The sequence below is a fragment of the Enhygromyxa salina genome, from assembly GCF_000737335.2.
Classification (GTDB): domain Bacteria; phylum Myxococcota_A; class Polyangia; order Nannocystales; family Nannocystaceae; genus Plesiocystis; species Plesiocystis salina_C.
In genome coordinates this window covers 1-82084 of sequence record NZ_JMCC02000120.1, presented here as the reverse complement: position 1 = coordinate 82084, position 82084 = coordinate 1, and the positions used below count along the sequence as shown (strand labels likewise).

Below are 82084 nucleotides of genomic sequence, written 5' to 3'. Positions count from 1 at the left end.
TAGCCACCTGCTCAACCGGGTGGCTCCAAGCCACCTCCACCGAAGACCGCGGCACAGGCGCGGCGACCGGGCGCGGCGACCAAGCTGGCGATGCGTCCCCCGCCGATCAAGCCGCCCGCTCCGGCGATGCCGCCCGCCCCGGCGATGCCGCCCTCCCCGGCGATGCCGCCCACAGAAGCGCGGGGGCTCGGGCTTCCGCCATTTCCCAACCCCGGCGCCAAGCCCCCAGCTCCCGCCGCGCCCCCGCCTCCGCCGATCGACGATCCCTTCTCCTCGGGGATCCTGCCGGTCGACTCCGGCGTGATGCCGGCCGAGTCCGGCGTGTTGCCGGCCGAGTCCGGCGTGATGTCGGGTAGCTCGGGGAGCTTCGACGACGACGACGACGACCCCTTCTTCGCTGGCGACCTCGAGCACCTGCCCGAGCTCGGTTCGATCACCCACGGCAACGCCAACGACTTCGCCGAAGAAGATCCTGCCGCGCGAAGCGGCGTCCAGGAGTTCGAGTATCAAGGCGACACCGAGACCATCGAGCTCGCGGATCTCTCGTCCGGAGCCGCAGCGAGCCCGCGCGCGCAGGTTGAGCTCACGCCGGCGCGGCCCAACCTCGACAGCCCCGACTTCGCGGGGCTGGATCTGCCAGCAGCGTCCAGCGGCGTCCAAGACATCGTTGACGATGGCTTTGATCTGCCCATGCCTGCCGGAGCGGCCCGGGACATGGATCTGCCGCCACCGCCGGGGTTTGGCGGGGGCACCCCACAGATCGATCTTCCGTCGGGCGAGCCCGACTTCGAGCTCCCGACTCCGGTCGATGACGTGGGCTTCAGCGACGATCTCTCGATCGACGACGGCGATCTCTCGATCGACGATCTGCCCATGCCGTCGCCGGATCTCCCGATGCCGGTCGACAACCTGCCGGGCGAGTTCGACGACTTTCACGCGCCGATCGACGACTTCCCGGCGCCCGACTTCGACAATTTCGACTCGCTCCCGACGGCGGCGGACTCGCTGCCCCGGGCCGTCGACTCGCTGCCCCGGGCCGTCGACTCGCTGCCCCGGGCCGTCGACTCGCTGCCAACGTCGGCCGGGCGACCCACGCCCAAGCCGGCCAACCTGGTCCCAGCGTCGGTCGATGATCTCGATCTCGATCTCGACGAGGCCCAGCCAGCTCCCGGCGGCTTGCGTGGCCTGGGTGAGAAGCCGATCGAGACCCCGATCGCCGCAGCCACGGGTACGCCCGCGGGCGCGCTCAAACAAAAGCCCGCGCGCGTCCCCGGCGAGCCCAAGCGCGGCGTCAACCGCTTCGTCGTCTACGGTCTGCTCGGCGCGATCGTGCTGATCGGCAGCGGCGTGCTCGCCATGCAGATGGGGCTGTTCGAGTCGGGCCCAGACACTCCGCCGATCGGTGAGACAGACAGCGGCGACGAGGTCACGCCGCCATCAGCGGAGCCAACCGAGCGGCCCGAGGGCGTGCTCGCCAAGTTCGACCAAGACACGCCGGCCAGCTATGTGCAGGCCTACGAGCTGTCAGAGAACGACCCAGTCGGCCGGGCCGAGGCGGCGCTGCTGCTCCACTATCGCTACGGTCCAGATCCCGCGCGCTTGGCCGAGGCCAACAAGCTGCTCGCGCCGTTCCAGACCCGGCAAGAGCCGTTCGTGCGGCGCGTCGTGGGCCTGACCTTGCTGGTCACCGGCAAGCGCGACGAGGCGATCGCCCTGCTCACGGACGCCGAGCCGCGGACCTCGCTGTATCAAGCGTGGGCGCTGCTCGACAAAGGCGAGACCGAGAAGGCTCGGGCCGCGGCAGAGGCCGCGGTCGCGGGTCGGCCCAACGATCAGGCCGCGCAGCTGGCCGTGCTTCAGGTTCGCTTCGCCGCCAACCCGGTCGACGGGATCGCGGCCATGCGCCAGGCCGCCAAGACCTCGCCGAACCACTTGGCGCTGCAAGAAGCGCTGATGCACGCGGCCTTGGATCAGGGCCGCCTCGACGAGGCCGCGCAGATCGGCCAGGGCATTCAACCAGCTTCGATCAGCGACACCCACAAGGCCGAGATCCTGCGTCAGCGCGCCGGCATCGCGATGGCGCAGGGCCGCACGGGCGCGGCGATGCGCTTGCTGGATCAGGCGCTCGCCAGCGACGGGGGGCTGACGGCCGCCCGGATCGATCGCATTGATCTGTGGCTGAGCAACAAGGACTTCTCCTCGATCCGCGCGGAGCTCGACGTCTTGATGCAAGGCGAGGGCGCCAAGAACCCGCTGCTGATCAAGACCGCCGCGCGCGTCGATCTCGAGGCGGGTCTCGATGACGAGGCGCGGGCTCGCTTGGAGTCGCTCGGCGAGACTGGCAGCAAAGATCCACAGGTCCAAGATCTGTTCGGCCAGGCCCACGCGCTGGTCATGAAGACCGACGAGGCTCGCGTGGCCTTCGCCGCGGCGCGCAAGCTCGATCCGCTCTACGCCGCGCCGATCGTCCACGAGGTGGACCTGCTGATCCGCGCTGATCAACGCGCCGATGCGCTGAAGCTGCTCGACGAGCAGCTCGCGGCCCTGCTCGCGGCCGACGCCAAAGCCAGCGTCCGCGGCCGGCAGGCCCTCGCCACGGTCGGCCGGGTCCGCGCCGAAGTCCTGCTCAGCAACGGCGAGCCCGAGCGGGCTCTGACCGCGATCGAAGACGCGATCGCCAGTGATCCCGCCAGCAACGACGCCCTGCTGCTGCGGGCGCGCCTGCTCGATCAACTTGGTCAACGCCAGGCCCACGAAGAGGCGCTGCTCGAGCTCCACGAGCGCACCGGTGGGTACCCCGGGCTGACCGAGCCGCTCGGCAAGGTCCTGCTGCGCAAGGGCAAGCTCGACGAGCTCGAGGCGTTGATCAGCGCCAGCCTCGAGGCGCCGGAAGCCTCGCGCGAGATCATCTTGACCGGCGCGGCCTTGCGGCTCGCCCAAGACCGACCCGAGCAAGCCCAGAGCCTCGCGCAGAAGGTCATCGAGCGCGATCCAACCGACACCCGCGCGCACCTGCTGCTGGGTCGGGCCCTGCTGACTCAGGGTCAGTACGCCCGCGCGCTCTCGGAGATCGAGAGCGCGCAGACCCGCGACGGCGACGCCGAAGTCGAGATGTGGCTGGGTCAAGCGCTCGAGTACAACGCCCGGCCCAACGACGCGCGCGGCCACTACGCCCGCGCGCTCTCGCTGGACCCCAAGAACTTGGAGGCGGCCGCCCTGCTCGGGCGGCTCTACGCCTACGAGGGCGCCGCCGCCAAGGCGATCGAGCTGCTCGCGCCGGTTGTCCAGCAGACCGACGCCTACCCGTACGCGCACCTCGCGTTGGGGCTGGCCCACAAAGACATGGGCAAGCGCGAGCTCGCGATCACCGACTTTCAGAAGGCCCAGAAGCTCGACTCGAGCCTGTTCGAAGCCTTCTACCAAGAAGGCCGGATCCACAACGATCTGAACAAGCACGGGCCCGCGGTCAAGGCACTCCAAGCCGCGATCGACAACGCCAAGGCCAACGCGACCGAGCGCGCGCTGATCGACTGCTATCGTCGGCTTGGCGAGAGCTACGTCGAGCTCGGGCGCCGCGCAGAGGCCAAGGCCGCGCTCAACGAGTATCTGAGCCTCGCGCCCGCCAACGCGGCCGGTCGCAGCGAGGTCGAGCGGCTGCTCCGCGGGCTCTGAGCGCCTCGCCGGAGCGCAGAAAGCCTGGACGCCGATCGTGGCTGCAGGCATACTCCCAGCCGCCTGACCGGAGGAGTGGTCGAGTGGTTTAAGGCGGCGGACTTGAAATCCGTTGTGGGGGAAACCCTACCGGGGGTTCGAATCCCTCCTCCTCCGCTTTTTTATTTGTTTGTTCCTCATTGAGGTCCCCGCCCGTCGATGCGGCCGCGGATCTCTCCGCGGACCAGATCGAGCACGGCGTCGGCGCCAAGGAAGTCGTGCGGGAATCCAAGCCGCACCTTGCTGACATGGGCGAGCTTGGCGAGCTGCTCGGGGCTGAGCTCGATCGTGGCTGCGGTCAGGCTGTCTTGGATCTGCGAGAGCTTGCGGGCGCCGACGATCGGAATGTAGCGGTACCCCTGCGCGCTCACCCACGCCGCCGCGACCTGGGCCGAGCTCGCGCCGAGCTCGTCGGCGACGGCGTCGACCGTGCGGGCGATCTCCAGCGCGCGCTCCGAGGTCCGCCCGCGCGACACGTTGCCCTGCTTGCGCAGCGAGTCGGTGGACCCCTTGTCGCGGGTGTACTTTCCGGTCAACACCCCGCCGCCGAGCGGCGCCCAAGCCAGGATCGAGAGCCCGAACTGCTCGGCCATTGGCAGCAGGTCACGCTCGGGCGTGCGCTGCAACAGGCTGTATTCGATCTGCAGGCCGACGAAGCTCGTCCACCCGCGCAGCTCGGCGAGCGTGTTCGAGGCCGAGACCACCCACGCGGGCGTGTCGCTGACGCCGATATAGAGGATCTTGCCGGCGCGGACCAAGTCATCGAGCGCGCGCATGGTCTCTTCGTAGGGGGTGTACTGGTCCCACGCGTGAACCCACATCAAGTCGATGTAGTCGGTCCCAAGCCGCCGCAGCGACTCTTCGACCGCGCTGTGCAGGCTCTTGCGATGGTTGCCCGACGCGTTGGGATCTGTGCCGTCCATGGACAGCGTGTACTTGGTAGCGAGCACGGTCCGCTCGCGGCGGCCGGGCACCTGCGCCAGCCAGCTGCCGACGATCTGCTCGGTCTCGCCGCCGTGATACTTGTTGGCGGTGTCCAAGAAGTTGCCGCCCGCGTCGGCGTAGGCGTCGAGCACCTGGTGGCTGGTCGCCTCGTCTGCGCCGAAGCCCCACTGCTCGCCAAAGCTCATGGTGCCCAGGCAGATCTCGGAGACGCGCAGGCCCGAGCGGCCGAGCAGTCGGTAGCGAAGGTTGGGTGTCGCCATGGCGAACCGTTATACCCCAATCGCCCTTGCGCCGGCCCAGCCGGAACCACAGGTACAGACCCAGACCCAACACCACCACCGGGAGCCAGAGATTCTGGAGGATGAACTCGATGATGGTTGCCACTCCGGCGCAGGCTACTGTCGAGCGCGGCGATTGCCAACGTGATTCGGCGTGGACGTCGTCCCGCCGAAGGGCTGCGACGCCCGACGCCAAGCCCGGCTTGGCTGAGAAGTTGGATCAGAAGTCGCAGTGACGGGGCGTACGCGGGAACGGGATCACATCGCGGATGTTCTCCATGCCCGTCACATACATGATCAGGCGCTCGAACCCGAGCCCAAAGCCCGCGTGTGGAGCGGTACCAAACCGGCGGGTGTCCAGGTACCAGCCATAGTCCTCCGCGCTCAGGTGGGGATCCGCGGCGAAGATGCCCTCGAGCACATCGAGCCGCTCTTCTCGCTGCGAGCCGCCGATCAGCTCGCCGATGTTCGGGACCAGCAGGTCCATGGCCGCGACGGTCTTCTCGTCATCGTTGCGGCGCATGTAGAACGCCTTGATCGGCGTGGGGTAGTCGGTCACGAAGGTTGGCCGCCCGAGGATCTTCTCGGTGATGTGGCGCTCGTGCTCGGCCTGCAGGTTCTTGCCCCACTCGACGGGGAACTCGAATTTCTCGCCGGAGTCCTGCAGCAGCTTGATCGCCTCTGTGTAGCTGACCCGCGCGAACTCGGCGGAGGCGACCTGCTCGAGCCGCGCGATCAAGCCCTTGTCGATGTGCTGGTTGAAGAACGCCAGATCTTCCGGGCACTTGTCCAGCGCGGTCCGCAGCAGGTACTTCACGAACACTTCGGCGAGATCGCAGTCGTCTTGCAGGTCGCACCACGCCATCTCGGGCTCGACCATCCAAAACTCCGCCGCGTGCCGACTGGTGTTGGAGTTCTCGGCCCGGAAGGTTGGCCCAAACGTGTAGATGTCCGAGAGCCCGAGCGCGAAGGACTCGCCGTTGAGCTGCCCCGACACGGTCAAGAACGTGGGCTTGGCGAAGAAGTCTTGATCATCGTCAACGCTGCCGTCGGGCCGGCGCGGCGGATCCCCGAGCCCGAGCGTGGTGACGCGAAACATCTCGCCCGCCCCCTCGGTGTCGCTGGCCGTGATGATCGGCGTGTGCACGTAGACGAAGCGGCGGTCCGCGAAGAACTGATGAACCGCCTGGGCCAGCACGCTGCGCACCCGAAACACCGCGCCAAAGGTGTTGGTCCGGACGCGCAGGTGGGCTTGCTCGCGCAGGAACTCGAACCCGTGTCGCTTCTTTTGCAGCGGGTAGCTTGGGTCCGCCTTGCCGACGATCTCGACCTTAGTGGCCTTGAGCTCGACGGCCTGGCCCTTGGCTGGCGACGCGACCAGTTCACCTTCGACGCTCAGCGCCGAGCCCGTCGTGAGGTGGCGAAGATCCTCGAAGCCTTCGAGCTCCGCCCCCGCGACGACCTGCAAGCTCGCAAACGACGAGCCATCGTTGAGCGCGATGAACACGACCTTCTTGCTGTCGCGCACGGTCCGAGCCCAGCCCTTCACGCGCACGCCAGCGACCGGGGGAGCGGCGTCTAGCGCATCAACGATCTTCGTTCGCGGCGTCTGCATCGCCGGCAGACTAGCAAAGAGTCCTTGGCCCCCACAGAGACCTTGGCCCTTCGCCGACTGCAGCCGCTGACGCGTCTGGTCGCTTCGCTCCTCGGGGCCGTTTGCTCGCATCCGCGTGTGTGGGCCCCTAGGAGGGGGCTCCAAACCCACTTTTCTGTGTCCATGGGACGCGCAGCGCGCATGGAGATCTAGCTCATTCGGGAGCGATCGGTCAGCATGCGCGCGGTGGTCTCACTGCGGATCCAAGAGCGGTTTGTCTCAGTCCAGGGAGAGGGCGCGCTCGTCGGGGTACCAAGCAGCTTCGTGCGCGTGTCCGGCTGCAATTTGCGCTGCGTTTGGTGCGACACCCCGCGCAGCTCGTGGACGCCCGAGGGTGACGCGGCCACCCTCGACGAGATCGTGGCGTGGTGCGCTGCGGGGCCGCGCCACGTGGTCTTGACCGGGGGTGAGCCGATGCTGTTCTCCCCCGCGGCCGAGCTCAGTCAAGCGCTGCGCGCGGCTGGCCACCACCTCACGGTCGAGACCGCAGGCACGGTCTGGTGCGAGGGCCTGCAGGCCGACCTGATGTCGATCTCGCCAAAGCTGTCGCACAGCACCCCGTGGCAGCGAGCCGAGCAGCTAGGCCGCAAGCAGCTCGCACCCATGCACGAGGCCGCCCGCCTGAACCTCGATGTGCTCGCGCGGCTGATCGCCAACTACACATGGCAGCTCAAGTTCGTGGTCCGCACGAGCTCGCCCGAGCAACTCGCGGCCGACCTCGACGAGATCGATCAGCTCGTCGATGCCCTCGAACTCCCCACCAACGCCCGCGAGCAGATCTTGCTGATGCCCGAGGGCACCGACGACGCGAGCTTGCGCGCCGGCTACCTCGCGGCCCTCGACACCTGCCAAGCCCGCAATTTCCGGCTTGGCCTGCGCCTGCACATCCACCTGTTCGGCCACACCCCCGGGACTTGATCCGAGCAGCGAAGCGCTACGGATTGGGTGTCTACAGAGCCCCAGACTGCGCCATCGAGCACGCGGACCGGCTGCGTTCAGCCTTGCTCGAACAGCTGGCCGCCGGCGTTGACCTCACGCGCGAGCTTGGCCCAGCGCTCGAGGGTCTCGAGGCGATCACAGCCGCGGATTTGTGCCACTTCGTTGGTCTGAAGGGCGACGCCGCGAACTTCGAGCACCGTGAGGATCAACTCCACCAGCGTCGTGCGCCGGCCGACTCGTTGACCCTCTTCCAGACCCACCTCTAGACCCACCTCTAGACCCTCTTCTCGGCCTGCTTCCAGACCTTCTTCTCGGCCTGCTTCCAGACCTTCTTCATGGCCATATGAGAAGGCCCCGCTGCGTCGCTCGACGTCCCAGATTTCTTCGCGTTGTTCCACTGTCATCTCCTCTTTCAGTAGTGCCTGCATTGGCTTGGGCAGCGCCGCCCACAAGGTCGCGCGGTACGAGTCGCGCCGCTCGTTGGGTAGCTTCAATATACTCTGAAGACCGGCCCGCGCAGCCTCGAGATTGCCCCGGCATCCGTGCAGGGCAGCACCCAGCACCGCTGCGGTGGGCCACGCTTGGCCTCGCTTCACATCCAAGATCGGCGCGACGGTGTGGGCGTCGAGCAGCAGCACGTTCACCGCTGGCGGGTGTCCGACCTTCCAAGCCGCCAGCTGTTCTGACACCCGATCACAGTACGAGACCACCACGATCCAGGTTGGCAGCTTGTGATCCTTGGCGAGCGCCGCCTGGTAGTAGGGAAGCAGCCAGCGCTTCTTGAGATCCAGCTTGCCCTGCGCCTCAACGCAGATCACGACGCCGCGGGTGCCGTCCTCGTGGACCAAGACCAGGTCCGGGAAGTTGGACAAGACCTGGCCAGCTCGCTTGGGGTTGTTGCGCTCGACCTCCGCGCGACGATCGATCGGTGTCCCGACGACGGGCCGCTCGACGCCGAGCAAGTCGAACGCGAGCCAGGGATCGTGTCGAAACAGCTCGAGGGTGCCTTGATGGAGAGTGCCTGCTGCCACACACACCCTCTCGGCCCGCGCGGCGCCGTGTTGCAGATCTGTTGAAAATAAATCGAGCCCGCGATCCGAGAGCTTGGATCGCAGGCGGCGATCGCTACCGCCGACGCCGCCCGCCCGCTGAGGGTGCCGGCGGCGTCCATGAACGCCGTCATTCAACCGTATCGATGACGAAGGTCGCGGACCCGTCCGGACCCTCGTCTTCGTCGCTCGACTCCTCGACCCCAAACTCCGCCGGACGTCGGATCGAGTTCCAGCTGGTGCTGGACAGCTCGGCGTCTTCGAGGCCGCGGCGCACCGACACGTTCTCTTGGGTCCCGGGGCTCGGCGTCGCCGTGTTGTCGGCGGGGCTGCGCCGACGCGAGTCACCCTGCAGATGCCGAGGCTGGCTCAGCCGCCAGAACCGAAGGGTCTTGACCGTGGCCCCGGTCAACCGCGCGAGCTCATCGTCGCTGAGCCGCGGGAGCAAGTCGGCGAAGCGGCTGAGCGCGCGGTTGACCTCTTCGATCTGTTGGCGAAGGCTCTCGGCTGCGGTGATCGGCACGCGAGCGAGGCGCGCGAGCTCGTCATCGCTGAGCCGCGAGAACAGATCCAAGTACGGCACCAGCCGATTCATTGGGTTGCTGGCCTTGCGCGCGCTGCTTGGCTCGCGACTGCGGGCCTCGACCTCGGCGCGACTCACCCGGACCTGCTTGAGAGCAATTCGGCCCAGGGTCTCGGGTGAACCATTTGGGTCTTCGTCAGCCATCGCACTCACGCGGGTCGAATCGACTCGTCGACGAAGTGTACTCCCGGCGCCGAAGACCAGCGAGAACACGGCTGGTTTTTTTGGTGAGCCAAGCCCACTGTAGAGACAAGTAGTGATCCCACTGATCTTTGGGTCACGCGTGGCACCGAGTGCGGGGTGTAGACCCCACCAACGCACAACCAACGGAGGCTATGCTCGTGGCCGGATGCACCCTCGCAACTGCTCATTCGCACTGCTCGCGCTTGGCGCGGTGGCGTGCGCGGACACGCCACGCAGCTGCGATCTCGCGACGTCGGCCTTGGTGCTGCAGGCGACGATCAGTGATCTCGACGATGGCGTGGAAGTCGAGATCGAGCTCGAGACGGCCGGCGACGCTGGGTCCGCCGGCGGTCCAGGCACCACGCTCGCGCTGTGTCATGACGCAGACCACCTCGAGGTCAACGGGGTGCGGGCCGAAGAGCTGTACGCCCTCGGTCACCGCTACTACGTCGTGCAGTTCGACCAGTCCGAGTCCAGCTTCGAGATCTCGCTGCAGCGCAACGACGGCACCGACGTCAGCGCGACCGTGCAGATGCCGCCTGCGCTCGAGATCACCGCGCCAAGCGACGGCACCGCGCGCCCGCGGGGCGAGCCGCTCGAGGTCAGCTGGACGCCCAACTGGACCGGACACCAGCTCAACCTGGCGATCGAAGACGAGATCGGCTCGAGCTGCATCGAGGGGCTTGGCTACGAGGCGGAGGTCGACGACACCGGCAGCTTCATCGTCGCCGCCAACGAGCTCGTTGGCGGCGGCGCGATCAGCAGCTGCGAGGTCACGCTCACCTTGACCCGCGCGCTCGAGGCCGAGTACCCCGCCGCGCTCGCGCCAGGCGGGAGCATCAGCGCGATCGTCAAGCGGCGGCGCGTGTTCACGTCCGTCCAGTGATAAGGTCGCGGGGTGGAAGCCGAGTCCAAGACCGACGCCGAGATCGAGCGCCGCGCCAAACGGCGGCGATTGGGGCTCGTCATTCGGGGGCTGATCTACGTCCCGTTGCTGGGTTTCTTCGGCTGGCAGGCCGCGAACACCTTCATTGCTGGCCGGCGGGGCGCGGACGACAACTTCCGCGCGTTCGTCCAGACAAGCTTGCACGCCATGCCCGCGCCGCGCACGATCAAGCTGCCCAACGGCGAAGAGATGCCGGTGTTCGAGGTGACCGAGGCCCAAGCCGTCGAGATGGGGCTGCTGCCCGAGGCCAACGACGCGCAGGCCGAGTAGCGCTGCGCACCAAAGCTCTCGCGACTCGCTGGCCCAGCGGGCGACCCACTACCCAATACTGGATCATGGATCTCAAGACCTTCTACACCGAAGCCAGCGCCGCCCTTCGCCACATCGACGAGGTGCTCGGGGATCTCGAGCATGACTTGCTCGACGTCAACCTCGCCGGCGACGTCCTGACCCTCGCGTTCGAGGACGGGGCCAAGTTCGTGATCAACGCCCACTCCGCCGCCGAGCAGATCTGGATGGCCGCAGGCACGACCGCGTGGCACTTCGACTACGTCGGCGAGCGCAACCAGTGGATCGCCAGCAAGACCAACGAGGAGCTGATGACCACGGTCGCGCGGGTCGTCGGTGCCAAGCTCGGCGAGGCCGTCGAGCTCTAGGAGCCCTGCTGCCATGGGTCGCGGGCGGTACCTGTGCGTGGGGCTCGTCTGTGTGGGGCTGGCCTGCGCGCCGATCGACGTCACGAACACGGTCACCGTCCGACCGCGGGCAGAACCGAGTGAACAATTTGGCGGCGAGCAGCTGGTCGCGCGGGAGTTCGTGGCCGACTACGTGCAGGTAAACGCCCGGCTGTTGGTCGAGATCCGCGAGCTGCAAAGCTGCGTCACAACCCGGCACGTGCCGGTCTTGCGGGTCGAGAAGGTTCACCGCACCAACCGCGGCTTCGTGATCTGGGACTTCGCGCTGGGCACCTTCACGGGCGGCTTCGCGGCGCTGGCGTTTGCGCGGCCCAAGCTGTTCTCGGATCGCCTGGTCGACGGGACCGGGCGCGAGGCCTACGACTACACCAGCGCGTACGTGGTGGGCGGCGTGTTCGCGGTGATCTCTGCGGGTCTGCTCGCGGCGGGGATCGTCGACGCCCACCGCTCGCGCGACACGACCCGCTACGCCGACGCCTTCGAGGTCGAGCTTGGACCCGCGCAGCCCTGCGCCAACACCCAGCCCGCGCCGCTGGCGAAGCGAGGGGTCCGGTTGATCATCGATGGCGGCGCGATCGAGCTCGAAGCCATGACCAACGCGACCGGGCGGACTCGCTTCGAGCTGCCGGCATGGGACGCGCCCGTACCCATGGGTGATCGGCTGCCCGCGGTCATCGAGATCGCCACGATCAACGGGGACGACGTCGAGCCTCGGGTGCTCGTGCTGTCGCTGCGGGCCCCGTTCACGGGGATGACCGACGCGCACTCGGGCGTCGCCGACACCCGTCGAACCCCCCAGCTCGATCAGGGCCCGTCGATCGAGTCGATCGAGCCGATCGAGCTGATCGAGGGACCGCAGCCGCCATGAACGCCACCGCCCCCATGGCCCGCTACTTCGTCGGGCTCGGCAGCAACCTCGGGGATCGCCTTGCGACCTTGCGCGCCGCCGCGACCGAGCTCGCCGCGCTCGCCCAGGTCACGCTCGCCGCTCACTCCAGCGTGTGGGAGACCCGCCCGCTCGGTCCCGGCGCCGACGCGTTCCTCAACGCCGCCGTCGAGCTTCACACAGCGCTCCCGGCCGCTGATCTGCTCGCGCACATGCTGGGGATCGAGCGCGGTCACGGTCGAGTCCGACGCGAGCGATGGGGCGACCGCACCTTGGATCTGGATCTGCTCTGCGGCTTCGGCCCAAACGGACGCGAGCTGTCGATTGCGGCCCCCAACCTGACGCTGCCGCACCCGGAGCTGTCGCGGCGCGACTTCGTGTTGCAGCCGCTGCTCGACATGGATCCGCTGCTGCGTGTCCACGGCCGCCGCTGCGCGGAGTTGCTGGCCGCGCTCGAGCCCAGCCAGCGCACGCTCTTGCGTCGGCTGCCCGCGCCGCTGGTCGAGCTCACTCGACCGTGACGGACTTGGCCAGGTTGCGAGGCTGGTCGACGTCGGTGCCCTTGAGATCCGCGATGTGATACGCGAGCAGCTGCAGCGGCACCGAGGCCAGGATCGGCTGCAAGAAGGGGTCAACCCGCGGGACCAGGATCACGTCATCCGCCAGGTCACCGATCTGGTCGTCCCCGGAGCTGGCGACCGCGATGATCTTGCCGCCGCGGCTGCGCACCTCTTCCAGGTTCGAGAGCGTCTTGTGATAGCCGGGCCCCTCGAGCGCGAGCACGACCACGGGGACGTTCTCGTCGATCAGCGCGATCGGCCCGTGCTTCATCTCGCCGCTCGCGTAGCCTTCGGCGTGGACGTAGCTGATCTCTTTGAGCTTGAGCGCCCCCTCGAGCGCGACCGGAAAGCTCAGGCCGCGGCCAAGGTACAGCCAGTCGCGGGCGGCGACCCAGCGCCGGGCGATGATCTTGATCGCGGCTTGAACACCCAGCACCGCGTCAATCGCGACCGGCATCTCGCGCAGCCCGTCGAGCAACGCGTTGGCCCGCTCGGCTTCGAGCGCCCCGGTCCGTCGGCCCAGGTGCACCGCGAACATGGTCAGCATGGTCAGCTGGGTCGTGAACGCCTTGGTCGAGGCCACCGAGATCTCTGGCCCCGCGTGGGTGTAGAGCACGTGGTCGGCGGCGCGGGCGATTGAGGAGTCGACGACGTTGCAGATCGCCAGGCCCACGGCCCCGAGCCGCTGGGCCTCTTGCAGCGCCGCCTTGGTGTCGGCCGTCTCGCCCGACTGCGAGATCGCCAGGACCAGGTCACCGGCGCGGACGATCGGCTCGCGGTAGCGAAACTCGCTGGCGAGATCGACCTCGACGGGGATCCGCGCGAGCTGCTCGACGAGGTACTTGCCGGCCAGCGCCGCGTGCCACGAGGTGCCGCACGCGAGCATGGTGATCTTGTGGTGATCCGCGAGGGTCGCGAAGTCGATCCCCGAGAGATCCGCGAAGTCGAGGGAGTCCTGTGCTTGGGCATCGCTCCCGCGAAATTGTGGCAGCCGACCGCTCAGCGTGTCGCGGACCGCCCGCGGCTGCTCGAAGATCTCTTTGAGCATGAAGTGCTTGAAGCCCTGCTTCTCCGCGGCCAGCGGGCTCCACTCGATCCTTCGCCGGCCGCGCTTGGCCGGCCGCCCCTCGGCGTCGAGCAGCTGCAGGATCCCGCTGGGATCCACGACCGCGATGTCACCATCGTCGAGATCCACGACCGTGCGCGTGTGCTCGAGGATCGCCGCCACGTCCGAAGCCACGAAGGTCTCTTCCAGATCCAGCTGCCCCTGCGCGCCGCCAAGCCCGATCAGCAAGGGCGAAGCGTGGCGGGCCGCGACGAGCTGCCCGGGGTGCTCGTCGTGGACCACACACAGGGCGTAGGCGCCGTCGAGCCTGGAGATCGCCTCGCGCACGGCCGCGGCCAAGTCGCCCGCGCCACCGTTCCCCGCTGCGCGATCCCCCGCTGCGCGATCCCCTGCTGCGCTGTCATAGATCTCGTCGATCAAGTGAGCGACGACCTCCGTGTCGGTCTCGCTCATGAACACCCGGCCGCGCTCGATCAGCCCGGCGCGCTGCTTCGCGTGATTCTCGATGATCCCGTTGTGGACCACGCACACGCGCCCCGCTCGCTGGGGGTGGGCGTTGGCCTCGCATGGCCGGCCATGGGTTGCCCAGCGCGTGTGCCCGATCCCGCTGGTGCCGGTGACCGGCTCGGCCTCGAGCTTGGCCGCGAGCATGGCGATCTTGCCCTCGCAGCGGGTCACCACCGTCAGCGGTGTGCGCCCGGGATCGAGGATCGCAACCCCAGCCGAGTCATAGCCGCGGTACTCGAGCCGGCGCAGCCCTTCTACGAGGATCGGTGCCGAGGGACGGGAGCCGGTGTAGCCGATGATGCCGCACATGATGAAGCGTACTCCACAGGTTGTAGCGGGGCCCCGGCCCCGAGGCCAGGTCTTCACCACTTCATCACACGCGAACGCCCCACGGGATTGTTCCCGCGGGGCGCGTATCGCAGACCTTGGCCCGACTACAGCGGCTTGAGGTCCGTGTCGTACTCGTAGACTTTGGCGCCTTCGAGCTCTTTGACGTCCTTGAGCTGCTTTTTGACCTTCGCCGCCTTGCCCACGATCACGATCACCGGGGTGGTGTGGATGTGCTTGGCGGCGGTGTCCTTGATGTCACCGAGTTCAATCTTGCGGACTTCCTCGATGTAGTTGTTGTAGTAGTCGTCCGGCAGGTTGTAGGTCAGCATCGTGCCGACCTTGCTGGCGATCTGCGAGGCGGTCTCGATCTGCAGCGGGAAGCTCAGGGCCATGTTGTCGACGGCGGCCTTGAACTCTTGCTCGGTCGGATCCGTGGTCCGCAGCCGGTCGATGTGACCCAGCAGCGCGCTGAGCATCTCGTCGGTCTCTTTGGTCTGGGTGACGATCACGAACGCGCCGATCGCCTTCTCCGGAGCCTGGTACGAGCCGATGTTGTAGGTCAGCTTTCGCTCTTCGCGGATGTCACGGAACAGGCGCGAAGACATGCCACCACCAAACAGCTTGGTGACCGCGGCCATCTTCTCCCACTCGGGGCTGTTGCGAGCGACCGAGTTGACGTTGGCGATGACGATGTCCGAGCTGATCTGGTTGCGGTCGACGATGTGAACCGCGAGCTCGGTCGGGACCGCTTTTTGGTAGTCGGCGCCAGAGAAGGCCTCGAGCGGATGCGGCGGGACCTCGCCTTCGTAGGGCTTCCAGCGACCGAGCGTGCTCTCGACCAGCTTCTGGACGTCGGCCTGGGTCACGTCACCCGAGAGGATCAGGTAGGCGTTGCCGGGCCGGTAGTAGAGGTCATGAAAGGCACGCAGCGCCTCGGGGGTGACGGCGTCGATCTCGGCGTCGGTCGGGAAGTCCGGCGCGTAGGGGTGGCCGGGCGGGAACAGCAGCTTCTGGGTCAGCCGCTGCGCGAGCGCGCCGCCGTCGGACTTCTCGCCCTTGACCGCGACCTTCTGCTGATCCTTTTGCTTGTCGAGCGCGTCTTTGTCGAACTTGGGGTTCTGGGCGACGTCGTTGACCAGCTCGAGCGCGAACTTCAGGTTGGGCGTCAACACCCGGGTCTGGATGAAGCTGTTGTGCTCGCCCGCGCCAGCCGAGAGGTTGCTGCCGAGCTGCTCGATCGACTCGTCGATCTTGGCCTTGCTGCGCTTCTTGGTGCCCTCGGTCAGCATCGACGCAGTCATCGCGCCGATCAGGTCGTCGTTGATCGTGCCGGCCTTGACGACCAGCTGCACGTCGACGAGCGGGACCTCGTGGTTCTCCACGATGTAGACCATGAGCTTGTTGGGCAGCTCGAACTTTTGCAGCGCCGGGAAATTCACCGAGCGCTGCTCGGACGGGGCCGGGGGCTCGGGGTACACGCGCGCGGGCTCGGCCGGCGGGGTGTCGACCTGCACGACCTCGACCGGCGGCGTGGGCTCCTCGGTGTTCTTGTCGCAGGCGGTCAGGCCCAGCGAAGCAAACAGACCAGCGCCAGCGGCGATGCTGATGAAACGGTGACGGATGTCGATGTTCATGGCGAAGTTGCTCCCGTTCCTCAGTTGGACTTCTTGGCGGCCGCGTCAGCGGCGGGTTCGGCTGGGGCGGCGCCGGCCTTGTCGGCGGGGACCAGCTCGTAGAACACCCAGTTGTCGTTGAGGTACTCGGCGGCGACGCGCTTGATGTCCTTGGACGTGACCTCGGCGTAGCGATCGAGGTTGGTCAGCACGCGCTTGGGATCGTTGTAGAAGAGCGCGCCGTCAGCGATCGCGCTGGCCCGACCCGCGTTGGTCGCCAGCGTCGAGACGGTGCCCATCAGCTGTTGGTTGATCGCCTTCTCGAGCTCCTTGGCCGACACGCCCTTCTTGGCGATCGTCGCGAGCTCGGACGACAAGACCTGCTTGACGTCGCCGAGGTGCTTCTCGCCCTCGGGGGTGGGGACCCCAAAGAACAGCATGCCGCCTGCGTCACGGAACGCGAAGATGTGACCGCCGCCGGCGCCTGCGGTCCACTTTTTCTCGTCGGTCAGCAGCTTGGACAGCCGCGCCGACTCACCGCCGAACAGGATGTTGCCGAGCAGGTCGAGCGCCGGGCGATCCGGGTGATCGTCGCCGACCGTGGGCCAGGCCCACACCCACTGGGTCTGCTGCGCCTTGTCGTCGGGGATCTGCTTCTCGATCTTGCGCCCGCGGACCATTGTTGACGCGGGTGGCTCGGGTGGCTCGGCGCCCTTGGCGATCCCGCCAAAGTAGTGCGTGACCCGATCCTTGACCTTGGCGAACTCGACGTCGCCGACGATCACCAGCACCGCGTTGTTGGGCACGTAGTAGGTCTTGAAGAAGGCCTCGGCGTCCGCAGCCTCGGCCGCCTCGAGATCCTCGAGCGAGCCGATCGGCATGTGAGCGTAGGGCGTGCCCTCGAACAGCTCGCTGATCATCTGCTCGAAGGCCTTGAAGAAGGGCTGATTCTCCGAGCGATCCTTCTCTGACTTGACCGCCGCGCGCTGGGCCTCGAACGGCTCCTTGGTGATCTCCAGGAACTCGAGGCGGTCGGCCTCACCCCACAGCACCATGTCCAGGTATTGGCTGGGGATGTTGTGATAGTAGAAGGTCTGATCGAAGGAGGTCGCGGCGTTGATGTTGCCGCCAGCGCCCTCGGTGAACTCGCCGATCATGTTGTCAGCCAGGTTCTTCGAGCCCTGGAACATCATGTGCTCGAAGAAGTGCGCGAACCCAGTGCGGCCGGGGACCTCGTCGCGCGAGCCTACGTCGTAGGTGATGTTGATGTTGAACGCGGGCGTCGAGTGGTCCTCGACCACGTACACGCGCAGGCCATTGTCGAGGGTGAAGGACTGAACATCGAGCTCGATCTTCAGCTTCTCTTTGGCGGCGTGAACGGGCGGGGAAAGCGTCACGCTGGCGAGGATCGGCAGCGCGAGCGCGCTCGCCATGGCCAGGCGCAACAGGGGAGTGGATCGTCGGCGAACTGTCATCTCTGCTCGTGTCTCCAGGTGTGGACGGCGCGAACGGTAGCAGCCCGTGCTGCAATTCTCCATGTCAGCCGCCCGATGCAGCGACAGCCGTGCCCTCACACAACACGCTCTGCGGGCGTTCGCTGAGGCGTGTGCACGATCGCATCGCCGCGCCCGCCGTGTCCTGACTCATGCGAGGTCCTGAAACCCGCTAGCGAGCGCGACGCCCCCGATGTCACAGTCACACCCTCGCGGGTGCTGGGCCAGGCAGCTTCGCCAGCCCCTCGCGGGCGCGGTTGCTGCCGCGCTCCCACTCGAGCAGCTCGCTCAAGCGCAGCGCCTCGTCGAGACAGCGGCGCGCGTCGTCGGGCCGGTCGTCATCCGTGCGCAAGTTGGCACGTAGCAGCAGGAACTCGGCGCTGGTACGCCGGTCGCCGATCTTGCGCGCGAGCTCGAGCCCCCGGCCCACGTGTTGCTCTGCGAGTATCGCCTGATCGAGCGTACGCAGCAGCCGACCCAGAAACTCGTGACAGCGCATCAGGCCCAGGCTCTCGTTGCGCCGCTCCGCCTGAAACAGCGCGTGCTCGGCCCAGATCCTGGCCTTGCGAGGGTCCCCCGCGCGCTCGTGCAGATCTGCGGTGGCCAGCAAGTAGCGCCACATCGAGACATCGATGATCGCCCGCGGGCCGTCGCCGAGCGTGCACATGTCGAGGCCCTCGCTGAGCTCCTTGATGCCCCGGGCGATCTGGCCGGCGCTGGCGTAGGCGCCAGCGAGATCCGCGTAGAGCTCGAGCAGCGCGGGCCTTCGGCCTTGTGCGATCAGAGGCCCGAGCGCGCGTTGATAGGCGTCGATCGCCCCCTTCCAGTCACGCTTGCGGCTGAGGCAGCGACCGAGCGCGCGGTGCATCTCGGACTCGAGCTCGGGCGCCTGGCCGGTGCCGAGCACCTTGCGGAGCGTGCTGATCGCCTCGTCGACGCGATCCGTGAAACAGAAGGGATCGACGAGCTCGGCGATCAGGTGGGCCTCGTGCTGCAGCCGATCTTCGTCCGCGAGCCGACGACAGGCCTTGAGCGCGGTCCGCAACAAGCGGACGGCCTTCGGATCGTCGAACGACGCGATCGCGGTCACGGCCGCCTCGCGCAGGGCCTCGATCAGCTCGACCGTTTGGACGCGGGCCGAGGCGTCGCGGACTCGGCTGGGTTGGGCGCGCAGCAAGTGCAGCGCGCGAACGGTGGGCGAGAGCTGAGCGCTCTCGGTTCTGATCGCCGCCTCCCGGTGCAGGTGCCGCGCCCGGCTCCGCTCCATCATGGTTGGAATGTGCTCGCAGATCCGGCGGCTGCGAAACTCCCACGTGCGTCCGTCGACCGCGGTCATCAGCCCGGCCTGCACGAGCGAGTTGAGGTGACGCCGGAGCTCGCCCGCCTGCCCGACCGGGTCAGCGTCGCGGAGCGCGTCGACATCTTCCAAGGTCACCCGCTCACCGAGCAGCGACGCGAGCTCGATGACTTGGCGCTCGTTCGCGGCCAGGCTGCCGAGCCAGGCGTTGATGGCGTCGGCGACGTCGACCGCCTGACCGGCTGCCGGCAAGCTGCGGACCGCGAGCTCGAGCTCGAAGGGGGTCATTGGCGCGTGCGAGGCCAGGCGTGCGGGCAGCGGAGATTTGGACTTCGACAGCAGCTCGGCCCACGCTTCGACCTCGGCGGCGCCAAGCCGGGGGAGCGCGATGACGGGGCTGCGCAGCCAGTCACGCTGCTCTTCTGCGGTTCCGACCAACAGCAGGATCGGGTGCTCCGAGTGGGCGCGAACCAGCTGCTGCAGCACCCGACGAGACGGCGCGTCCCAGCGATCCACGTCGTCGAACACCAGCACCAGCGGCCGCCCGGCGACCTCCGTCAGCGCCTGCACGGCCGAGGTGAAGCACTCGCGCCGACGGACCGCATACTCGATCGCGTTGGCGCCAACCCCAGCGCCCACACCCACGCCGAACAGCTCCTGCATGCCCGGCAACGCCTCATAGGACAGCCCGATCAGGTTGGCCGCGCGGTTGATCTCGCCCGGGGACGCGATGCGATGATCGACGGCCAGCAGGTGGCTCACGGCCACGCGGATCGGCCACAGCGCCGTCATCGCCCCCGTTGGTTCGCAGCCGGTCTGCAGCACCCGCCAGCCGTGTTGCTCGGCGCGGTCGCACAGCTCGTCGAGCAACCGAGACTTCCCCGAGCCGGGCCCGCCCGCGACGACCTGGGTGATGAGCCCGGGCTTGGGGTACTGCAGCTGCCGCTCGGCCGCGGCGAGCACCGCGGCCGCGGCCTCGCCACACAGGCGCGAGGGCAGAGCCCGCAGCAGGACCTCGGCGGTCGCCTCACCGGTGGCCTGGCGCAGCGCTCGAGTCGAGCGCCGCTCGACCCGCCAGTTTGGCGTGATCGCGTGCTGATCCGGCGCCGGGATCCCGCAGGCCGGACAGTAGCGATCAACCGGACGCATCTGCTCTTGGCAGTTGGTGCAGTGGATCTGGGCCTGATGACCGAGCCGGGCGGCCTCGACGATCGCCTCGCGGAACTCGGCCGCGTCGGCGTAGCGGCCGTCTCGCTCCTTGGACAGCGCACGCAAGCACACCGCCTCGAGCGGATCTGGCGTCTTGCCAAGCACCTCGCTTGGCGGCTTGGGCAGCTCGTGAATGTGGCGGTGAAGGATCTCGACCGCGACCTCCGACTCGAACGGCGGCCGGCCCGTCAACATCTGGTAGAGGATCACGCCGACCGCATACAGGTCCGAGCGCTGATCCAGCTTGAGCCCGCAGGCCTGCTCCGGCGACATGTACTCGGGCGTTCCACACACGGCGCCCTGGCTGGTCAGGCCCGGTCGCGCGCGGGCGTTGGGCGCGTCGTCCATCAGCTTGGCGATGCCGAAGTCGAGCACCTTGAGCAGCTCGCCGCGGGTCCGCAGCGACTGGATCAGGATGTTCTCGGGCTTGAGATCCCGGTGCAGGACGCCAAGCCCGTGGGCCTCGGCGAGCGCCGCGAGCACCTGCAAGATCAGATCAGCGATGCGCTCGCGCGTGAGCGGGAACTCGTCATAGATGATCTGCTCGAGCGAGCGCCCCTCGATGTACTCCATCACCAAGTAGGTGATGCCGTCGTGGGTCCGACCGTAGTCGACCACCGAGACCACGTTTGGGTGGTTGAGGCTCGCGCAGTTGTGCGCCTCGTTCGCGAAGCGCGCCTGTGAGTCGGGATCGTTGGTCAGCTGCGGGCTGAGGATCTTGATCGCAAACGGCTTGTGCAGCGCGGTCTGCTCAGCCTTGTAGACCCGGCCCATCGCGCCGCTCCCGAGCAGCTCCTCGATCCGGTAGCGCTCCTCGATCACCACGCCCAGGTAGGGATCGCCATCGAGTGCCGAGACACCCGACAGATCAGATCCGCAGGACGGACAGAACCTGTGCTCGTCCAGAACCCGCGCCTCGCACTGGGGACAGATCTTATGTGCTAGTTCGTGCACAGAGGACCTACATCGACAGTCATCTACGGTACCCCAGAGAGGTCGACCTTGAAACAAAGCGACGGGGAAATCGTGCCCTGACGCCAGATCCTGACCGTGACCAACCCGGCGGCAGCGCCGCCGCAGCTCGCGGTGTGCGGCATTGCACCACGAGGGACGAGGCCTGGATCCTGGACATCTGTCTGGTAGACACGAGGAGAATCGAGCAAGTTCGACAGATCGGCTCTAAGTACCCAGATTTTCACAGGTTTTCGCGTCTCGCGCAGGATTGACACGGGCGCAACACACTTCTATAACCCGCGCGATTGGCGGTTGGAAACAACGGCCGTTGGGGCGTCGGCAAGTGGTAAGCCATCGGTTTTTGGTACCGACATTCGTAGGTTCGAATCCTACCGCCCCAGTCCCAGTGTCTCAGCCAGTTTCTCAGCCAGTTTCTCGACCCCCAGAGTCTGCAGGCGCGCGATGAACCGATTGATCTCCATCTTCGGCGGCAACGCCAGCCCAGCCCTCACCGAGAAGATCTGCAAGTACGTCGGTCTGCCCAAGGGCACCTCCCGCACGTCGCGATTCTCGGACGGCGAGATCTTCGTCGAGATCGGCGAGAACGTACGCGGGGTCAACTGCTTCATCGTGCAGTCGACTTGCTCGCCGCCGAACGACAACTTGATGGAGCTGTTGATCATGATCGACGCCCTCAAGCGCGCGAGCGCGGGCGCGATCGTCGCGATCATGCCCTACTTCGGCTACGCCCGGCAGGATCGCAAGGTCAAGCCGCGCACGCCGATCACCGCCAAGCTCGTCGCGGATCTGCTGACCGCCGCCGGGGCCACGCGGGTGCTCTCGGTCGACCTGCACGCCGGCCAGATCCAGGGCTTCTTCGACATCCCCTTCGACCACCTCTATGCCACGCCGATCCTCCGCGAGGCGTTCGCCGCCGAGGGCCTTGGCGGTGACAACACGGTCGTCGTGTCCCCGGACGCAGGTGGCACCGAGCGCGCCCGCGCCTACTCGAAGTTTCTCGACTGCTCGCTGGCGATCATCGACAAGCGCCGCGACTCGCCCAACGTCTCGCAGGTTCACCACTTGATCGGCGACGTCGAGGGCAAGCGCGCGATCCTGATCGACGACATGATCGACACCGCGGGCACCCTGTGCAACGCAGCCACCGCAGTGATGGAGCACGGCGCCGCCGAGGTCTTCGCGGGGGCGACCCACGGCGTGCTCTCGGGACCCGCGATCGATCGGATCAACGAGTCGGTGCTCAGCCGCGTGTGGGTCACCGACACGATCCCGCAGCACGACAAGGTCTCTCGCTGCGCCAAGCTCGACGTCCTCAGCACAGCCAACCTCGTCGGTGAGGCGATCAAGCGGATCCACCACGGGGATTCTATCTCTAGTTTGTTTGACTAGGGGGTTGGGTGGTTGTTTGCGGAGGTAGTTGAGCCGATGGGGCACCGTGCACGGGCTGCAGACGGTCCCAACCCGGCTAGGTCTACTCCAGTCTCGTGACCCCGCTTCCTCTCGTCTCGCCTCACTGGCCCGACCTCGCTTCTCTTCGTTAATCTCCACGTGCGTAGATACGCCGGGTTGGGACCGTCTGCGGCCTTTGTGCACTCTACTCCTGACGTGGTCATCGCCGATCCGAACACGCGGGGGGGCACTCGTTGAGTGGAGAGGGTGGGCCACTTGTCTTTTTGGGGCCTCAACCACAGCACCTGTCGGTGAGCCTTGGTCGTCGCGAGTCGAGGTCCTTGGTGAGTCGCTGACCAGGTCCGTGAGCCGTCGCTGTGGTCGTGCGGTGCGTGTTCGGTTTTGGGGGGTTGTTCGCGGTGGCTTGCGTGCCGATCGGGCACCGTGCACGGGCTGCAGACGGTCCCAACCCGGCTAGGTCTACTCCAGTCTCGTGACCCCGCTTCCTCTCGTCTCGCCTCACTGGCCCGACCTCGCTTCTCTTCGTTAATCTCCACGTGCGTAGATACGCCGGGTTGGGACCATCTGCGGCCTTTGTGCACTCTACTCCTGACGAGGTCCTCGCCGATCCGAACACGGGGGGGGCACTCGTTGAGTGGAGAGGGTGGGCCACTTGTCTTTTTGGGGCCTCAACCACAGCACCTGTCGGTGAGCCCCCGTCATCGCGAGTCGAGGTCTTCGGTGAGTCACTGACCAGGTCCGTGAGCCATCGTTGTGGTCGTGCGCTGCGTCGGAAAAATGACCGAACACGCACCGCCGGTCGCATGCTCGGAGCGGAGAGATCCCCGCGCTCGACGTCGAGCGCACCAAGGCCGCAGATGGTGTCAACCCGGCGTATCTACGCACGTGGAGATTAGCGAAGAGAAGCTTGGTCGGGCCAGAGAGGCGAGACGAGAGGAAGCGGGGTCACGAGACTGGAGTAGACCGTAGCCGGGTTGCCACCATCTGCAGCCCGTGCGCGGTGTCGCATCGGCACGCAAACCACCGCGAACAACCACCTGCAGCCCGTGCCCCATCGGCACGCAACCCACCGCGAACAACCACCTGCAGCCCAAGCCCGCGCGCCAAAAACAAAACGGCCGCCAAGCGCGAGCAAGGCGGCCGCAGCAGGATCACCCGATCCTCAGTCCCAGGATGAGCAGACCTTGCCCTTGTCCTTGGCAAGCCAAGCGATCGTGTCCTTCGCCGAAGTGATCCAGCTCTTCGGCGCCCCAAGGTCGCCGTAGATCACAACCTCGAACAGCTGGGTGGCGTAGCCACACTCCCCAAGTCCGACGTAGGCCGAGCCAGCCCAGTAGTACACGTAGGGGATCCAGTCGTGCTTGTAGTGCGCGTCGGCGAACTCCGCGAAGTACAGCAGGGCGTCCCAGTAGTTGCCAAGCTCGTGCTCGGCGACGCCCATGAAGTACAGCGCGTAGGGGATGTTCTGATCGTCGGGGTACTGGGCCTTGAACGCGATGAACTGGGCCTTTGCTGCGGCGTAGTCACCACCGGCGAACAGGTCGTAGGCGGCGTCCCACAGGTCGTCCTTGTCCTTGGGCGCGGGTCCACCACCGCCGGCCGAGTCGGCGCCGTTGGGCAGCAGGTGCAGCTCGAACACGTCCATCTCGGTGGCCTCGTAGGCCTTGCCGACGAGCTCGAGGTCCTGGGTCTTCCAGGCGTCCCAGCTGGTGGTGCTCTTGCCCTTGGTCGACTTGGCCCACACGCGCAGCTTCTTGGCTTGCAGCATGAACGGCTTGTGGGTTGGATCGTCGAGGTTGAGCGACTTGCCAGCGGCGATCGTGTAGGTCGAGATCTTGTTCGAGCCGGGCGCGCCCGGGAGCCAGGTGTCGGCGCCGTTGCGCTTGGTGTTCCACTGCACGTAGACCTCGACGTCCTGGCCGCTGTCGTTGGTGACCCGGAAGTTGCGCTCGCTGAAGTTCTGAACGACCGGGCCGTTGTTGCTGTTGTTCTTGGCGTTGGCGTCCTCTTCGACCATGGCCCAGGCGGCGTACTCACCGATCCGGTTGCTGCCGTAGGCGATCCACATGTAGCCGTCCTCGCCCCAGTTGGTGCCCCAGCTGTTGCGCATCAGCCAGGCGCCGCGGTCATCGTCCCAGCCAACGAGCACGACGGCGTGGTTGACGTTGGCGTTGGACTTCTCGTCAAAGGTGCCGCCGCTGTAGGCGATGAACGCGGGCGTTGCAGCGACGGCGGCGGTGATCGCCCCGTACTTGCACATCGCGGACTTGATGTCGGCGACCTTGGGCATGGTGGCGACGGGATCGACCCAGCCCCAGGTCTCGACCTCGTACGCGGTCTTGCCGTTGGCGCTGCACTTGTTGTCGCTGGCTTGGTACGGGACGCTCTGCTCGGTCTGCAGGCCATCTTTGCCGCCGCCAAGCCATTCGTAGATCGGCGTGTACCAACCGCCGTAGCAGCTGCCGCCGCCCGAGCAGCTCAGGGCGTGTTGTTCTGCGAGGTCGGGCTTGGCCCCGTTGATGATCGCGTTGCTGGCCTCGAGGGTCGAGACGGCCGCGAACGCCCAGCAGCTTCCGCACGCGCCCTGGTTGCGGATCGGGCCAAGGCTGTCGCCCCACGAGAACGCGCTGGCGCTTGGCGAGCACATGTCGGCGAAGTCGGTGCCGAGCCCCGCACCACCGCTGCTGCCCGAAGACGAGCCAACCGGCGCACCGAGGCCCCCGGGGAGATCGCTCTTGCTGGCGCGGGCGATCGCGCGGGGCTTGGCTGCCGCCCGCGCGACGCTGCGAACCATGAGGTTGCGACCATCGAGCCGGGCCCGCGCGTCGGCGTTTTGCTTGACCGCCCGCGCGAGTGGTTTGCTGGGGAGCGACAGGCCGGTGAGCTCCGACAGCGGCTTGTCCATTGCCTCGGTGTACGCGACCTCGAAGCTGAGCTTGCGCTTGGAGATGTCCTTGCGCAGGCTCTTGAGCTGCTTGTTGACCTTGCGCGGCGCCTTGGCACCGCGGGCCGAGTAGCGAGCGGCGCGAGCCTTGGTCTGCTTGCTGCTCACGCGCGCGAGCTGGGGCTTGGGCCGGGCCCGCGTGGTCGGGGCCTTGGAGGTTGCGACCCGGCGGTACTTGGTCTTGGTCACCGGCGGCGGCGTGCCGACGCTCGGGGTGACGCGCTTGATCTTCTTGTTCGTGCTGGGGACCGCCCGGGCCGGCGCGGAGGAGCTGGCGTCTTTGGGCGGGGTGGCGCGGGCAGGGGCGCGGCCGGGAGGAGCAAACATGAGGCCCATGCAGAGGGCCGTGAGGGCGGCGGGGGAAGTCCAGGACATGGGCATGGCGGGATGCTACCTGGTCGCTACGACGGCGGCTCGCGGATTTTGTTCGAATCGCCCCGCTGCGGTAGCGTATGGGCGATCATGAGCACCGCGTCGGTGTCCTGATCACGAGCGATCTCATGTCCGGCCACAAGTCTGTCGTCACGCCCTCCACTTCGTTGATCCCCGCGCTGCTGGCCGCGTGTCTGAGCCTTGGCGTGTCGAGCGTGGCTGCGGCTGCTCCGCCCGCGGCCGATGCACGAGACGCCCCCGTCGGCTCGAGCTCGGGGGGCGCCGGACCGGAAGAAGAAGCCTGTGCCGGACGAAGTGTCGGCGACGCGTGTTCGTTGCCCAACCGGCAGCTGGGCACCTGCACAGCCGGGACCTGCAACCGCCTCGACTACTCGGGGGGCTCACCGCCCAAGGCGATCGAGGAGGCCTGCGTGGTGTGTCAGCCTGGGGCCGGTGACCCAGGTCATGGCGGGCCGCCGTCGCTTGGCTCTGGCGGCGCGCCACCGGACAGCGGTGACGGCGGTGATGCGAGTGAGTCAACGCCCGCGGACACCGGCAAGGAGCCCCCAAAGTCATCGAGCCGGTGCCGCGTCACCCCTGACGCTGGGGGACCCGGTGCGCTCGGACTCCTGGGAATCTTGGGGCTGCTCGGCGTCACGCTCAGGCGCCGCCGCCAACCCGGATCGTGAGCCGACGCTCGCGCGCAGATCCGCCAGCGCACCGTTCGGGCCGGTTCTCGACCCGTGGTGAATCGAGCGCGCGTGATAAGTAGACCCCATCCATGTCCATGCTGCTCGCCAAGGCCGAGTACCCGACCGCCCCGCTAGATCTTCAGCTTCAGATCGGGTGGCTCGCGTTGCTGTGCATGACGCTGCTGCTCGTGTGGGCGTGGACCCGGGCCGAGTCGGTCCGCCGCGCTCTGTTCGCGCGCGAGGATCCCCGCCTGTTCGCGCTGTTTCGCATCGGCCTGGGGCTGATCACGATCCAGAACTTCTGGAACCTCAACATGCACTGGCGGATGTTGTGGACGGACGAGGGTCTGTTCACCGCCGACGAGGCGCGCTCGCGGATCGGCCGGGCGGCGCTCTCGGGCTGGAGCGAGGTCGACGGCTTCCTCGACGGCTGGGCGCTGCTCAAATTCTTCTGGGGCAAGCACTCGCTGCTGCTGATCAACAGCGAGCCGCAGTTCGTGCAGCTCTACCTGGGCGTGCTGATCGGCGTGCTGGTGCTGTTCACGATCGGGTTTCGAACCCGGGTCACCGCGGTGCTCGCGTGGCTGCTGATCAACAGCCTCTACAACCGCAACGCCGTGTACCTCGAGGGCCACGACACGGTGTTTCGCTGCATGTGGTTCGTGGTCTTGTTCGCCCGAACCGACGCGGCGTGGAGCGTGGACAACTGGTTTCGGCGCAAGCGCGAAGCCCGGCTGGCCGCGGCGTCTGGCGCCCCCTTCGACTGGCTGCGGCTGCTCGATCGCGCGGGTCACTGGCTGTGGGGCGGGCTGTGGGCCTGGCTGTTTTGTCGGGTCGTCCGCTTTGATCCGCAGGCCGTCTACGTGGCGGTGCTCGCTGGGATCACGACGAGCCTGGTCCTGGGCCTGGTCGAGCGCGAGCACATGCGAGCCAGCGCCACCGGTGCGCGCGCGCCCGCCCGCTTCCAGCTGATCCCAGCGTGGCCGCGCTACCTGTACATCGCCCAGCTGATCTGCATCTACTCGGCGACCGGCTTGTACAAGACCGGCAGCGTGTGGAAGCAGGGCGACGCGCTCTACTACTCGCTGAACATGGACCACTTTTATCGCTTCGAGGTCGCGACCCAGTGGGTCAGCTTGTACCTGGCGACGAACGTGTTCCGCGTGATGACGCTGATCACGCTGTACTGGGAGAAGGCCTTCGCGGTCGTCGCGATTGGGCTGATCCTGCGCTGGCGACACATCCACCGCGACGCGGCTTGGTACAAGGGCATGCAGGCCGTGACGTGGCGCATGTGGCTGGGCCGCGCGGCCTTCGTGGGCGCGTACTTGGTGGTCTACCGGGTGTTGGTGCTGGCCTACCCGTGGTGCCTCGCGCTGCAAAAAGACAAGTCCCCAACGCCGGCCGGCCCGGGGCTGGCCAGCTTGCACGTGGTGTTTGGGGTGGTGATCCCGATCTTGGTGATTGTCTGGCACCTGCTCGGGCGCTGGCCGATCCCAATCGGCAAGGTGCTGGCTCGGCTGTCCAAGCGCATGCCCTCCGCCGTCGTCGAGCAGACGATCGATCAGGAGCTGATCCGCAAGTGGGTGTTCGGTCGGCGGATCTGGCTTGGCATCGGCTGCCTGTTCCACGGGATGCTGCTCGCCACCATGAACATCGGGATGTTCCCCGTGATCATGGTGTGGATGTACGTGGCCTTCTTCGAGGCCCGCCCGGTCCTGATCACCGGTCGCTGGCTGCGGGATCAGCTGCGCAAGTACCGGGCGACCCGGCTGCTGGCGCCGAAGCTGCTCGACGATGCCCTGAGCGACGACCAAGTCGAGACCGCCGAGCAGTCGCTGCGCCGTGATCCTCGGGGTCCATGGTGGTTGGATCCGTGGCTGTTCGTCGTTGGCCCGATCGAGCTGCTGCGCACCCGCGATCGCGCGGCGCTGGTCGCCACGACCACGCGCGGCCGCGCCCGCGGCGGGCGGATCCCCGACGTCGTGGTGTTCGGACTGGCCGCGATCGCGGTCGCGCTGGTGACCATGCGCGGGCTCGAGGCCAAGACCGAAGACAGCGGCAAGGGCACGACCAAGGCGGCCTTCGTGGGCGACGTGCAGTCGCACGAGCGCGAGCAAAAGCGGGCGGAGATCGAGGCTCGCAAAGAGCGGATCGATCGGCTCGGCGACGCGGGCCACTGGTGGGTCTACCTCGGCCTCGCGTGCGCGGCGGCGTCGCATTTTCGGCGGCGGCCGGCGCTCGACACCTTGCCCGAGGATCGCGAACAAGCGCCTGCACCCAAGTCAGCGCCACCCAAGCCCGAACCATCCAAGCCCGAACCGCCCAAGCTCGCCGAGCCCGCGCTGATCGGCGGCACGGTCCTGCGCACGATCGCGCTCGGCTTCATGCTCTACCAGATCGGCGCGATCGGCACGACCTTCATCCCGCGCTACTCGGTCACCCTCGCGTGGCGCAACGAAGCGCACCGGGTGTTCGGTGACTTCGTGCAGGGCACCAACCAGAGCCAGAGCTGGAAGATGTTCGCGCCCAACCCCCCGCGCGGAAACACCTTCATGCGCACGGTGGTGATCGACGCGGACGGCAAGCCGTACCAGGTCGGCAAGGATCACTACACCGAGCGCCCCTACGTGTTTTGGTACAACGACCGCGAGCGCAAGATGCATCGGCGGATGATCGGCAAGAGCAAGTGGTACCTGCGCTACTGGGGCCAGTATCACTGCCGCGACTGGGCCTTCAACAACGAGGGTCAGCTGCCCAAAGAGGTGCGGATCTTCAAGCTCCGCACCAACATCCCGCCGCCCAATGATCTCGCCAAGGCCGGCGTGCCGTCGGATCCGCGCAAGCGCAAGCTCCGGACCGAGCTGATCGAGACCCACACTTGCGACGCTGACGTCGTCACACCGCAGATGAAGCAGCGCCGCGGCTGGCCGCTCACCGATGAAGACCACGCCCGGATCGAGCGGGAGGCCAAGCGGACCGAGGCCGACGCGATCTCGACCCGCAAGCTGTGGACATCCCGCAAGGACTTCGGCGGTGCCTCGCCCGAAGAGAAGAGCAAGCGAGCCGACGACCCCGAGGGAGATGACGAATAGCCGTGAGCCAACGCGTGCGCAATTTTGACCGTCGTTCGAACCCGCGACACCCGCAGGAGCGATCGTGCTGAGTCCATTGTTGCTGGCCAAGCAGCCAGAGGTCGACGTCTCCGCCCACATCGAGGCGACCACGCAGTACATGTGGATCGCGCTGGCGCTGCTGATCGCGTTCTTCCTGCTGCGCCCGGAGCTGTGGCGCCGCCTGTGGTTCCAGCGCATCGACCCACGCGGTCCGGCGCTGGCCCGGATCTTCCTGGGCGCCACCTTGGTCTGGACCTTCCTGGATCTGCTGGTGCTGCAGGGCGAGTGGCTGTTCACGGATCAGGGCCTGCTGCTGACCGACATGGCTCGCAAGAACTACGGCGGCAAGTTGCGCACGCTGTGGGATCCCGAGCATGGCTTCGAGCACTGGTGGGACGTGTTCTTCGTGCTCACGGATCGCTGGTCGGTGCTGTTCATCCGCAGCGATCCGCCCTTCGTGTACTCCATGTTTGGGCTGCTGTTCCTGTTCGGAACCATGATGACGATCGGCCTGTTCACGCGGGTGAGCACGATCCTCAGCTGGCTCTTGATGCTGCAGCTCTACAACTACAACCCGATCTACTACACCGGCGGCGACACGGTGGTCCGGGTGATGATGTTCCTGGGCATGTTCATCGACTGGGGGCAGGCGTACTCGGTCGATGCTTGGCGCAAGCGTCGGCGGGCGATCCTCGGCGGCGCCGAGCAGCTGCCCGCGCCCAAGCGGATCGCGGTGTGGCCGGTCCGCCTGATGATGATCCAGCTCGCGTGCATCTACAGCGCGACGGGCCTGCTCAAGAGCGGCAAGACCTGGGCCAACGGCACCGCGCTGTACTACGCGCTCAACCTCGATCACTTCTATCGGATCCCCGCGTTCACGCTCTACGCGTGGGCCGACAAGCTGTACGTGACGCGGGTGATGACCGTGACCGTGCACTGGTGGGAGTCGCTGTTCCCGCTGGTGTTCCTTGGCGAGCTGCTGCGCGGCGTCGACAAGGATCAGGCGGCCGGCACCTGGGTCGGCCCGGTCCCGCGCTGGACCTTCTACGCGCTGGGGCTCGCGGCCTCGGTGCTCGTGGTCTGGACCGCCCCCACATTGGTTCGGACCGCGCCCTTGTTCCTGCTCGCGGCGATGATCTACGTGGATCGCCGATGGCTGAAAGAGCCGGACAAGTCCGGGACCGACATGGTCTCGTGGACGATCCGCGGGCTCAGCTGGCTGTGCCTGATCGGCTTCGTCGCGATCGGGGCCGTGTTCGCGGATCTGGGGGTGCTCTACTACTTCAACCCGCCCAAGAACGCGCCAGCGTTCCTGCAAAACAAGGACTTGCTGCGCAACGCCGCCTCGGTCGCCACGATCGCGGTGCCGCTGTTCTTGGCGGCCGTGATCCTGATCCTGCGGACCTGGATGCCCCGGGCCTATCGCTTCACCCGCGACTGGCTGTTTGGCAAGCGCCTGTGGCTGACCATGGGCTTCTTGATGCACATCGGCATCGACCTGACGATGAACGTTGGGACCTTCGTGCAGGTGATGATGGCGGTGTACCCGATCTGGCTGGGCGGCGAGGACGTCGACGCGATGTGGCGCTACATCCTGTGGCGCGCCGCCAAGCCCGGTGAGGCCGGGCGCCCAGAGCTGCCAAAGGGCAAGCTGCGTCGGGTCGCGCGGTGGTTTGTCGCGCCGTTCGAGCGGGCCAAGTACCGCGTCCGCCGGCCGGCGTGGGTCTGCGTTCACGGGCCAGCTGAGCCGCAGATCCGCCGCGTCGCGCTGCTGCGTTGTTGGGATCTCGGCGACCGGCTGCGCTTCGAGCTCGACCCGGATCGCAGCAGCGACGCGCTGCTGCTGCGCGCGCCCGACGGCAAGACCAGCTTCGCGGGGGCGCGCGCGGGTCGTGAGCTGATCTCACTGTTCCCAGGGCTGTGGTGGCTGTGGCCGCTGGGCATGTTCCCGGGCGCGGGTCGGGTCGCAACAATGATCCTCCGCCAACGGGTGTAGCGAGCTTTGGCATGAGCACGCGGTGGTCGGGCATCCGGGTGATCGACGCTGTCGCGTTGCTCGGGTTTGGGCTCGCGTGGCTCATCCCCATGGCGTGGGTCGGCTACCTCGGCGGGCCACCCGCAAGCTGGCCGGTCAACTGTCAGGATCTCTACGCGGTCTCGTGCTTGTTTGGCCGGGGCAGCGAGCGCGTGAGCATGTTCTATGTGCAGATCCGCCTCGCGGATCGGCCGGGTTGGTACGACCTCCCCGAGCGCGAGTATTTTCGGCTCGAGCCGTTCGGCCACCGCAACCGCTTCGATCGGTTCATGGCGCGGTTTGGCTACCGCGACGAAGACCACCCGGCCCGCAGCGAGCTCGCGCACTGGATCGCCGCCACGCACCGCGAGCGACACCCTGACGACGCGAGGATCATCGCCGTGCGGTTCTTGTGGGTCGACCACACGATCTCTGCCGAAGCCCCCCCGACGGATCGCTGGCGCAAGCCACCCCGGTCGCAGGCCGGACGGCTGCGGACCTTGGGCGAGCCCGTGATCATCCGCGAGGCCGGCAAGTGAGCGAGCCGGAGCCCGTCACCGCGCGGGCGCTTCGCTGGGCGCTCGGGCCGGTGCCTGCGGTCCGGCTCGAGAGCTTTCGGTGGACGACGACCTTGGCGTTGTTGATCTACACGCTGACGTGGAGCCTGGAAGCCAGCGAGTGGCTGACGCCAGCCGGCTACCACATGAGCGCCGCCGCATCGCGCGGGCTGCAGCTCCCGATCCCGCTGCTGGGGCCGTGGACCCTTGGCGCGTTCTTGCTCGTCTACATTGGCTGCATGGTCGGGATCTTGCTGGATCTGCGCCCGCGGCTGTGCTCGTACGTGGTGTTTGCGGGGCTGCTGTACGTGACCCTCGCAGATCGTCTCTCGGCCTTCTCCATGAACAAGCTGGCCCTCGTCGCGTGGCTGGTGCTGCTGCTCGCGCCTTGGCCCCGCGCGGAGCCCCACCCCGGGACCCCACCCGCCCCCACGCAGCTGCGCTCCGCCTGGCCCGTGCGGATCCTGCAGGCGACCGTGTTGCTGCAGTACGTTGGGGCTGGGATCTGCAAGCTGCGTGGCAACTGGCTGACCAACCCACAGGTGCTGTGGCTGCAGGCGCAGGACATCTACATGACCAAGCTCGCGGCGTGGATGGTCCGCGAGCTCCCGCCTGGGGCGTGGGCGGCACTGCAATACGGCGCGCTGGCGTTCGAGTTGCTGGCGCCGCTGCTCTTGTGTGTGCGTCGTTTGCGACCGATCGGCTTCGCGTGGGGCCTGGCGATGCACACCGGCATCGCCCTGATGATGCACAGGGTCGGGTTGTTCTCGTTCTCGGTGGTCGCCTACTACGTTCTGTTCGTCGACGACGCCCACCTGCTCGGGCTGCGCGAGCGCCTGCGAGCGCGGTGAGATCCGAGGCGCGGGACGGCTCGCATCCGCCGGGGTCCCGAAAAAATTCCTGGCTCCCGCGTAGCCAATGGTTGCCGCTGCGCGGGCGGCTCCGGTACCCTGAGAGCACGGGGCAAAGGACCCCTGGATCGAGAAGCTCGCAGATGTCGACAAAATTGTTCGTCGGCGGCCTCCCTTGGGCGATGGACAACCAGCGCCTGAAGGAAGTGTTTGCTGAATTTGGTGACGTGGAGGACGCCCGCGTCGTGTTGGATCGTGAAACCGGACGCTCACGTGGGTTCGGCTTCGTCACTTTTGCCACGCCAGAGGCCGCTGAGAGCGCAATGGCGCTCAATGGGCAAGACGTGGATGGGCGGCCGATTCGGATCGATCGTGCCCAGGAAAAGCAGCGACCTGGGCGTGGTGGCGGTGGTCGATCGAGTGGCCCGGACCGCGGCTCGAGCCAAGCCGGCGCGGGCCGGGGCGACCGAGACCGCGGCGCAGCACCTGGACGATCGAGGGGCGCCCCACCGGGTGGCGAGGGCGGCCGGCGAGAGTTCGGCGACGACTGGGGTGGGGGCGGCGACCGAGATCGAAGCCGCGGCGGCAAGGGCAAAGGTCGCGGTCGTCGACGCGGGGGTCGTGGCGGCCGCGGGGGCGGTGAAGGCGGCCACGGCGACGGCGGCTTCAACGAGTGGGACTGAGCCCGCCCGGCGTCGACCCCGGCTGACCGGAGGGGCTGCGAAGCCACGCTCGAGCCGAAAGCAATCACAGGCAGCGCACTGCGTGCCGGCGTGGTACGTCAGGGGATGACCTACGCAGGGCATCCAAATTATCGAGTCGTCTGCGCAGCCGCAGTTGCGCTGATCATGGTGGGCTGTGGTGACAGCGGAGTGGGCGACGCTGGCGAGACCAGCGACGAGACCGCCGAGACCGGCACCAGCGACACCACCGACACCAGTCAGCCCGAGACCGGCACCGCGAGCAACACTGGTGACGGTGACGGTGACGGCGACGGCGACGGCGACGGCGATGGTGACCCGGGCGACGGCGACGGCGACGGCGACGGCGATGGCGATGGCGACGGCGACGGCGATGGCGATGGCGACGGTGATGGCGATGGCGATGGCGATGGCGATGGCGATGGCGACGGCGACGGTGATGGCGATGGCGACGGCGACGGTGATGGCGACGGCGACGGCGACGGCGACCTCTGCGGTACGACGATCCATCCGATCTACCGCGACTTCGAGCCGCTCCACGTCGACTTCGGCTGCCACATGTTTGGCAATGGCGCGCGGCCGGGCCTCGTGCTGCCGACGCTAGGGATGGACGCCAAGCCCCAGTACAACCCCAACCCGCCGCCGCCGCCTGGCAACTGGAACGGCTCCAATCCGCAGATCACCAGCGCGAACAGCTTCAGCGATTGGTACAACACCAAAGACGACGTCAACATCGAGATCGGCGGCGAGATCGAGCTCGTCGAGACGATGCCCAACTCCGGCATCTACAGCTACGCCAACGCCATGTTCTACCCCCTGACCGGGATGGGCTTCGGCAACAACGTCACCCCCAACTGGTCCGGCCAGACCTACCCCAACTGGAACGGCGCGTTCACGACCGAGATCCACGTCCAGTTCCAGTACGAGGCTGGCCAGCAATTCACCTACACCGGCGATGACGACGTGTGGGTGTTCATTGACGGGCAGCTGGCGCTCGACATCGGGGGACTGCATGGGGCGGTGATGTCGTCTGTCAACCTCGACGATCTGAACCTGATCGAGGGGGCGTTCTACAACCTCGACGTGTTCCACGCCGAGCGCTGCGGGAGCGGCTCGAACTTCCGCATCGACACCTCCATCTCCTGCATCATGCCTCAGTGATATGACCCCCACATAGGGCTTCGCACTTCGCCGACTGCAGCCGCTTCGCGTCTGGTCGCTTCGCTCCTCGGGGGTGGCTGTTCGCATCCGCATGTGTGGCCCCCTAAGAGGGGGCTCGGGTGGCTTCGGCGGACGTGTACTTACTGGAGGGGAGGTGGGCCTTGGGCGTGGATTTGGTTGGTTGGTTGCGGGGGGTTGCGTGCCGATGGGTCTGCGTGCACGGGCTGCAGACGGTCCCAACCCGGCTAGGTCTACTCCAGTCTCGTGACCCCGCTTCCTCTCGTCTCGCCTCACTGGCCCGACCTCGCTTCTCTTCGTTAATCTCCACGTGCGTAGATACGCCGGGTTGGGACCGTCTGCGGCCTTTGTGCACTCTACTCCTGACAAAGTGTTCGCCGATCCGAACAGGCGGGGGACACTCGTTGAGCGGAGGAGGCGGCCCACTTGTCTTTTTGGGGCGTTAACCACAGCACCTGTCGGTGAGCCCCGGTCGTCGCGAGTCGAGCCCCTCAGTGAGTCGCTGACCAGGTCCGTGAACGTGTCATTGTGGTCGTGCGCTACGTCGCCAATAACGACCGAGCGCGCGCCGCCCGTCGCATGCTCGGAGCGGAGAAATCCCCACGCTCGACGTCGAGCGCACAAAGGCCGCAGATGGTGGCAACCCGGCGTATCTACGCACGTGGAGATTAACGAAGAGAAGAACGGTCGGGCCAGTGAGGCGACTCGAGAGGAAGCGGGGTCACGAGACTGGAGTAGACCTAGGCGGGTTGCCACCATCTGCAGCCCGTGCGCGGTGCCCCATCGGCACCCAACCCACCGCAAACAACCACCCCAAGCCCGAACACGCACCGCCGGTCTCATGCTCGGAGCGGAGAGATCCCCACGCCCGACGTCGAGCGCACAAAGGCCGCAGATGGTGGCAACCCGGCGTATCTACGCACGTGGAGATTAACGAAGAGAAGAACGGTCGGGCCAGTGAGGCGACTCGAGAGGAAGCGGGGTCACGAGACTGGAGTAGACCTAGGCGGGTTGCCACCATCTGCAGCCCGTGCGCGGTGCCCCATCGGCACCCAACCCACCGCAAACAACCACCCAACCCACCCCTCGCACGCTCAAAGTCAGAACATTTGCCCGATGTCGATGTAGAAGCCGAAGTTCTCGTCGGTGGGTGAATAGGCTGGGTCGACTCGAATGACGAGTGTCTCGCCCCAGGTGATCCTCAGGCCTCCGCCAACGCCTACCTTGATGTCCTCGAAGCTTCCGTCGATGTCGAGGCCGTCGAGGGTGCGGGGCTTGTAGTCTGTCCACACGCGGCCGGCGTCGACGAACGCGAGCGCGCCTAGGCCGAAGCGTTGGTTCGAGATGTTGAAGCGGTAGAACATCGAGCGGAGCTCGAGGTTGACCAGGGCTTTTTGCTTCCCGAAGTAGCGCTGGCGGGGGACCCCGCGGATGGACCAACTTCCGCCTGGGCCGTCGCGTTGGACCAGCACGCCAAACTGGCCAAGCTCGTAGAGCGGTGGCTTGCCGACCAGGTAGTCCAGGGCGCCACGGGTCGCGAGGACCAGGTACTCGCCGTACAGCGGGACGAACACGGCCGTGCCCAAGAACAGCTGGCCGAAGGTCAGGCCCTGATCCACCCCGGGGGAGAAGCGACCCGAGAGCTCGGTGAAGGAGCCGCGGGTGGGGACGAATTCGTGGTCCCGCGTGTCGTAGAGCAGCCCCAGGTTGAGGGTCCAGACGGCGTGGTTGCGGGTCCCGTGCAGTAGATCCCGCAGGGTGTCGCCGTCGTCGCTGTCGGTCTGCGAGAGCTCGAGATCTTCGCTGAGCTTGGTGTCGGGGTAGGGGTTGATCACGTTGTAGGCGAACGAGGTCCCGACCAACGCCTCGAGTCGCTGCTTGTGCTCGACCGCGCCAGCGACCCCGCGGTAGGCGTGGGGCGGGCAGCGCTCGCTTCGCTTGGGACCACACGGCCGCCGGGCGTCCGCGCCGACGCGGGAGCGATCCCACAAGATCAAGCGCGTGTTGAAGTCGAGCATCGGGTAGATGCGGTCGTACTGGTGATAGCGCCGCGCCGCCGCGAAGCCGTCGGGATCCGCGTCGGGGTCGATGTCCTCCCACGGCGCGAGCGCCTGGGTGGCGTTGCCGATCCCATGCCAGCCGTGGTTGGTGAACCGGCGAAACCGAAGCTGCGTGTTGATGCGCAGCCGACCGCCCCACAGCCCGGGGAAGTCGGCCTTGATGTAATCATCGTGGAACGGCAAGCGCAGGCCCACGCCGGGGGTGTTCTTGACCGTCGCGTTGAGCAGGATCTCCAGGCGCCAGCGGAACGGCTGATAGTCCGGGTGGAACTTGGCCAAGGTCACCAAGGCGCCAAAGCCCAGGCCAAGATCAATGTCGTAGGAGACCGCCGGGAGCACCCCGGACTCGAGTCGGTTCGGATCGTCTGCGGCCCGGCGCTGCTTCTTGCGCTTGTTCTTGCGCTTGCCGGATTCGGCCTGCTCCGCTTTTGGGTCCGCTGCGGCTGCCGGCTCTGCGACGGGCGCGGGCGCGGGCGCGGGCTCGGGCGGCGCCCAGCACAGCCACGCCGCGAGCGCGACGGCGACACTCAAGCTCGCCCCGCGTGCGAGGGCTCGCGCTGGCTCGGGTCCGACACGGTGGTCAGTGTCGCGTCACTCGTCGCCCGTGACCACGAAAAACTCGGCCCCGTGCGCCCGGCTGCCAGCCGTCACGCGCCAGTGAACAGCTCGTTCATGAACTCGGTGAGCAGTCGCGCGCGAAACTGGGGCTCGAGGGCGTCGAGGATCTCGTTGATCTCGGCGCCGATCTTGGGTGCCCCGCCGCCCGCGACCCCGGCCATCGCCATCAGCTGGCGCAGGGTCTGATCGTCCATGGTCGCGACATCGACCTCGGCCAGGGCCGAGAGCACACCCGCGACCAACGGGGACGGCTTGCTGTCGCGCACGACCTCGACGCAGGCGGCGATGTCCTCGAGCAGCGCATCGATCCACGGCAGGTTGGCGGGGTTGATGCACAGGTGGATGTTCGCTGGCGAGTTGCCGTAGCTCAGCTGCACTTGCACGTACCAGCCACGGGCGTTGATCGCCTCGGCCAAGCGAAAGATCGGGATCGTGTCGGACGAGATCGCCACATGGCTCATGTCGCTGCGCCCGAGCAAGCGCAGCTGCGGGTGGTCGTCGACGAACTTCATGACCTTGTCGGTCGCCGCGAGCACGTGCTTGGCGATGTCCAGATAGCCGGACTGGCCGAAGAAATTCAGCACCGCCCACGCCGCGGCCACGGGACCGCCCGACTTGCTCGACTGCACCGTGGCGTTGGAGATCGTGTAGCCGGTCCAGGTCGCGCAGGTGAAGATCTGGTGCTTGCGCAGCTGCTTGTTGCGATACAGCACGACCGAGGCGCCCTTGGCCGCGAACGCGTACTTGTGCAGGTCCATCGAGATCGAGCTGACGCCGGGAACGCTGAAGTCGAAATCGGGGATCTCGCGGCCGAGCTGGGCAAAGTAAGGCAGCAAGAAGCCGCCCATGCAGCCGTCGACGTGCAGCCACAGATCGTGTTCGCGGGCGACCTCGGCCAGCGCGGGGATCGGATCCACGACGCAGTGGGCGTAGGACACCGCCGAGCCAACCAGCATGATCGTGTGCTCGTCGATCGCCGCGCGGACCTGCTCGGCGTCCACTCGAAAGCTGTCGGGATCGACCTCGACCAGCACGACCTCGACGTCGAGGTAGTGCGCGGCCTTGTGAAACGCCGCGTGGGCGGTCGTCGGCAGGATGATCTTGGGTCGTTGGGCCGAGCGCGCGAGCTCGGGCCGGCGCGACCGCGCCCAGTCGCGCGCGCTCTTGACCGCCAAGATGATGCTCTCGGTGCCGCCGCTGGTGAAGTTGCCGACGACCTGCTCATCGCCTCGCAGGTGGCTCGCGGCCATCGCCACGACCTCTTTCTCGAACTTCAGGAGGCTGGGGAACGCCGTCGGATCCAGCCCGTTCTCGCTCAAGTAGGCGGTGTACGCCTGCTTGATCACCGCCTCGGCCTGCTCGCCGGGGTCGAAGATGTAGGCCAGGACCTTGCCGGAGCGCCAGTCTAGATCAGCCTCGCGGTACTGCTCGATGCGTTGACCGATCTCGGCGGCGGACAGACCTTCGGCGGGAAGTGACAAGCGTGCGTGGGCCATACCGGCACCTTAATACACCGAGCGGGGCGCCACGAATCACTTCGTCGTTCACTTCGTCGTTCGCTTGTCGAGGCTGGCGAACCCGGCCAGGGCGATCAGCACCACCGTCAACGCGGCGAGCGTGGCCTCGTGGACCATCCACAGCTGCTCGGCCCCGTCGATCCGGGCCTGAGGCCGCATAGCGACCAGATCCACGCGACTCCACGCCTCGTGTGCGCGCGGCAGCACGCCGAGCCGATCGATCGCAGCGATGCCCGTCGCTAGCAGCGCCAGCGTCGTTCCTGCGTTGTGCCGCAGCCAATGCTTGGCGACGGCGGTCAGCACCACGCACGCCGCGAGCGCGAGCTCGGCGGTGCGCAGACTCAGCGGCTGGGCCAACGCCCGCGCAAGATTCGCGTCGACCAGCGTGGTGTCAGCCTGCAGCCCCGGCACCAACAGCAGGTGCCCGAGCACGATCGAGCCCAGCGCCAGGCCCAGCGCCAGCATGCCGATGAGTGCAGTGGGTCGCACTCGAGCATCCAGCCTGTTTCTGCCGCGACGCGCAAGTTTTTGGCGACGGCGGGTATGCTTGGGCGATGTCGCGTCACGCTCAGCCACTCGAAGATCGAGAGCTCACCCGCCGCGCCTGGTTGCGCGGTGGGTTGCGCGGCGGGCTGTCGACGGCGCTGTTGGCCCCGCTGCTGGGCTGGCCCCGCAAGGCGCTCGCGGCCGAAGAGAAGCTGCTCGAGCAGGCGACCAGCGAATACAACACGATCATGGTGACCGAGCGCGGCTCGATCCGAACCATGTACTTCGTGGTCGATGGGACCCGCTACATCGAGTCCCGCAAGGACATGGACCACCCCAACAGCCTCGACCTCGACTACTCGCGCACGATGATGGCCGGGTTCTTGGTCCAGCCGGGGCCCAAGCGCTTCATGATGATGGGGCTCGGCGGCGGGCAGATCTCGAACTACCTGTTCGAGCGCTTCCCCGAACTCGAGATCGACGCGGTCGACATCGACCCCGAGGTCGTCCGCCTCGCGCACCAGTACTTCGACGTGCCCAAGCACCCGCGCTACCGCACCCACGTTGGCGACGGTCGGCTGTTCATCGAGAACGCCAAGCAGCCATGGGACCAGATCATGCTCGACGCGTTCCGGGGCGTGTTCGTGCCCTACCACCTCAAGACCCGCGAGGCCTACGCCGCGTGCCTCGCCAAGCTGACGCCGACCGGCGTGGTGGTTGCCAACCTTCACAACCTCACACGCATGTATCCGCATGATCGGCAGACGCTCGCGGCTGTGTTCCCGCACCGCTACTCGTTCGTGTCCGAGAGCGGCAACCAGACCACCTTCGTGGCCTCGGCCTCACCCGAGCGCGTCGGCACCTACGAGATCCGCAGCAACGCCCGCGCCGTCGCAGATCGGTTCGACTTCGACACCCTTGGCCTGACCGCGCGCTACTACATGCGGACAGACTGGGACACGGAGGCGGCGATGCTGACCGACGACTTCGACCCCGCGGAGCTCGAGTCGGCGGCCCAGCGTCACAACACCACCTGCATCGCCGGCTGTGCCTATCCGGCTGGATGACTTCGCCGACTCGAAGCCACCGGACGCGCGAACGGCAGCAGTCGGCGAAGCACCCGTACACGTCCGCCGAAGCCGCCCGAGCCCCCTTCCAGGGGGCCACACATGCGCCCGCATACAGCCAGCCCGTCGGGAGCGAGCGCAGCGAGTGACCTGCGTAGTGCGAAAGCGGCTGTGGGGGTAAAAAGGAGAGCCCCCTTCCAGGGGGCCACACATGCGACCGCGAACAGCCAGCCCTGGCGAAGTCCAAAGTGTATGTGGGGGTAAAAAGAAGAAGCCCTGAACGTTACCGTTCAGGGCTTCTTGCGGGGCGGACGGGACTCGAACCCGCGACCTTCGGCGTGACAGGCCGACGTTATAACCGACTTAACTACCGCCCCTCAGGTCTTGTTGGAGCCGGGATTCTGTTGGATGGCCCGCGCCATGTCAAGCTTCGATCGCCGTCGAAATTTAACTCGCGCTTGGTGGCTCACTCACATGCGGGCTCGAGCGTCACGCACGCAGATCTGCGAGCGGCTTGCCGTTCGCGCTGGGGCCATGAACCCGCACAGCCCGCGGGTACAAGCGGGCGCCGAAGCCCTCCACCCAGTTGATCACTTGCTCCGGTCGAGCGCAGCTGGGCATGGACTCGATCGCTTGATCGAGCAGGGCACGCAGACGCTCGAGGGCGCCGTCGATGCCAAGGGTCAAGCAGGCGTTGGGGCGATCGTGAGCCATGTCCTGGCCGACCGGCTTCCCGAGGCTGGTCTCGTCGTCGAGGGTGTCGCGCAGATCATCGGCGACCTGGTAGGCCTCGCCCAGCCGCGCGCCGAACTTGCCCCATGACTCCGTGAGGCTCGCGCCCGCCCCGGACACCAAGGCCCCCGCCCGCGCGCCCGCTTCGAACAGCGCGCCGGTCTTGGCTTTGTGGTAGGTCCGCAGGCCCACGCTCTGCTCGGACTCCCACGCTTGACCGGCCACCAAGCCACCGCCTGCACCGACCCCGCGCGCGACGCAACGGACCAGCCGAGGCACCAACACGGGCGACAAGCGGGCGCTGGCGATGACTTCAAACGCGAGCACGATCAGCGCGTCACCCGTGAGCACCGCGAGCTCCTCGCCAAACGCCGCGTGCACCGAGGGCCGACCCCGCCGGACCGCGGCGTCGTCGAAACAGGGCAGATCGTCATGAACCAGGGATCCGCAGTGCAACAGCTCGATCGCGGCCGCCACGTCGGCTTGGGCGTCGAGCTGCGAGTCGGCGCCGCAGGCAGCCGCGACGCTCAGACACAGGTGGGGACGCAGACGGGCGCCGCCCGGAAACACAGCGTGGCGGATCGCGGCGCGCAGGGCTGGAGGTGTCGCAGGCGACTCGCAGTGCCGAAGGGCCCGCTTGAGGGCCATCTCGATCTGCTCCGAGCTGTGCATCTCGCAGCCAGCCTGACCGGGCGTACAACCTTTGTCAATCTGAGGGCGACGTTCGTTCAAACCCTGGACACCCTTACTCGCGAGTGGTTACGGTCGAGGCTGAGGCCTGGTGATCGGGAGGTCAGGAGGTCAGAAGGGCCGCGGGAGGCTGGCATGAGCCGGACCCACGTATGGGTGGCATGAGCGCGCCGGGCACTGTAGCAGAGAATCGAGCGGTCGTCGTCATCGGTGGGGGCGTCGGCGGATTGTCGGCGGCAATTCAAGCGGCGGCACTTGGTTGCGAGGTGACGCTGCTCGAGCGGGGTGACCGTGTGGGCGGAAAGCTGCGCGAGCTGGCGGTCGCCGGCCAAGCCATTGATTCGGGCCCAACTGTGGTGACGATGCGGTGGGCTTTTGACCAGTTGTTTGGCGCAGCTGGCCGGCAGCTGGCCGACTACGTCGACCTGATCCCGCTCGAGGTCCTGGCCCGTCACGCGTGGCCCGACGGCGCCCGGCTGGATCTATTCGCACAGCTCGAGGCGACTGCGAGCGCGATCACGAGCTTGTCCGGGAGCGACGACGCGGCCGGGTATCGGCGCTTTTGCGCCCACACCGAGCGCATCTACAAGATCGTCGAGCAGCCATTTTTGCGGTCCGAGCGACCCAGCATGTCGTCGATCGTGACCGCGAAGGGGTTGCGGGGGGCGCTGGAGTTCGCCGGGATCGACTGGCACCGCTCCATGTGGCGGGCGCTGTCGAGCTTCTTCGCCGATCCCCGGTTGCGCCAGCTGTTCGGCCGCTACGCGACCTACTATGGCTCGTCCCCGTTTCGCTGCCCGGCGACGCTGAACTTGATCGCGCACGTCGAGCGCGCGGGCGTGTGGCGAATTGGCGGCGGCATGTATCGGCTCGCCGAGGCGCTGGCCAAGCTCGCGACGGAGCTCGGGGTGACGCTGCGCACCGGCTGCGAGGTCAGCCGTGTGATCGTCGCAGATCGGCGCGCGGTCGGGGTCGAGCTGGCTTCGAGTGAGCGCATCACGGCCGACGCGGTCGTGGTCAACGCGGCCCCCCAAGCCCTGGATGAAGGTCGGCTCGGCGCCGAGCTGCGCGGCTGCGTCAACTACGAGCGGGGTGCGGCGCGATCGCTCTCGGCGGTGACCTGGTCAGCGTGGGCGCGCACCCGCGGGTTTCCGCTGGCCCACCACAACGTGTTCTTTTCGGCGGACTACGCCGCAGAGTTTCAAGCGCTCGAGCGCGGCGAGCTGATCGACGACCCAACAGTCTACGTGTGCGCGCAAGATCGCCTGGACGGGATCGCCCCGCTCGACGCCACGCCAGACTGGTCCGCGCCCGAACGTCTGCTGATCCTGGTCAACGCGCCCCCCCGCGGTGACGAAGATCCCTGGTCTTCCGCGGAGCTCGACGCGCTCGAGCAGCGTAGCTTCGCGGTGCTGCGCGCGGCCGGGCTCGAGGTCGAGATCATCGAGCAGGTACGGACCAGCCCGACCCAGTTCGAGCGCTTGTTCCCAGCCACCGGCGGGGCGCTGTATGGGTTTTCGACCCACGCCATGATGGCCCCGTTTCGGCGACCACGCGCGCGCGCCAACATCGAGCGCTTGTATCTGGCGGGCGGCGGCGCCCACCCTGGCGCGGGGATCCCGATGGTCTGCCTGAGCGGGCAGATCGCCGGGCGAGCCGTCGCCGCCGACCTGGGCCTGAGTGCGTGAGGGAGTGAGCTCGATGACTCCAGATCCAACGCCGCTGCGCTTCGACACCCCGATCGTCCCGGGCGGCTACGCGTGGTGGTACCTCGACGGCGTCTCTGACGACGGGGCGCTGGGCTTCACGATCATCTTGTTTATCGGCTCGGTGTTCTCGCCACGCTATGCGCGGGCGCGGGCGCGGGCGCGGGCACGGGCGCAGCCGGCGAACCCGGAGCAACACTGCGCGGTCAACCTCGCGATCTACGCGACCGAGCAAGCCACGCGTGTGTGGGCGCTCAACGAACACGCCAGCTTCGCCCGCGACGCCAAGCAGCTGCGGATCGGCGCCAGCACGATCCATTGGCAGGACGACGGCGCGCTCGTGGTCGAGCTCGACGAGCGACAAACAAAATTTTTCGGCCGCCGCGGCGCCCCGTTGCGCGGCCGGGTCCGGCTGCGCCCGGCCGCGATGTTTGGTCCCCGCGTCGAGCTGGATCACTGGCGCGCGCAGCCCCGCCATCGCTGGTACCCGGTCGCCCCGCACGCCCGCGTGGACTTCGAGCTCGACGAGCCCGCTATGTCGTTCTCGGGGTCGGGCTATCACGACGTCAACGAGGGCGACGAGCCGCTCGAGGCCGCGTTCGACTCGTGGACCTGGTCTCGCTGCGAGCTCGATCGCAACAGCGTGATCACCTATGACGTCGTCGATCCAGCCGGGGTCGCGCACGCTCGGGCGTGGCGCTTCGACCCCAGCGGCTCCACCCCAACGATCGAGTCGATCCCCGACGCCGCGTTTGGCCCAGCCCACCCGCTGGCGACCACCCGCTGGGGGGTCGCCCGATCGATCCGCAGCGACCCCGGCCACACGCCCCGGCTGCTGCGGACCCTCGAGGACACCCCGTTTTACTCGCGCAACCTGGTCGAGGTGAAGATCGGCGGCCGCGCTGCCACGGCCGTGCACGAGTCGCTCTCGCTGCGGCGCTTCGCGTCCGCGTGGGTCCGCGGGTTGCTGCCGTTCAAGATCTCCTGAGCTGTGTGTTCAGCTCGGGCAGCTACTTCGCGGCCACCGGCCAGCCCGCGTCGAGCAGCGACTTGCAGGTCTCGTTGGCCTTGATCTTCGTGTAGCGAAAGCTGCCCTTGCTCCGCTCGAAGCTGTCTTTGGCCATGCCCGCGAGGCACTTGGTATCGGCGCCCAGGATCTTCTGACGCACGCTGAGCGTGACCTCGCCGTAGATCGGGCTGCCTTGATCATCACCAAAGCCGCGGGCGTTGGTCGTGGTCTTGTTGGTCACGTGCAGGTTGCCGCTGCACACCGGCGCGTCCACGTACACGCGCATGCCGGGCTCGCCGTCTTCGTCGATGTCTTCTTCGCCCCAGTTCACGGTGCCGGTCATCGTGAAGTGCGGCGTGCCTTCTACGCGCTCGAACACCAAGCTCGAGTCGGGGAGCGCGTTGACATCGACGTAGACCTTGACGCCGCCGATGTCGGCATAGTTGACCTTGCAGGCCCGCTGGTCGATCTCGATCGAGTGCTCCGAGCGACGGACCCGGGCCAGCGTGTAGGTGTCCATGCGGGTCTGCAGGGTCCCGAGCACGGGGACCTCGCGGGTGCCATACACGACCTGGTGACCGGCCCAGTGCTCGGTCTTGATCACAGCGGCCTGGGCCTGATCTGCGGGTGAGACCGCCGGTGAGACCCCCGAGAGAAGCGGAGAGCTGAGCAGCACAGCGCTCAAGGTAGCGAAGATCAATTTCGGTTCATCCCTTGCGTGCGCGCTGTGAGGTCCCGGCTCCCGCGGTGGCCGAGTCGATCAAAGACTCGAGCTGGTCCAGCGGTTGCGTGCCGACGACAATACCGCCGGAAGCTTCAACCATCTCGCGAAGTTGATCAGATCCCGCGCCCCCGACGATCCAGGGCACACTTTGGGCAGCCTCGGCGTAGGCGTCGACCAACTCACGCCCGCGATGGGCGGCGAGCTCCATCGACTGCGACAGGCACACCAGCGCGGGCTGTATGCTGTCGACCGCATGACGGATCGCCGAAGGCGGGGTCCGAGCCCCGAGCACCAGCGGCCGGAATCCCCACTGGACCAGGGCGAAGGCCACCCCGTACAGTGGCAGGGCGTGGTCCTCGTCCGCGCAGCAAGCCAGGATCACGTCCGGGGCCGAGCTCGCTGGATCGACCAAGCGCAGCATGTCGCGCGAGACCCCGAGCATCGCCTCGGTGGCCATGTGCTCCTGAGCAACCGAGAAGCTGCCGTCGTGCCAGCGATCCCCAACGCTGCGCATGGTCGGGCCAAGGACCCGCTGGTAGACGGTGGAGGCCGAGCCGAGGAACATCACGTTGCGTACCCCGCGCTCGACCCCGCGCGGATCAAAGTCCTCGATCGCCGCCAAAATTGTGTCGCGGCCGCGGCCGTAGGGGTCGGCCTCGACCGGCGTGCTGCTCGCACTTTGTTCCCGCTGGACCACGCGCGCAGCCTCGGCGGGCGCCATGCCACCATCGCAGAGCTCCTTGAGCCGGCGGATCGAGCTGACGTCGTAGTCGCTGAACAGCCGGTACGACGAGTCGCTCCGCTCTGGCGACGGGATCCCGTAGCGGCGCTCCCACGCGCGCAGCGTGGCGGCTGGCACGCCCGTCATCTCGGCGACGGTCTGAATTCGATACTTGCCCCGATTGCTCATCGGCTTGGCTCCAAATCGAGGTGCGATTTCAGGCTATGACAAGCACGCGGACCAGCACTTGTCAAAGGTTGGTTCACCAACTGCCCGAAACACGCCAAGGATCATGCAAACCTTGAACACTCGCAGTTCAGACGCCGAACAAGCGACCAAGCCCCACGCGATCGTGATCGGCAGCGGCTTTGGGGGCCTCGCGGCCGCCGTCCGGCTTGGCGCGCGCGGCTATCGAGTCACCGTGCTCGAGCGCCGGGATCAGGCCGGGGGTCGAGCCTACGTCTACCGGCAAGACGGCTTCGTGTTCGACGGCGGGCCCACGGTGATCACCGCGCCGTTCTTGCTCGAAGAGCTGTGGGAGCTGTGCGGCAAGCGGATGGCCGACAGCGTCGACATGCGCCCGGTCTCTCCGTTCTATCGGGTCCGCTTCCACGACGGCCAGGTGTTCGACTACCAAGGCGACGCCGAGGTGATGCGCGAGCAGATCCACGCGTTCAACCCGGCCGACGTCGCCAACTACGAGCGCTTCTTGGCCATGTCCAAGCGGATCTTCGAGGTTGGGTTCGAGCAGCTCGCCGACGAGCCGTTTGGCAGCGTGCTCGACATGCTGAAGATCACCCCGGCGATGATCCGCCTGCAGAGCTACCGCACCGTCTACAGCCTGGTCGCGCGCTACATCGAGGACGAGCGCCTGCGCCAGGTGTTCTCGTTTCATCCCTTGTTGGTCGGCGGCAACCCGTTCAAGACCACGTCGATCTACACCTTGATCGCGTTCTTGGAGCGCAAGTGGGGCGTGTACTTTCCGATGGGGGGGACCGGCACGCTGATCAAGGGCCTGGTTGCGCTGATCGAGGACCAAGGTAGCGAGCTGCGGCTCAACACCGAGGTCGAGCAGATCACCGTAGAAGCGGGCCGCGCGACCGGGGTCCGGCTGAAGTCGGGCGAGCAGCTCAGCGCCGACATCGTGGTCTCCAACGCGGACTCGGCGTTCCTCTACAAGAACCTGGTCCCGGCCCAGTACCGGCGCCGCTGGACCGACAAGAAGCTCGAGCGCACGCGCTACTCGATGAGCTTGTTCGTCTGGTACTTCGGCACCAAGCGCAAGTACGAGGACATCGCCCACCACACAATTTTATTGGGGCCGCGCTACCGGGGCCTGCTCGACGACATCTTCGAGCGCAAGGTCCTGGCCGAGGACTTCTCGCTGTACCTGCACCGGCCCACGGTCACGGATCCCTCGCTGGCGCCGGACGGCTGTGACGCGTTCTACGTGCTGTCACCGGTGCCGCATCTCGACAGCGGCACCGACTGGGAGCAAGAGCGCGAGCGCTACCGAGCGAAGATCTCCAAGTACCTGTCGGACACGGTCATGCCAGGCCTCGAGGACCAGATCGCCAGCTCGCACATCTTGGATCCGATCGGCTTTCGCGACGAGCTGCTGTCGTTCAAGGGCGCGGCGTTTGGGGTCGAGCCGGTGCTGACGCAGAGCGCGTATTTTCGGCCGCACAATCAAAGTGAGGAGATCGACCGGCTGTACCTCGTTGGCGCCGGCACCCACCCAGGCGCGGGCGTGCCGGGGGTGCTGAGCTCGGCCAAGGTGCTCGAGAAGGTGATCCCCGACGCGCAGACGCTGATCGCCGAGGGGCTGCGGGCGCCAGCGACATGAGCGAGCGCTTCACGCCAGCGCCCGTGCGCAGCGGCGACTATTCGGGTGACCCGCGGGCGCCAGCGGCGAAGGCCGACATCGAGGCGTGCAAGCAGATCCTCGCGGCCGGCAGCAAGAGCTTCGCGGCCGCCTCGTTGTTGCTGCCCAAGCGCATGCGCGGGCCGGCGGCGGCGTTCTACGCGTTTTGTCGGATCGCGGATGACCTGGTCGACTTCAGCGATGACCCAAGCGCCGCGGTCACCGAGCTTGGGGCACGCTTGGATCGGATCTACGCAAACACCCCCGACGACGACCCCGTAGATCGGGCGTTCTCGCGAGTCGTGCTTGGCCACGCGATCCCGCGGACGATCGTGGACGCGCTGATCGAGGGGTTCGAGTGGGACGCCGACGAGCGCGACTACGAGACCCTGCCCGGGCTGTTGGGCTACTGCGCACGGGTAGCGTCGGCGATCGGCGTGGTCATGACCTTGCTGATGGGCCCCCGCGAGGCCCGGACCCTCGCCCGGGCGTGCGACCTGGGGGCGGCCATGCAGCTGACCAACATCTGCCGCGACGTGCTCGAGGACGCCGAGCGCGGGCGCCTGTATCTGCCGGCGGCGTGGCTGCGCGAGCGCGGGATCGATCCGGGCCACTTCGTGACGAACATTCACGACTACGCTGGGGATCCGCGGGTCGCCGAGACCATCGAGGCGTTGCTGCGCGAGGCTGACGAGTACTACCTGCGCGCCAACGCGGGCCTGGCGATGCTCCCTCGCGACTGTCGCCCCGCGATCCGGGCGGCGAGCTTGATCTACAGCGACATCGGCCGGGTGATCCGCGAGCAGGGCTGCGATCCGATCCAGGATCGCGCCCACACCAGCAAGGCCCGCAAGCTGTGGCTACTGCTGCGGGCCTGGGTCCGACGAACGCCGCCGAGCCTCGCCGTGCATGCAGACGCCCCGGTGATCGACGCGTGCGCGTACTTGGTGGACGCGATTAGTCAGCCACAGGCGCTTCGTCCGTAGCGTTCTTCTTGGCCTTGGTCGCGCTGGGATCCTTCTCGATCTGCGCGTCCTCGCGCTCGATCTCCAGCATCAAGAAGGTCGCCGCGATCACCAGGATCACCAGGATGCTCAGCACCTGAAACGGCAGCGAGACCAAGGACAGCGTGCCATCGGGCCCCGCGCGGCGACGCCGGAGCTTCTTCGACAGCTTGTCGTAAAAGTCCGGCGGGGCTTCGACGTCGGGCAGGTCGCGCACGACCGAGAGGATCTTCTGCAGATCCTCGATCTCGCGCCGGGCGTCGGGCGAGTCGTCCAGATACTTCTGGAACGACTCCGCGTCGCCACCCTCGAGCGCGTCGTCGAGGTAGGCGGTCATCAGCTCGGCGTTGGAGTCGGCGGCCATGGTGTTCAGCGCTCGGTTAACTTTAGTCCGGGGTTGGGTCAGGTAAAGCGGTTTTTGCGGGCTCACTCGAGATAGGGCTGAAGTCGGATCTTCAGGGCCAGCCGCGCGCGGTGCAGGCGACTCTTGAGGGTGCCCTCTTGCAGGCCCGTGATGTTGAGGATCTCCGCGTAGGTCAGCCCCTGGATGTCGCGCAGGACGATCAGCAGGCGGTGCTCGGGCTCGAGCTGGGCGATCTCGGCTTGGATCGCGCGCTCGAGCCGGTTGGCGGTCATCGTGGCTTCGGGCCCAGGAACGGCGCTCTGCAGCGCGACGATCGGGCCGCCATCTTCGCCGCGAGTGTGGGCCGCGGGGGTCTCGTCGATATCGGACGCGCGGTGAAAATTGCGGCCCTTGAGATACTTGATCCGGTTCTTGCAGGTGTTCGACGCGATCCGATACAGCCAGGTGTAGAACCGACCTTCGCCGCGGTAGTTGGCGATCCCGCGGTGGACCGAGATGAACACCTCTTGGGCGATGTCCTCGGCTTCTTGGCGGTTTCCGATCATGCGAAACACCAGGCCGAAGATCCGATCTTGATAGGTTTGGACCAGCTCTTGAAAGGCCCGCTCGTCGCCTTGTTTGAGCCGTCGGACCAGGCGGCGGTCGCGGGCGTCCCGGGCGGCGCGGGCCTCTTCGCTCTCGGGCTTGCCCCGGAACCGCCGCTTGGTCTGGGGCGTGGCCGCGGGCGCCTGCGCGGGGTTGGCCGGCTCCACGGACTCGGGCGCCGCGGCCTCTGGCGGGGCTGCGTCACCGGCTGGCTCGTCGGTGCGGCTGTCTGCGTTCACTTGCGCGTACACGGGTCGCTTCGGGCCCGGTGACACCCGACCCGTGGTCAGGTTCCCAACAGCCGGAGATCCGGCGCGACGCTTGGATCATCCGCGCCAAGACCCTCCACGGTCAAGCCGCGTCTCGCGAGGTTTCGGACCCAGGATCGGGCCTTTCTAGACCAAGCTCTGGCCCAAGCTCTGAACCAAGCTCTGAACCAGGGCCGCAGCCATCCAGGTCAGCATGGCCAGGTTTGCCGCGCCAGCGCCCAGAAACACGAAGCGCAGGCACTCGCCGCGGTTGCCCGCGTCGGCCGAACCGAGCATCCGCGCGGCCGCGAGCACGGGCACCAGCGGGACCGCGATGATCATTGCGACGCCCCACCAGGGCAGGCCACCGACCACCAACCACCCGAAGCCGATCGCAACCGCGAGCATCTCCAACGCGTGGCGGCGGGCGTCGAATTGGCCGTGGCGAACCGCGTAGGTGCGCTTGCTCGCGGCTCGGTCCCCGGGGTAGTCGGGCAGCGAGGTCAGCAGGTTGCCGACGTAGCCAAGCAAGAAGCAGGGCAGCAAGCCCAACCACGGCAGGGCTTCGAAGCTGCCGGCCTGCGCGTAGAAGCCAATGACCGGCAGCAACATGCCAACCCCGACACCCTGCAGCAGCTCGCCGTGCCCCCGGTAGGACAGGCGCAGCGGCGCGAAGCTGTAGGCCCACAGCAACCCGGCGCCACCAAGCACCAAGACCGGCAACCACCACAGCTGGTGGATCAGCGCCAACACCAGCGCGACGACGAGCATCGCGGCGAGCATGATCCAGGCGGCCTTGCGCAGCGCCTCGGGCGCAAGCTTGCCCTCTTGGATCACCCGCGAGCCACCCGAGAGCACGGTGGGGGAGGGGTTGATCGCGTCGGCCTCGCGGTCGGCGAAGTCGTTGGCGAACACGATGAACAGCTGGTCCAGCACGCCCAGCAGCTGCACGCCGCCGAACAGCGACCACGAGAAGCTGCCATGCACCGCATAGGCCAAGACCTGGCCCAGCATGAGCGGTACCGCGACATTCGCCGCGGCCAACGGGCGGGCGGCTTGCACCCATGCGCCCCACGGCGACACCGAGGGCACGGTAGGCGCGAGTCGGACGCGACGCAAGCCGGTCACGCGCCAGCGCGCTGGGCTGAGGTTGTGTTCGGACGGGGGCTGGGTTAACAGCTCCGCTACCCGTGAACCTCAGCGCCACATCGCTGCTCGACCGGCGGCTCCTGATGTTCACCGGGAAGGGTGGGGTCGGCAAGACCACGCTGGTCGCCGCGCTCGCGTGCGAGGCCGCGCGGCGGGGTCGTCGGCCGCTGATCGTCGAGCTCGGGCACCGGGCCTCGATGGAGGCGGTGTTTGAGGTCGACCATATCGGCTACGAGCCGCGCGAGGTCGGCCGCGGCGTGCATGCGATGAACCTCGACTTCGACTCGGCGCTGGCCGAGTACTTCGAGGAGCACATCCCGGTCAAACGGGTCGCGCGGACGGTGATCCGCAACAAGACCCTGCAGAAGTTCTTTCACGCCGCGCCCTCGGTCTCCGAGGTTGCGACGCTCAACAAGCTCAGCGCGCTCGAGAGCGAGCGGACCGCGACGGGCGGCCTGCGCTGGGATCCGATCTTCGTCGATCTCGACGCGACCGGTCACGCGATCATGCTGCTCAACCTGCCCTCGGTCATGGACGGGCTGATCGGCGATGGACCGATGCGGCGCCTGGTCGATGGGTTCTCGAGCCTGCTCACGGATCCTCACCGCACGATCTTGAACTTGGTGACGCTGCCGCTCGAGCTGCCCGCGCAAGAGACCGTCGAGCTGTACCAGCGGCTGCGCGAGCACCATGACGTCGAGCTGGGCGTGCTGTTCGTCAATCAGGTCCCATCGCGCCCGCTGGGACCCGCGCAGGCTGGGATGCTGGATCGCCTGGAACACCGCGCGCGCGAGTTCGGCATCGACACGCTGGTTGACGACGTTGCGATCGCCCGTCGCGCGATGCGTTACCACGTCAACGCGCGCTCGCAGATCAACCGGATGCAGCGTGACATCGACATGCCAATGGTCGAGCTCCACAACATCGCCAGTCGCGTGCTGAACCTCGACACCATCGCCGAGATCGGCGAGTCGACCTTCGCCCTGCTCGACAGTGGGCAGCAGCGCGAAGAGACCCACGTGGGCGCGGCGCCGCGTCGCTAGGATCAGCAGACACGAGATGAGCGAGACCACAGGCATCGACGAGCTGCTCATGCGCCAGCGCCTGCTGGTTGCGATCGGGCCGGGCGGGGTCGGCAAGACCACCGTGTCGGCCGCGATCGCCCTGCGCGCGGCCGAGCTGGGTCGACGCACGCTGGTGCTGACGATCGATCCCGCCAAGCGGCTCGCCGACGCGCTGGGTCTGACCGAGCTCGAGGATCGGATCCGCGCGGTCCCAACCGACGAGCTGCGCAAGCGCGGCGTCGAGGTCAAGGGCGAGCTCTATGCGGCGATGTTCGACAACGCCGCGAGCATGGACTCGCTGATGAAGCGCGTGGCCCCCGACGCCGAGACCCGCGACAAGGTCCTGCGCAACCGCGTGTACCGAGCGATGGCAGGCACCTTGGCCCGCAGCCACGCGTACCTGGCGATGGAGCGGCTCCACCAGGTCATGAACTCGGGCCGCTATGATCTGGTGATCCTGGATACCCCGCCCGCTCGCAACGCGCTGGACATCCTCGACGCGCCGTCTCGCTTGGCAACCTTCTTGGAGGAGGGGGTGGTCAAGTGGTTCGTCCCCAACAAGGGCCGCGGCCTGCGGGCGCGGCTGATGCAGGGGTCGGGGGCGGCGGCGACCAAGCTGTTCGAGGTGGTTGTTGGCAAGGAGCTCGCAAGCGAGACAATCGCCTTCTTCGAGGCCTTCTACAGCATGCGCGAGGGCTTCCATACCCGGGCCTCGGCGATCCAAGGCATGCTGCGCGCGCGCGATACCAGCTTCGTGTTGGTCAGCTCGGCCGACGCCACTCACCTCGCCGACGCCGAGGCGCTGGCTGCTGGGATCAAGGCTCGCGGGGTCCGGATCGACGTCGCCGTGTTCAACCGCGCGTACGAGCGCTTGACCCACGCGGACCCGCTGGCGATCGTCAGCTCTGCGGGCGTGCTCGACAGCCCAACGACGATCCGGCTGCTGTTTAGCGATGAGCTGCACCGGTCCGAGCGCGACACGATGACCGCCTTGCTGACCAGCCTGCACATGGTTCGCACGCAGGCGGCCGCCAGCAACCAGCGGGCGCTCGACTCGATCCGCAAGCTGTCGCAGCTGCTGCCAAGCGACGCGCTGGGGCTGATCATCGCGCGGCTCGACGGGGACATTCGGGATCTGCCGGGGCTCCACGCGCTTGGGCCCTATCTGGCGGCCACACGCTCGCTGCACACGACGTGACCAAGCCAGCTGGCGATCCAGCCATTCATTCGTCCATCGCCCAAGCTAAAAATAGCCTGACGTTGGCGCGCGGATCCGTCTAACGTAGGCGACATGAACCAGCCGCCGGACAACCCGCCGAGCAACGGGACCCCCCAACGGCAGGGCCAGCCGCAGGGCCAAGCGCAAGGCCAAGCCCGCGCCGTCGCGGCGCCGCCGTCCGGATCCGTGGCCCAGCCAGGCGGCGGCGATATTTTGTACACGGGGATCGCCAAGCACAGCGCGGCGCTCGGCGGCTACCTCAAGTGGGCGGGTGTGTCGGTGCTTGGCGGGGCCGTGGCGATCGGGCTGAACATGGCGGACATCGGCATCCCGGGCTGGGCGCTGGGGCTGTTTTGGTTGATCGGGCTGCCCGGTATTCTGTGGGTCTACCTGGTTCAGATCTCGAGCAAGTACAAGATCTCGCTGCGGCGAGTCGAGACCGAGCACGGCGTGCTCGCCAAGCGAGTGGATTCGCTGGAGCTGTGGCGCGTCCTCGATGTCGAGTACACGCAGTCGCTCGTGGATCGCGTGTTCGACAATGGGCGGATCAGGTTGATCAGCACCGACAAGACCAACCCGGATCTGGTGATTCATGGGCTGCCAGATCATCGCAAGCTGTTCGAGCAGCTGCGTGAGGCGGTCCAGAACGCGCGGCACACCAACCGGCCGATGGAGCTGGTCGGGGGCCAAGAGTTTGGCGAGGGCGTCAACGAGATGATGTAGACGCCCCGGCACTAGCTCAGAGCCCCGCCAGCTCGGCGGGGGTGAAGACGCCTCGCTCGGTGATGATCCCGGTGATGAGCTCCGCCGGCGTCACATCGAAGGCGGGGTTGCGGACGGGGACGTTTGCGGGGGCGCGGAGGGCAGCGCCGTGGACACGGACCTCGTCGGCGTCGCGCTCCTCGATCGGGATCTCGGCGCCCGTGGCGAGCGAGAGATCGATCGTGGTCACGGGGGCAGCCACATAAAAGGGGATGCCGTGGTGCTTGCACAGGACGGCGACTGTATAGGTGCCGATCTTGTTGGCAGCGTCGCCGTTGCGCGTGATCCGATCGGCGCCAACGATCGCAGCTTGGATCTCGCCGCGGGCCATCATGGCGCCGGCCATGTTGTCGCAGATCAGCGAGCAGGGGATCTGATCGTGGACGAGCTCCCACGCGGTCAGCCGCGAGCCCTGCAGCAGCGGGCGGGTCTCATCAACGAACACGTGCAGCTTGGTGCCGCTGGCCCACGCGCTGCGGATCACACCGAGCGCGGTGCCGTGGCCAGCGGTCGCGAGCGCGCCGGTGTTGCAGTGGGTCAAGATCCCGCCAGGTGGGAGCTTGGGGGCCCCATGAGCGCCGAGCTCGAGGCACGCGCGTAGATCCGCGCGAACGTGTTGCTCGGCCGTCGCCCGCAGGATCTCACGCAGGCGCGCGACGCTGGTGTCGGGGTCGCGGTCGAGCTGCTCCGTGACCGCGACGCGCTGCTGCTCGAGCGCCACGAACAAGTTCACCGCCGTTGGTCGGGTGTTGGCCAGGCGCTCGCTGGCGGCCCACAGCGCGACGAGGAAGTCGGCGCGGGTCTCGGGCATGCCAAGGCTGACGACGTACAGACCGATCGCAGCCGCGCAGCCGATCGCCGGGGCGCCGCGGACCGTGAGGGTCTCGATCGCAACGGCGATGTCCTCGAGCGCGCTGAGCTCGAGCCATACCTCGTCGGCTGGGAGCGCGCGCTGGTCGAGCAGGATCAAGGCGCGACCGTCGACGCGCAACTGCACGGGCCGGAGGCCCTGATAGTTCTCGGGGTTGGTATCGAACATCACGGTGAACTCACGGCTCCTGGGTCTTGGCGAGCTGCTCGAGCACGGCCTCGAGCGCCTGCTGGACGACCTGCGGGTTGGCTTGGCCCTTGGACACGCGCATGACCTGGCCCACGAAGAAGCCGCGGACCTTGGCCTTGCCGGCCAGCAATTGCTCGAGCTGCTGCGGGTGGGCGTTGACGATCTCGCGGACCATTTGAGTGATCGCGGCCTGGTCCGAGACCTGGCGGTAGCCGTCGCGCTCGATGATCTGCGCGGGTGACTGGCCGGGCTCGGCGAAGATCTTGGCGAGCACTTGTTTGGCCGCGCGGCCCGAGATCGTGCCGGCCTCGACGTGGCCGATCAGCTCGGCGAGCGCGGCCGGGCTGACCGGGCACCCGGCGAGCCGACCGCCGGTGTTGTCCCCGTCGTCCAAGCCCTCCGCGTGATCCGTCTTGAGCAGCTTGAGCAGCTCACCGGTGACCCAGTTGCAGACGACCTTGGCCAGCGACGGGTCGTTGCAAGCAGCCAGCGCGGCGTCGAAGTAGTCGGCCAGCTCGTGGTCGGCCGTGAGCACCCCGGCGTCGTAGGCCGACAGGCCCAGCTGGACCAGCGCACGCCGGCGCGCCCACGGCAGCGCTGGCAGCGACGCCTTGGCAGCGGCGATCCATGCGGCGTCGATCGACAGCGGCGGCATGTCGGGCTCGGGGAAGTAGCGGTAGTCGGCCGCGGCCTCCTTGGTGCGCATGACCTTGGTCTGATCCCGACCGGGGTCGTAGCTCATGGTCGACTGGATCACCGCCTCGCCAGCGTCGAGCAGATCTACTTGCCGGCGGATCTCGGCGTTGATCGCCGCCTCGATGAACTTGAACGAGTTGAGGTTCTTGATCTCGCAGCGAGTCCCGAGCGCGGTCGCCCCGACCGGCCGCAGCGAGACGTTGGCGTCGCAGCGCAGCGTGCCCTGTTCCATGTTGGCGGCGCTGATCCCCAAGTAGCGAACAATTGTCCGTAGCTCGCGGACATAGTCGGCGGCCTCGGCCGCGCTGCGCAGCGCGGGCAGCGAGACGATCTCGACCAGCGGGGCGCCAGCGCGGTTGTAGTCGATCAAGCTGTACTCGCCCGCGTGGGTGTTCTTGCCGGCGTCCTCTTCCATGTGGATGCGCAGCAGCGGGACCCGCCGGGTCGCGAGCGGGTCGTCTGGCTGATCGTGATCGGGGATCTCGATCGCCCCGCCCAGCGCGTAGGGTTGGTCGGCCTGGGTGATCTGATAGCCCTTGGGCAGATCCGGGTAAAAGTAGTGCTTGCGTGCCCAGCGTGACAGCGGCGGGATCTCGCAGCCCACCGCGAGCGCGAGCCGCAGCGCGTGCTCGACCGCCGCGCGGTTGGGCACGGGCAAGGTCCCCGGCAAGCCCAGGGTGTAGGCGTCGATCTGCGTGTTGGGCTCGTCGCCGATCGAGTACGCGCAGCCGCTGAACATCTTGGTCGCGGTTGCGAGCTGGCAGTGAACCTCGAGCCCGATCACCACTTCGTAGTCGGCCCTGGCCATCAGCTTCCGCCTCCGCTCGCGGGCGGGCGCTCGAGGTGCCAGCGGTTCGCGGCCTCATGGGCGGCGGCGACCCGCAGCAGCGCGGGCTCGGCCAGGCGCGGGCCGATCAGCTGGAGACCGATCGGCAGGCGCGGGGCGCTGGCCGTGAACCCGGCGGGGATCGAGATCGCGGGCAGCCCGGCCAGGTTCGCACCGATCGTGAACACGTCGAGCAGATACACCGCGAGCGGGTCGTCGACCTTGGCGCCGATCCGCCAGCTTGGCACCGGGGAGGTTGGGCTTGCGATCATGTCGCAGCGCGCGAACGCAGCGGCGTAGTCCTGGGCGATCAAGCTGCGCACTTTCATGGCCCGGCCGTAGTAGTCGGCGTAGGAGTCCGCGCGCAGCACGAAGGTCCCAAGCAAGATCCGCCGCGCGACCTCGGCCCCAAACCCATCGTGGCGGGTGGCCTCGTAGGTCTCGCGCAGGCTGGGGCGGTCGCGGCGTAGTCCGTAGCGAACCCCGTCGTAGCGGGCCAGGTTGCTGCTGGCCTCGGCGGTGCACAGCACGTAGTAGGTGGCGACGGCGTGCTCGAAGTGCGGGAGCTCGATGTCGATCACGCGGGCGCCCGCGTCGGCGAGCTGCGCGAGGCTGGCCTCGAACCGGTCGCGGACCTGTGGAGCGAGGCCGTCGAGCTCGAGCGCGCGGCGATGCAGCCCGATCGTCGTGCCCGCGAGCTGGCCTTGCGCGCCCGCGTCGACGGCCGCGAGGTAGTCGGGCACCGGCGCGTCGAGGCTGGTGCTGTCGCGCGGATCCACGCCCGCGAGCACGCCCAACGCCAGCGCCGCGTCGCCGACCTCGCGGGTCATGGGTCCGGCCTGATCCAAGCTCGACGCGAAGGCGATCATCCCATGCCGCGAGACCCGGCCGTAGGTTGGCTTGAGCCCAACTAAATTACACAGGCTCGCGGGTTGGCGGATCGACCCGCCGGTGTCGCTGCCCAGACCGAGCGCGCAGCTGCGAGCCGCGACCGCGGCCGCGGTCCCGCCCGAGCTACCGCCCGGCACGTGGTCCCGCGCCCAGGGGTTGTGGACGGGCTCGAAGGGGGTGTTCTCGTTGGCCGAGCCCATCCCAAATTCGTCCATCGAGAGCTTGCCGAGCAGCACCGCGCCAGCGTCGGCCAAGCGCTGCGCGTGCGTGCCCTGATACGGCGGGACCCACCCGGCGAGGATCGCCGAGCCGCAGGTGGTCTCGACGCCCTGGGTCACGAAGATGTCCTTGAGCGCGACGGGGACCCCGGCCAGCGGACCGAGCGAAGCACCCGAGGCCCGGGCCCGATCAACCGCCTGTGCCTGGGCCAGCGCGAGCTCGGAGGTCACGCAGCGATAGGCGTGGAGCGCAGGCTCGGTCGCGTGGATCTGCTCGAGGTAGGCCCGGGTCACGTCGAGCGACGAGAGCTCGCCGTCGCGGATCCCCTTCGCCAGCGCGCGGGCGGATCGGCCCAGGATGTCATCGCTTGCGCTCACGACCGGGCCGCTAGTCCTTGAACTTGGGGACCGCCACCAGGCGATCATGCGCGAGCGGGACGCCGGCCAGCGCTGAGTCCACGTCCATGTCCGCGCGCTCGATGTCATCGCGCAGACCAGATCGCACCTGCTCTGCCGGAAGGTACTCGGGCACACCCTCGACATCGACGGCTTGGAGCCCGCGGATGTAGCCAAGGATCGTCTCGAGCTGTGCGCCGAGCACCTGGGCTCGTGCTGGAGGGAGCTCGAGGTGCGCCAGCCTCGCTAGCTCGCCCACGAGCGTGTCGTCGTTCGCCATGCTGGGGCCAGGGTAGAGCAGGCGCGCGCATGGTTTCCATAGGGTGGGCGGCAACTGGTTTCTGGACCAAATGGTGGCGATTGCTCGGCAAATCCGAATTCCGCGCCGATCGTTTCGCCCGGGCGGGGATCGCCCACCCAGCGCGAGCCGCAGGCCAGATCTCTCCGCTTTGCTGACACTTTGGCGGAGCCGCGTTATCTCTAAGGTCATGCCGACGTCCCACCGCGCTCGGATGTCGCCCGCGAGCGCCTCGTGCACCCTCGCGGTGTTCGGCCTCGTGATGGTGGGGGCGCTGCTCGGTTGCACCGAAGATCCAACAGAGACCGGGCGCAGCTCGATCGCGGAGGTCAGCGCGAGCGACGACGCGGTGAACGGACACCTCGGCCGCGTGCACCTGGTGCTGCAGCCGCGACCCGACGAGATCGAGCCGGAGCCGCAGCTGCAGATCCACGCGCGCTTCGTCGAGTACCACGGTGTGTCGGAAGACTTCGTGCGCGCGCGGACCAACCTGCCCTTGCCGGTTTGGGATCAGCTCGTCGTTGGCCAGTGCATCGCAAGCGAGAAGCTGCTGCCGATCGCCACCGCCCCGCGTGCAAGTGGTCAGCGCGAGCTGTCGCTGGTCGACGCGGGGGATCTGCGGATCCTGCTTGGCAGCCGCGAGCTCGTCGCCCCGCTGGCGCTGGTGCCCGACATCTTGCCGTGGCTCTCCGGCGTCGAGTATGCCCACGTCGACGATCGGATCCCGCGGCTGGCGGTCGAACCCGACGGGACCTCACCGATCTTGGTCAGCGTTGACGGCTCGCCCGACGGCGGCCTCGAGGCGTTCTCGGCCTCGGTCGCGGTCCCCGTTCCGCTGGTGCTCGACACCGCCACCGTCGCCAATGATCGCCTGACGATCGACTGGCGGCCCCCCGGCCACAACCCGCAGACCATCGTGCTGCGGCTGCAGGCGTTCACGCCTGGCGAGGACGGCGTCAGGGAACCAACCGGCGAAGAAGTCACCTGCCTCGTGTCCGACACGGGTCGAGCAGATCTCGCCCTTGGCCCGCTCGCGGGCGCCGGGCTCGGAGCGGAAGCGGAGCTGCTGCGGGTGAGCGCGAGCCGCTTCGACACCCTGCGGATCAACGCCGGCAGCTTTGGCAACGTCGATGTGTTCGTCGAGCTGCGCGCACAAAAGACGTTGCCGCTGCTGTGACGCGCGCTCAGCCGCGCCAGACGTAAAAGACTTGGTCGCGGCTTGCGTGGTCACGACTTGGCGGTGGGCCTGCGAACGCTTGGACCCGCTCGAACGCTTGCCGCTGCTGAACCTGATGGCGCACGCTCGCCAGCTCGCGGCCGGCCGCAAACCACACGAACGCGGCGACCAGCACCAGCACGGGGTTGCCTCCGAACAGACCCCAGGCGCCAAACCCCACCGCCAAGAAGCGACCGAGCTTCGCGGCGAGCTGCGTGGCGCGGAGCTGCCCAACGCGCTTGCTTGCCAGCGCCCGGAACACCCGACCGCCGTCCATTGGGAACGCGGGCACGAGGTTGAACAGGCCGAGCATCAGGTTGGCCCACACGAGGCCAGACAGCACGACCGACACCAGCCCGCCAGCGCCAAACGAGCCAAGCGCGAACCCAGCCAGCGCGAGCGCGGCGGCGATCCCGAGGTTGACCGCTGGCCCCGCCGCCGCGATCCACAGCTCCGCGCGGGGATCACTTGGCGAGCGCTCGAGCTCGGCGACGCCGCCGATCGGCAGCAAGGTGATGCGGCGCGTCTCGATCCCGAACCGCCGTGCCACCAGCGCATGGCCAAATTCGTGGAGAAGGACGCAGGTGAACACCGCCAGGGCAAAACCCAGACCAAACAACACCGCGAGGCTGGAGTGAGCGGCGCTCCACGTGGAAAATCCGATCCACACCAACACCAGCGCAAAGCTGGCGTGAATGCGAGTCGGAATGCCCAAGATGCGGCCCAGGTGCCACGACCAGCGATCACGGCGGTCAGCGGCGGTGGGTTTGCTGAAGAAGGGATGATCCACGCCCACACGGTAGGTCCGCGATCGCGTCAGGCAAGCGGCGCGCGAGGTGTGGATCCGCCGCGAGCCACGAACACTTTGGCCGAGGCCGGCCCGCGCTGCTACGATCAAATTGTCGCTTCAGGCACCCGGCACAGGAGGTATTGATGATCGAAACTTCAGCCGCGATGACTACCCCTCCCCACCACAGGGCGGCCAACGCCGTGGAAGGAGGCACCTCCTAGTCCCGGGTAGGGCGGCCGGCCCACCAGCGAATTCGCCGCCGCCTCCCACCGATCACACTCCTGACACGGGCACGCGCCCGTGAACAACGGGCTCCCCAAACGCAGCGGAGCCACCAACCACCCCGGCCGACACGTTCGGCCAACGCGTCAAGCCCCGCGATCGTCGACGCGTCACATACCAAACCGAGGCCCGCGGGGGCCCCGACACGAGGAACCGGCACAGCCCGGAGCGACCCAAGGGAGAGGATGAGCCTCTCCCTTGTTCAATTCTTAAGCCCCCCCTTCTAAGACCCCCCTGGCCGCCTTCGCACTTCGCGGTCACTCGCTCCGCTCGCTCCCATGGGGCTGGCTGTTCGCGGGGGCATCATTGGCCCCCTCGAAGGGGGCTTTTCTACCTAAGACCCCCACAGCCGCCTTCGCACTTCGCGGTCACTCGCTCCGCTCGCTCCCATGGGCTGGCTGTTCGCGGGGGCATCATTGGCCCCCTCGAAGGGGGCTTTTCTACCTCCCGCCGTCGTCTTCGTACTTCCTACGATCCCCGCCGAGCAGTCCCTTTCTTCGCGGTCACTCGCTCCGCTCGCTCCCATGGGCTGGCTGTTCGCGGGGGCATCATTGGCCCCCTCGAAGGGGGCTTTTCTACCTCCCGCCGTCGTCTTCGTACTTCCTACGATCCCCGCCGAGCAGTCCCTTTCTTCACGGGCCCGGCCCAGGGCGAGCGACCGCGGAGTGCGAAGGCGACCGGGGGTCTTGGGAAGTGCGAAGACGGCCGCGGGGCGTAGAAAAGCCCCCTTCGAGGGGGCCAATGATGCCCCCGCGAACAGCTAGCCCCATGGGAGCGAGCGCAGCGAGTGACCGCGAAGTGCGAAGGCGGCTGTGGGGGTCTAAGGTAGAAAAGCCCCCTTCGAGGGGGCCAATGATGCCCCCGCGAACAGCCAGCCCCATGGGAGCGAGCGCAGCGAGTGACCGCGAAGTGCGAAGGCGGCTGTGGGGGTCTAAGGTAGAAAAGCCCCCTTCGAGGGGGCCAATCATGCCCCCGCGAACAGCCAGCCCCATGGGAGCGAGCGGAGCGAGTGACCGCGAAGTGCGAAGGCGGCTGTGGGGGTCTTAGGTAGAAAAGCCCCCTGCGAGGGGGCCAATCATGCCCCCGCGAACAGCCAGCCCCATGGGAGCGAGCGCAGCGAGTGACCGCGAAGTGCGAAGGCGGCTGTGGGGGTCTAAGAAAACAGTGAGCCGAGCAGGCCTTTTTTCTTGGCGGCCACATCCAGGCCCATCTCTTTGGCGAGCGCGCGCAGCTTCTCGTCTTGCTCGGTCGTCAGCTTCTTGGGCACCGTGACCTTCACGCGGACGTGTTGGTCACCCTTGCCGCGCGAGCCGAGCACGGGGATGCCTTCGCCGCGGCGGGTGATGATGGTCTCGGGCTGGGTGCCCGGTTCGATCTCGAGCTCGGTCTCGCCGGTGAGCGTGGGGATCGTGACCTTGGTGCCGAGCGTGGCCTGGAACATCGAGATCTCGATCTCGCTGAAGATGTCGTACTCCTCGCGCTCGAACCGAGGATCGGGCTGCACTCGCAAGACGACGTAGAGGTTGCCCGCCGGTCCGCCCATGGCGCCTGGCTGGCCGCCGCCCGGGACCCGCAAGGTCTGGCCGTCGTCGACGCCGGCCGGGATGCGAACGGTCAGCGTGCTCTCTTTTTGGACCGCGCCGCTGCCCGAGCAGCTGTGACATGGGGTCTGGATGATCTGTCCGCGACCGCGGCAGCGCGGGCAGGTGGTCTGCACGCGAAAGAACCCCTGCGCGTGAATGACCTGGCCCCGGCCGTTGCAGTCGGGGCATGCGGTTGGCGAGGTGCCCGGCTCGGCGCCGCTGCCATCGCAGGTGTCACACTCGACCCGCTTGGGCACGGTGATCTCGTGCTCGCTGCCCTCGACGGCCTCCATGAAGGGGATCTCCATGGCCATCTTGAGGTCCGCGCCGCGCTGCGGTCCGCCGCGGCGGCGGCCGCCACCGGCGAGGTTGCCGAACAGGTCCCCGAACAGGTCACCAAAATGGGCGAAGATCTCGTCGGTCCCCGAGAAGCCTTGAAAGCCGGCGCCCCGCGGACCTTCGTGGCCAAACTGATCATACAGCTGACGCTTTTGATCGTCGCTGAGCACCTCGAACGCCTCGGCACACTCCTTGAACCGATCTTCAGCGGCCGGATCGTCTGGATTGCGATCCGGGTGAAACTCCATCGCTTTCTTGCGATAGGCTTTCTTGACCTCGGTCGCGCCAGCGTCACGCGAGACTCCCAGCACTTCGTAATAGTCGCGTTTTGCGGACACCGCGCGCGAAGCTAAGGCTGCCTAGCTTGTGTGTCAACCAGCGCTGTTGCGCGCGGTGTCGCTGAGCGGGACGCGCTCGAGAGACGGCGGGATGCGCTCAGTTCCAAGTCGCTGTGGTATGGTCCCGGGCCCCGATTGGGGGAGTGCCCGCCCACCAGAGAAGCGTCATGTCCAGCTCCCGCGTTGTCACCACCGTCGCTGTCGTCGTCGTCTCACTCGCCACCTCGTTTGCGAGTGGTTGCAAGGCGGAAGACACCCGCTTGTTCGACGAGACTGGCGTCTGGACCCTCGAGAAGTTCACGCTCGATGGGAGCCCCTACCAGGACATCACGCAGGGTCGCAAGAACCGGTTCTTGCTGCGCTTCATGCCCACGCCCGGAATCGAGCCCCCCGACCTCATGGGTGGGCTGGTCGCCGCCGCGTCCTGCCACGAGATGGGCACGATGATCGACATCAAGGGCTCGACCTGCGTCAACGCTGGGCTCTCGACCTGGGACTGCCAGTGCTTCGCCTACACCTTCGAAGAGTCGAAGATGGTCTGGCAAGAATTCGATCCCGGCCAACCGCCGCCGGTCGTGGGCGTGCCGCCCGCTGACGACGAAGGTGGCGCAGAGTTTGGTGACGCCCACGCGATCGAGGTCTCGGCGTTCGGCAGCTCGAGCTCGACCTTCGAGTTCTATTCGCTGCCAGCCGGCTTGTTCAACAGCGACGGCGAGAACGCCCGGCACGTGTTTCAGCTCAAGGCCGACAGCGTGTGGACCGACGTCGACATCAACGGCGACGACGTCCCGGACCTCGACGAGTGCTCGGCGTCTTGCTTTCCGTGATTCGCTAGCGCGCCGATGCGTTCGCTGCCCGGGGTGAACGGTGTGAACGAATGCGTCCGCAAGCGGGCGAGGAGCTTTGGCCCGAGCTGAAAACAGCTTGGAGTCGCTAGGCATCGGGCCGATCCGGGGCTATCGTCGCGGGTGGAAGTGCATGGCCCGCTGGTGCGGCCCCCGGTCTTCAAAACCGGTGTGGGGCGCGAGAGCGTCCTGGGCAGGTTCGATTCCTGTGCATTTCCGTTTGGTCTGGTCCAGTCAGGTATGGCAGAGCCAGCCCGAGTACGATCGACTCGGATGGAGCGCGTGCTACGAGTCGCGGAGAACTTCGAGGTCGCAGAAGAAATCGACCTCGACGACTGGCTCGCGCTCAGCGGCCGCGAGCGCCTCGTGATTGGCGAGCAGATGCGGCGAGAGGCTTGGCCGGACAGTGAACGAGGACTTCGCCGCGTTCTTCGCGTTGTTGAACCAACACGGCGTTGAGTTCCTGATCCTCGGCGGGGTCGCGTAGCTCGCGCTGATCGAGCGGTGCCCCTAGCGGTGCCCCGCGTGTCCCACACTTTGCGCACGACCTCCTGGCATGTGCCGAGCGTGAGTGGTCTTTGGCGAGGTGGACCGCTGTTCAGTCATCGCCACAGAAGAACCCCATCGGCCGCCCAGTCGCGCGGGCGATCTTTTGAAGGATGGGCACGGTCGGCTGCGACGTGCCGCACTCCCACTTGGACGCGGCCGACTTGGTCACCCCGACATGGTCCGCGAGTTGTTGGAGAGTCAGCCCTGCGGCCTTGCGTGCTCGCTTCACCCTCTCGTCGATGACGCCGGTGGCGGGGTCCCGGGTCTTGGCTCGGGCGCGGCCGGTGTTGAGCGCCCCGAGTTTGCGGGCCTCGGCAGGGTCGAGGTTCGACCTGGTCGCACCGAAGAACATCACGGGCTCTTCGTCGGTGACCGTAGCGATGATGTCGTCGGCGTACTCACCACAGGTGAACAGGCTCATCGCGCCGCTAGTATCCTTGACCCAGACGACGGCAGCGTCCCCGTGGACACTGATGAAACTCTCGCGGTAGGCCGCGCCGGCCTCGAGCCAGTCGGCGGCGAGTTGCCTCAGGTTGGTCATGTCATCCTCCTAGCACGCGGCGCGGACATCGATCAGCAGTGTCTGGGGCTGAGCCCGGTCGGACTCGAACCGACGACCAACGGATTAAAAGTCCGTCGCTCTGATGGCCGCTACCAGCCGACCCCCGAACCCAGTGAGCTTCGGTCGCGCGAGCGGAATTCGTTGCGTGTCGGGCTATGCCTGTGGGATCGGGTCCTCTGGCGGGGCTGTGAGGCGGCACGGCGTCGCCATGGCTCGCCATCCCTTGTGGGGCCGACCAGCCTCGGTTTCGGGCGGTGCTTGATCGGGATTGATCGAATCCGACCCAACCCCACGGTGCGGGGTCGGTCACCAGTCGGCCCGCTCGCGCTGCGAGGTCATGCAAGTCGGCCGCGAGCGCGTTACGGTCGCCGCCGAGTTCGAGGTCGAGCGCGAGCAGATCGGTCAGCGGCAGGCCCAGCGCATTGGCCATCGCTCGGATGCTGCGCAGGGGGTTGGTCACGCCCGACTCCAAGCGCGCGACCGTGGCCCGCGGGATACCAGTCCGGCGCGCAAGCTCGGTCTGTGACCAGCCCAGCCCCCCAGGCAAGCCCGCGACCCGGGGACCAAGCTCGTGCTCGTGCTCGTGGGTGTCGAGGTCGACCTCGGCCGGGGTGTGCGTGTCGGTCGGCGTGCATGTTGATCTCCCGTCCCAGATTGGTCGCACGCACGCTGGGTCCTCGCGGGCCTTGGCCTACTGGTCTTGGCGAGTCTCGCGTTGGGAGTGCTATTCGATGGCGAGCACATGTCCGCCGTCGTGGTGACGGCAGCCATCAGTCTGGGCACCGCCGTGCTCGCGTTCTTCTTTCCCGGGCGAGAACTTCGCTAGCCGCCGGGTCGCTTAGGCGACCGCAGGCCCTTTTCTTGGGGCGGTGCTCCTAGCTAGCGGTGCCCCTACTCCCCCAACTGAGACGATTTCGAGCAACCTACGCCAAACTGAAAAGCACTGAAATCTGACCGCCAACCCGGGCTATCTGGCCAAGTACGTGAAACCGTTGACGTTCCGCAGACCCCGGGGGGTAGTTTCCTGTGCATTTCCGTTTCTGCTTGCTGGCACCTTGAACGGGGTCCTTCAGGTGGGTCTGCGCTCAACCGAGTATCCGGTCGAAATTTTCGATGAAGTGCCCGGCAAACCTCAGAAGATGGGGGGCGGCCCCGCTCTTGGCATCGCGCAGCTCGTTCACGATGTCGAGGTCACGCGTCGGACCACACACACGGCCGTGCGCTTCCCAAGGATACTCGAGGTGTGGGCCGTTCTTGGCGAGGGCTGGATGTGCTTCCGTCAGACGCACGACCCAACCAAGAACCTTGGACGAGTGCGGGCCAACGTTTGGTCGCAACTGCCAGTTCAGCTTCAGAAACTGAGCGAAGCGTTTGGCGACAGCATGCGACCGACGATGCTTCACAAATGCAGGCCAGTCGGTGCGGGCCAAGTACGCCTTCGCCAGCTTCTCAAAGACCATTTGAAGGAGCATGGCCACCGTAGGAGCGTGATCACCCTTACTCGCAGCCAACGTTTGTGCCGCTTGCAGATCGTACCGTGCCGTTGCCAGCAACTCGGTCACCCACTCGTCTGCTCCCCGGTCAAGTGGGGGCGGCCGATGCTCCTCGAGCAGCGGCTCGAGCCGATTGCGGAGCTTCTCCAGAAGCTGGCTCTCCCTGACATGGGGCCGCGCCAACCCCTGATGTAGCTCATCTAACTCCTCGAGGACCGCTTCGATCCGCGCAACGGGATCACTCACCCGCGTCCTCGAGTTCGATCGGATCGAGATCTTCGACGGCCCCCCATCCCTCGGGGAGGGCAAGGGCCCCAGACTTGATGAGTTCGTACTCCTCCTCGCTCACCAGCACCAACACGGTGTCGAAGGGGAGATCGCTTTGAGATTGACCGCTGAACCGGAACGGGATGACTTCCCGGGTCGTGCCGACGGAACTCGAAACCTCAACCATGCGAACTTCATCTAATGAGTTCGGGACGACATAGACCGCCACGATCTTGGGGTCCTCCTTGCGGTGTTCACGAACCAGCACACGCGCCTGCCTGCGGATCTCGGAGCTGAGCACGCCTTGAGTATACTCCCGGGTCAGGTCGTGGCTCGACGCCCTCAGCGCAGCACGGCGCTGAGCACGGTCCGCGCGGTGCTACGGCGCTTTCCCTATTCGCTGCTCTTCAGCGCGAAGCCCGGCGAACTGCTGGTCCTCGCCATGACGCATGACAGTGTAGCGAACCGGGGTATTGGCATGGACGAGGATGAGCAAGAGTGCCGCCAGGAACTTCCGTGCGAGGGGACTAGCGTGCTGCTACCGTCGCCACGATGCGCCGCGAGATCGCCCCGAAGCCGCCCCGAGCCCGCCGTGATCGCGGGCTCGAGCGACTGACCCAGCCCCTGACGTTGCTCGCGCTGGGCCTGACCCTGAGCTTCGCGGGCGCCTGTCGCCAGCCTCACACACCCGAGGGCAAGCCGCCCAAGGGTGAGGCGCGGGCGCAAGCGAAGGTCCAGCTGCCAGACCCCGTGCCGCTGCCGGCCGAGCCACCCGCGGCCTCGTGGATCGCCGCGCCGAACCACGCGATCTCGATGCTGCGACCGTACAGCCCGATCCCGATCGAGCCGGTCGCGGCGGTTGAGCAGGCGCTCGCGGGGCTGACGGATCCCGCGCTGGCTGGCGAGCTCGCGCGCGCCGTGGATCTGGGCGCGCCGTTCTCCAACGTGGTGCTTCACGACCAAGAGATCATCCGGCTGTCGATCAAGCCCGACGCGCTGGGCTCGCTGCGTGGACAGCTGGCCCAGCTGCCGCCCGCTGGCGAGTTCGGGGCCGTGAAGCTGACCGCCCAGGGGGCCGCGAGCCGCGACTCGAGCCGCGAGTGGTTGGCGTGGATCGACGAAGCCGACGGCAACACGCTGGTGTTGGCCAACACGCTGCCAGGGCTGGTCACCGCGCGCGGCTTGGCCAAGGCCTACGGTCAGCAGCCAATCTACTTCACCGCGGATCCATCGGCGTTGCCGATCCCGGTCGAGGTCCCGTTCGCGCGTGTGACCGGTCGCGGCGACATCGAGGCTGTGGTGATCGAGGCGCAGGCGATCGCGGGCCAAGATCCCCTCGCGCAGCTGCCGATCTCACCTGGCACGTTGGGCGGGCTGCTCGAGGGCCCCAACATGGTCGCGGGCGGCAGCGGCCGCTATGCGGATCACCAAGACATGGTCCGCGAGGTCACCAGTCAGATCAACGCCAACGTCCGCGAGCTGCCGTTCTTGGTCCGCAGCGTGGGTGAAGATCTCGCCGCCAAGATCAACACCTTGCTGCGGACCTGGGATGGTCGGGTGTTGGTCGCGCTCGGGCCGGCCAAGCACCTACGCTTCGCATACGGTGCCAACGACGTCAGCAAGAGTCAGGTCGCAACCATCCGCCTGCTGCAAAAGGTCGTCGACAGCGTCTCGCTCGCGCGCAACTTCGTCTCGATCCCGAAGATGAGCCTGCGTCGACGCGTGACCAAGGGCGACGGCCAGGATGTCGAGGTGTTTGTCGTCCACGACGCCGCGAGCCTCGGTGTCTCGGAGCTGCGTCCGCTGATCGACGGCGAGGGACGCCTCAACATCGCCATGGCTTGGTCCGCGCGCGCTGGCGGTGGAATGCTGGTGATCGGACCCGACGCCGCCAATCAACTCGCCGGTTGGCTCGACCAAACCGCGAAGTCACCCGCACACGCGGCGACGTCGGGGCAGCTGCTCGCCGCCAGCTTCGCGGGCGATCCTGCGCAGCTGCAGGGCTTGCTGCAAGCCAGCCCCGAAGCCCTCGACGTCGGCAAATTGCTGCAGCTCGACGCGACTGGACCCAAGTGGCAGGTTGGCGTCGAACGCCGAGACGGCGGCCTATATGTGATTGACGTGCGATCCCCCGGGCCCCCCAAGCCCGCGCGCGTCAAGCCCAAGTGAGCATCCAAACGGCGCCATGAAGCCGCGGCGCTTGCCGCTGGCCAACCTCGCGACTAGGTGGAACTCGCGTGACGTGCCTGCGTACACGCGGATGCCGGCCCCGCCATGCTCGACTCCAGCAAGAAGACCCCATCGATCGCCCGAGCCCTCCACGCGATCGCGCCACCGTCTGAAGATCGCAGCTTCGCGCAAGACGTGGTGTTGGGGTTGTCGAGCACGCCCAAGCGCTTGCCGTGCAAGTACTTCTACGATGCGCGCGGCTCGGCGCTGTTCGATCAGATCACCGAGCTGCCCGAGTACTACCCAACGCGCACGGAGGTCGCGTTGATGCGCGCGCACGCGGCAAAGATGGCCGCCACGATCGGCGCCGATGCGCTGCTCGTCGAGCTTGGCAGCGGCAGCAGCATCAAGACCCGCTTGTTGCTCGACGAGCTCGAGCGCCCCGCCGGCTATGTCCCGGTCGACATCTCGGCCGCTCACCTGCAGCAAGCCGCCAACTCGATCGCCGCCGACTACCCAGGGCTCGAGGTCATGCCAGTCGCCGCCGACTTCACGCGCGGCTTCGAGATCCCGCGCCCAAGCACGGGCGCGGCCCGAAGCGTTGTGTACTTCCCAGGTTCGACGATCGGCAACTTCACCAGCGATCGGGCGCTGAAGCTGTTGCAGGCGATCGCGGGCTTCGTTGGCGCCAACCAAGACGAGCGCGCGGGCGGCCTGCTGCTCGGCTTCGACCTGGTCAAGCCTACCAATGTGCTGCTCCGGGCGTACGACGACGCCCAGGGCGTGACCGCGGCCTTCAACCTCAACTTGCTCGAGCGCATCAATCGTGAGCTCAACGGCAACTTCGAGCTCGCCCACTTTCAGCATCACGCGATCTGGAACGCCGAGCTCGCGCGGGTCGAGCTGTACATCCGCAGCACCCGAGCCCAGGTCGTTCACGTCGCCGGGCACCCGTTCGAATTCGCGGCGGGCGAGCTGATGTTGACCGAGTACTCGCACAAGTACACGCGCGACTCGATCCAGTCGCTCGCGCGCCAAGCCGGGTTCGAGCGCTCGACGATCTGGACCGATCCCGAGCAGCTATTCGGCGTTGGCCTGTTTCAGCTGGCCGACTAGCGGACCAGCTCGGCGGCGCGGGCGAACACGCCGCGCAGCATGGGTCGGGTCAGGCGCTTGGTGAAGGTGTTTTGTTGGCTGGGGTGGAAGCAGCCAAGCAGCGTGTAGGGGCCGATCTCGACCTCGGCGCCGTGACTGAATTTAGGCTTGCGCGGCAGCTTGTGCCCATGGGTTGCGAGCACCCGCAGCGCGCCATCCCAGCCGAATCCACCGAGGGCGACCACGACCTTGGCGGTCGGTAGCAAGCGCAGCTCGGCGGTCGCCCAGCTGATGCACGTGTCGCGCTCGACGGTGCTCGGCTTGTTGTCGGGCGGCGCACACTTGACCATTGAGGTGACCCAGGCGCCGCGCAGCTGCAGGCCGTCGCCGCGGGCGGTCGCGGCGGCCTGGTTGGCAAAGCCGGTCTCGTGCAGCGCCCGAAACAGCCAGTCGCCGGAGCGATCCCCCGTGAACATGCGGCCGGTTCGATTGGCGCCATGGGCCGCTGGCGCGAGCCCGACGATCAGCATCTTCGCCGCTGGATCGCCAAACCCCGGGACCGGTCGGCCCCAGTATTCTTCGCCGGCGTAGGCCGCTCGCTTGTCGCGGGCGACCTGCTCGCGCCACTCGACCAAGCGCTCGCACGCGCGGCAGCGAACCAGCTTGGCCTCGAGGGTCTTCAGCGAGCGGCTGCGCGGCGCCATCTGGTCTAGCACCCGAGCAAGGCCACGAGGCCGGCGAGATCTGGGACGCTCCAGTCGGCGACTGCCTGCGCGTCGGTGTCGAGCTCGTCCACGTCTGGGGTCGCGCCAACGGATCCGCGACCGCTGTCGCGGACCACGTGGACGGTCTGCATCCCGTGGCGGCGGCCCGGGCCGATGTCGTGGTAGCGACTCTGGGCCGCGTGGAGCATGTGCTTGGGTGCCACGCCGATCCGCTCGAACGCGCGCTCGAAGATCGCGTCGTGTGGCTTGTAGCAGCCTACGGAGCACGCGGTGATCACCGCGTCAAACTCGACCTGCAGCGCCTGCGCGGTGCCGACGAACAGATCCTCGTCGACGTTGGAGATGATCGCCAGCTTGTGCCCCGCGGCTTTGAGCCTGCGCAACCCAGCGACGGTGTCGTGGAAGGGGTGCCAGGTCGGCAGCGACTCGACCAAGGTCTCGAGTTCGTCGGCCTGGGGAGCGAAGCCCAGATCCTTGGCCATGCCCGCGAAGGTCCGGCGCAGGACCTCGCGGTAGGGCATGTACGCGCCGGCCTCGACCGCAGCCTCGGCCCTGGCGTAGGCGGCGAGCACCTCGTCGGGCCGACTGACCAGCTCGTGACGGGAGATCACGGGGTGCATCGCGGCGAGGATCCCCGACTCCCAGTCGATGAGCGTGCCGTAGCAGTCGAAGCTGATCACCTCGAAGTCGCGAGGGCCGGGCCGGGCGGCGTCGTTGGGCATCTGCGCAGTTTGGACATACAAGCGCGTCCGCGACAACCTGTCCGCGCGGCGGCCCCCACGCGAGCCGCAGCTGCGCACGATCGGGCCGCCGCCCATCCAACCCTGCAAAGACAGCGGGATCCGAACTACCCCAGCGTGCGCGCGCCGACCTCGGGCTACACTCTCATCGGTGTCGCGCCGGATCCCCGTCGACGAGCGTTGGTTGGCCCTCGCGCTCGTGCTGTTGCCAGGTTGCGAGGGCGAGGTCGCGGCCTTGTTCTCGCTCGCGTTTGGGACCGCGCTGGGCGCTTGGATGGTCAGCCGCGACCGCCAGAACCGAGCGCTCTACGCCGCCGAGAATCTTCGCCACGCGATCGCCACTGGCCAACAGCGCGAGATCGAGATGAACCTGCGCAAGCAGCTCGCGCTCGCGGCTGCCGGCGAGGCGGTCAGCGTCGAGCGCCAGTGGCTGGCGCGGGCTCAACTTGGCGGGCTGCTCGTCGCCGAGTGGCGGCTCGACGAGGCCCGCCAGATCTACGGGGCCGACGACGCTGGCCTGTCGCCGCACCTGCAAGCGCTCGCCAACTTCGGCCGCCACGAGCTGGCGATCTTGACCGGCACCCCCGACGAGCAGCGCCTCGCGAAGATCATCGCGGATCGTGACAACTGTTTGGGTCATGTGCCGCCGCGCTACCGCGAGCTCGTCGCCGACGCCTGGCGTGCGCTCGAGGGTCTGTGTCTGGTCCGCATGGGCCGCGCGCGCGAGGCCGGGCCGCTGCTCGAGCGCGGGCTCTCGTCGCTCGCGTACAACCCCGCGCGGGTCGTGTACTTGTTCCACTTGGGCCAGGCCTACGAGCACCTCGGTGAGCGGCAGCTCGCGGCCGAGACCTACGAGCAAGCGACCAAGGCGTTCCCGGGCACGCGCCTGGCCAGCGAGGCCAAGTCGCGCCAGCTCGCGCTCGTCGACGGCCAGCATGGCGAGGGCATGTTCCGACGCATGTTGCCCGAGACCCCAGTTGGGTCGGCGTTGGTGCCCGCGAAGGCCAAGGGTCCGCGCGACGAGCCGCAGGACTGAGCACGTGATTCCCGCTCGTCCAGGGGCCCCGTGGGCCCTGCCGTGGCCCGCCAATCCGTGAGCGAGCGCAAGCAGTGTGGCGCCCTTGGCCGCCGCTTTGATGTGGTGTAATCCGGTCAGAGGCGACCCTCATGTCCACCCCCAAGCAAGAAGACCATCACGAGATCCCCAGCCTCTCCAGCATGGCCTACCTCGCGGTGTTCTTGGCCGTCTCGCTCTTGGGCCTCGTGCTGTTCCTGCAGCTCAAGTTCGGCACGCCCGTGCCGTGATGCGGACGGCGTCCGACTCTTCGGGGCGCACGGCGTCGATGTTTCGCACGGTGCCTCGCACCGGCGTCATCTATGTGATGGCGGAGGCCAGCAAGCAGGGCTTCCACTACGGCCACCCCGACTGGTGCAACCTTGGTCAGGGCGCGCCCGAGACCGGTGAGCTGCCTGGCAGCGCGCCACGGCTGACAACGATCGGGCTCGACACGGAGTCGGCCGAGTACGCGCCGGTGCCTGGGCTCGCGGATCTGCGCGAGGCCGTCGCCGAGCTCTACAACCATCGCTACCGCCGCGGCATGGCGAGCCGCTACACGGCAGAGAACGTGGCGATCGCCTCGGGTGGACGCGCTGGGCTCACGCGCCTCGCGACCGCGCTCGGCCGCGTGAACCTAGGCCATGTGCTGCCGGACTACACCGCCTACGAGGAGCTGCTCGAGGTGTTCAGGGCGTTCGTGCCGATCCCGATCGTCGCGCACGAGCGCGAGGGTTTTCGGCTCTCGCCCGAGGCCCTGCGCGAGGCGATCGTCGGCAGCGGGCTCGGGGCGATCTTGCTCTCGAACCCCTGCAACCCGACCGGCCGCTTGATCGCGGGCGAGGATCTGCGCCGCTGGGTCACGACCGCCGGCAAGCTTGGCTGCGCGCTGATCATCGACGAGTTCTACGCCCACTACGTGTACGGCCCGCCCAGCCTGCGCCACGCAGGCGAGCTGCCGCACAGCATCAGCGCCGCGGCCTGGGTCGAAGACGTCGACCGCGATCCAGTCGTGATCGTCGACGGCCTGACCAAGAACTGGCGCTACCCCGGCCTGCGCCTGAGCTGGACGGTTGGGCCCAAGTCGGTGATCGAGCGGGTCAGCTCGGCCGGCAGCTTCCTCGACGGCGGCGCCCCTCACTGCATCCAGCGCGCGGCCTTACCGTTGCTCGAGCCCTCGCTCGCGGATCAAGAAGCGGCCGCGATCCAGCGCGCGTTCACGATCAAGCGCGACCTGATGCTCGAGCGGCTTGGCGGCATGGGGATCCGTGTGGCTGGGGCCGAAGACGGCGGGCCCGAGGGCGCGTTCTATTGCTTCGCGGATCTTCGCCAGCTGCCCGAGTCCCTGTCCAACGGCATGCTCTTCTTTCGTGCGGCCCTCGAGCAACAGGTGATCTGCGTGCCTGGGGTGTTCTTCGACGTTGATCCCGGCAAGCGACGCGACCACATCGCCTCGCGCATGGCTGGGTTCGTGCGGCTGAGCTTCGGGCCGGATCGCCCGCAGGTCGAGCGCGCCCTCGATCGCCTCGCCGCGCTCGTCGCGAGCGCCTCGTAGTCCTCGGCCGCTCAAAACCGAGGCGGCTGCAGTCGGCAAACAAGAGCCAACACGTGGGTGGAGCGGTGGCTGTTGGTGCCCAGACGAGTGCCCCCTTCTAGCGGGTCAAAGGACCCACCAGCAAACACAAGCCAACACGTGGGTGGAGCGATACCCGGTGGCTGTTGGTGCCCAGACGAGTGCCCCCTTCTAGCGGGTCAAAGGACCCACCAGCAAACAAAGCCAACACGTGGGTGGAGCGATACCCGGTGGCTGTAGGTACCCAGACGAGAGCCCCCTTCTAGCGGGTCAAAGGACCCACCAGCAAACAAAGCCAACACGGTGGAGCGACGCCCGGTGGCTGTTGGTGCCCAGACGAGTGCCCCCTTCTAGCGGGTCAAAGGACCCACCAGCAAACAAAGCCAACACGTGGGTGGAGCGATACCCGGTGGCTGTAGGTACCCAGACGAGAGCCCCCTTCTAGGGGGCCACACATACCCCTGCCAACAAACGGCCCCTTGGGAGCGAGCGAAGCGAGTGACCTGCGAAGTGCGAAGGCGCCTGTGGGGGTAATAACGAGCGGTAGCTACAACCGCTCGGAGGCGATGCCGACGTGCTCGATCCCGGCCTCGCGCGCTGCGGACATCACGTCGATCACCGACCCATACGCGACCTTGTCATCGGCCTTCACGGCCACGCGCTGATCCGTCTGGGCCTTCTCGTTGGCCTGCAGCGCCGCGACCAACGCCGCGTGGTCGCCGGCCACCGGGGTCTTGCCCACGGTCACGGCCCCCGCCGCGTCGATCTTGATCAGCAAGGTCGCGTCCGGATCGTTCTCGGTCTGCTCGATCGGATCTTGGGGGATCGAGATCGGCTGCTTGTGGTTCGGCGGCGGCTTGGCGGCGACCATGAAGATGATCAACAGGCTCAAGAGCACGTCGATCATCGGCGTCACGTTGATCTCCGCGACGACCTCAGCCTGCCCGCCTTCTTCTTGCAGCACTGGGGCAGACGCTAGCAAGTTATGTCCCCGACAGACAACTTCTCACTTCGCCAGCCGCAGACCCCCTGGGCCCCTGGGCTGAACGGGGGCGCGGTTCGTCCCAGGCGGGCAACTGTGATCGCGGTCACCGTTGCGTAAATTGCGCTGACCCTATCCTGAGACCCATGTTTCGGCCTTTGACTTACTCGACCCTTGGACTCGCCTTCCTCGCCTGCGTGGCCTTCGTCGGACCGGGGTGCGGCGATGACAGCAGCGCAGAGACGGGCGGCTCCGAGACCGGCGACGGCGACGGCGACGGCGACCCGGGCGACGGCGACGGCGACGGCGATCCGGGCGACGGCGACGGCGACGACGACCCCGACTTCGGCGACTGCGGCAACGGGGTCATCGACGACGGCGAGGTCTGCGACGACGGCAACAACGTGACCGAGTTGGCCCCCTACGCCGCTGGCGACTGCATCGACGACTGCTCGATGGTGCTGGCGACCTGCAACGACGGCAACGTCGATCCAGGCGAGGACTGCGACGACGGCAACGCCGACAGCATGGACGACTGCACGACCTCGTGTACGGCCAACAGCAAGGGCGTGCACGCGGCCTGCACCGTGTTCGAGGACGGCATGGAGGTCGACCCGCTGTTCAACATCAGCGAGGGCGAGATCCAAAACTGCGACAACGTCCAGCCCGTTGCCGGCACCGCGGTCGGCTGCAACCGGTCGTGGCAGTACATCGGCAACAACCTGGTCTACGCGGCCGAGGGCGACTGCCAGATCATCGCGCTCGAGTGCGAGGGGGATCTGTGCCCGCCCGGCCCGATCGGTGACTACCCCGGCGTCGACGCCTGCCCGGCCGGGCACGTGCTGATCGACAAGGTCATCGAAGGCGGCGGCGGTGTGCCCGAGATCCGCAGCAAGGTCTGCCTGCTCGCGTGCGAATCCGACCGTGACTGCCGCTGGAACGAGGAAGACACGTTCTGGGGCGGACCCGGCGAGTACCGCTGCGCGACCACGCCGCTGTCGGGTGGCGCGCGCGTCTGCAACGACCGCCGCAACAACGACCTTTGAGAGTTCGCTGCCCACGGTGAACCAGTCCAAGAAGGCGTCCGCAAGCGGGCGAGAAGCCCTCGCCCGAGCTGAAAATAGTTTGGGATTTGGGCAACCAGGGTAGCCTCCCGCAATGTCCCAAGACTCTCTCTATCAGCGCATCGGCGGTAAGCCAGCTCTCGAAGCCGCCGTCGACCGTTTCTACGCGCGCGTGCTCGCCGACGAGCGCATCAAGCACTTCTTCACCACCGTCGACATGGACACCCAGATCAAGAAGCAAAAGCGCTTCTTGGCTGTGGTGTTTGGTGCGCCTGGCTCGTGGGAGGGCAAGGACATGCGCAAGGCCCATGCGCACCTGAAGCTCGAAGAGATCCACTTCACGGCGGTGGCCGAGCAGCTGCAAGGCGCGCTCGAGGATCTGAGCGTGCCCGCGGATCTGATCGGCGAGGTCATGGCGATCGCGGCCTCGACCCACGACGACGTGCTGGGACTCTAAGCAATGACCCCCACAGAGACCTTGGTCCTCGCCGACTGCAGCCGCTGACGCGTCTGGTCGCTTCGCTCCTCGGGGGCGTTTGTTCGCATCCGCATGTGTGGCCCCCTAGACCTAGAAGGGGGCTCTCAACGCCCATCGGGTGTCCATGAGATGCACGATGGACGGAGGAGTCTAGTATTTAGCTAGGAGCTCAGGCTTTAGCCCAGGCCGAGGGCGCCGCCGACTTGGAACACTAGCAGCGCCGCCAGATAGGCGATCACCGTCATGCTCACCAGCATGAAGGCTGGCCACTTCCAGCTGCGGGTCTCCCGGCGCACGACCGCCAGCGTCGACATGCACTGGCAGGCGTAGACGAAGAACACCAGCAACGCGATCCCCGACAGCCGGGTGTATCGCGGGGCGCCGGCTTCGTCCTTGGCGTCGCGGATCACCTCGCGCAGCGGGGCATCGTCCTCGTCGGCGTTCTCGATCCCGTAGACGAGGCCAAGGGTCGAGACCAGCACCTCACGGGCGGCGAAGCTGCCGATCAGGCCGATGCCGATCCGCCAGTCTTGGCCGATCGGCTCGAGCGCCGGCTCCATCGCCTTGCCGACCCGACCCGCGACCGAGCGCTCGATCGCGGTCTCGCCCGGACCGAGCTCGGCCGGGTCCACGCGCGGGAAGCTGAGCAGACCCCACAAGACGATCGTCACCGCCAAGATGATCGTGCCCGCGTCGCGCAGGAAGTCAGCCGTGCGATCCCAGACTTGGCGCAAGGTGTCGCGGATCCGCGGCAGCCGATAGGGCGGCAGCTCGAGCACCAGCGGCGGGGTGGGACCCGGGAGCAGCGTGCGCTTGTAGATCGCGCCCAGCCCCAGCGCCGAGACCGTCGACAATAGGTACATCGACAGCAAGATCAGGCCGCCCTGGGTGAAGGGGCCGAACACCGGGGCGTTGGCGACGAACAGCGAGCCGATCACCAGGGTGTAGATCGGCAGGCGGGCGCTGCAGCTCATGAACGGGATCATCAAGATCGTGACGACCCGATCCTTGAACGAGGCGATCGTCCGGGTGCTCATGATCGCCGGGATCGCGCAGGCGTAGCCCGACAGCAGCGGCACGAAGGCCTTGCCGTTGAGCCCGACCCGAGCCATCAGCCGATCCACGATGAACGCGGCCCGGGCCATGTAGCCCGAGTCCTCGAGCAGACCAATGAACAAGAACAACAGGGCGATCTGTGGGACGAACACGACCACGTTGCCGACCCCGGCGAGCACGCCTTCGGTCAGCAGATCCGTGAACATGCCGGGCCCGAGCGCGCCCGCGATCACATCTGACAGCGCGGCGATCCCCGCCTCGATCACGCCCATCAGCGGGTCGGCCCACGAGAAGATCGACTGGAAGATCAGCGCCATCACCAGCAAGAAGCTGAGCGGGCCGAGCACGCGGTGGGTCAAGACCGCATCGATCTTGGCCGAGCGCGCCATCGCGGGGGCGAGCGCGCCGTCGCGTTTGGCGTTGTGTTGGCCCACGCCAGCGTCGCTCGGCAGCTGGGCGAGCAGGCGATCGACCTCGGCGTAGCGCAGCTCGACCAGCGAACGGATCGCCTGCTCGAGCTCGCGCGGATCCAGGCTCGCGGCCCGCTCGCGCTCGTCGACGCTCGCGCCACACAGGTCGAGGTTCTCGGCGGCGGTCGCAGCGAGCAACCAACGCGCGCGCGCAGGGCTGACGCCCTCGACTTCGAGGGAGGCGAGGCAGCTGCGCAGGGCGTCATGGCCGGCTGCGGGCTCGAGCAGTCGGGGCTTGGCCGGCTCGACCTGATCCGCCTGCGCGAGCTGCTTGATCAGGGCGTCGAGCCCGACCCCGCCGCGGGCGACCGTCGCGACGACGGGAACCCCGAGCGCGGCTTCGAGCTGCTTGGCCTCGACCGCCACGCCGGCGTCCGCGGCCAGGTCGACCATGTTCAGCGCGACCACGCACGGCAAGCCCAGCTCGAACACCTGCAGCGCCAGGTAGAGGTTGCGCGCGAGGTTGCTGGCGTCGAGCACCAACAACACCGCATCGGGCGCGACCTGATCGACGGCCCCGGTCAGGGCCCGAAACGCGATCGCTTCGTCCTCGGAGATCGGCGTGAGGCTGTAGGTGCCGGGCAGATCCACGAGCGTTGGCGCTGGCGTGTCCGCGCGCGGCTGCCATGCCTTGGTCGGGCGGATCGAGCCCTCGCGGGTCTCGACGGTGATCCCCGGGTAGTTGCCAACCTTGTAGCGCGAGCCCGTCAGCAAATTGAACAGGCTGGTCTTGCCGACGTTGGGGTTGCCGGCGACCGCGATCCGCAACGCCCTGCTCACTTCGTGACTCCGCTGATCTGTACGCGCTTGGCTTCCGCGCGCCGCAGCGAGACGTGATACCCACGCAGCCGCAGCTCGAGCGGATCGCCCAAGGGCGCCCGCTTGATCAGCGCGACCTGAACACCGGGCACGAAGCCCATCTCGAGCAAGCGGACAGACATCGAGCCGTGCCCGGTCACCGCGCGGACTTCGGCGCGCTGTCCGAGGTCGAGCCGGTCGAGGGTCATGGCGCTGTCGTCTTGAAAAGCCATTTCAATATGCTTCGATACCACTGAAAATGATGTGCTCCAAAGCGATCAACCTCACGCACAACTGAATTTAGATTTCATTTTGTGGAGTGGAGGAGGGGCGGGGCTATGGTGCGCGATCGTGGCCGCCAAACTCGACGCGCTCGCCCGCGAGCTGCCGATCGGCGTGATCCTGCCCGAGCTACTCGAGCTCGTGCCAGGGCGCAACGTCGTGATCGAGGCGCCGCCGGGCGCGGGCAAGACCACGGTGATCCCGGCGGTGCTGCTCGAGCGCGGCGTGCTTGGGACCGGACAGATCCTCGTGCTGCAGCCGCGCCGCTTGGCCGCGCGACTGTCGGCCCTGCGCACCGCGGCGCTGCTCGGGGAACCGATTGGTGGACGGGTTGGGTATCGGGTCCGCTTCGATCATGCCGGCGACGCCAAGACCCGGCTGTGGTTCATGACCGAGGGCGTGCTGGTGCGGCGGCTGCGTGATGATCCGCAGCTCGCGGGCGTCGACGCGGTGATCCTCGACGAGTTCCACGAGCGTCATCTCGACGCGGATCTGCTGCTCGCGCTGCTGCGCCGCCAGCAACAGCTTGGCTCGCCGCTGCGCTTGCTGGCGATGTCGGCCACGCTCGACGCCGAGCCCGTCGCCGAATTCTTGGACGCTGCACGCTTGCGGACGGACGGCCGCAGCTTCCCGGTCGAGGTCGAGCACCGCAGCCCTCGCACCCGCCACGGCGAGCAGCCGCTCGAGCGCCGCGTGGCTGGAGCGGTGCGGGATCTGATCGAGCGCGGGCTGATCGGGCGGCCCCAACCAGCGAAGCGACCCGACGCACCAGCGGCTGCAGCCGGCGAACAGCCTAGTGAACATGGGGCTCGCGCCCAGCCGGGTCACGCGCTGGTGTTCTTGCCGGGCGCGCGCGAGACTCAAGCCTGCGCGCGCGAGTGTGCGGCGCTGGCCGAGCGGGCGGGGCTCGAGCTGTTGACGCTGCATGGTCAGCTGCCGCGCGCGCAACAAGATCACGCGGTCGCACCCAGCGACACGAGCAAGCTGATCCTCAGCACCAACGTGGCCGAGACCTCGATCACGATCGACGGTGTGGTCGCGGTAATCGACAGCGGCCAGGCGCGCGTCGCCGACTTTGATCCGGGCAGCGGCTTGCCACGCGTGAGTCTGGGCCCGATCTCCCGGGCCTCGGCGGCCCAGCGGGCGGGTCGCGCGGGCCGGACCCGGGCAGGCGTCTGCATTCGGCTGTATGGCCAGCACGACCACGATCATCGCCCCGAGCATCAGCTGCCCGAGCTGCGCCGCCTCGATCTCGCGGGTCCGGTGCTCGAGCTCGCGGCCGCGGGCATCGACGCGCCGGACAGCTTCGAATGGTTCGAAGCCCCGAGCCCAGCCGCGCTGGCGGTCGCGCGCGAGCTGCTGGGCTCGCTCGGGGCGATCGATGAACACGGCCGGCTGACCGGGCTCGGTCGCGCGATGCTGAACTTCCCGCTGCACCCCCGGCTCGCGCGATTGTTGGTCGCCGGGATCGAGCATGGGGTCGGCGACTTGGCGGCCGCGGCCGCGGCGTTGCTGGCCGAGCGACCGCTGCGGCGGCCCGGCCCTGCGCGCGCGTGTGACTCGGACATCCTCGATGAGATCGAGCTGCTCGAAGGCCGCCGGGGTGGGGGACATCGCCGCGATCTTGGCGACCCCGGCGCGCGCGCGACGATCGAGCGCGCGACCAAGCAGCTGCGGTCCATGCTCCGACGGGCAGGCGCGACCGCGGGGATCAAAGGTCCGCGCAAGCCCCCCGCAACCCCCGAGCAGCGCGAGCGAGCGCTGCGACTGGCGCTGCTCGCCGCACACCCGGATCGCGTCGCCACGGTCCGGGTAGACGAACACGACCGCCGCACTCTGGTGTTCGCGTTTGGTGGCAGCGCCGAGCTCTCGAGTGAGTCGGGTGTGCGCTCGGCCGGCTGGGTCATCGCGCTGCGCAACGAGGAGCGCCGCGAGGGCACCCGCCGACGCGCGGTCGTCCACAGCGCCGCCGCGATCGAGCCCGAGTGGCTGATCGATCTGTTCGCCGACGCGGTCACCGACACCCAGGAGCTTCGCTTCGATGCCGCGCGCGAGCGGGTCGTTGGCGAGTCTGCGCTGCGCTACGGCAAGCTCACGATCGAGCGCTCGGCGATGGCCAAGCTGCCCGAAGCCGCCGCCGCCAAGGTCTTGCTCGAGGCTGCACGCAACGTCGGCGCCGCGAGGTTTTGTGGCGGCCGCGACACCGACGGCGCGCAGCGGCTCACCCAGCTGCGCCTGCGCGCCCGGTTCATCAACACCCAGCGGCCCGAGTTTCCATTGCTCGACGACGCGCTGATCGACGAGGTGCTGGCGAGCGCGTGCGAGGGCCTGAGCAGCTTCGCCGAGCTCGAATTGCTAGGGCGTCTGTCGGCGCAGCTAGGGGCTCGCGCGGGGGATCATCGGGCCCTGGATCGACTCGCGCCAACGCGGGTAACCCTGCCCGGAGGTCGCAAGCTGACGGTCAACTACGAGCCAGATCGCGCGCCCTGGGTTGGCTCGCGCCTGCAGGATTTCTTTGGGATGCCAGCCGGTCCGCGGGTGCTCGATGGCGCGGTCCCGGTGGTCTTGCACCTGCGCGCGCCCAACCGCCACGACGTCGCGGTGA

Annotated in this window: 67 protein-coding genes, 5 tRNA genes and 1 pseudogene; 38 read left to right on the top strand and 35 right to left on the bottom strand. The window is 67.5% G+C overall.

Features of this window, described 5'->3' with window-relative positions:
* Positions 1 to 90 precede the first annotated feature (90 nt).
* Both DB30_RS34520 and DB30_RS34515 read left to right on the top strand, forming a co-directional pair.
* Positions 91 to 3672 carry a tetratricopeptide repeat protein gene (locus DB30_RS34520; protein ID WP_052557207.1) on the top strand — a complete coding sequence of 1194 codons (3582 nt, stop codon included), beginning with the start codon at positions 91 to 93 and terminating at the stop codon, positions 3670 to 3672.
* A 69-nt stretch (positions 3673 to 3741) separates the two neighbouring features.
* A tRNA-Ser gene (locus DB30_RS34515) sits at positions 3742 to 3828 on the top strand.
* Positions 3829 to 3848: 20 nt separating this feature from the next.
* On the opposite strand, the gene DB30_RS34510 is transcribed toward DB30_RS34515, so the two are convergent.
* Both DB30_RS34510 and asnS read right to left on the bottom strand, forming a co-directional pair.
* A complete protein-coding gene (locus DB30_RS34510; RefSeq protein ID WP_052557206.1) occupies positions 3849 to 4916 on the bottom strand; it encodes an aldo/keto reductase in 1068 nt (355 codons plus the stop codon).
* A 238-nt stretch (positions 4917 to 5154) separates the two neighbouring features.
* Entirely contained in the window at positions 5155 to 6549 is a 1395-nt protein-coding gene (gene asnS, locus DB30_RS34505; protein WP_052557204.1) for an asparagine--tRNA ligase, read from the bottom strand.
* A gap of 216 nt (positions 6550 to 6765) precedes the next feature.
* On the opposite strand from asnS, the gene DB30_RS34500 reads away from it, so the two are divergent.
* Entirely contained in the window at positions 6766 to 7506 is a 741-nt protein-coding gene (locus tag DB30_RS34500) for a 7-carboxy-7-deazaguanine synthase QueE (protein WP_205633131.1), read from the top strand.
* 77 nt (positions 7507 to 7583) lie between these two features.
* On the opposite strand, the gene DB30_RS34495 is transcribed toward DB30_RS34500, so the two are convergent.
* The gene (locus DB30_RS34495; RefSeq protein ID WP_052557202.1) at positions 7584 to 8558 is read right to left on the bottom strand and encodes a Yae1 family protein; all 975 of its coding nucleotides are present in this window, start codon (positions 8556 to 8558) and stop codon (positions 7584 to 7586) included.
* Positions 8559 to 8706: 148 nt separating this feature from the next.
* Positions 8707 to 9303, bottom strand: coding sequence for a hypothetical protein (locus DB30_RS34490; RefSeq protein WP_052557200.1), 597 nt, complete (start codon positions 9301 to 9303; stop codon positions 8707 to 8709).
* Positions 9304 to 9508: 205 nt separating this feature from the next.
* Here DB30_RS34490 and DB30_RS34485 point away from each other — a divergent pair, with 205 nt between their 5' ends.
* From DB30_RS34485 to folK, 5 genes are all read left to right on the top strand, one after another.
* Positions 9509 to 10228 carry a hypothetical protein gene (locus tag DB30_RS34485; RefSeq protein ID WP_052557198.1) on the top strand — a complete coding sequence of 240 codons (720 nt, stop codon included), beginning with the start codon at positions 9509 to 9511 and terminating at the stop codon, positions 10226 to 10228.
* Between the two features lie 12 nt (positions 10229 to 10240).
* On the top strand, positions 10241 to 10558 hold the full coding sequence (locus DB30_RS34480; RefSeq protein ID WP_052557196.1) for a hypothetical protein: 318 nt from the start codon (positions 10241 to 10243) through the stop codon (positions 10556 to 10558).
* Between the two features lie 65 nt (positions 10559 to 10623).
* Positions 10624 to 10944 (top strand): iron donor protein CyaY, encoded by a 321-nt coding sequence (gene cyaY / locus DB30_RS34475; RefSeq protein WP_052557194.1) that lies wholly within the window; start codon positions 10624 to 10626, stop codon positions 10942 to 10944.
* 13 nt (positions 10945 to 10957) lie between these two features.
* On the top strand, positions 10958 to 11851 hold the full coding sequence (locus tag DB30_RS34470; protein WP_052557192.1) for a hypothetical protein: 894 nt from the start codon (positions 10958 to 10960) through the stop codon (positions 11849 to 11851).
* On the top strand, positions 11848 to 12390 hold the full coding sequence (folK, locus tag DB30_RS34465) for a 2-amino-4-hydroxy-6-hydroxymethyldihydropteridine diphosphokinase (protein ID WP_052557188.1): 543 nt from the start codon (positions 11848 to 11850) through the stop codon (positions 12388 to 12390). The genes DB30_RS34470 and folK overlap by 4 nt, the downstream gene beginning before the upstream one ends.
* On the opposite strand, the gene glmS is transcribed toward folK, so the two are convergent.
* The 4 genes from glmS to DB30_RS34445 all read right to left on the bottom strand — a co-directional run bounded on the left by glmS (position 12377) and on the right by DB30_RS34445 (position 20898).
* Positions 12377 to 14311, bottom strand: a complete 1935-nt coding sequence (gene glmS, locus DB30_RS34460; protein WP_052557186.1) for a glutamine--fructose-6-phosphate transaminase (isomerizing) — start codon at positions 14309 to 14311, stop codon at positions 12377 to 12379. The two genes, folK and glmS, sit on opposite strands and share 14 nt — an antisense overlap.
* 125 nt (positions 14312 to 14436) lie before the next feature.
* Entirely contained in the window at positions 14437 to 15966 is a 1530-nt protein-coding gene (locus DB30_RS34455) for a M16 family metallopeptidase (protein ID WP_052557184.1), read from the bottom strand.
* 20 nt (positions 15967 to 15986) lie between these two features.
* Positions 15987 to 17378 carry a M16 family metallopeptidase gene (locus DB30_RS34450; RefSeq protein WP_052557177.1) on the bottom strand — a complete coding sequence of 464 codons (1392 nt, stop codon included), beginning with the start codon at positions 17376 to 17378 and terminating at the stop codon, positions 15987 to 15989.
* 262 nt (positions 17379 to 17640) lie between these two features.
* Positions 17641 to 20898: a serine/threonine-protein kinase gene (locus DB30_RS34445; protein WP_146661924.1), complete on the bottom strand. Its 3258-nt coding sequence runs from the start codon at positions 20896 to 20898 to the stop codon at positions 17641 to 17643.
* A gap of 329 nt (positions 20899 to 21227) precedes the next feature.
* Here DB30_RS34445 and DB30_RS34440 point away from each other — a divergent pair.
* A tRNA-Gln gene (locus DB30_RS34440) sits at positions 21228 to 21299 on the top strand.
* Between the two features lie 61 nt (positions 21300 to 21360).
* Positions 21361 to 22308 carry a ribose-phosphate pyrophosphokinase gene (locus tag DB30_RS34435; RefSeq protein WP_052557172.1) on the top strand — a complete coding sequence of 316 codons (948 nt, stop codon included), beginning with the start codon at positions 21361 to 21363 and terminating at the stop codon, positions 22306 to 22308.
* Between the two features lie 1183 nt (positions 22309 to 23491).
* Here DB30_RS34435 and DB30_RS34430 read toward each other — a convergent pair.
* Positions 23492 to 25654, bottom strand: coding sequence for a C1 family peptidase (locus DB30_RS34430; protein WP_146661922.1), 2163 nt, complete (start codon positions 25652 to 25654; stop codon positions 23492 to 23494).
* 119 nt (positions 25655 to 25773) lie between these two features.
* On the opposite strand from DB30_RS34430, the gene DB30_RS34425 reads away from it, so the two are divergent.
* The 7 genes from DB30_RS34425 to DB30_RS41895 all read left to right on the top strand — a co-directional run bounded on the left by DB30_RS34425 (position 25774) and on the right by DB30_RS41895 (position 34737).
* Positions 25774 to 26334 (top strand): MYXO-CTERM sorting domain-containing protein, encoded by a 561-nt coding sequence (locus DB30_RS34425; protein ID WP_146661920.1) that lies wholly within the window; start codon positions 25774 to 25776, stop codon positions 26332 to 26334.
* Positions 26335 to 26426: 92 nt separating this feature from the next.
* On the top strand, positions 26427 to 29432 hold the full coding sequence (locus DB30_RS34420) for a hypothetical protein (protein ID WP_146661918.1): 3006 nt from the start codon (positions 26427 to 26429) through the stop codon (positions 29430 to 29432).
* 64 nt (positions 29433 to 29496) lie between these two features.
* Positions 29497 to 31449 (top strand): HTTM domain-containing protein, encoded by a 1953-nt coding sequence (locus tag DB30_RS34415; RefSeq protein ID WP_146661916.1) that lies wholly within the window; start codon positions 29497 to 29499, stop codon positions 31447 to 31449.
* An 11-nt stretch (positions 31450 to 31460) separates the two neighbouring features.
* On the top strand, positions 31461 to 32006 hold the full coding sequence (locus DB30_RS34410) for a hypothetical protein (protein WP_052557158.1): 546 nt from the start codon (positions 31461 to 31463) through the stop codon (positions 32004 to 32006).
* Positions 32003 to 32875, top strand: coding sequence for an HTTM domain-containing protein (locus DB30_RS34405; RefSeq protein ID WP_052557157.1), 873 nt, complete (start codon positions 32003 to 32005; stop codon positions 32873 to 32875). Before DB30_RS34410 ends, DB30_RS34405 begins: the two co-directional genes overlap by 4 nt.
* A gap of 143 nt (positions 32876 to 33018) precedes the next feature.
* Positions 33019 to 33558, top strand: coding sequence for an RNA recognition motif domain-containing protein (locus DB30_RS43270; RefSeq protein ID WP_052557155.1), 540 nt, complete (start codon positions 33019 to 33021; stop codon positions 33556 to 33558).
* Positions 33559 to 33663: 105 nt separating this feature from the next.
* The gene (locus DB30_RS41895) at positions 33664 to 34737 is read left to right on the top strand and encodes a fibro-slime domain-containing protein (RefSeq protein WP_146661915.1); all 1074 of its coding nucleotides are present in this window, start codon (positions 33664 to 33666) and stop codon (positions 34735 to 34737) included.
* A gap of 1118 nt (positions 34738 to 35855) precedes the next feature.
* On the opposite strand, the gene omp85 is transcribed toward DB30_RS41895, so the two are convergent.
* The 3 genes from omp85 to DB30_RS34380 all read right to left on the bottom strand — a co-directional run bounded on the left by omp85 (position 35856) and on the right by DB30_RS34380 (position 39439).
* The gene (omp85, locus tag DB30_RS34390) at positions 35856 to 37346 is read right to left on the bottom strand and encodes an Omp85 family outer membrane protein (RefSeq protein ID WP_052557146.1); all 1491 of its coding nucleotides are present in this window, start codon (positions 37344 to 37346) and stop codon (positions 35856 to 35858) included.
* 116 nt (positions 37347 to 37462) lie between these two features.
* Positions 37463 to 38929 carry a pyridoxal phosphate-dependent decarboxylase family protein gene (locus tag DB30_RS34385; protein WP_146661913.1) on the bottom strand — a complete coding sequence of 489 codons (1467 nt, stop codon included), beginning with the start codon at positions 38927 to 38929 and terminating at the stop codon, positions 37463 to 37465.
* 48 nt (positions 38930 to 38977) lie between these two features.
* A complete protein-coding gene (locus tag DB30_RS34380; protein ID WP_146661911.1) occupies positions 38978 to 39439 on the bottom strand; it encodes a hypothetical protein in 462 nt (153 codons plus the stop codon).
* 65 nt (positions 39440 to 39504) lie between these two features.
* Here DB30_RS34380 and DB30_RS34375 point away from each other — a divergent pair, with 65 nt between their 5' ends.
* The gene (locus tag DB30_RS34375; protein WP_146661909.1) at positions 39505 to 40503 is read left to right on the top strand and encodes a spermidine synthase; all 999 of its coding nucleotides are present in this window, start codon (positions 39505 to 39507) and stop codon (positions 40501 to 40503) included.
* A 303-nt stretch (positions 40504 to 40806) separates the two neighbouring features.
* On the opposite strand, the gene DB30_RS34370 is transcribed toward DB30_RS34375, so the two are convergent.
* Positions 40807 to 40880: transfer RNA gene (locus DB30_RS34370), tRNA-Asp, on the bottom strand.
* 112 nt (positions 40881 to 40992) lie between these two features.
* On the bottom strand, positions 40993 to 41907 hold the full coding sequence (locus tag DB30_RS34365) for a polyprenyl synthetase family protein (RefSeq protein ID WP_052557139.1): 915 nt from the start codon (positions 41905 to 41907) through the stop codon (positions 40993 to 40995).
* Positions 41908 to 42077: 170 nt separating this feature from the next.
* Between DB30_RS34365 and crtD the strand changes: the two genes are divergently transcribed.
* Together crtD and DB30_RS42580 are read left to right on the top strand one after the other, a co-directional pair.
* A complete protein-coding gene (crtD, locus tag DB30_RS34360) occupies positions 42078 to 43613 on the top strand; it encodes a 1-hydroxycarotenoid 3,4-desaturase CrtD (RefSeq protein ID WP_338082226.1) in 1536 nt (511 codons plus the stop codon).
* Positions 43614 to 43626: 13 nt separating this feature from the next.
* Positions 43627 to 44619 carry a carotenoid 1,2-hydratase gene (locus DB30_RS42580; RefSeq protein WP_052557220.1) on the top strand — a complete coding sequence of 331 codons (993 nt, stop codon included), beginning with the start codon at positions 43627 to 43629 and terminating at the stop codon, positions 44617 to 44619.
* Positions 44620 to 44641: 22 nt separating this feature from the next.
* On the opposite strand, the gene DB30_RS34350 is transcribed toward DB30_RS42580, so the two are convergent.
* On the bottom strand, positions 44642 to 45316 hold the full coding sequence (locus tag DB30_RS34350) for a hypothetical protein (protein WP_052557137.1): 675 nt from the start codon (positions 45314 to 45316) through the stop codon (positions 44642 to 44644).
* Between the two features lie 31 nt (positions 45317 to 45347).
* Positions 45348 to 46274 (bottom strand): MerR family transcriptional regulator, encoded by a 927-nt coding sequence (locus DB30_RS34345; protein WP_052557135.1) that lies wholly within the window; start codon positions 46272 to 46274, stop codon positions 45348 to 45350.
* Positions 46275 to 46377: 103 nt separating this feature from the next.
* Here DB30_RS34345 and DB30_RS34340 point away from each other — a divergent pair, with 103 nt between their 5' ends.
* Both DB30_RS34340 and DB30_RS34335 read left to right on the top strand, forming a co-directional pair.
* The gene (locus tag DB30_RS34340) at positions 46378 to 47931 is read left to right on the top strand and encodes a phytoene desaturase (protein ID WP_052557133.1); all 1554 of its coding nucleotides are present in this window, start codon (positions 46378 to 46380) and stop codon (positions 47929 to 47931) included.
* The gene (locus DB30_RS34335) at positions 47928 to 48935 is read left to right on the top strand and encodes a phytoene/squalene synthase family protein (protein ID WP_052557131.1); all 1008 of its coding nucleotides are present in this window, start codon (positions 47928 to 47930) and stop codon (positions 48933 to 48935) included. The genes DB30_RS34340 and DB30_RS34335 overlap by 4 nt, the downstream gene beginning before the upstream one ends.
* On the opposite strand, the gene DB30_RS34330 is transcribed toward DB30_RS34335, so the two are convergent.
* The 3 genes from DB30_RS34330 to DB30_RS34320 form a co-directional block, all read right to left on the bottom strand.
* Positions 48907 to 49317 carry an anti-sigma factor family protein gene (locus tag DB30_RS34330; protein WP_052557130.1) on the bottom strand — a complete coding sequence of 137 codons (411 nt, stop codon included), beginning with the start codon at positions 49315 to 49317 and terminating at the stop codon, positions 48907 to 48909. The genes DB30_RS34335 and DB30_RS34330 overlap by 29 nt on opposite strands.
* Before the next feature lie 62 nt (positions 49318 to 49379).
* The gene (locus tag DB30_RS34325; protein WP_052557128.1) at positions 49380 to 50153 is read right to left on the bottom strand and encodes a sigma-70 family RNA polymerase sigma factor; all 774 of its coding nucleotides are present in this window, start codon (positions 50151 to 50153) and stop codon (positions 49380 to 49382) included.
* A gap of 144 nt (positions 50154 to 50297) precedes the next feature.
* Positions 50298 to 51164 carry a prenyltransferase gene (locus DB30_RS34320; RefSeq protein WP_052557126.1) on the bottom strand — a complete coding sequence of 289 codons (867 nt, stop codon included), beginning with the start codon at positions 51162 to 51164 and terminating at the stop codon, positions 50298 to 50300.
* Between the two features lie 176 nt (positions 51165 to 51340).
* On the opposite strand from DB30_RS34320, the gene DB30_RS34315 reads away from it, so the two are divergent.
* The 3 genes from DB30_RS34315 to DB30_RS34305 all read left to right on the top strand — a co-directional run bounded on the left by DB30_RS34315 (position 51341) and on the right by DB30_RS34305 (position 54305).
* Positions 51341 to 52342 (top strand): ArsA family ATPase, encoded by a 1002-nt coding sequence (locus DB30_RS34315; RefSeq protein WP_052557125.1) that lies wholly within the window; start codon positions 51341 to 51343, stop codon positions 52340 to 52342.
* Positions 52343 to 52358: 16 nt separating this feature from the next.
* On the top strand, positions 52359 to 53561 hold the full coding sequence (locus DB30_RS34310) for an ArsA family ATPase (protein ID WP_052557123.1): 1203 nt from the start codon (positions 52359 to 52361) through the stop codon (positions 53559 to 53561).
* 93 nt (positions 53562 to 53654) lie between these two features.
* Positions 53655 to 54305, top strand: coding sequence for a PH domain-containing protein (locus DB30_RS34305; protein WP_052557121.1), 651 nt, complete (start codon positions 53655 to 53657; stop codon positions 54303 to 54305).
* A gap of 16 nt (positions 54306 to 54321) precedes the next feature.
* Here DB30_RS34305 and mtnA read toward each other — a convergent pair whose 3' ends face one another.
* From mtnA to DB30_RS34285, 4 genes are read right to left on the bottom strand one after another with little or no spacing between them, the layout of a single operon-like run.
* Complete coding sequence (gene mtnA / locus DB30_RS34300) at positions 54322 to 55383, bottom strand: S-methyl-5-thioribose-1-phosphate isomerase (RefSeq protein ID WP_052557218.1); 1062 nt, start codon at positions 55381 to 55383, stop codon at positions 54322 to 54324.
* Between the two features lie 10 nt (positions 55384 to 55393).
* The gene (gene gatB / locus DB30_RS34295) at positions 55394 to 56908 is read right to left on the bottom strand and encodes an Asp-tRNA(Asn)/Glu-tRNA(Gln) amidotransferase subunit GatB (RefSeq protein WP_052557119.1); all 1515 of its coding nucleotides are present in this window, start codon (positions 56906 to 56908) and stop codon (positions 55394 to 55396) included.
* Positions 56908 to 58461, bottom strand: a complete 1554-nt coding sequence (gatA, locus tag DB30_RS34290; protein WP_146661905.1) for an Asp-tRNA(Asn)/Glu-tRNA(Gln) amidotransferase subunit GatA — start codon at positions 58459 to 58461, stop codon at positions 56908 to 56910. The genes gatB and gatA overlap by 1 nt, the downstream gene beginning before the upstream one ends.
* Positions 58424 to 58711 carry an Asp-tRNA(Asn)/Glu-tRNA(Gln) amidotransferase subunit GatC gene (locus tag DB30_RS34285; RefSeq protein WP_052557117.1) on the bottom strand — a complete coding sequence of 96 codons (288 nt, stop codon included), beginning with the start codon at positions 58709 to 58711 and terminating at the stop codon, positions 58424 to 58426. The genes gatA and DB30_RS34285 overlap by 38 nt, the downstream gene beginning before the upstream one ends.
* 208 nt (positions 58712 to 58919) lie before the next feature.
* On the opposite strand from DB30_RS34285, the gene DB30_RS34280 reads away from it, so the two are divergent.
* On the top strand, positions 58920 to 59906 hold the full coding sequence (locus DB30_RS34280) for a hypothetical protein (RefSeq protein WP_146661901.1): 987 nt from the start codon (positions 58920 to 58922) through the stop codon (positions 59904 to 59906).
* Positions 59907 to 59913: 7 nt separating this feature from the next.
* Here the strand turns inward: DB30_RS34280 and DB30_RS34275 are convergent, their stop codons facing one another.
* Both DB30_RS34275 and dnaJ read right to left on the bottom strand, forming a co-directional pair.
* Positions 59914 to 60735 carry a site-2 protease family protein gene (locus DB30_RS34275; protein WP_165704080.1) on the bottom strand — a complete coding sequence of 274 codons (822 nt, stop codon included), beginning with the start codon at positions 60733 to 60735 and terminating at the stop codon, positions 59914 to 59916.
* Positions 60736 to 62170: 1435 nt separating this feature from the next.
* Positions 62171 to 63277, bottom strand: a complete 1107-nt coding sequence (gene dnaJ, locus DB30_RS34270; RefSeq protein ID WP_052557112.1) for a molecular chaperone DnaJ — start codon at positions 63275 to 63277, stop codon at positions 62171 to 62173.
* 167 nt (positions 63278 to 63444) lie between these two features.
* Here dnaJ and DB30_RS34265 point away from each other — a divergent pair, with 167 nt between their 5' ends.
* The 3 genes from DB30_RS34265 (at position 63445) to DB30_RS34255 (ending at position 64581) form a co-directional block, all read left to right on the top strand.
* Positions 63445 to 64104, top strand: a complete 660-nt coding sequence (locus DB30_RS34265) for a hypothetical protein (protein WP_052557111.1) — start codon at positions 63445 to 63447, stop codon at positions 64102 to 64104.
* A gap of 143 nt (positions 64105 to 64247) precedes the next feature.
* A tRNA-Sec gene (locus tag DB30_RS34260) sits at positions 64248 to 64341 on the top strand.
* A 54-nt stretch (positions 64342 to 64395) separates the two neighbouring features.
* Positions 64396 to 64581, top strand: coding sequence for a hypothetical protein (locus tag DB30_RS34255; RefSeq protein ID WP_146661897.1), 186 nt, complete (start codon positions 64396 to 64398; stop codon positions 64579 to 64581).
* Positions 64582 to 64720: 139 nt separating this feature from the next.
* Here DB30_RS34255 and DB30_RS34250 read toward each other — a convergent pair whose 3' ends face one another.
* Both DB30_RS34250 and DB30_RS34245 read right to left on the bottom strand, forming a co-directional pair.
* The gene (locus tag DB30_RS34250) at positions 64721 to 65212 is read right to left on the bottom strand and encodes a helix-turn-helix domain-containing protein (RefSeq protein ID WP_052557109.1); all 492 of its coding nucleotides are present in this window, start codon (positions 65210 to 65212) and stop codon (positions 64721 to 64723) included.
* Between the two features lie 49 nt (positions 65213 to 65261).
* A tRNA-Lys gene (locus DB30_RS34245) sits at positions 65262 to 65344 on the bottom strand.
* 157 nt (positions 65345 to 65501) lie between these two features.
* Here DB30_RS34245 and DB30_RS42575 point away from each other — a divergent pair.
* Positions 65502 to 65759: a hypothetical protein gene (locus DB30_RS42575; protein WP_052557107.1), complete on the top strand. Its 258-nt coding sequence runs from the start codon at positions 65502 to 65504 to the stop codon at positions 65757 to 65759.
* Here the strand turns inward: DB30_RS42575 and DB30_RS43265 are convergent.
* From DB30_RS43265 to DB30_RS34230, 3 genes and pseudogenes are all read right to left on the bottom strand, one after another.
* Positions 65679 to 65897 (bottom strand): annotated as a pseudogene (locus DB30_RS43265) (helix-turn-helix domain-containing protein); the annotation flags it as partial. The gene DB30_RS42575 and the pseudogene DB30_RS43265 overlap by 81 nt on opposite strands.
* Positions 65898 to 66318: 421 nt before the next feature.
* Positions 66319 to 66972, bottom strand: coding sequence for a hypothetical protein (locus DB30_RS34235; protein ID WP_052557105.1), 654 nt, complete (start codon positions 66970 to 66972; stop codon positions 66319 to 66321).
* Positions 66965 to 67294 carry a hypothetical protein gene (locus DB30_RS34230; protein ID WP_052557103.1) on the bottom strand — a complete coding sequence of 110 codons (330 nt, stop codon included), beginning with the start codon at positions 67292 to 67294 and terminating at the stop codon, positions 66965 to 66967. The genes DB30_RS34235 and DB30_RS34230 overlap by 8 nt, the downstream gene beginning before the upstream one ends.
* Positions 67295 to 67545: 251 nt before the next feature.
* On the opposite strand from DB30_RS34230, the gene DB30_RS34225 reads away from it, so the two are divergent.
* Positions 67546 to 69162 (top strand): hypothetical protein, encoded by a 1617-nt coding sequence (locus tag DB30_RS34225; protein WP_052557101.1) that lies wholly within the window; start codon positions 67546 to 67548, stop codon positions 69160 to 69162.
* Positions 69163 to 69267: 105 nt separating this feature from the next.
* Entirely contained in the window at positions 69268 to 70278 is a 1011-nt protein-coding gene (gene egtD / locus DB30_RS34220) for an L-histidine N(alpha)-methyltransferase (protein WP_052557099.1), read from the top strand.
* Here the strand turns inward: egtD and DB30_RS34215 are convergent.
* Both DB30_RS34215 and DB30_RS34210 read right to left on the bottom strand, forming a co-directional pair.
* Positions 70275 to 70961 (bottom strand): uracil-DNA glycosylase, encoded by a 687-nt coding sequence (locus tag DB30_RS34215; protein ID WP_052557097.1) that lies wholly within the window; start codon positions 70959 to 70961, stop codon positions 70275 to 70277. The two genes, egtD and DB30_RS34215, sit on opposite strands and share 4 nt — an antisense overlap.
* 5 nt (positions 70962 to 70966) lie before the next feature.
* Complete coding sequence (locus tag DB30_RS34210; RefSeq protein WP_052557094.1) at positions 70967 to 71704, bottom strand: haloacid dehalogenase type II; 738 nt, start codon at positions 71702 to 71704, stop codon at positions 70967 to 70969.
* A 169-nt stretch (positions 71705 to 71873) separates the two neighbouring features.
* Between DB30_RS34210 and DB30_RS34205 the strand changes: the two genes are divergently transcribed.
* From DB30_RS34205 to DB30_RS34195, 3 genes are all read left to right on the top strand, one after another.
* Positions 71874 to 72758: a tetratricopeptide repeat protein gene (locus DB30_RS34205; protein WP_052557092.1), complete on the top strand. Its 885-nt coding sequence runs from the start codon at positions 71874 to 71876 to the stop codon at positions 72756 to 72758.
* 131 nt (positions 72759 to 72889) lie between these two features.
* Complete coding sequence (locus tag DB30_RS34200) at positions 72890 to 73027, top strand: hypothetical protein (protein WP_153258446.1); 138 nt, start codon at positions 72890 to 72892, stop codon at positions 73025 to 73027.
* Complete coding sequence (locus tag DB30_RS34195; protein ID WP_052557214.1) at positions 73027 to 74331, top strand: pyridoxal phosphate-dependent aminotransferase; 1305 nt, start codon at positions 73027 to 73029, stop codon at positions 74329 to 74331. The genes DB30_RS34200 and DB30_RS34195 overlap by 1 nt, the downstream gene beginning before the upstream one ends.
* Before the next feature lie 565 nt (positions 74332 to 74896).
* Here the strand turns inward: DB30_RS34195 and DB30_RS34190 are convergent.
* Positions 74897 to 75313 carry an ExbD/TolR family protein gene (locus DB30_RS34190; RefSeq protein WP_052557090.1) on the bottom strand — a complete coding sequence of 139 codons (417 nt, stop codon included), beginning with the start codon at positions 75311 to 75313 and terminating at the stop codon, positions 74897 to 74899.
* Between the two features lie 164 nt (positions 75314 to 75477).
* Here DB30_RS34190 and DB30_RS34185 point away from each other — a divergent pair, with 164 nt between their 5' ends.
* Complete coding sequence (locus DB30_RS34185; RefSeq protein ID WP_165704079.1) at positions 75478 to 76377, top strand: hypothetical protein; 900 nt, start codon at positions 75478 to 75480, stop codon at positions 76375 to 76377.
* 112 nt (positions 76378 to 76489) lie between these two features.
* Positions 76490 to 76852: a group I truncated hemoglobin gene (locus tag DB30_RS34180; protein ID WP_052557086.1), complete on the top strand. Its 363-nt coding sequence runs from the start codon at positions 76490 to 76492 to the stop codon at positions 76850 to 76852.
* Between the two features lie 197 nt (positions 76853 to 77049).
* Here the strand turns inward: DB30_RS34180 and feoB are convergent, their stop codons facing one another.
* Both feoB and DB30_RS34170 read right to left on the bottom strand, forming a co-directional pair.
* A complete protein-coding gene (gene feoB / locus DB30_RS34175; RefSeq protein ID WP_052557084.1) occupies positions 77050 to 79179 on the bottom strand; it encodes a ferrous iron transport protein B in 2130 nt (709 codons plus the stop codon).
* The gene (locus DB30_RS34170) at positions 79176 to 79430 is read right to left on the bottom strand and encodes a FeoA family protein (RefSeq protein ID WP_052557082.1); all 255 of its coding nucleotides are present in this window, start codon (positions 79428 to 79430) and stop codon (positions 79176 to 79178) included. Before DB30_RS34170 ends, feoB begins: the two co-directional genes overlap by 4 nt.
* 118 nt (positions 79431 to 79548) lie before the next feature.
* Between DB30_RS34170 and DB30_RS34165 the strand changes: the two genes are divergently transcribed.
* Positions 79549 to 82084: ATP-dependent helicase C-terminal domain-containing protein (locus DB30_RS34165; RefSeq protein ID WP_052557080.1), on the top strand; the 2536-nt coding region annotated here is incomplete at its 3' end.

Excerpts from the sequence above, each read along its gene's own strand:
- DB30_RS34520 (WP_052557207.1), top strand. The coding sequence starts at position 91 with ATGCGTCCCCCGCCGATCAAGCCGCCCGCTCCGGCGATGCCGCCCGCC.
- DB30_RS34510 (WP_052557206.1), bottom strand. The coding sequence starts at position 4,916 with ATGGCGACACCCAACCTTCGCTACCGACTGCTCGGCCGCTCGGGCCTG.
- asnS (WP_052557204.1), bottom strand. The coding sequence starts at position 6,549 with ATGCAGACGCCGCGAACGAAGATCGTTGATGCGCTAGACGCCGCTCCC.
- DB30_RS34500 (WP_205633131.1), top strand. The coding sequence starts at position 6,766 with ATGCGCGCGGTGGTCTCACTGCGGATCCAAGAGCGGTTTGTCTCAGTC.
- DB30_RS34490 (WP_052557200.1), bottom strand. The coding sequence starts at position 9,303 with ATGGCTGACGAAGACCCAAATGGTTCACCCGAGACCCTGGGCCGAATT.
- DB30_RS34485 (WP_052557198.1), top strand. The coding sequence starts at position 9,509 with ATGCACCCTCGCAACTGCTCATTCGCACTGCTCGCGCTTGGCGCGGTG.
- cyaY (WP_052557194.1), top strand. The coding sequence starts at position 10,624 with ATGGATCTCAAGACCTTCTACACCGAAGCCAGCGCCGCCCTTCGCCAC.
- DB30_RS34470 (WP_052557192.1), top strand. The coding sequence starts at position 10,958 with ATGGGTCGCGGGCGGTACCTGTGCGTGGGGCTCGTCTGTGTGGGGCTG.
- folK (WP_052557188.1), top strand. The coding sequence starts at position 11,848 with ATGAACGCCACCGCCCCCATGGCCCGCTACTTCGTCGGGCTCGGCAGC.
- glmS (WP_052557186.1), bottom strand. The coding sequence starts at position 14,311 with ATGTGCGGCATCATCGGCTACACCGGCTCCCGTCCCTCGGCACCGATC.
- DB30_RS34455 (WP_052557184.1), bottom strand. The coding sequence starts at position 15,966 with ATGAACATCGACATCCGTCACCGTTTCATCAGCATCGCCGCTGGCGCT.
- DB30_RS34450 (WP_052557177.1), bottom strand. The coding sequence starts at position 17,378 with ATGGCGAGCGCGCTCGCGCTGCCGATCCTCGCCAGCGTGACGCTTTCC.
- DB30_RS34435 (WP_052557172.1), top strand. The coding sequence starts at position 21,361 with ATGAACCGATTGATCTCCATCTTCGGCGGCAACGCCAGCCCAGCCCTC.
- DB30_RS34430 (WP_146661922.1), bottom strand. The coding sequence starts at position 25,654 with ATGCCCATGTCCTGGACTTCCCCCGCCGCCCTCACGGCCCTCTGCATG.
- DB30_RS34425 (WP_146661920.1), top strand. The coding sequence starts at position 25,774 with ATGTCCGGCCACAAGTCTGTCGTCACGCCCTCCACTTCGTTGATCCCC.
- DB30_RS34420 (WP_146661918.1), top strand. The coding sequence starts at position 26,427 with ATGTCCATGCTGCTCGCCAAGGCCGAGTACCCGACCGCCCCGCTAGAT.
- DB30_RS34410 (WP_052557158.1), top strand. The coding sequence starts at position 31,461 with ATGAGCACGCGGTGGTCGGGCATCCGGGTGATCGACGCTGTCGCGTTG.
- DB30_RS43270 (WP_052557155.1), top strand. The coding sequence starts at position 33,019 with ATGTCGACAAAATTGTTCGTCGGCGGCCTCCCTTGGGCGATGGACAAC.
- DB30_RS41895 (WP_146661915.1), top strand. The coding sequence starts at position 33,664 with ATGACCTACGCAGGGCATCCAAATTATCGAGTCGTCTGCGCAGCCGCA.
- DB30_RS34385 (WP_146661913.1), bottom strand. The coding sequence starts at position 38,929 with ATGGCCCACGCACGCTTGTCACTTCCCGCCGAAGGTCTGTCCGCCGCC.
- DB30_RS34375 (WP_146661909.1), top strand. The coding sequence starts at position 39,505 with ATGTCGCGTCACGCTCAGCCACTCGAAGATCGAGAGCTCACCCGCCGC.
- DB30_RS34365 (WP_052557139.1), bottom strand. The coding sequence starts at position 41,907 with ATGCACAGCTCGGAGCAGATCGAGATGGCCCTCAAGCGGGCCCTTCGG.
- crtD (WP_338082226.1), top strand. The coding sequence starts at position 42,078 with ATGGGTGGCATGAGCGCGCCGGGCACTGTAGCAGAGAATCGAGCGGTC.
- DB30_RS42580 (WP_052557220.1), top strand. The coding sequence starts at position 43,627 with ATGACTCCAGATCCAACGCCGCTGCGCTTCGACACCCCGATCGTCCCG.
- DB30_RS34345 (WP_052557135.1), bottom strand. The coding sequence starts at position 46,274 with ATGAGCAATCGGGGCAAGTATCGAATTCAGACCGTCGCCGAGATGACG.
- DB30_RS34340 (WP_052557133.1), top strand. The coding sequence starts at position 46,378 with ATGCAAACCTTGAACACTCGCAGTTCAGACGCCGAACAAGCGACCAAG.
- DB30_RS34335 (WP_052557131.1), top strand. The coding sequence starts at position 47,928 with ATGAGCGAGCGCTTCACGCCAGCGCCCGTGCGCAGCGGCGACTATTCG.
- DB30_RS34330 (WP_052557130.1), bottom strand. The coding sequence starts at position 49,317 with ATGGCCGCCGACTCCAACGCCGAGCTGATGACCGCCTACCTCGACGAC.
- DB30_RS34320 (WP_052557126.1), bottom strand. The coding sequence starts at position 51,164 with ATGCTGGGCCAGGTCTTGGCCTATGCGGTGCATGGCAGCTTCTCGTGG.
- DB30_RS34310 (WP_052557123.1), top strand. The coding sequence starts at position 52,359 with ATGAGCGAGACCACAGGCATCGACGAGCTGCTCATGCGCCAGCGCCTG.
- DB30_RS34305 (WP_052557121.1), top strand. The coding sequence starts at position 53,655 with ATGAACCAGCCGCCGGACAACCCGCCGAGCAACGGGACCCCCCAACGG.
- mtnA (WP_052557218.1), bottom strand. The coding sequence starts at position 55,383 with ATGTTCGATACCAACCCCGAGAACTATCAGGGCCTCCGGCCCGTGCAG.
- gatB (WP_052557119.1), bottom strand. The coding sequence starts at position 56,908 with ATGGCCAGGGCCGACTACGAAGTGGTGATCGGGCTCGAGGTTCACTGC.
- gatA (WP_146661905.1), bottom strand. The coding sequence starts at position 58,461 with ATGATCGCCTGGTGGCGGTCCCCAAGTTCAAGGACTAGCGGCCCGGTC.
- DB30_RS34285 (WP_052557117.1), bottom strand. The coding sequence starts at position 58,711 with ATGGCGAACGACGACACGCTCGTGGGCGAGCTAGCGAGGCTGGCGCAC.
- DB30_RS34280 (WP_146661901.1), top strand. The coding sequence starts at position 58,920 with ATGCCGACGTCCCACCGCGCTCGGATGTCGCCCGCGAGCGCCTCGTGC.
- DB30_RS34265 (WP_052557111.1), top strand. The coding sequence starts at position 63,445 with ATGTCCAGCTCCCGCGTTGTCACCACCGTCGCTGTCGTCGTCGTCTCA.
- DB30_RS34255 (WP_146661897.1), top strand. The coding sequence starts at position 64,396 with ATGGAGCGCGTGCTACGAGTCGCGGAGAACTTCGAGGTCGCAGAAGAA.
- DB30_RS34250 (WP_052557109.1), bottom strand. The coding sequence starts at position 65,212 with ATGACCAACCTGAGGCAACTCGCCGCCGACTGGCTCGAGGCCGGCGCG.
- DB30_RS34225 (WP_052557101.1), top strand. The coding sequence starts at position 67,546 with ATGCGCCGCGAGATCGCCCCGAAGCCGCCCCGAGCCCGCCGTGATCGC.
- egtD (WP_052557099.1), top strand. The coding sequence starts at position 69,268 with ATGCTCGACTCCAGCAAGAAGACCCCATCGATCGCCCGAGCCCTCCAC.
- DB30_RS34215 (WP_052557097.1), bottom strand. The coding sequence starts at position 70,961 with ATGGCGCCGCGCAGCCGCTCGCTGAAGACCCTCGAGGCCAAGCTGGTT.
- DB30_RS34210 (WP_052557094.1), bottom strand. The coding sequence starts at position 71,704 with ATGCCCAACGACGCCGCCCGGCCCGGCCCTCGCGACTTCGAGGTGATC.
- DB30_RS34200 (WP_153258446.1), top strand. The coding sequence starts at position 72,890 with ATGTCCACCCCCAAGCAAGAAGACCATCACGAGATCCCCAGCCTCTCC.
- DB30_RS34195 (WP_052557214.1), top strand. The coding sequence starts at position 73,027 with ATGCGGACGGCGTCCGACTCTTCGGGGCGCACGGCGTCGATGTTTCGC.
- DB30_RS34185 (WP_165704079.1), top strand. The coding sequence starts at position 75,478 with ATGTTTCGGCCTTTGACTTACTCGACCCTTGGACTCGCCTTCCTCGCC.
- DB30_RS34180 (WP_052557086.1), top strand. The coding sequence starts at position 76,490 with ATGTCCCAAGACTCTCTCTATCAGCGCATCGGCGGTAAGCCAGCTCTC.
- DB30_RS34170 (WP_052557082.1), bottom strand. The coding sequence starts at position 79,430 with ATGGCTTTTCAAGACGACAGCGCCATGACCCTCGACCGGCTCGACCTC.